Annotated in this window: 102 protein-coding genes and 1 pseudogene (2 of these 103 running past the window's edge); 63 read left to right on the forward strand and 40 right to left on the reverse strand. The window is 64.9% G+C overall.

Annotated features, from left to right (window positions below; genetic code table 11):
* The 6 genes from HGB41_RS01085 to HGB41_RS01110 form a co-directional block, all read right to left on the reverse strand.
* Positions 1-165, reverse strand: partial view of a TonB-dependent receptor gene (locus tag HGB41_RS01085; protein ID WP_171080205.1) — the 5' end (the start) only. It extends 2,652 nt beyond the left edge of the window; only the first 165 of its 2,817 coding nucleotides appear in the window; the start codon lies at positions 163-165; its stop codon lies beyond the left edge, outside the window.
* Positions 166-323: 158 nt separating this feature from the next.
* Positions 324-1,331, reverse strand: a complete 1,008-nt coding sequence (locus HGB41_RS01090; protein WP_171080208.1) for a LacI family DNA-binding transcriptional regulator — start codon at positions 1,329-1,331, stop codon at positions 324-326.
* Positions 1,332-1,372: 41 nt separating this feature from the next.
* Positions 1,373-2,485 carry an ABC transporter ATP-binding protein gene (locus HGB41_RS01095; protein ID WP_171080211.1) on the reverse strand — a complete coding sequence of 371 codons (1,113 nt, stop codon included), beginning with the start codon at positions 2,483-2,485 and terminating at the stop codon, positions 1,373-1,375.
* A gap of 14 nt (positions 2,486-2,499) precedes the next feature.
* Complete coding sequence (locus HGB41_RS01100; RefSeq protein ID WP_171080213.1) at positions 2,500-3,333, reverse strand: carbohydrate ABC transporter permease; 834 nt, start codon at positions 3,331-3,333, stop codon at positions 2,500-2,502.
* Positions 3,330-4,238: a carbohydrate ABC transporter permease gene (locus HGB41_RS01105; RefSeq protein WP_171080215.1), complete on the reverse strand. Its 909-nt coding sequence runs from the start codon at positions 4,236-4,238 to the stop codon at positions 3,330-3,332. The genes HGB41_RS01100 and HGB41_RS01105 overlap by 4 nt, the downstream gene beginning before the upstream one ends.
* Positions 4,239-4,247: 9 nt before the next feature.
* Positions 4,248-5,552, reverse strand: a complete 1,305-nt coding sequence (locus HGB41_RS01110) for an extracellular solute-binding protein (protein WP_229422654.1) — start codon at positions 5,550-5,552, stop codon at positions 4,248-4,250.
* A 196-nt stretch (positions 5,553-5,748) separates the two neighbouring features.
* Between HGB41_RS01110 and HGB41_RS01115 the strand changes: the two genes are divergently transcribed.
* Together HGB41_RS01115 and HGB41_RS01120 are read left to right on the forward strand one after the other, a co-directional pair.
* Positions 5,749-7,134, forward strand: coding sequence for a serine hydrolase domain-containing protein (locus HGB41_RS01115; protein WP_171080230.1), 1,386 nt, complete (start codon positions 5,749-5,751; stop codon positions 7,132-7,134).
* Positions 7,135-7,260: 126 nt separating this feature from the next.
* Positions 7,261-7,824 (forward strand): annotated as a pseudogene (locus HGB41_RS01120) (transposase); the annotation flags it as partial.
* A gap of 118 nt (positions 7,825-7,942) precedes the next feature.
* Here HGB41_RS01120 and HGB41_RS01125 read toward each other — a convergent pair.
* The 3 genes from HGB41_RS01125 to HGB41_RS01135 form a co-directional block, all read right to left on the reverse strand.
* Positions 7,943-8,269: a CzcE family metal-binding protein gene (locus HGB41_RS01125; RefSeq protein ID WP_171080233.1), complete on the reverse strand. Its 327-nt coding sequence runs from the start codon at positions 8,267-8,269 to the stop codon at positions 7,943-7,945.
* 158 nt (positions 8,270-8,427) lie between these two features.
* Complete coding sequence (locus tag HGB41_RS01130) at positions 8,428-9,762, reverse strand: putative bifunctional diguanylate cyclase/phosphodiesterase (protein WP_171080236.1); 1,335 nt, start codon at positions 9,760-9,762, stop codon at positions 8,428-8,430.
* 79 nt (positions 9,763-9,841) lie between these two features.
* Positions 9,842-10,216, reverse strand: a complete 375-nt coding sequence (locus HGB41_RS01135) for a DsrE family protein (protein ID WP_171080238.1) — start codon at positions 10,214-10,216, stop codon at positions 9,842-9,844.
* Between the two features lie 291 nt (positions 10,217-10,507).
* On the opposite strand from HGB41_RS01135, the gene HGB41_RS01140 reads away from it, so the two are divergent.
* Positions 10,508-11,440 carry a PNPOx family protein gene (locus HGB41_RS01140; RefSeq protein ID WP_171080240.1) on the forward strand — a complete coding sequence of 311 codons (933 nt, stop codon included), beginning with the start codon at positions 10,508-10,510 and terminating at the stop codon, positions 11,438-11,440.
* Between the two features lies 1 nt (position 11,441).
* Here HGB41_RS01140 and HGB41_RS01145 read toward each other — a convergent pair whose 3' ends face one another.
* The 3 genes from HGB41_RS01145 to HGB41_RS01155 all read right to left on the reverse strand — a co-directional run bounded on the left by HGB41_RS01145 (position 11,442) and on the right by HGB41_RS01155 (position 13,485).
* Positions 11,442-12,377 (reverse strand): PDR/VanB family oxidoreductase, encoded by a 936-nt coding sequence (locus HGB41_RS01145; protein ID WP_171080242.1) that lies wholly within the window; start codon positions 12,375-12,377, stop codon positions 11,442-11,444.
* Between the two features lie 233 nt (positions 12,378-12,610).
* Positions 12,611-13,093 carry a nuclear transport factor 2 family protein gene (locus HGB41_RS01150; RefSeq protein WP_171080244.1) on the reverse strand — a complete coding sequence of 161 codons (483 nt, stop codon included), beginning with the start codon at positions 13,091-13,093 and terminating at the stop codon, positions 12,611-12,613.
* 17 nt (positions 13,094-13,110) lie between these two features.
* On the reverse strand, positions 13,111-13,485 hold the full coding sequence (locus HGB41_RS01155; RefSeq protein ID WP_171080246.1) for a DsrE family protein: 375 nt from the start codon (positions 13,483-13,485) through the stop codon (positions 13,111-13,113).
* Between the two features lie 296 nt (positions 13,486-13,781).
* On the opposite strand from HGB41_RS01155, the gene HGB41_RS01160 reads away from it, so the two are divergent.
* Together HGB41_RS01160 and HGB41_RS01165 are read left to right on the forward strand one after the other, a co-directional pair.
* Positions 13,782-14,153, forward strand: a complete 372-nt coding sequence (locus HGB41_RS01160) for a hypothetical protein (protein WP_171080248.1) — start codon at positions 13,782-13,784, stop codon at positions 14,151-14,153.
* Between the two features lie 32 nt (positions 14,154-14,185).
* On the forward strand, positions 14,186-14,602 hold the full coding sequence (locus HGB41_RS01165; RefSeq protein ID WP_171080250.1) for a hypothetical protein: 417 nt from the start codon (positions 14,186-14,188) through the stop codon (positions 14,600-14,602).
* A gap of 29 nt (positions 14,603-14,631) precedes the next feature.
* Here HGB41_RS01165 and HGB41_RS01170 read toward each other — a convergent pair whose 3' ends face one another.
* Positions 14,632-15,561 (reverse strand): SDR family NAD(P)-dependent oxidoreductase, encoded by a 930-nt coding sequence (locus HGB41_RS01170; protein ID WP_171080259.1) that lies wholly within the window; start codon positions 15,559-15,561, stop codon positions 14,632-14,634.
* Positions 15,562-15,756: 195 nt separating this feature from the next.
* Positions 15,757-16,368 (reverse strand): GNAT family N-acetyltransferase, encoded by a 612-nt coding sequence (locus tag HGB41_RS01175; protein ID WP_371868408.1) that lies wholly within the window; start codon positions 16,366-16,368, stop codon positions 15,757-15,759.
* Positions 16,369-16,452: 84 nt separating this feature from the next.
* Between HGB41_RS01175 and HGB41_RS01180 the strand changes: the two genes are divergently transcribed.
* The 12 genes from HGB41_RS01180 to HGB41_RS01240 all read left to right on the forward strand — a co-directional run bounded on the left by HGB41_RS01180 (position 16,453) and on the right by HGB41_RS01240 (position 28,560).
* Positions 16,453-17,088 (forward strand): glutathione S-transferase family protein, encoded by a 636-nt coding sequence (locus HGB41_RS01180; protein ID WP_371868451.1) that lies wholly within the window; start codon positions 16,453-16,455, stop codon positions 17,086-17,088.
* Positions 17,089-17,103: 15 nt separating this feature from the next.
* Entirely contained in the window at positions 17,104-19,185 is a 2,082-nt protein-coding gene (locus HGB41_RS01185; RefSeq protein ID WP_171080265.1) for a pyridoxamine 5'-phosphate oxidase family protein, read from the forward strand.
* Positions 19,186-19,459: 274 nt separating this feature from the next.
* Positions 19,460-19,645 carry a dienelactone hydrolase family protein gene (locus HGB41_RS01190; RefSeq protein WP_229422656.1) on the forward strand — a complete coding sequence of 62 codons (186 nt, stop codon included), beginning with the start codon at positions 19,460-19,462 and terminating at the stop codon, positions 19,643-19,645.
* 43 nt (positions 19,646-19,688) lie between these two features.
* A complete protein-coding gene (locus HGB41_RS01195) occupies positions 19,689-20,492 on the forward strand; it encodes an alpha/beta fold hydrolase (protein ID WP_171080269.1) in 804 nt (267 codons plus the stop codon).
* A gap of 106 nt (positions 20,493-20,598) precedes the next feature.
* Positions 20,599-20,964, forward strand: a complete 366-nt coding sequence (locus HGB41_RS01200) for an alpha/beta fold hydrolase (protein WP_171080272.1) — start codon at positions 20,599-20,601, stop codon at positions 20,962-20,964.
* A 41-nt stretch (positions 20,965-21,005) separates the two neighbouring features.
* On the forward strand, positions 21,006-21,950 hold the full coding sequence (locus HGB41_RS01205; RefSeq protein WP_212760785.1) for a pyridoxamine 5'-phosphate oxidase family protein: 945 nt from the start codon (positions 21,006-21,008) through the stop codon (positions 21,948-21,950).
* A gap of 826 nt (positions 21,951-22,776) precedes the next feature.
* Positions 22,777-24,006, forward strand: a complete 1,230-nt coding sequence (locus HGB41_RS01210; protein ID WP_171080274.1) for an EAL domain-containing protein — start codon at positions 22,777-22,779, stop codon at positions 24,004-24,006.
* A gap of 294 nt (positions 24,007-24,300) precedes the next feature.
* Positions 24,301-25,290 (forward strand): alpha/beta fold hydrolase, encoded by a 990-nt coding sequence (locus HGB41_RS01215; protein WP_212760820.1) that lies wholly within the window; start codon positions 24,301-24,303, stop codon positions 25,288-25,290.
* A 131-nt stretch (positions 25,291-25,421) separates the two neighbouring features.
* Positions 25,422-26,333 (forward strand): LysR family transcriptional regulator, encoded by a 912-nt coding sequence (locus tag HGB41_RS01220; protein WP_171080278.1) that lies wholly within the window; start codon positions 25,422-25,424, stop codon positions 26,331-26,333.
* A gap of 117 nt (positions 26,334-26,450) precedes the next feature.
* Positions 26,451-26,768 carry a hypothetical protein gene (locus HGB41_RS01225; protein ID WP_171080280.1) on the forward strand — a complete coding sequence of 106 codons (318 nt, stop codon included), beginning with the start codon at positions 26,451-26,453 and terminating at the stop codon, positions 26,766-26,768.
* 333 nt (positions 26,769-27,101) lie between these two features.
* On the forward strand, positions 27,102-27,986 hold the full coding sequence (locus HGB41_RS01235) for a LysR family transcriptional regulator (protein WP_171080284.1): 885 nt from the start codon (positions 27,102-27,104) through the stop codon (positions 27,984-27,986).
* Positions 27,987-28,116: 130 nt separating this feature from the next.
* Complete coding sequence (locus tag HGB41_RS01240) at positions 28,117-28,560, forward strand: hypothetical protein (RefSeq protein WP_171080286.1); 444 nt, start codon at positions 28,117-28,119, stop codon at positions 28,558-28,560.
* 167 nt (positions 28,561-28,727) lie between these two features.
* Here HGB41_RS01240 and HGB41_RS01245 read toward each other — a convergent pair whose 3' ends face one another.
* Entirely contained in the window at positions 28,728-29,636 is a 909-nt protein-coding gene (locus HGB41_RS01245; RefSeq protein WP_171080288.1) for a LysR family transcriptional regulator, read from the reverse strand.
* Between the two features lie 145 nt (positions 29,637-29,781).
* On the opposite strand from HGB41_RS01245, the gene HGB41_RS01250 reads away from it, so the two are divergent.
* Entirely contained in the window at positions 29,782-30,537 is a 756-nt protein-coding gene (locus HGB41_RS01250; protein WP_171081854.1) for an SDR family NAD(P)-dependent oxidoreductase, read from the forward strand.
* Positions 30,538-31,386: 849 nt separating this feature from the next.
* Here the strand turns inward: HGB41_RS01250 and HGB41_RS01255 are convergent.
* The 3 genes from HGB41_RS01255 to HGB41_RS01265 form a co-directional block, all read right to left on the reverse strand.
* Positions 31,387-32,367 (reverse strand): SLAC1 family transporter, encoded by a 981-nt coding sequence (locus HGB41_RS01255; protein ID WP_171080290.1) that lies wholly within the window; start codon positions 32,365-32,367, stop codon positions 31,387-31,389.
* 73 nt (positions 32,368-32,440) lie between these two features.
* The gene (gene cynS / locus HGB41_RS01260) at positions 32,441-32,911 is read right to left on the reverse strand and encodes a cyanase (protein WP_171080292.1); all 471 of its coding nucleotides are present in this window, start codon (positions 32,909-32,911) and stop codon (positions 32,441-32,443) included.
* A gap of 31 nt (positions 32,912-32,942) precedes the next feature.
* Positions 32,943-33,605 carry a carbonic anhydrase gene (locus HGB41_RS01265; protein WP_171080294.1) on the reverse strand — a complete coding sequence of 221 codons (663 nt, stop codon included), beginning with the start codon at positions 33,603-33,605 and terminating at the stop codon, positions 32,943-32,945.
* Positions 33,606-33,727: 122 nt separating this feature from the next.
* Between HGB41_RS01265 and cynR the strand changes: the two genes are divergently transcribed.
* The gene (gene cynR, locus HGB41_RS01270) at positions 33,728-34,615 is read left to right on the forward strand and encodes a transcriptional regulator CynR (RefSeq protein ID WP_171080296.1); all 888 of its coding nucleotides are present in this window, start codon (positions 33,728-33,730) and stop codon (positions 34,613-34,615) included.
* 57 nt (positions 34,616-34,672) lie between these two features.
* On the opposite strand, the gene HGB41_RS01275 is transcribed toward cynR, so the two are convergent.
* Complete coding sequence (locus tag HGB41_RS01275) at positions 34,673-35,191, reverse strand: DUF1993 domain-containing protein (protein ID WP_171080298.1); 519 nt, start codon at positions 35,189-35,191, stop codon at positions 34,673-34,675.
* A 258-nt stretch (positions 35,192-35,449) separates the two neighbouring features.
* On the opposite strand from HGB41_RS01275, the gene HGB41_RS01280 reads away from it, so the two are divergent.
* From HGB41_RS01280 to HGB41_RS01290, 3 genes are all read left to right on the forward strand, one after another.
* Positions 35,450-37,135, forward strand: a complete 1,686-nt coding sequence (locus tag HGB41_RS01280; protein WP_171080306.1) for a diguanylate cyclase domain-containing protein — start codon at positions 35,450-35,452, stop codon at positions 37,133-37,135.
* A 4-nt stretch (positions 37,136-37,139) separates the two neighbouring features.
* Positions 37,140-37,877 carry an EAL domain-containing protein gene (locus HGB41_RS01285; RefSeq protein ID WP_171080308.1) on the forward strand — a complete coding sequence of 246 codons (738 nt, stop codon included), beginning with the start codon at positions 37,140-37,142 and terminating at the stop codon, positions 37,875-37,877.
* Positions 37,878-37,975: 98 nt separating this feature from the next.
* A complete protein-coding gene (locus tag HGB41_RS01290) occupies positions 37,976-39,556 on the forward strand; it encodes a methyl-accepting chemotaxis protein (RefSeq protein WP_171080311.1) in 1,581 nt (526 codons plus the stop codon).
* Positions 39,557-39,566: 10 nt separating this feature from the next.
* Here HGB41_RS01290 and grxC read toward each other — a convergent pair whose 3' ends face one another.
* Both grxC and HGB41_RS01300 read right to left on the reverse strand, forming a co-directional pair.
* Positions 39,567-39,824 carry a glutaredoxin 3 gene (gene grxC / locus HGB41_RS01295; RefSeq protein WP_171080313.1) on the reverse strand — a complete coding sequence of 86 codons (258 nt, stop codon included), beginning with the start codon at positions 39,822-39,824 and terminating at the stop codon, positions 39,567-39,569.
* A 59-nt stretch (positions 39,825-39,883) separates the two neighbouring features.
* Entirely contained in the window at positions 39,884-40,420 is a 537-nt protein-coding gene (locus tag HGB41_RS01300; protein ID WP_171080314.1) for a carboxymuconolactone decarboxylase family protein, read from the reverse strand.
* Between the two features lie 138 nt (positions 40,421-40,558).
* Between HGB41_RS01300 and HGB41_RS01305 the strand changes: the two genes are divergently transcribed.
* The 5 genes from HGB41_RS01305 to HGB41_RS01325 all read left to right on the forward strand — a co-directional run bounded on the left by HGB41_RS01305 (position 40,559) and on the right by HGB41_RS01325 (position 47,926).
* Complete coding sequence (locus HGB41_RS01305) at positions 40,559-41,494, forward strand: AraC family transcriptional regulator (RefSeq protein ID WP_171080317.1); 936 nt, start codon at positions 40,559-40,561, stop codon at positions 41,492-41,494.
* A 277-nt stretch (positions 41,495-41,771) separates the two neighbouring features.
* Positions 41,772-44,231 (forward strand): bifunctional diguanylate cyclase/phosphodiesterase, encoded by a 2,460-nt coding sequence (locus tag HGB41_RS01310; protein ID WP_171080318.1) that lies wholly within the window; start codon positions 41,772-41,774, stop codon positions 44,229-44,231.
* Positions 44,232-44,342: 111 nt separating this feature from the next.
* Positions 44,343-45,827, forward strand: coding sequence for an aminotransferase-like domain-containing protein (locus HGB41_RS01315; protein ID WP_171080320.1), 1,485 nt, complete (start codon positions 44,343-44,345; stop codon positions 45,825-45,827).
* A 231-nt stretch (positions 45,828-46,058) separates the two neighbouring features.
* Positions 46,059-46,571, forward strand: a complete 513-nt coding sequence (locus HGB41_RS01320) for a hypothetical protein (RefSeq protein WP_171080322.1) — start codon at positions 46,059-46,061, stop codon at positions 46,569-46,571.
* Between the two features lie 851 nt (positions 46,572-47,422).
* Positions 47,423-47,926: a DUF421 domain-containing protein gene (locus tag HGB41_RS01325; protein WP_171080324.1), complete on the forward strand. Its 504-nt coding sequence runs from the start codon at positions 47,423-47,425 to the stop codon at positions 47,924-47,926.
* Positions 47,927-47,990: 64 nt separating this feature from the next.
* Here HGB41_RS01325 and HGB41_RS01330 read toward each other — a convergent pair whose 3' ends face one another.
* A complete protein-coding gene (locus HGB41_RS01330; protein ID WP_171080327.1) occupies positions 47,991-48,518 on the reverse strand; it encodes a DUF1440 domain-containing protein in 528 nt (175 codons plus the stop codon).
* Positions 48,519-48,866: 348 nt separating this feature from the next.
* On the reverse strand, positions 48,867-49,361 hold the full coding sequence (locus HGB41_RS01335; protein ID WP_171080329.1) for a nuclear transport factor 2 family protein: 495 nt from the start codon (positions 49,359-49,361) through the stop codon (positions 48,867-48,869).
* A gap of 385 nt (positions 49,362-49,746) precedes the next feature.
* Between HGB41_RS01335 and HGB41_RS01340 the strand changes: the two genes are divergently transcribed.
* The 4 genes from HGB41_RS01340 (at position 49,747) to HGB41_RS01350 (ending at position 52,685) form a co-directional block, all read left to right on the forward strand.
* Positions 49,747-50,100, forward strand: coding sequence for a hypothetical protein (locus HGB41_RS01340; protein ID WP_171080331.1), 354 nt, complete (start codon positions 49,747-49,749; stop codon positions 50,098-50,100).
* A gap of 251 nt (positions 50,101-50,351) precedes the next feature.
* A complete protein-coding gene (locus tag HGB41_RS01345) occupies positions 50,352-51,083 on the forward strand; it encodes an SDR family NAD(P)-dependent oxidoreductase (RefSeq protein ID WP_171080333.1) in 732 nt (243 codons plus the stop codon).
* A 124-nt stretch (positions 51,084-51,207) separates the two neighbouring features.
* Entirely contained in the window at positions 51,208-51,735 is a 528-nt protein-coding gene (locus HGB41_RS23915) for a DUF6985 domain-containing protein (protein WP_371868412.1), read from the forward strand.
* 632 nt (positions 51,736-52,367) lie between these two features.
* A complete protein-coding gene (locus tag HGB41_RS01350; RefSeq protein WP_171080335.1) occupies positions 52,368-52,685 on the forward strand; it encodes an H-NS histone family protein in 318 nt (105 codons plus the stop codon).
* 208 nt (positions 52,686-52,893) lie between these two features.
* Here HGB41_RS01350 and HGB41_RS01355 read toward each other — a convergent pair whose 3' ends face one another.
* Positions 52,894-53,550 carry a DUF4386 family protein gene (locus HGB41_RS01355; protein WP_171080337.1) on the reverse strand — a complete coding sequence of 219 codons (657 nt, stop codon included), beginning with the start codon at positions 53,548-53,550 and terminating at the stop codon, positions 52,894-52,896.
* Positions 53,551-53,869: 319 nt separating this feature from the next.
* Between HGB41_RS01355 and HGB41_RS01360 the strand changes: the two genes are divergently transcribed.
* Positions 53,870-54,328 carry a hypothetical protein gene (locus tag HGB41_RS01360; RefSeq protein ID WP_171080340.1) on the forward strand — a complete coding sequence of 153 codons (459 nt, stop codon included), beginning with the start codon at positions 53,870-53,872 and terminating at the stop codon, positions 54,326-54,328.
* Positions 54,329-54,632: 304 nt separating this feature from the next.
* Complete coding sequence (locus HGB41_RS01365) at positions 54,633-55,661, forward strand: DMT family transporter (protein ID WP_171080342.1); 1,029 nt, start codon at positions 54,633-54,635, stop codon at positions 55,659-55,661.
* Here the strand turns inward: HGB41_RS01365 and HGB41_RS01370 are convergent.
* On the reverse strand, positions 55,584-57,404 hold the full coding sequence (locus HGB41_RS01370) for a family 43 glycosylhydrolase (RefSeq protein ID WP_229422747.1): 1,821 nt from the start codon (positions 57,402-57,404) through the stop codon (positions 55,584-55,586). The genes HGB41_RS01365 and HGB41_RS01370 overlap by 78 nt on opposite strands.
* Positions 57,405-57,687: 283 nt before the next feature.
* On the opposite strand from HGB41_RS01370, the gene HGB41_RS01375 reads away from it, so the two are divergent.
* The 5 genes from HGB41_RS01375 to HGB41_RS01395 all read left to right on the forward strand — a co-directional run bounded on the left by HGB41_RS01375 (position 57,688) and on the right by HGB41_RS01395 (position 66,610).
* Entirely contained in the window at positions 57,688-59,928 is a 2,241-nt protein-coding gene (locus HGB41_RS01375; protein WP_171080346.1) for a TonB-dependent receptor, read from the forward strand.
* Between the two features lie 61 nt (positions 59,929-59,989).
* Complete coding sequence (locus HGB41_RS01380; protein ID WP_171080348.1) at positions 59,990-60,805, forward strand: carotenoid biosynthesis protein; 816 nt, start codon at positions 59,990-59,992, stop codon at positions 60,803-60,805.
* A complete protein-coding gene (locus HGB41_RS01385; RefSeq protein WP_371868413.1) occupies positions 60,802-62,184 on the forward strand; it encodes an oxygenase MpaB family protein in 1,383 nt (460 codons plus the stop codon). The genes HGB41_RS01380 and HGB41_RS01385 overlap by 4 nt, the downstream gene beginning before the upstream one ends.
* Positions 62,181-65,699 (forward strand): hybrid sensor histidine kinase/response regulator, encoded by a 3,519-nt coding sequence (locus tag HGB41_RS01390; protein WP_171080351.1) that lies wholly within the window; start codon positions 62,181-62,183, stop codon positions 65,697-65,699. The genes HGB41_RS01385 and HGB41_RS01390 overlap by 4 nt, the downstream gene beginning before the upstream one ends.
* Entirely contained in the window at positions 65,696-66,610 is a 915-nt protein-coding gene (locus HGB41_RS01395; protein WP_171080353.1) for a diguanylate cyclase, read from the forward strand. The genes HGB41_RS01390 and HGB41_RS01395 overlap by 4 nt, the downstream gene beginning before the upstream one ends.
* Positions 66,611-66,624: 14 nt before the next feature.
* Here the strand turns inward: HGB41_RS01395 and HGB41_RS01400 are convergent, their stop codons facing one another.
* The gene (locus tag HGB41_RS01400; RefSeq protein ID WP_171080354.1) at positions 66,625-67,707 is read right to left on the reverse strand and encodes a hypothetical protein; all 1,083 of its coding nucleotides are present in this window, start codon (positions 67,705-67,707) and stop codon (positions 66,625-66,627) included.
* A gap of 112 nt (positions 67,708-67,819) precedes the next feature.
* A complete protein-coding gene (locus HGB41_RS01405) occupies positions 67,820-68,422 on the reverse strand; it encodes a DedA family protein (protein WP_171080356.1) in 603 nt (200 codons plus the stop codon).
* Between the two features lie 152 nt (positions 68,423-68,574).
* Here HGB41_RS01405 and HGB41_RS01410 point away from each other — a divergent pair, with 152 nt between their 5' ends.
* On the forward strand, positions 68,575-69,504 hold the full coding sequence (locus HGB41_RS01410; protein WP_171080358.1) for a LysR substrate-binding domain-containing protein: 930 nt from the start codon (positions 68,575-68,577) through the stop codon (positions 69,502-69,504).
* Between the two features lie 15 nt (positions 69,505-69,519).
* Here the strand turns inward: HGB41_RS01410 and HGB41_RS01415 are convergent, their stop codons facing one another.
* Complete coding sequence (locus HGB41_RS01415; RefSeq protein WP_171080360.1) at positions 69,520-70,461, reverse strand: class I SAM-dependent methyltransferase; 942 nt, start codon at positions 70,459-70,461, stop codon at positions 69,520-69,522.
* A 136-nt stretch (positions 70,462-70,597) separates the two neighbouring features.
* Positions 70,598-71,299: a pirin family protein gene (locus HGB41_RS01420; protein ID WP_171080362.1), complete on the reverse strand. Its 702-nt coding sequence runs from the start codon at positions 71,297-71,299 to the stop codon at positions 70,598-70,600.
* A gap of 104 nt (positions 71,300-71,403) precedes the next feature.
* Between HGB41_RS01420 and HGB41_RS01425 the strand changes: the two genes are divergently transcribed.
* On the forward strand, positions 71,404-71,568 hold the full coding sequence (locus tag HGB41_RS01425; RefSeq protein ID WP_171080364.1) for a hypothetical protein: 165 nt from the start codon (positions 71,404-71,406) through the stop codon (positions 71,566-71,568).
* 56 nt (positions 71,569-71,624) lie between these two features.
* Positions 71,625-73,523 carry a putative bifunctional diguanylate cyclase/phosphodiesterase gene (locus HGB41_RS01430; RefSeq protein WP_171080366.1) on the forward strand — a complete coding sequence of 633 codons (1,899 nt, stop codon included), beginning with the start codon at positions 71,625-71,627 and terminating at the stop codon, positions 73,521-73,523.
* Positions 73,524-73,646: 123 nt separating this feature from the next.
* On the opposite strand, the gene HGB41_RS01435 is transcribed toward HGB41_RS01430, so the two are convergent.
* The 4 genes from HGB41_RS01435 to HGB41_RS01450 form a co-directional block, all read right to left on the reverse strand.
* Entirely contained in the window at positions 73,647-74,924 is a 1,278-nt protein-coding gene (locus tag HGB41_RS01435; RefSeq protein ID WP_171080368.1) for an MFS transporter, read from the reverse strand.
* A gap of 47 nt (positions 74,925-74,971) precedes the next feature.
* A complete protein-coding gene (gene pgmB / locus HGB41_RS01440; protein WP_171080370.1) occupies positions 74,972-75,613 on the reverse strand; it encodes a beta-phosphoglucomutase in 642 nt (213 codons plus the stop codon).
* Positions 75,610-77,943, reverse strand: a complete 2,334-nt coding sequence (locus HGB41_RS01445; RefSeq protein ID WP_371868414.1) for a glycoside hydrolase family 65 protein — start codon at positions 77,941-77,943, stop codon at positions 75,610-75,612. The genes pgmB and HGB41_RS01445 overlap by 4 nt, the downstream gene beginning before the upstream one ends.
* A gap of 68 nt (positions 77,944-78,011) precedes the next feature.
* A complete protein-coding gene (locus tag HGB41_RS01450; RefSeq protein WP_229422658.1) occupies positions 78,012-79,022 on the reverse strand; it encodes a LacI family DNA-binding transcriptional regulator in 1,011 nt (336 codons plus the stop codon).
* A gap of 231 nt (positions 79,023-79,253) precedes the next feature.
* Here HGB41_RS01450 and HGB41_RS01455 point away from each other — a divergent pair, with 231 nt between their 5' ends.
* Together HGB41_RS01455 and HGB41_RS01460 are read left to right on the forward strand one after the other, a co-directional pair.
* The gene (locus HGB41_RS01455; RefSeq protein WP_171080372.1) at positions 79,254-81,722 is read left to right on the forward strand and encodes a TonB-dependent receptor; all 2,469 of its coding nucleotides are present in this window, start codon (positions 79,254-79,256) and stop codon (positions 81,720-81,722) included.
* A gap of 297 nt (positions 81,723-82,019) precedes the next feature.
* Positions 82,020-82,481 (forward strand): hypothetical protein, encoded by a 462-nt coding sequence (locus HGB41_RS01460; RefSeq protein ID WP_171080374.1) that lies wholly within the window; start codon positions 82,020-82,022, stop codon positions 82,479-82,481.
* Here the strand turns inward: HGB41_RS01460 and HGB41_RS01465 are convergent.
* Complete coding sequence (locus tag HGB41_RS01465; protein WP_229422660.1) at positions 82,447-82,992, reverse strand: GNAT family N-acetyltransferase; 546 nt, start codon at positions 82,990-82,992, stop codon at positions 82,447-82,449. The genes HGB41_RS01460 and HGB41_RS01465 overlap by 35 nt on opposite strands.
* A 153-nt stretch (positions 82,993-83,145) precedes the next feature.
* Here HGB41_RS01465 and HGB41_RS01470 point away from each other — a divergent pair, with 153 nt between their 5' ends.
* The 12 genes from HGB41_RS01470 to HGB41_RS01520 all read left to right on the forward strand — a co-directional run bounded on the left by HGB41_RS01470 (position 83,146) and on the right by HGB41_RS01520 (position 94,154).
* Positions 83,146-84,360 carry a sensor histidine kinase gene (locus HGB41_RS01470; protein ID WP_171080376.1) on the forward strand — a complete coding sequence of 405 codons (1,215 nt, stop codon included), beginning with the start codon at positions 83,146-83,148 and terminating at the stop codon, positions 84,358-84,360.
* Entirely contained in the window at positions 84,357-85,103 is a 747-nt protein-coding gene (locus HGB41_RS01475) for a LytR/AlgR family response regulator transcription factor (protein WP_171080378.1), read from the forward strand. The genes HGB41_RS01470 and HGB41_RS01475 overlap by 4 nt, the downstream gene beginning before the upstream one ends.
* A gap of 41 nt (positions 85,104-85,144) precedes the next feature.
* Positions 85,145-85,270 carry a hypothetical protein gene (locus HGB41_RS23695; RefSeq protein WP_267874154.1) on the forward strand — a complete coding sequence of 42 codons (126 nt, stop codon included), beginning with the start codon at positions 85,145-85,147 and terminating at the stop codon, positions 85,268-85,270.
* Entirely contained in the window at positions 85,267-85,830 is a 564-nt protein-coding gene (locus HGB41_RS01480; RefSeq protein ID WP_212760786.1) for a DUF7010 family protein, read from the forward strand. Before HGB41_RS23695 ends, HGB41_RS01480 begins: the two co-directional genes overlap by 4 nt.
* Before the next feature lie 88 nt (positions 85,831-85,918).
* Positions 85,919-86,404 (forward strand): GNAT family N-acetyltransferase, encoded by a 486-nt coding sequence (locus tag HGB41_RS01485; RefSeq protein ID WP_229422662.1) that lies wholly within the window; start codon positions 85,919-85,921, stop codon positions 86,402-86,404.
* 132 nt (positions 86,405-86,536) lie between these two features.
* A complete protein-coding gene (purU, locus tag HGB41_RS01490; RefSeq protein WP_171080380.1) occupies positions 86,537-87,433 on the forward strand; it encodes a formyltetrahydrofolate deformylase in 897 nt (298 codons plus the stop codon).
* A 239-nt stretch (positions 87,434-87,672) separates the two neighbouring features.
* On the forward strand, positions 87,673-88,863 hold the full coding sequence (locus HGB41_RS01495; protein ID WP_371868415.1) for a GGDEF domain-containing protein: 1,191 nt from the start codon (positions 87,673-87,675) through the stop codon (positions 88,861-88,863).
* 127 nt (positions 88,864-88,990) lie between these two features.
* A complete protein-coding gene (locus HGB41_RS01500) occupies positions 88,991-89,410 on the forward strand; it encodes a hypothetical protein (protein WP_171080382.1) in 420 nt (139 codons plus the stop codon).
* A complete protein-coding gene (locus tag HGB41_RS01505; protein WP_171080384.1) occupies positions 89,410-90,186 on the forward strand; it encodes a DUF2145 domain-containing protein in 777 nt (258 codons plus the stop codon). Before HGB41_RS01500 ends, HGB41_RS01505 begins: the two co-directional genes overlap by 1 nt.
* A gap of 100 nt (positions 90,187-90,286) precedes the next feature.
* Positions 90,287-90,829, forward strand: coding sequence for a (2Fe-2S)-binding protein (locus HGB41_RS01510; protein WP_171080386.1), 543 nt, complete (start codon positions 90,287-90,289; stop codon positions 90,827-90,829).
* Complete coding sequence (locus tag HGB41_RS01515) at positions 90,826-91,845, forward strand: FAD binding domain-containing protein (protein WP_171080388.1); 1,020 nt, start codon at positions 90,826-90,828, stop codon at positions 91,843-91,845. Before HGB41_RS01510 ends, HGB41_RS01515 begins: the two co-directional genes overlap by 4 nt.
* Positions 91,842-94,154 carry a xanthine dehydrogenase family protein molybdopterin-binding subunit gene (locus HGB41_RS01520; protein ID WP_171080390.1) on the forward strand — a complete coding sequence of 771 codons (2,313 nt, stop codon included), beginning with the start codon at positions 91,842-91,844 and terminating at the stop codon, positions 94,152-94,154. Before HGB41_RS01515 ends, HGB41_RS01520 begins: the two co-directional genes overlap by 4 nt.
* 17 nt (positions 94,155-94,171) lie before the next feature.
* Here the strand turns inward: HGB41_RS01520 and pbpC are convergent, their stop codons facing one another.
* Both pbpC and HGB41_RS01530 read right to left on the reverse strand, forming a co-directional pair.
* Entirely contained in the window at positions 94,172-96,247 is a 2,076-nt protein-coding gene (pbpC, locus tag HGB41_RS01525) for a penicillin-binding protein 1C (RefSeq protein WP_171080392.1), read from the reverse strand.
* Positions 96,247-101,892 (reverse strand): alpha-2-macroglobulin family protein, encoded by a 5,646-nt coding sequence (locus HGB41_RS01530; RefSeq protein ID WP_171080393.1) that lies wholly within the window; start codon positions 101,890-101,892, stop codon positions 96,247-96,249. Before HGB41_RS01530 ends, pbpC begins: the two co-directional genes overlap by 1 nt.
* A gap of 382 nt (positions 101,893-102,274) precedes the next feature.
* On the opposite strand from HGB41_RS01530, the gene HGB41_RS01535 reads away from it, so the two are divergent.
* The 3 genes from HGB41_RS01535 (at position 102,275) to HGB41_RS01545 (ending at position 105,316) form a co-directional block, all read left to right on the forward strand.
* The gene (locus HGB41_RS01535) at positions 102,275-103,249 is read left to right on the forward strand and encodes a tripartite tricarboxylate transporter substrate binding protein BugD (protein ID WP_171080395.1); all 975 of its coding nucleotides are present in this window, start codon (positions 102,275-102,277) and stop codon (positions 103,247-103,249) included.
* Positions 103,250-103,344: 95 nt separating this feature from the next.
* Entirely contained in the window at positions 103,345-103,809 is a 465-nt protein-coding gene (locus HGB41_RS01540; RefSeq protein ID WP_171080397.1) for a tripartite tricarboxylate transporter TctB family protein, read from the forward strand.
* A gap of 4 nt (positions 103,810-103,813) precedes the next feature.
* Entirely contained in the window at positions 103,814-105,316 is a 1,503-nt protein-coding gene (locus HGB41_RS01545) for a tripartite tricarboxylate transporter permease (RefSeq protein ID WP_171080399.1), read from the forward strand.
* A gap of 65 nt (positions 105,317-105,381) precedes the next feature.
* Here the strand turns inward: HGB41_RS01545 and HGB41_RS01550 are convergent, their stop codons facing one another.
* The gene (locus HGB41_RS01550; protein ID WP_171080401.1) at positions 105,382-107,769 is read right to left on the reverse strand and encodes a DNA polymerase II; all 2,388 of its coding nucleotides are present in this window, start codon (positions 107,767-107,769) and stop codon (positions 105,382-105,384) included.
* Positions 107,770-107,782: 13 nt separating this feature from the next.
* Positions 107,783-108,583, reverse strand: coding sequence for a ferritin-like domain-containing protein (locus HGB41_RS01555; RefSeq protein ID WP_171080403.1), 801 nt, complete (start codon positions 108,581-108,583; stop codon positions 107,783-107,785).
* Between the two features lie 110 nt (positions 108,584-108,693).
* Here HGB41_RS01555 and HGB41_RS01560 point away from each other — a divergent pair, with 110 nt between their 5' ends.
* The 4 genes from HGB41_RS01560 (at position 108,694) to HGB41_RS01575 (ending at position 111,625) form a co-directional block, all read left to right on the forward strand.
* Positions 108,694-109,251 (forward strand): cysteine hydrolase family protein, encoded by a 558-nt coding sequence (locus tag HGB41_RS01560; protein WP_171080405.1) that lies wholly within the window; start codon positions 108,694-108,696, stop codon positions 109,249-109,251.
* Between the two features lie 113 nt (positions 109,252-109,364).
* On the forward strand, positions 109,365-109,928 hold the full coding sequence (locus HGB41_RS01565) for a hypothetical protein (RefSeq protein ID WP_171080407.1): 564 nt from the start codon (positions 109,365-109,367) through the stop codon (positions 109,926-109,928).
* A gap of 151 nt (positions 109,929-110,079) precedes the next feature.
* Positions 110,080-110,769: a hypothetical protein gene (locus HGB41_RS01570; RefSeq protein ID WP_212760787.1), complete on the forward strand. Its 690-nt coding sequence runs from the start codon at positions 110,080-110,082 to the stop codon at positions 110,767-110,769.
* Positions 110,770-110,779: 10 nt separating this feature from the next.
* The gene (locus HGB41_RS01575) at positions 110,780-111,625 is read left to right on the forward strand and encodes a hypothetical protein (RefSeq protein WP_171080409.1); all 846 of its coding nucleotides are present in this window, start codon (positions 110,780-110,782) and stop codon (positions 111,623-111,625) included.
* Between the two features lie 44 nt (positions 111,626-111,669).
* Here HGB41_RS01575 and HGB41_RS01580 read toward each other — a convergent pair whose 3' ends face one another.
* Both HGB41_RS01580 and HGB41_RS01585 read right to left on the reverse strand, forming a co-directional pair.
* Positions 111,670-112,467: a LytR/AlgR family response regulator transcription factor gene (locus HGB41_RS01580; RefSeq protein WP_171080411.1), complete on the reverse strand. Its 798-nt coding sequence runs from the start codon at positions 112,465-112,467 to the stop codon at positions 111,670-111,672.
* Positions 112,464-113,567: a sensor histidine kinase gene (locus HGB41_RS01585; RefSeq protein WP_171080414.1), complete on the reverse strand. Its 1,104-nt coding sequence runs from the start codon at positions 113,565-113,567 to the stop codon at positions 112,464-112,466. Before HGB41_RS01585 ends, HGB41_RS01580 begins: the two co-directional genes overlap by 4 nt.
* A gap of 329 nt (positions 113,568-113,896) precedes the next feature.
* Here HGB41_RS01585 and HGB41_RS01590 point away from each other — a divergent pair, with 329 nt between their 5' ends.
* Positions 113,897-114,222: the 5' portion of an exo-alpha-sialidase gene (locus tag HGB41_RS01590; RefSeq protein ID WP_171080416.1), read on the forward strand. The gene runs 850 nt beyond the window's last position; the window shows 326 of its 1,176 coding nt (coding positions 1-326); its start codon is at positions 113,897-113,899; its stop codon lies beyond the right edge, outside the window.

Genomic DNA, 114,222 nt, shown 5'->3' on the forward strand with positions numbered 1-114,222 from the left:
AGGCGCCTTGACGCCTTGCTGGCCGGCCGCCCGGGCAGCCTCTTCGGCGCGTGCTTCGGCGGCAGGATCAGCGGCGCCCTGGGTAGTCTGGGCCGCGGAAAAACCGATGTGGGCGCACAGCAGCATGACGGCCGCGCAGACTGGCCGGACTTTCAAGATGGTCATCGAGGTCTCCTGAGATTCTTGGCCGTACCTGCGTCCACCCGGGTGGCGAACGGGCCTGCCGATATTGGATTCATTATTAGTCATAATTTATGACCAATATGACAAACCTAGCTGAAAATGCACTGCGGTGGCGCACTCAAGAACCGCTGAAAATATCCTTATTTCGCATCGTTTTTCGCTACCGAATCACGCTCCACCAGAGGGCAATCCATCTTCATGCTGGTGCGACGGACCACGCCGCCATTGACCTGGGCGATCAAACTTTCTGCTGCCCAGCGTCCCATTTCGTAGTTTGGTAACAACACTGTGGTCAAGGGAGGCTGGGTGTAGCGCGCGATGTCCTGGTCGTCGTAGCCGACCACCGAGACCTGCCGCGGCACCTCGAGCCCGTGCTCGCGCACCGCTTCCAGCGCGCCGACTGCCATCAGGTCGTTGGCGCAGAACAGCGCGGTAGGCGGATCGGGCAGCGCCAGCAAGGCCAGTGCATGCGCGTGGCCGGTGCTCACCTGCCAGTCGCCTTCGCGCACCAGCGCCGCATCGAAAGGGATGTCGCGGGTCGACAAGGCCTGGCGGTAGCCTTTCAGGCGTTCCGCCGCGGCCTCGATCCACCCTTCGCCGTTCACCAGGCCGATGCGGCGGTGGCCGGCGTCGAGCAGATGCATGGTCGCGGCATACCCGCCCAACACCTCGCTCGGCACCACGGAAGAATATTGGCGGTCACGTGTATGACAGTTGAGCAGCACGGTCGGCACCGGCGCCAGCTGTGCAGGCACCGTCACCGCGCGCGTAAAAATGGTGGCGTAGACCACGCCCAGCAGCGCCGGACTGGCCAGCAGCCGGTCCAGGACCGCGGTTTCGTATTCGGGGTCGCTCCGGGTGGCGAACACCGACAGCAGGCAGTCGTGCTCCCAGGCGGCATCGCGTGCGCCGTCGATGGTCTGCATCGCATGCGGGCTGGTGGACAGTTCGTCGGTCAGGTAGACGATCAGGTTGCGCGCAGATGGTGGCGCGGCATGGCCGTGGCGGTCGACCGGATAGCCCAGTTCGCGCGCGATGCGCAGCACGGTCTTGCGGGTCTCGCTCGATACCTTGGCGCCGCTCATGTGGTTGATGACCAGGGAGACCGTCGACTGCGACACCCCGGCCAGCTTGGCAATGTCGGTCATGGTCGGCCGCCTGGCGCGGCCGCTGCCCGGATTCATCGCGCTTACCCCTGGCGCGGCGTGCGCGGCAGCGCAGTACCGTCGGCGTCGAACAGGTGGCCCTGCAGCGGGTCGAAGGCCAGCATGACGCGCGCGCCGTGCGCCGGCGCCGGTTCGCCGGCGCGCGCCTTGACCGCCACCATCTCGGGCACGCCATCGGCCTGGACGTAGACGATGGTGGTGTCGCCCAGGTATTCGACCAGGGCGACCGTGGCCGGGACGCCTCCTTCCAGCCCTTGCTGCGCCTCGATGCACAGGTGCTCGGGCCGCACCCCGAGGGTCACCGCGGCGCCGGGGGCGGCGCGGGTGGCGTCGGCGGCCACATGCACCATGGCGCCGCTGGTCAGGCGCACATAGGCGGCGCTGCCCTCCTCTCCCGCCAGTGCGCCGGGCAGGAAGTTCATGCGCGGCGAGCCGAGGAAGCCCGCCACGAAGCGGTTGGCCGGGCGCTCGTAGAGGTCCAGCGGCGTTCCGGACTGCTCGATCTGGCCACCATTGAGCACAACGATCTTCTGGCCCAGGGTCATGGCCTCGACCTGGTCGTGGGTCACGTAGACCATGGTGGCGCCCAGTTCCCGGTGCAGGCGCGCCAGCTCGACCCGGGTCTGGCCGCGCAGGGCCGCGTCGAGGTTCGAGAGCGGTTCGTCGAACAAAAAGACCTCGGGCTTGCGCACGATGGCACGGCCGATCGCCACGCGCTGGCGCTGGCCGCCCGACAGCGCCTTGGGCCGGCGCTCCAGCAAATGCCCGATCTGCAGGATCCCGGCGGCGCGGTTCACACGTTCGCCGATCTCGGCGCGCGGCACACCGGCCAGCTTCAGGGCAAAGCCCATGTTCTCGGCCACCGTCATGTGCGGGTACAGCGCATAGCTCTGGAACACCATGGCAATGCCGCGGTCGGCGGGGCGCACGTCGTTGCAGACCCGCTCGCCGATTTCCACCGTGCCCTCGCCAACGTCTTCCAGGCCGGCGACGATGCGCAGCAGGGTCGACTTGCCGCAACCCGAGGGGCCGACCAGCACCACGAATTCGCCGTCGGCGATGTCGAGGTCGATTCCCTTGAGCACCGGGTTGCCGTCGTACTGTTTGGTGATGCCTTGCAGGCGCACAGATGCCATCGAATCTCCGTAAACTAGCCTTTTAGGCCGGTGGCGGCCAGGAAGCCGTGGGTGACGCGGCGCTGGAACAGCACATAGGCCAGCGCCACCGGCAGCGCACCGACCAGCGCCGCCGCCATCAGCTGGGCATAGCGCACCCCGAAGGCGTCGTAGGTCTGCGTCAGTCCCAGCGGGATCGTCATCATGTCGTTCGAGGTGACGATGATGAAGGGCCAGAGGAAGTTATTCCATGCCCCAATGAAGGTGACGATCGCCATCGCCCACACGATGTTGCCCGACACCGGCAGGTAGACGCTCCACAGGATGCGCAGCGGCCCGGCCCCGTCCATCACGGCGGCTTCGCGGAAGTCGGCGGGGATCGCGTCGAAGAACTGCTTGAACACGTAGATGACCACCGGCGCGACCACCTGCGGCAGCACGATGCCGGCATAGCTGTTGATCAGGCCGAGCTGGTTCATCATGCGGAACAGCGGCACCAGCAGCGCCTCGAAGGGCACCAGGAAGGCCAGCATGGTCAGCCCGAAGACCAGGGTGCGCCCGCGGAAGCGCAATTGCGAAAAGGCATAGGCCGACGTCAAGGAAAGCGCCATCGTCACCACGGTCACCAGCAGCGCGACCAGGGCGCTGTTGAACAGCCAGCGGCCCACATTGCCGGCGGCGAGCACCTTGGCGAAGGCTTCCAGGGTCCAGTCCTGCGGCAGCCAGTGGAAGACGGCGGACACGGTTTCGTGCTCGGGACGCAGCGCGGTGCTCATCGCCCACAGCAGCGGCGCCACCCACATCGCGGCCAGCAGCAACGCGGCACAAGCGCCGACGAGGGTCCAGCCCAGGTTCGAGCGCCCGTTCATGCGGGGTTTCCTAAGCTGCGTCCCGCCAGCCAGCGCACCAGCCCCGCGTGGGCCAGCGACAGCGCGACCACGATGACGACGAAGGCCACCGCGATCGCCGCGGCATAGCCGGCATCGCTCTGCGTAAACGCGGTTTCATACATGTAGTGCAGGGTCACGCGCGTGGTGTTGAACGGCCCGCCGGTGGTCATGATGTAGGTCTGGCCGAAGATCTTCATCGAGGCGATCAGCTGCAGCACCAGGGCCATGCCGACCACCGGTCGCAGCGCCGGCCAGGTGATGGTGCGAAACAGCGTGAAGCCGCGCGCCCCGTCCAGCTCTGCCGCTTCGTACAGGTCGGCCGGGATGTTGCGCAGGCCGGCCAGGAACATCAGCATGTTGAAGCCGACCGTCCACCAGATGGTGCCGATTGCCACCATCGGCATCGCCCAGGTCAGGTCGGCGAACCAGGCGCGCTGCATGCCGAGCACGTAGTTCACGACGCCGCTCGAGGGCTGCAGCATCCAGTCGGCGATCAGGGTCATCACCGAGATCGGCAGCACGAAGGGCAGGAAGAAGGCGCCCTGCAGCCAGCTGCTGGCACGGGTGAAGTGGTGCACCAGCAGCGCCATGACCAGCCCGAGCACCGTCAGCGGGAGCACGGTGAGCAGCGCAAAATAAAAGGTATTGCCGACCGCGGCCCAGAAGGACGGGTCCCGGATCAGCGTGGCGTAGTTGTCGCTCCCAATGAAGGCATTGGTGCGCGTCAGGCTGCTCTCCGTGAGGCTCATGTAGAAAGTCTCGAGCGCAGGCAGGAAGAAGAACAGCAGGAAGGTGATGGCGAAGGGCGCCAGCAGCAGCGCCGCCGGGACCGCGTCGCCGCGCCGGGCGGCCTGCACGCCGGGCTGGGAATGTGAGCTATGCATGCATGGCCTCTAGTAACGCGGGGCGCGCTTGCGCACCAGCCGCGCCGCCTCGGTCTCGAACATCCGCAGCGCCTGCGCGGGCGTGAGCTGCGACGACAGCGCCGCCGGCAGGAATTTCGAGGCCATCGCTTCAAGCGGACCGGCCGCGCCCATGTACCAGGCGTTCGGGTCGTAGATCACATGGCGCGGCACTTCGGAGTACAGGCGGTTCGGCATCAGGGCCATCGCGGCGGGCGACTCCGCCACCGGCCGGTAGGCCAGCACGTGGCCGCCCTCGGCCCAGCCGAAGGAGTTCTTGCTCACGAAAGCGACGAAGCGCATGACGGCGCGCGCCTTCTCTAGCGACATCGGCCGGCCTTCGTTGGAGGGAATCGCAAACGCATGCGAATCGGCCCAGACGCTGTCGTTGGCGTACATGCGCGGCAGCGGCACGATGCCGTACTCGAAACCGAGCGTGCCATTTTGCGTGGCACGCACCATTTCCGGCACTTCCCATACGCCGTTGATCATGAAGCCGGCGTTCCCGCCCATGAACTGGCTGGTCGATGCGGGGTAGTCGAGGCCCGGCTGGGCATAACCCTGCTGGAACCAGCTGGACACGCGCGCCAGCGAATCGACGCCGGCGGCGCCATAGGTGAAGCGGCCATCCTGGATCAGGGGCACCTTGCGCTGGGCCAGCATCGAGATCCACAGGCGCCAGATCGCATACGAACTCTGGCTGCTCTCCATCGTCATGCCCGGGCGGCCGGTGGCCTGCCTGACGGCGCGGAAGGCATTGGTGAGCGCATCGATGCCCTGGATGGCTTTCAGGTTGCCGGAGTCGTCGAGCAAACCGGCCTTGCCGACCAGGGTCTTGTTGTAATACAGGACCAGCGGGTGCAGGTCGAGCGGCACCGCATAGGTCTTGCCGGCATGCCGGGACTTGTTCCACTGGCGGGGATAGAAATCGGCCGGGTTCAAACCGGCCGCCTGCAGCTCGTCGGGCGCGATCGGGCGCAGTACGCCGCCGCCGGCCAGGTTGGTCATGCGCGACAGGTGTACGGTGGCGAGGTCGGGCCCGGCGCCGACGACCGACGAGGTAATCAGCTTGGTGTAGAACGGCTCGCCCCATTTCAGCGTGGTGCTGACGACGCGCACCTCGCGCTGGCTGGCGTTGAAACGCCCGACCAGGTCGGACATGCGCGCGCCGTCGCCGCCGCTGAGCAGGGTCCACATGCGAACTTCGACTTGCGCATGGGCCGGCGCGCACGCGAAGCCCGCTGCGAGCGCGGACGTACACAGCGTGGCTGCAAGGCGCACCGTGAATGGGGTCAAACCTGTCTCCTGAATGGTTCCGGGTTTTTACGCTTGTTTTATAAATTAATACTAACAAATAATTATTAGCTTGGGCGTTCTTGCTGACTAGCGATTGGAACGCGCGGCGGCATGCGTGCGGCATGAAATGCGCCCAGGCGCGCTTTTGCCGGACGCCAGGCGCTATGATCCGGGCTCCCCATCCCCCGGAGTCCCAATGCGCCGCGCCTGCCCCGCCCTGCTGTCCGCTACCCTGCTGTCCACCACCCTCTTCATCGCACCGGCCCATGCAGACCGCCTCGACGACGCCTTGCTCGAGGAAATGAAGCGCCGCCATGTGCCCGGCCTCAGTGTGCTGGTCATGAAGGACGGCAAGGTGATCAAGGAAAAAGGCTATGGCCTGGCCAATGTGGAGCACAAGGTGCCGGTGACGCCGCAGACCGTGTTCCAGTCTGGTTCGGTCGGCAAGACCTTCACTGCAGCGCTGATCCTGCTGCTGGAGAAGGACGGCAAGCTCACACTCGACGACCCGGTCTCGCGCCACCTGCCCGGCACACCCGCAGCCTGGGAAAAGATCACCATTCGCCACCTGCTGTCCCATACCTCGGGGCTGGGCGACCCTTACGAGATCATCGACTTCCGCAAGGACTATACGGACGAGGAGCTGGCCGCGCTCGAAGCGACAGTGCCGCTGCGCTTCGCGCCGGGCGAGAAGTGGGCCTACAGTAATATGGGCTACCACCTGCTGGGCTTCATCGCCAACCGCGCCGGCGGCAAGTTCTATGGAGACCAACTTCGCGAGCGTGTGTTCACCCCGCTCGGCATGTCCACTCGCGTGATCAGCGAGGCCGAGATTATCCCGCACCGGGCCGCCGGCTACGAATGGAAAGGCGGCGCGCTGCGCAACCAGTCCTGGGTCGCGCCGCGCCTGAACACGACCGCCGACGGCAGCCTGTACCTGACCGCGCGCGACCTGCTGCGCTGGGACCAGGCCCTGTATGGCGACAAAATCCTGGACGCGCGCCTGCGCTCCGCCAGCTTCACCCCGGCCAAGCTGAACGACGGCAGCAACGCCCCCTATGGCTACGGCTGGTTTGTCGACACCGTCAAGGGACGCCGCCACATCTCGCACGGCGGCGCCTGGCAGGGCTTCCGCGCACAGTTGTGTCGCTATGTGGACGACAAGCTGACCGTGGTCGTCCTGGCCAATTCCGATTCGGCGCGGCCGTCGAAGTTCGCCGACATGGTGGCGGCGCATTACGTGCCGGCGCTGTTCGACGCGCCGGCCAAGGCGATTCCCGATCCGGATCCGGCGCTGACGGCGCAGGTACGCGAGGCCATGGCCAGCATGGCCGCGGGCAAGGCGCCGGCCGGTGCCAACACGGAACTCGGGGTCAAGTTGACGCCCGCCGTACTGGCGCGCGTGGTCGAGGCATTGGGCGAAACCGGCAAACTGCGTTCGGTCGAACTGTTGTCGCGCAAGGAGGAAGCTGCAGGACGGCGTTTGCGCTACCGCTTCGGCTATGACAATGAGAACCTGCTGGTGTCGCTGAGCGTGGACAAGGATGGGAAGTTCAATAAGTTCAACTTCTCGCCGGAGTAATACCAGGACCAGGCTCCTGTCGGTTACTGCCGGGCTTCTGCATCAGCAAATAATTTTTTAACGTACCCATTTTTTTCCGTGACTGATTCCAGCATCGTAGTCCTGCTGCCCACGGTCGTCGCCCAGCTGACGGAACGCCTGGCGCCGGACTTCAAGACGATAGCAAACTTCCGAAAATATGACGGCAGGGCGATCGGTAACGTCTGCCGGCAGTTCGTCGTATTGTGCCAGAAGCTGGATCTTTTCTCGGATGCTGTCGTCGCCATCGACGGCAGCAAGTTCAAGGCCGTCAACAGCAGCGACCGCAATTTTAGCGACGCCAAACTCAAGCGCCGGATGGCAGAGATCGAAGCGAACATCGGTCGCTACCTGGCGGAACTTGATACGGCTGACCGTCAGGAGCCAGCCATCGCAAAATCGAAAAAAACTCGTCTGAACGACAAGATTGCAGCGATAAGATCGCAAATGGCGACGCTCAAGGAAATCGAAACGAAGCTGATAGAGACTGGTGAAGCGCAGATCTCGCTCACCGATCCGGACTCGCGCTCGATGATGACGCGCGGCTCAGGCATCGTTGGCTACAACGTGCGAATTGCAGTCGACACCAAACATCATTTGATTGTCGAACATGAAGTAACCAATAACGGCAGCGACCGCGATCAATTGTCTGGCATGCCCAAGAAAGCCCGTATGCCATCGGCACGGCGACACTGACAGCGATGGATTCCTGCGCCTGCGAGCTGACGCTGAATCCCGCTGCGCATCAGGCGCCCTGCCGGCTACGCAATGCGCGCCCGATGCGCCACGATTACTTGTCGTGTGCCGATCGACCGACGAAGACACGGACCTCGTGCGCTTGTAGTGCTGCCGGAGCAATCTGGTCGAACGCGAACTCCTGCCGATTCGGATCGATATCGAAATTCCAAGCAAAGCTCCCTTTCTCCGTCACGAATCGGACGGTCTCGGCACGTTCCACGTTGACGTACCGGGTCATAGGTCCGATTTTGATTTCGCGCTGAGCAGACTCCACAGGCGCCGGAACACCGTACGGTTGAGGAAGGCCTCCTGCACGCGAGGTGGCAGTGAGGGGCAGCAAGATGGCAGCAAGGAGGCTTGCAATGTGGCGGTTGGACATGGTTCTCTTTCGGTTGAACGTTGGTGATCAATGAATGGCTTTTAGCCGTACACATCAATGGCGTACATCCATTACATCAAACGGATATATCCCTCTTGTGTTCCGAACGGGCTCTTTTTGCTTCCAAATGCAGCTGGGCTTGTAGCAGATACATTGGCTTACACGGCCAGCCCTTTTATATGAGCGGCTTGCCAGCGAGGTAATTCTTCGATGGGCATTGGCATGCTGAACAGATAGCCCTGCGCCAAATCGCAGCCCTGCTGGGCCAGGCAGTTCGACACGTTCCTGCACTCCACACCTTCTGCGACAACTTTCCGTCCCAGTGCATGGCCGAGGGCAATGGTCGACCGAACGATCGCTGCCGCTTCTACATCGCCCAGGATCGGCGCAATGAAGGACTGATCGATCTTGATGCCGTCCATTGGAAATTGCCGTAGATAGCTCAGGCTGGCGTAGCCGGTTCCGTAGTCGTCGATCATGATCTCCACGCCGCAATCCTTCAAACGCCTGAGCGTGGCCAGGGCCGCATCGGGATCTTCGATCAACGCGCTTTCGGTCAGCTCGAACTGCAGCAGTTCGGGGCGCACGCCCCAGGCATCGAGCTGGTTCTGGACTCGTTGCGCCATCGCAGGATGCCGAATGTCGTGCGCCGATAGGTTCACCGCTAGCGTCTGCACGTCGTCATACGCCTGCCAGCCGCGCAAAAACCCCAGCGTCGCGTTCAAGACCCAACTGGTCACCCGGCCGATCATTCCGCTTTGTTCCGCCAGCGCGATGAACTGTGCGGCAGGAATCAGGCCCAGCCTGGGATGGGCCCAGCGCACAAGGGTCTCAGCGCCCGCAATACGACCCGTGCGTAAATCGATCTTCGGTTGGCAGTACAAGCGTAGTTCGTCGCGTTCGACGGCGCCGAACAGGTCGCCCATCAGTGCCAGCCGGCTTGCCTGCGTCCGCTGCTGTGCATTGGTGTATAGAGCGACTCGCCTGCCGCCGGGCTTGGTCTGAGCGAGGGCAGCATTGGCCCGACGGCAAAGCGCGGCCGGCGAGACTACGTCGTCGGTATCGCCGGCCAGTCCACCGCTGACCTGGATGCAAAAAGACATTCCTGCGACTGCAAAAGGCCGGTCCATCAGATGGCACAGGGCTTCGGCGTACTCTGCGGCATCGTCCGCCGCACTGCCGCGCAGGATCAAGCTCAAGGTATCGTCGCTGAAACGTGCCAGGATGCTATCCCGGGGAAGACTTGCCTCGAGCCGGACAATGGCCTGCCCAAAAAGTTCGTCCGCAATCTCGTCGCCAAACACCTGGCCGATCTCTTGCAGACGGCCTAGTTGCAGGTGCAGCAACGATAGCGCCGAGCCGGCCGAACGCGCATCCGCCCAGGACTGGGCCAGCGTATCGCGGTGGCGCTTCAGGTCCGGCAGTCCATCGACAGCATCGCGTGTGCCTGCTCTGCTCTCAGCGTCCCTGCCCGTGCTCGCTTGGTCTTCCATGCATCACCTCATAATCCGACGATCCGACGTCCATGTTGTGCATTGGGCAGAGGCGAGCACCGCCCGCCTGTGCGCTGGGCTAGAAGCTGAAGATGGAATAGCCGTCGGCGGCAAGCTGAGCAATGCTCGGCAGGCCCGAGGTACCGGGCACGCTGTTGTCGGTCACCAGGTCGAAGCCGTTTTTCTCGGCGTCCTCGCGCGCCCCGAAGACGTCGGCGCAGCCGCATGACACGCCGGCGACGGTATCGGCCACTGCTTGGTAGAGCGCATGGACCGGGTGGGCAGGGTTGCCGACCACGCCGGCCCAGCGGGTACCGGTGCCTTGGAAGTAGATCGCAACGTCAGTGCCGCGCTGTTTGAAATCGTAGGCTGCGGCCAGGCCGTTAAACAGGCGTCCAAGGGCTTCTTCGCCGCCATGGGTTGGGTCCGAAAGAATGATGATCGCTGCTTTCATGATGTGCTCCTGATGTGGGATGTTGCGGTTGAGAGAGGTAGCCGTTCAAGGCATGGATCACATTCTGGAGCTTAAAGAGATGCGGAAAAACAGTGCAGGGAGAAATTGATTGTTTCGGTAGGAGGCGCTTGTCCGGCAAACAATCAGCGCGGATGCCGATCCAGCATGGTCCTTGCCCTTGGGGGCATGAAGGCCTATGCTTGACTGTCAATACGAAAAAAGATGGCGCACTATTCTTGCCGCACTCACGCAGTGCACGTGACTAACTCCACACCATGAGCGGAGACATCAATGAGCGAACATTCCAAGTTTCACCGCGGCGAGCGCGTCATCCAGGAACGTGCCGGAGAAACAGCCCAAGCTGACCGGAACATCTCCGTGCTGACCGACACGGTCATCGGTGGAGCGCGCCCTTTCATCGGCAAGCAGTCTATGGCAGTCGTTGCGAGCATCGACGGTGGCGGTGGTGTCTGGGCATCGGTCCTGTTCGGCCAGCCCGGGTTCGCACAAACCGAAACGGGCAAGGCGATCGGCCTGTCGGTACCAGAGCAGGAGCGCGACCAGACCGACCCGTTCTGGGCAAACATAGGCGCGAACCCGAGCATCGGTATGTTGTTCATTGAGTTAGGGAGCCGGCGGCGCTACCGCGTCAACGGCCGCCTGGCTGCGATCGACGCAGCCGGCGTCGAAGTGGCCGTGATCGAGGCCTATCCCAACTGCCCCAAGTACATCCAGCGGCGCAACCTGCGCGCGGTCGGAAGCAGCGGTCTGCCGGCGGCGGCAACGCATGGTGCGCTTCTCGCAGGCGATGTCGCGGATATCGTGGGCCAGGCCGATACCCTGTTCGTGGCAAGCTGCCATCCCGAATACGGCGCCGACGTCTCGCACCGCGGCGGAACTGCCGGCTTCATCACGATCCTGGATGAGCACACCCTGCGAATCCCGGACTATCCCGGGAACTGCCTCTACAACACCTTCGGCAACTTCGAGGTCAATCCCCGTGCGGGCCTCTGCATCCCGGATTTTGCAGGCAACCGCCTACTCCAATTGACGGGGGATGTGGTGCTGCACTGGGATATGCCGGACCCCGCCGGCCAGACTGGCGGCACCTTGCGTTTTTGGGACTTCAAGGTCGAACGCCTGGTCGTGCGTAACACGCCCCAGCAGCTCGAATGGGAATACCTGGATCCCTCCCCATTCAATATGCCACTGGCCACGGCCTAAGCTACAGGTCGAGCTCGAGGTCGCCGCCCGCGGCCCACGAAACGCAGGTGGTCATGCCCTGGAGCCGCTGCTCCGGCGTGAGGCAGACGTCGCGGTGCACCGGTGTACCCGACACCACCTGAGCGAAGCAATTGCCGCATTCCCCGCGCTTGCAGTCGTAAGAGACGAAAGCGTCTGCGGCAATCATCGCATCAAGGATCGAGGTGCCGGGCGCGACCTCGATCCTCAGGTCGCTTTGACGCAGGTAGACCCGCACCGGCTTATCCTCGCTAGCGGTGCGCGCGCCGAAGCTCTCTACGTGCACGTGGGCCGCGGGCCAGCCCAGGGCCGCCGCACGGGTACGGATCGCTTCGAGCAGCGACACGGGGCCGCAGGCGTGCAGTTCGCTGCCTTGGGCATAAGGACCGATCAGCGCGTCCAGGTCCGGGCGCTGGCCGCTGCTGGTGAGATAGGTCGACACCACGCCGTGCCGCATGCCGTCGAATTCGTCCATCAGCACCAAGCGCTCGGCCTCGCGCGCCAGGTAATGCAGTTCAAAGCGGTGGCCATCGCCGTCGAGGGCCTGCGCCATCGAGGTCATCGGCGTAATGCCGATACCGCCGGCTACCAGGACCGTGCGCACTGCGCCCCGCTTCAACTCGAACGCATCGACGGGAGCGCCAAGCTCCACTTCCATGCCTGGCCGGTATTCGTCATGCAGGACGCGTGATCCACCGCGTCCCGCCGGTTCGCGCTGAACGGCAATGCGCAGGCACTCGCCCGGTGCACCGACCAGGGAATAGGCCTTGTGGAACTCCTCCCCCGAGTGCGAGCGAAATCCGATGTCGACGTGGCTGCCGGGCGCCCAGCCGGGGGCGGTGGAACCATCGGCGGGCACCATGCGGAACTCCTTCACATGGGGGCCGTGCTGCACAACGGTTTGAATGAGGTAGCGCATGATCTCAAGCCTTTGCATGAAAAGAAGTGATGTAAAAAGTGCTGCCCGTGCTGATAGGCGTATTCATTTGGGTTCCCGCAATTCACTACCTGGCTTACTGCCATGGCACCATCATCCATGCCCCAAGGTCGGCCCGCCATTCCGCGCTGTCTTGCGGCGCGTCCGTGGGCCTCTGGGGAGGGGGACGCACTAGTAATCTCATTAGCCATGCCAGCATGTCGTCCCCCATTCGCTTATAGTCCGAGCTCGGACAGCCCGGGATGCTCATCTGGACGCCGTCCCATCGGCCAGCGAAACTTGCGCTCCTGCTCGAGGATGGGCAGGTCGTTGATGCAGGCGTAGCGGTTCACCATCAGCCCGTCTGGACCGAACTCCCAGTTCTCATTGCCGTACGAGCGGAACCAGTTGCCGGAATCGTCGCGCCATTCGTAGGCATAGCGCACGGCGATGCGATTCTCCGTGAACGCCCACAGCTCCTTGATGAGCCGGTACTCCAGCTCCCTGCGCCACTTACGCTCGAGGAAGGCCTGTGCCTGGTCCCGCCCTTGCGCGAATTCAGCGCGGTTGCGCCAACGGGTATCCAGGCTGTAGGCCAGGGCAACCCGGGCGGGATCACGGCTGTTCCAGCCATCCTCCGCGAGGCGGATCTTTTCGATGGCGCTCTCCCGGGAAAATGGCGGCAAGGGTGGGCGGAGTTCGTTCACGGTGGTGGCCATATGTGACTCCCGTCCGATCAGAAGCTGTAAATGGCGTAGCCATCAGCGGCGAGCTGGGCAATGCTCGGCAGGCCCGAGGTGCCCGGCACGCTGTTGTCGGTGACCAGTTCGAAGCCATTCTTCTCGGCGTCTTCGCGGGCGCCGAAGACGTCTGCACAGCCGCAGGAAACGCCGGCGACCGTATCAGCTACTGCCTGGTAGAGCGCATGGACCGGGTGGGACGGGTTACCGACCACGCCGGCCCAACGGGTGCCGGTACCCTGGAAGTAAATGGCGACTTCAGTACCGCGCTGCTTGAAGTCGTAGGCGGCGGCCAGGCCGTTGAAGAGGCGTCCGAGGGCTTCTTCGCCGCCGTTTTTTGGGTCCGAGAAAATGATGATGGCTGCTTTCATGATGCGCTCCTGGTTGGGATGGTTCGGTTGAACTGGTAGCCGTCGTTACGGCATGGAAGTCATTCTGGCCGACCGACGCATATAGAGAAACGGGGCGCGGAGAAATGGATTGTTTCGCGAAATGGAATGTCCAGGACATGCCAGAGCGTTGATGCAGAATGCTGTAACCGCTCTATTTATTGCCAAACGACAATTTTTAGACGTTTTAATGGTCGAGCTTGTCTACAATCTTTTCTCGCTAATTACTAAACCATGTGCGGTCGATGTAGTTCAACCAGACGTGCCCAGACAAATCCATGACCGCAATCAGCCGAAATTCGCTTCCCCGCTTACCTGATGCAAAGGCATCGGATCCGCGTTCCAAGCTCGAACAGTTGTACAAGACCCTGCAGGAGTTGAGAAAACAGTTGCGCTCGCTGCACAAGCAGCTGGAAAGTGCCGGGACCATCGGAGAACGGATGGCGCTCCGGCGCCAGATCACTGCTGTGGAGGAGATGGTCGAGGCGATCCGCCGGCAGATCATGCTTATCACCCAGGCCGAAAAACGCAAGCAGGGTGTGCGGCTGGAGGTGCCTGCCCTTGACGCTTCGCTGACGGGCCTTGAGCCCGCCGACAGCCAGGACTCGGCAGTGACGATCTATAAACCCCCTTACGAGCTCGGTGAGTAGGAAAATTCCACGCTCATCCTGACAGATTGGCGGTGGACGAATCCGATCAAGGCAACGCAAGCGGGCAGCGGGCAGCCATCCGGGAGCTTCATGATAAATGCCATGAAGACGGCGACAGCCTTCAGACATGGAAGGAAATTCTTGACCGCCAGGCGCATCCGGCTTTGGCGACGGACGGTGCCGCTTCTATCGAGCCCGACTTTCCGCAGCCCTCTCCTCCTGCGCGGAAGGCCGCGCAGGAGGACCGAAGAGTTATGGGCATGGTCGGCACGTTCATCTGCACCAAAGCCCGACCGGTAGGCCACCCGGCCGGCAAGCCTCAGTTTCCTGTCCCGGGCGCTGGCCTTGACGCAGCCGTATCAGGTGACCGTGCCAATCGTTCCACCACGCTGACCAGCGCTTCGGCGCCAGCTGCCCTGCTCGCCCAGGCCAATAAAGCCGACCTGTAGCGCCCGATCGTCAGCGAGGGTTGGCTGCTTCATCGGGCAATCATCCGCACCGTATCTTCCCACAGCCTCTCGGCCAGGACCGGGTCAAGCGCATAAGCGGCTACTCCACGGAAATCGACGGGGCGGTGGTCCACGACTGGCGCTTCATTGCAGTCTTCGAAGTAGCGTCCACCGATGCCGTCGAGCAGGGGTGAGGCGGCTAGCAGCACCGAGGTGGCCGCACCCTGCGCCGTAGTTTTGCGTCGTTCTGGGGGCGTCTTGAGGCCACCGGTATGCTTTTGCAGGTTAGTGGCGATTGCACCCGGGTTAAGGGCATTGGCGAAAATGCCGTCTGTGGCCCAGCGCCGGGTTGCTTCGACCGCCATCAGGGCGCAAGCTGACTTGGACTGGCCGTAGGCCACGAGAGGATCGTAGGCCAGGAAGTTGAAATGTATGTCGCCAAAGAGCACAGGCGCGATCAGGTTGCCGCTGGAGCTTACCGACACGACACGCGCCCCGCCCTCCGGTTTCGCCGCGGCCAGTGCGCCATGCAGGCCCAGCGTCAACGTGAAGTGCCCGATGTAATTGGTGGCCAATTGCATTTCCCAGCCCTCCGCTGTCAAGTTTCGCTCGGGAATGGCCATCACGCCACCGTTATTGATCAGCATGTGAAGCGGCCCCTGCCAAGCGGCGATGAAGGCCTGTACGCTGGCTTGGTCCGCAAGGTCGAGAACGCCGACTTTCACAAGGCCATCTCCGCATGCGGCATTCAGGTCGGCGGCGACTCGGTGGCCTGCTTCCAGGTTGCGCACGGCGATGGTGACTTCGGCTCCAGCGGCGGCCAGGGCGCGCGCTGTATCGATACCGATACCGGACGATCCGCCGGTAACGACGGCGCGCTTGCCGCGCAGGTCGACGCCTTGCAGAACCTCGTCCGCGGTGGAGGCGAAGCCGAATGGGGTGGTAATCATTGATGTCATTGCTTGATCCTCTTGGTCAATGGCGCGGTGTCTGCGCCGCATGACCCAAGCATAGGACAAGCGCATTGATGAGACTAGATCGATAAAGCTTGATGCCTTGTTGAGCAACTTGGGACAATCGAAAACAAATTCGCGATGTGCATGGCTTGATAACCCTCTTGCGCCGCAGGAACCGCCGTTCTGCCAGTGCTCTCCTCAGTCCAGATCGAGTCGAAAAAGAAGGGAGTTCCGGTCTGGATAATCGTAGTGAATGGGGAGAGCGATCTTGTCGACCTGGGTGAAGCCGGCTTTTTTGTAGAACGCATGCGAGCGGGTGGCGACCGCCGGTGTATCGAGCACGATGGTGCGCACGCTCGACGCACGCGCATGGCCAATAAGCGCCGAATAAAGCTGTATTGCAGGTCCATTCTGCATGCCCCTGAAGGCCGCGTCGACAAAGAATTTTTTCAGCACGCCGACTTCGGGAGCAGCCAGCTGCAGGCCGATCGTCCCCACCACCTGCCCGTCTTCGTTCAGGGCAACCCAGAAGCCGCCGCCCTCGTCGAGGTAGCACGACTCGATGGCCAGGATATCCGGCTGGTCGCTGGCGGAAATGCCAACTTTTGCTTCGACATTCTGAATATGGAGGATTAAGTCCACGACCTGGTCTTTGAATTCGTCGCGGAAGGGAACAATGCTGGTCAAGGTATTTTTGCTCATGATCGCTTTCGAAGTTTGGGTTAGTGCTTCGGCAAGCATATCAATCGTTTGCCCACTCAGCGCAGCAGCATTCTTACGCCAACCGAAACGAACAATTGCAGCTTGCACCGTTTCTCTTCCACGCAGCGTCGAGCAAAATGACTTCCATTACCTGCCATATCCCTACAAGAAGCGTCGTTCCCTACTTGGAGAATTCACATGCAAGCCACCCCATCCGCCCCCATCCTCCTGTACCGCAGCAAGGTTTCGGGGCATTCGCACCGGGTTGAACTATTCCTATCTCTACTGGGGCTGCCGTTCGAGATGATGGACGTCGATCTCCGCGGTGGTGCGAACCGAAGCGACGCTTACCTTGCGCTCAATCCATTTGGCCAAGTGCCAGTCATCGACGACAACGGCACCGTGGTGTACGACTCGAATGCGATCTTGGTTTACCTGGCCCGCACCTATGGCGGCGAGCGCTGGATGCCTTCCGACGTCGCGAGCCAGGTCGCCCTCCAGCAGTGGTTTTCGATTGCCGCCGGTCCTGTCTTGAACGGCCCCGGCGCTGCGCGGATGGTTAGCCTTTTCCGCGCGCCACTCGACCACGAACGCGCCAAGGGCATCGCCCACAAACTGTTCGCCGTGCTCGAGCAAGGTTTTTCCAAGGCCGCGTATGCAATCGGGGACGAGGCCAGCCTGGCCGACATCGCCGCCTATAGCTATATCGCCCATGCACCGGAAGGCGGCGTCGACCTGGCGCCTTACCCGGCTCTGTGCGCTTGGCTGGCAAGGATCGAGGCCCTGCCCGGTTTCGTGCCCATGCAACGCGCCGCGCCGGCCACCTGAACCAGGAGCGAAGCCATGGCAAGCATACAAACGGGCCTGCAGCGGCCGGGCTCCTCGGACTCGCCTTTCCACATTGGCGAACTGGCGATCCAGACGCGGGCCGGCACGCTGGCCCAGTCGGCGATCACGGGCCGGCGCGGCATCCGCGACCACATGCCTGACCAGCACCGGGAATTCTTCGCCCAACTGCCTTTCATGCTGGTCGGCAGCGTCGACGTCAACGGCCAGCCTTGGGCCTCCGTGCTGGTCGGCCAGCCCGGTTTCATGCACTCGCCAGATCCGAAGACGCTGCGCATCGACGCCCATGCGCTCCCGGGCGATGTCCTTGGCAGCAACGTGCGTCACGGGGCCCGCCTGGGCTTGCTGGGGCTGGAGCCGACCACCCGCCGGCGCAACCGCCTCAACGCTGCCGTGACGAATGTCGATGCGGCCGGCTTCACGCTCGGCGTGACCCAGAGCTTCGGCAACTGCCCGCAATATATCCAGGGGCGCCAGGCGCGCTTCGTCGAAGAACTCGGGCCGCTGCAGGTACTAGACCAGCCGCGCCTGCTTGACGCCGACCGCGCCCTGATCGAAGCGGCCGATACGCTGTTCATCGCCAGCAACGCAATGCTCGACCCGGCCTCGCCGACCTCGGGTGCGGACGTCTCGCATCGGGGCGGGCGTCCAGGATTCGTGCGCGTCGAAGGCGGCGATACCCTTGTCTTTCCCGATTTTACCGGCAACTCGTTTTACCAGACCCTCGGCAACCTGCACCTGGACCCGCGCGCCGGAATATTGTTCATCGACTTCATCTCGGGCGACCTGCTGCAGCTGTGCTGCAGCGCCAGCGTGGTCTGGGAAGGGCCGGAGCTGGAGGCCTTCGTGGGCGCCGAGCGCTTGGTGCGCTTGAAAGTCGAACGCGTGCGGCGTCTCGTCAACTCGATGCCGCTGCGCTGGTCCAACCCCAGCTACTGGCCACTGCTCGAGCGTACCGGCACCTGGGCGCTGGCGGACGCTGCCCTGGCCGCCGAACGCCTGGCGGCCAATTGGCGCCCATATCGCATCGCCGAGGTGATTGACGAGAGCGCCGGTATCCGCAGCTTCCTGCTCGAGCCTGCCGACGGGCACGGCGTGCCCCACTACGTGCCAGGCCAGTTCCTGCCTGTTGCTTTGCCGACCGAGACCGGCATCCTGCGCCGCACCTACACCCTGTCGGCTGCGCCCAGCGGACGCCAGCTGCGCATGTCGGTCAAGCGGCAAGGCGCTGCGTCTAGCTGGTTGCATGAGCATGGTGCCGGTGCCGTGATCGATGCGCTCGGCCCACGCGGCAGCTTCACTTTCGACCGCATGCGTACCCGCCCGGCGGTGATGCTGTCTGCCGGCGTCGGGATCACACCGATGATTGCCATGCTCGACGGCCTGCTGGTGAACAACGAACGCTCGCGTTTTCCGTACCCGATCCATTTTATCCACGGCGCCCGTAGCGAAAACGAGCAGGCCTTTGCCGCGTTTTTGGCGACCAAACAGCGCCACCACAAGAACCTGTCGGTGCATTTGGTGCACAGCCAACCCGAGGGGGGCCTGCCACCCGACAACCTGAAGCGCCACGTGGGCCGGGTCACGATCGGCATGCTGAAAACCCTGCTGCCTTTCGACGACTACGACTTTTACCTGTGCGGCCCACAAGGCTTTTTGCAGCATCTATACGACGGCCTGCGCGCTTTACACGTGCCAGATGCTCAAATTCATCTCGAAGACTTTGGCGGTGACCAGCCGCTGCGGCGCCAGCCGGATGCCGATGCGCCACTGGCACAGATTGAACTGGTCGATGCCGCGGACGCCGTGCCGGTGCCCGTCCTGTTCCATCGAAGCGGCCGCAGCGTAACCTGGCGCCCGGAAGCGGGCACGCTGCTGGAACTCGCCGAATCAGAGGGCCTGGCGCCGCTCTCAGGCTGCCGCAGCGGAAATTGCGGGACCTGCGCGACGACCCTGCTGGCCGGGCGTACGGGCTACCTGACGACCTCAGGCGCGCCCTGCCCTCCGGGCCAGATCCTGCCCTGCATCAGCGTGCCGCTAGCTTCCATCGATGGAGGGGCGGTCGTGCTCGACGGTTAAGAGCTGGGTAGCGCCGCCGTTGCATGGAAGAGCTCGGCTTGCCAGTCGGCCACGCTGCGAATGCGGGCGCTGGTCGCAGTGTCGCGGTGGCTGAGCAACCAGAGTTCGCGCTTGACTTCGGCCTTAGTCGAAGGCTTCACGCATCCGAGACCCCACCGGTGGGGACCATACCGGGATATTTGCGGTTCATGAATGCAATTTTGCCCGTTCCACGCCCTGGGCGAAAGCCCTGGGAGGCGGCATTGCTTCCAACCGCCTTTCAATGGAGAACACCATGCTTGCCAAGGACGCGATCCGCAGCGCGCTCACGCGCCGCCCTGGCCGCGAAGTCTTCGTTTACCCGGGGCGCGATCACGCGTTTACCCGTCCGGGTGGACACCACTACCACGCCGGCGACGCCGACCTGGCCAACGCCCGCACGGATGCGTTTTTCGAGCGCCACCTGGCCTCGGCCGCGTGATCCCGGGCGCATCACCACCACCTACCTATCCTGAAAGATATTCATGAAACGTCAACAACTTGCCCTCCTCTTCGGCGCCGTCACGATCGCCGCGGCCCTCGCCACTCCTGCCGGCGCTGCGCCGGCGCAGGAAGGCGGCAAACCGACCATCGTCCTGGTTCATGGCGCCTTTGCCGATTCATCGAGCTGGGATGGCGTCACCGCCAAGCTGCTGGCCGATGGCTATGCCGTGGTTGGCGCTGCTAATCCGTTGCGCGGGGTTGCAAGCGACGCTGCCGCGGTCTCGAGCCTGGTCAAGGGCATCCCCGGCCCGGTCGTACTAGTCGGTCACTCCTACGGCGGCGCAGTGATCTCCCAGGCGGCCAATGGCAACGACAACGTCAAGAGTCTTGTTTTCGTCGCGGCCTTTGCGCCTGAAGCGGGAGAAAGCGCCTTTGAGCTGACCGGCAAGTTCCCCGGCTCGACACTTCCTCCGACGCTGGCGGCGCCGGTTGCTCTTGCCGGCGGCGGTGTGGACCTATACATCCGCCAGGATAAATTTCCGCAGCAATTTGCTGCCGACGTGCCACGCGCCAAGGCAGCCTTGATGGCGGCCGGTCAGCGCCCGGTCGCCGAAGCGGCGCTGAAAGAAGCTGCCGGCGCGCCGGCCTGGAAGAACCTGCCTTCGTATTTCGTGTACGGCAAGCGCGACAAGAACATCCCGCCCGCTGCCCTGGCCTTCATGGCTGAACGGGCGCACTCGCGCCGCACGCTGGCGATCGAGGGCGCTTCCCACGTGGTGATGACTTCGCATCCGGCCCAAGTAGCCAAGCTGATCGAAGAGGCAGCCGCGGTCAAAACCAAGTGATTCCCGTTGCGGGGAGAAATACTTCATTTCTCCCCGCTGTCTGTGCAGGCGCGTCCCGGCTGCCTAAGATGGACTGTCTTCTTTCAACTCACCAAGGCAGCCAATTATGCACACCACAGCACGCATCACAGCCTCATTCGCCGCCTTCGCACTGGCAGTGTCGTTCGTCCAGCCGTCCCGGGCGGCTGACGTCGCTTATCGCCAGGTCGAGGTCGAAGGCGTGCGCATCGCCTACCCCGAGTGGCAAGCCTGGCTGCGCAAGCAGCAGCTGCCAACCCTGGTCATGTGGGGCAAACACGACCAGGCTTTCGTGACGCCGGGCGGCCTGGCATTCAAGCGCGACAATCCGCGCGCCGAGGTGCACATCCTTGATGGCGGCCACTTCGTGATGGACACCCGCCTGCAGGAGGTGGCTACGATCACCGCGGACTTCATGGGATCACAACGCGCCGTGCAAGTCGCGAAGCCCTAAACAGCTGGCCCCATTGCCCACACAGACGACAGGAACTTATCATGCCCCCATTTTTATTCCACCCAGGCGAGCGCGCAGTCCAGCTGCGTGCAGGCGAAGCCGCTATTGCAGACCGCAATGGTAGCGTGATCGCCGCCAGCATCCTGGGCGGTGCCCGGGGTTTCATCAGTAAACAGTTCATGGTCGTGCTCGCGAGCAGCGATGCCGACGGCCGTGTATGGTCATCAGTCCTTTATGGCAAGCCCGGTTTTGTAAGCGCCGCCGGCGACGCCCTGATCGCACTCGAGGTCGCTTCTGGCCGGCGCGACAGCGCCGATCCGTTCTGGGCCAATATTGCGGCCAATCCGGCGGTCGGCTTGCTGTTCATTGAACTGGGCACACGGCGCCGCTACCGCATCAATGGCGTGATCAGCCATGAGGACGAGGCAGGTCTCGAGATCACTGTGCAGGAAGCCTATCCCAACTGCCCAAAATACATCCAACGCCGCGAGCTGCGTGCACTGAGCACGGACGGCGTCGCCGATGGCGTTGCGACCGGTAACAGTATCGGCGGTAGCGTCGAGGCCCTCCTGCGCGCCGCCGATACTGTCTTCGTGGCCAGCGTGAATACTGCTACCGGCGCCGATGCCTCGCACCGCGGCGGGCCGCCTGGCTTCGTCCAGGTGATCGGTCCGCATACGCTGCGCATCCCCGACTATCATGGCAACAGCATCTTCAATACCCTCGGCAACCTGGAAGTCGACGCACGTTTCGGACTGTCGATTCCCGACTTTGAAGGGGGCCGGCTGCTCCAGCTAAGCGGCCGTGCACGCCTGCTATGGGACCAGGACGATCCGTACAGGCTGACCGGCGGCACCGGGCGCTTCCTCGAGGTCACGGTCGAGCGCTGGATCCTGCGCCATATCGCCGAGCGCCTCGAATGGGAGTACCTGGACGCGTCCCCGTTCAATCCGGCCGGCCCGGGGCGGATCATATCCTCGGCCTAGCTTAAGCCCCGCGATACCATCGGGTAGCCGACCGTGCAGGTGAGCAGCAAGATGCTGTGGATGACCTCGACACGCGTGGCGTCCGCCTCCAGCGCGTACAAGGCTGTGGGTAGCGCCTTCAGCACCGATGCCGAGCGCAGCCGCCAACTGGAATCGGGTGACCGTGCCTGGCATCGATCGGGCCAGCGACGCGCACTGCGCATCCCAGCTTTTCGAGCGCGGCGAAGACGCCGCCGTGTTCCTGCCGTTCGGCCCGGTAATGGGCGGGAATACGGTCGGTCGATAACGCGCGGCTCCTTGGTGCCGGTCCGCGCGCGAGTTCTCGTCCTCCAGTATAGGCAGAGGTCCATACGATGCAAGGCATTGCCGGACCGGTCCGAAGCCATCGACCGGGCGTTCAGCATATCGATTTCCGAAACAATCCATTTCCCGGCGCACCGTTTCTGCTTCTACAGGCGCTGCCTAGAATGGCTCCATGTCGCCGCCAACGCGACTTGCGGGACCAACTCGCTCACCCTATACCTGTCAACTGGTTCCCGCCCGGAACCCACCGGAGAATGCTATGCGTTACCTGACCAACGAGCTTGCCTGCCCCACCCTCGGGCTCTTACGGAGCCTGCTCGGTTCCCTCATCGTGCTGGCGCTGCCTCCCGGCGCGGGCACGGCCCTCATCGGGCTGGCGACGGCCCTGGCCTGGCGGCTGCCAGCGTTGTTCCCGGGACTGACCCGCACACCGGCGTCCCGGAGTGCCACAGCCTGTAGAACCGCTTGACGATGCCAACCGATCGGCGGATAAAGGACATATCCTTTCCGCATGGGAGTCGCCATGGTCACGGTAACGACGAACGAGGTCATGCAGGGCTTGCGAGATAGCGAATTCATCCTTCACTACCAGCCCAAAGCGTCCTTGATCAGTAACCGCATCGTTGGGGCCGAAGCGCTGGCGCGCTGGCAGCGCCCTGACGGCGTGCTGCTCCCGCCTGGCGCCTTTATCCCGGTAGCAGAGCGCTCCGGCCTGATCAATCGCTTGACGCTGCAACTGCTGCCGAAGCTGATGGATGACCTTGCAGCAAAAGGGATCAGCAGCGACATGTGCGTCTCGTTCAACGTCACGGCGCCGGACCTCGAAGACGACGTGCTGACGGAACAGATTCTTGCCAGCGCGGCACAAGGCAGCTTGCCGGCGGGCTCGCTCGAACTCGAGATCACCGAGACCCAGGCCATGCAGGCCGGGCACAGGATGGTGCGCAATGTCGATGCGCTGGCCGAGGCGGGTATTGGGCTTGCAATGGACGACTACGGCGTCGGCTACTCCTCCATCGATACCCTCAGCCAGTGGCCGTTTACCAGCATCAAGCTGGACCAGGGCATCGTCGGCCGCATGCTGAATTCAACCAAGAACGCCACCATCGTTCGCTCCTCGATCCGGCTCGGGCACGAACTCGGACTGCATGTGGTCGCCGAGGGTGTCGAGACGTCCGAGCAGCATGACTTCCTGGTCGAGGCTGGCTGCGAAATCGCGCAAGGCTACCTGGTGAGCCACCCGCTGCCCCTGGCAGAATTCGATGTGTTCCGACATAACATTGGCAAATGCCGGGGCATGCCGATAGGGCTGGTCCACATGGCCATCGTCGACCACGTTCAATGGCGGCGTCAGATGGTCAGTTACGCGATCCAGCGCAGCGCTCTCCCAGCAGATTCCCCGCTCCGGCAGATGGAGGGCTATCCCCCCCTTTGTCTAACCAAATGTGCGCTTGGCAAATGGTATATCGGCGATGGGCGCTATTTTGCCGATACACCCATGTATCAGGCCATTGACGCGCCGCACCGGAGCCTGCACGATGTAGGGGGACAACTCGTCGGCCGTATTCGCGCAGGCGCAGAGCTTAATGATATTGTCCCTCTGCTGTATGAACTAAAACAGGTCTCTACTATCTTGATACGGCTTCTCGAAGATATCGAGGACGCCGGCCTGCTGGCTCTATATACGAGTCCTCCCGCGCAGTGCACGCACATGGACTTGGGCGGCGCAGGATCAATCCGAACTTCCCACTGATAGGCACCGACAGGGCTGGCGATCCAGCGCTGCGTGCGTGCGCAGAACGCGTCCGTCAACTGGATAGGCATGCGGCCCCCTATCAAATGGCACCTCAGTTTCGGCAAGCGAAATACTGAATTGAGACCCCCACCATTTTTCTCCTTCACGACCTTCCCTAGAATGGATTCATCTGCTGCACGGTTCTCGCAATCAAATGCGTGATCGATAGCAGGCCCGGCAGGCGCCAAATTTCGCAGTCTGGCACAGCGCATAAGAACTTCATTCAACTGATTCATCCACAGGAGAAACATGATGCACATCATCCGCACTCTCGCCCCTTTCGCAGCAGCGATCACCCTTGTCTTCGCTTCCCATGCTACCCACGCGGCGCCGGCCGCGGCTCCCGCCAAGGCCGCACCTAACGTAGCCAGTACTGCCGGCGTCAGCTACCGCACCGTCAAGGTCGATGGCGTGAATATTTTCTACCGTGAAGCCGGCCCGAAGGATGCCCCGACCATTCTGCTTCTGCATGGCTTCCCAACCTCATCGCAGATGTTCCGCAACCTGATTCCGCTGCTGGCTGACCGTTACCATGTTATCGCGCCGGATTATCCGGGCTATGGGCAAAGCGACATGCCCGCGATGAAGGACTTCACGTACAGCTTCGACAACCTGGCCAAGGTGGTCGACAAATTCACCGAAGCCGTGGGCGTGACCAAGTATGCGATGTACGTGCAGGATTACGGTGCGCCGATCGGTTTCCGCATCGCCGCTGCGCATCCCGAACGTGTCACCGCCATCGTCGTGCAAAACGGTAATGCTTACGATGAAGGTATTGACAACGACTTCTGGAAGCCCATGAAGCAATATTGGGCGGACAAGTCCGAAGCCAATGGCGCGAAACTGCGACCCTTGTTCGAACTGGGCGCCACCAAATGGCAATATACGGAAGGCGCGCGCGATGTTACGCGGATTAGTCCCGATGCCTGGACCGTGGACCAGGCCTATATGGACCGCCCCGGCAACAAGGACATCCAGCTCGAACTGTTCTACAGCTATGGCAGCAATCCGGGGCATTACGCGCAGTGGCAGTCCTATTTCCGCAAGCATCAGCCACCCATGCTGATTGTCTGGGGGAAGAACGACAAAATCTTCCCACCGGCTGGCGCCAGCCCTTACTTGCGCGACCTGCCGAAGGCGCAACTGCACCTTCTCGATACCGGTCACTTCGCGCTCGAAGAAGACAGTGCCAAGATCGGCGCCCTGATGCGTCCCTTCCTGGCCAAAGCCATGCGCAAATGATCCGGACGGCCGGCAGCTGCGAGGCTTGCCGGCCACATCAGGATGCGACGCCAGCCCATTCTGGCGTCTGAAGTCACCCAGGTACCTGATCGTCGCCGCGCAACGAACCGCGAAATTCCTCCTTCGGACTCATGACCACACTTGCTGAACTTGAAGCAGTACTCACCGTCGCGCGCATGCGCAGCTTCCGCGCGGCTGCTACCTCACTTGGCGTCTCGACTTCCGCTGTCAGCCATACGGTTGCCGGGCTAGAGGGGCGGTTGGGTACGCGTTTGTTCAATCGGACGACCCGCAGCGTGGCAGTAACGGACGCCGGCGCCGAGTTCATGGCTGTAATTGCACCGGCGCTCCTGGACATTCGGCGTGCGATGGAAACGGCGGGCAGCAGCAGCGGCCAGCCATCGGGTACGCTTCGCATCAACACCTCCGCGGCCGCCGCCTTGCGCTGCATGCCCTTGTTCATGGAGTTCGCCGCCCGCTATCCGGCGGTGCATCTCGACATCGTGACCGAAGGCCGGCTGATCGACATTGTCGCCGGTGGCTATGATGCCGGCATCCGGCTTGCACAGAGTGTTCCGCAAGATATGATTTCAATACAGATCGAACCGGCATTGCGCTACGTCGTCGTCGGTACACCGGCTTTGATCGAGACAATCGGTGCGCCAGCCACCCCAGCCGACTTGCGCACCAAACCGTGTATCCGGATGCGCATGCCCAGCGGCGCACTCTATCGCTGGGAATTCATGGCCAACGGCCTACCAGTCGAGATCGACGTGAGCGGGATGCTGACCTTCGACAATCCGGCTCTGGCAAGGGAAGCCGCACGCGGGGGACTGGGCCTGGCTTACCTCGCGGAGTGGCACGTCGCAGAGGACATCTCTAGCAGACGTCTGGAGCAGGTGCTCGACGATGCCACCCTCGAGGTCGAGGGACTATGCCTCTACTACCCTGGGCGACGGCACGTCTCACCCAGTCTTCGGGCACTGGTGGACCTGGGGCGCGACCGGTTTCGTGCCAACGAGCGCCCACGTGTTGACCGGTAAGAAGCATCAGGTAGCGCAAACCGCTCCAGATACCTACAACAAAACCCCGGCTCGCCAACATGTGCCCGATACATGTGCCGCGTCTGATGGTGGCTTCCACCAGCCGCGAGGTGTTCCTTGTCCAATACGATCGATTTCGTTCTGGCCTTCTTGGCCGGCGCTGCCACTATTGCGTCACCCTGCGTTCTCCCCGTACCGCCCGTAATGCTGAACGCCTCCGTGCCACAGCAGGGCCGCACACGGCCGCGGATGATCGTCCTGGGATTCGTCATCGCGTTCCCGTCGTTCGCGATGGCGCTCGGTTCGCTGTCGGCAGCAGTTGAAATAGCACAAGAGACCCTGCGCCAAGCGGCCCTTGTGCTGCTTGCCTTGTCCGGACTGTTGCGCGTTTGGTCGCTGCCGTTCGACTGGCTTGTCGCCCGCACGCGCAGATGAATGGTCCCGCCGAGCCAGGACCGGGTAGTACACAGCGATGTAGAAGGAAGCGCCTTCATGATCGGACTGTCGCCAGGAGCGGTGTGGACGCCGTGCGCCGGTCCAGTGCTTGCTTCCATCCTCGCACAGGTCGTGCGGGCAGGTGATCCCGGGCGCTCTGCCCTGCTGGTATCCCTGTATGCCCTCGGCGCTGCCCTGCCCAAGGGCTCCGGAATGCGAGCTCGCTAGGGATGATTGTGCTTACCTGGCTTTTCCGAAATAATGCCTGTGCAAGACCTTTTGGGGTTTATACTTTTTTTCGTCAGGAGAACAGTCATCGACCAAATCCACCTCATGCAAGTGTTCGTGACGGTTGGCGAAGAAAGCGGATTTGCCTCTGCCTCGCGCAAACTGGACGTCTCTCCGGCTGCGGTCACGCGTGCGATCGGAGCTCTCGAAGAGCAGCTAGGCGTGCGGCTGTTGCTCCGAACTACGCGAAATGTCCGCATGACGGACGCCGGGCGCCAGTATTTCGACTCCGCCCGCGCAATCCTGGCCAGCATAGCCGAAGCCAATGAAGCTGTTTCGGGCACCAATAGCCAGCCGCAGGGTACGCTGGCGATCACAGCGCCAATACTTTTCGGCCGAATGATGGTGCTGCCTTGCATTGTCGAATATATGCGGCAGTATCCTCAGGTCGAGGTTACCGCGCAGTTCCTGGACCGAGTGGTCAATGTTGTTGAGGAAGGCATCGACGTCGCCATCCGGATTGGCCATCTGCCCGATTCCGCCTTGCGCGCCACCCGCGTCGGCCAGGTGCGACGCGTCCTGTGCGCCGCACCGAGCTACCTCGAGGCCTCCGGCATTCCATCCCATCCCTCCGATCTGCTGCAGCATACGGTGGTGTCCTCGAGTGCCGTGTCCCCTAGGGTCGAATGGCGGTTCGGGCGCGACCCGGAGCCATTCACCGTCAGGATGAAGCCGCGCCTGACCGTTACCAGCAACGATGCGGCACTGTCGGCAGCGATTGCCGGAGTTGGCATCACCCGGCTGTTTTCCTACCAGGTGGCGGACGCGGTTAATACGGGCCAGCTGCGCCTCCTGCTCGAGGACTTCGAGGAAGCGCCGTGGCCGGTGCAGGTGGTACATCGCGAGGGGAAGTACGGTTCCCTGAAAATCCGCAGGTTCATCGACGGTATCGTCGAACACTTGCGGACCCATCCCAGTCTCCAGCCCTAGCCTGCCGCTTGGCTGCCGGCTGTCATCGAATGTATCGAGCTGTCGCGCTTCTGTCGCGGGACGCTGGTTCCCAGGCGCGGCAGGTAAAATCGCCTCCCCCGGGGACCGCCCCACCGACCACAAGGATGACATGAAGCTCCAACAACGATGGATCGCGCGGACAGTGCTGCTGCTCGCGGCGCTCGGATGCGGCGCGAGTGTATCGGCCAGCGTCGATACCACTGCGAAACCAGGCGGCGTGTATCCGCTTAAACCCGGGATCTACGTGGCCCGCGGCACCGAGTGCGCAGCGCCTGCCAATGCCGCGATCCGACAGTACGACGGCCGTGGCATCAGTACGACGCACACCCACACATGCAGGGCCAAGGTGCTGGCGCTCAAGGCCGGCCGCGCCACAGTCGACCAGAGCTGCGTCGGCACCAAAATGGGGGCAAAGCGCAGGGAGGTGCAGCGCCAGCTGGTGACCGTCCATGACGCCCTGACATTCACGCAGACCGTCAAGGGCAGGTCGACGACCTACCGCTATTGCGCGCCGTACCAGCTGCCGCGCGCTGTACGACATTCGTTGCATTGAGCTTGCCGCGCCAGGCTCAAGCAGGCAGAGATGCCAGCTTGCCAGCGCGCTTCAGACCGCATCCTGAGCGCGGGACGCCCGCGTCCTCAATCGCCATTTCAGCCTGGGGCCAGACCCCTTACGGCAAAACGGATCACGCTGGTGCGGCAGTGCCCGGAATCTAGCGTTCAGACCAGGGATACGCCGTCGAGTCCTGGCGTGTTGGCAAAGACACCGCTCATAAATTCGATGAAGGCGGAGGCCCGCCGTGGAAGCAGACGCTCAGCCGAATACAGCGCATTAAGAGGTGTGCCGGCCGCGGCATAATCTACCAGTAGCGCCGTCACCTCGCCACGCTCGAGTTCGGCGGCAAGCATCCATGAGGGAAGATATCCGATGCCCATGTCGCGTAATACCGCGCGACGGATGCCCTCCAGGCTGTTAAGCCTTAGGCGACCGCTCACATGGACGTCGCCGCTGCTGAACGGCCAGCGTCCGCTTGCGCTGCCGCTGCCCAGCAATGTGTAAATCAGGCACTCATGCTGCAGCAAGTCGGAAGGGACGGCTGGCCTGCCATGCTGCGCTATATAGGCCGTGCTCGCCACGCAGATGCGCTCGGATGTTCCGACCCGGCGCGCGCGCAGCGCGCTATCCTTCAATGCCCCGCCGCGCAGCGCGATATCGACACCTTCCGCCACTAAGTCGATGTAGCCGTCACTAAGTCGCAGCTCGACTTCCACGTCAGGATAGCGCGCAAGGAAGGCCGGCATGGCCCCCATCACTACCTCCGTACCCAGGCTTTCCGCGCAAGACACCCGCAGGAGTCCATGCGGGTTCTTTTCTCCGCGCGCATCTGACTCTGCCTGCGCAATGACATCGAGAGCGTGACGCGCCTGGGCGTAATAGCTTTGTCCTTCGGGCGTCGTGGCCAGCCGGCGGGTCGAACGGTGCAGGAGCCGGGTATCGAGCAACTTCTCGAGCGATGCGATGTGCCTGCTGACGTTGGGTTGACCGATCTGCAGTTCCCGCGCCACCGCAGAAAAGCTTCCCGTCTCCACGGCCCGTACGAAGCAATGCATCCAGAGTAATTTATCCAATTTGAGAGTCCCTCACACAATTCATGCAGTCAGAGCATAAATCATATGCGTCCGGCCTGTCTTCTGCCTCGCCTTCCTTCGCCCCACACTAGAACCTGTGCTCAATGTCGGGCGCATATTGAAATCCATCCTCAGGGGAAAATCCATGTCACTGAAACTTGCAGGAAAAGTAGCGGTCGTTACCGGCGGAAGCACCGGTATCGGCCTAGCCATCGCCAAGCGTTTCGTCACCGAAGGCGCGACCGTCTACATCACCGGCCGTCGTCAGGCGGAACTAGATGCCGCGGCCGCGGCCATCGGTGGCGCCGCCACCGGCGTGCGGGTCGACTCGGCCGACGTCGGCCAGTTGCAGGCGCTGTACGAGCGGATCAAACAGGAGCATGGCAAGCTCGACGTCCTCGTGGCCAATGCCGGCGGCGGCTCCCTGCTTCCGATGGGGCAGATCACCGAAGCGCACTACGAGGACACCTTCTCACGCAATGTGAAAGGCACCCTGTTCACCGTGCAGGAAGCGCTGCCCTTGATGAGCCCTGGCTCATCGGTGATCATGACCGGCTCCACCGCCGCCAGCGGCGGTACCGAAGCGTTCAGCGTGTATGCCGCCTCGAAGGCCGCGGTGAGGGCGTTTGCCCGGAACTGGATCGTCGACCTGAAAGGCAAGGGCATTCGCGTGAACACGCTCAGCCCGGGCCCAATCAAGACACCAGGGCTGGTCGAGCTGGTTGGCACCGATCCGGATCAGCAGCAAGGTTTCCTCGACCATCTGGCGTCCTTGATTCCGATGGGCCGGGTAGGCGACCCGGACGAGGTCGCGAAGGCGGCGGTCTTCCTCGCATCCGATGACGCCAGTTTCGTCAATGGTATTGAACTGTTCGTGGATGGTGGTATGCGCCAGATCTGACGCTCAACTAAGCCCAGAGACCGTCACCGGTGAGTCGCGGCAAACCGGCGCGGCAGACAACGGAGGTGCGATGCAAACTTCAGGGAACGGCCATCAGCGTATGATGTTCTCCGCGTCTGCTTTGGGCCGAACCCGGCCGTCGAGCTCAGCATAGCAGTTCGCCACAGCCGAAAAATCGCAGACTGTCACGAACGGCAGAAACCCACTTATCGCGACCGTTCATTCTTTGACAGTGCTAGGCTCCTTCGTCTGGATTGATTCTTCCAGCCTTCAGCGTTCGACGGCTCCCAATGGCCTAGGCTGTGTAAAAACGCAAAGTGGACAGCATGCCGGCGACAACCGGCCTCTCAGAACGTTCTCCAAGGCGTTTTCTCAAAGTCGGGAATGGTAAGAGACCCTGAAAACACGCTGGTCGTATTTTTATACAGTCTGTGCCGGGTGCAGTCGCCCTGACTGGTCAATCTATGGCTGGCCCACCTTCGTGGGCCAGCTAGCTTGACTTAAACTTCAGTCTGTTCAGCGATCTCAAGTGCATCGTCGAACGGTGAAGAATGGCCGATATAGCCTGAGTGTTAAGGCCGGTTGACCCTCGTCACCGCCAAGAACGGCCAAGAGCGGCCGTTGACGAAGATGATTTGCTTGTTCACGGTATCTCCAGGTCGAAGGTGGTGTGGATGGGCTGCTCCACTGTCACGACGAACAAGGGCATCGAAAATCGACATGGCGATGAACAATCGCATGCCATTTCGCTCGCCCCATTCTGTCGACCGCGAAAAAGGTCGACCTGGGCAAGTCAGGCAGGGGCCGTGACTGAACGTCAGACCTGGCCCTGACGTTGCGGCGCTCGCCCTATCCAGGAAAGACACCGGCGCGCGTGAAGGGTGCGTGCCGGGGCAGCAACTTGCCCGCGCCCATCAGCCACAGTGAGTATGCTGCCACGATACCGACGACGCCATTGGCCAACAGGAACAGCCAAGGCGCCAGGGTTTGCGCAATGTCGAGTCCACCTGCAGCCAGCTTCCAGGCGCCGGTCGACAGGGCGGTGATACCGAAGGCAAAGCTCCAGAACGCCGGGCCGAACCCGCCGGCGAGCAGCCAACGCAGGAGCCGGGCCGCGAGCAGCAGTTGCGCCAGGGCGTAGCCGAACAGGATCAAGGCCAGATGGGCGGGCACGGCGTCCCAGGCGGCAAACAGCGCAAGCAGGCCCACAGACGGCGGGGCCAGCTGGACGCCGAAGCTGGCGCGCATGGCCGGCGGCATGGCGTCGCCGTGCATCATCCGATTGAGCAAGACCGACTCGAGTGCCAACCACGCCAGCAGGCCGGCGCCGAAGAACAGCTGCGCCAGCGTTTGCCAGCCAAAGGCCGCGGCCCCGATCGCGCCGACAAAGCCGGCTGCCACGGTGGGGATATACAGCGCTGCCGTCGCCGTCCCTGCGGCCCGCCCTCCCTGCATCATGTTTCCCTGCTGCCAAACGCTGAGCACGACGGCGCCCGTCATGGCCAGCACATACAGTGCGCGCGCCGGCGTGGCGGCATAGGGCTGCAGCAGCATCGCAACCAGCATGCTCGACACCGGGATCATCATCAGGAAGTTCCCCTGGACAGGATGCCCGGCCTCCTCCCGTGCCTGCGCCGGCAGCACGGCCCACTTGGCGAGATACAGCACCAGGCCAGCCAGCCAGGCCAGCACGGCAACTGCCGTCAAGGCCATCGCCGGCCAGGCCGGCATGTTCCATACGGAAGCGGAGGCCCGCCAGGCGCTGGCCAGGCCGGCGATGCCAAGAATCGACCCGAAGAGGGATGCGGGCATTAGGACCTGCAGTTTCATGTGAAGCTCCTGTATGGCAGGCCGCAGGCCTGCCTGTTGGTTGTCGCGGAGAGGGGCGCGGCGCCGTTCGGGCTCAGTAAGGCTTATTTGGAAGGAACTTGCCGTTGAGCGTGATGACGGTGCGATCGCCGCCGTCCGGGTCGGCTTCCTTCCTGATGTCGAGGCGGAAGTTGATGGCGCTGATGATGCCGTCCCCGAACTGCTCGTGGACCAGCGCCTTGAGCGTGGTGCCGTAAATCTGCACCATCTCGTAGAAGCGGTAGATGGTCGGATCGGTCGGTACGCCGCCTGGAATACTGCCGCGCATCGGCACCGCCTGAAGCTGCCTGACGTCGGCATCGTCCAGGTCCAGGCGCTGTGCGACGCTGGCCGCGGCGGCGTGCGGCAGCGCGTGCTGGCCCAGCAGCGCGGCGGTGACATAGGCCACGCTCAAACCCGTCCCGTCGGCAAGGCTCGCCCAGGACAGGTCCTTGAGGGCTTTATTGGTAATGACGCGGGCGGTCAGTTCGGTGCGGGCGTCTTGCGTAAGGTTCGATTGCAGCATGGAGATGTCCTTTGAAGATGATTGGATGCGTTCACGCGACACGGCGCGACGCCTGTGCGGGCGTGGCGACCGCGTAGGGGTGAGACTCGAGCGGCACGAAGCGGCGGACCGTGCCGTCGAGTGCTTCGACCGCGCCGGTTTCGATGTCGTAAACCAAGCCATGAAGGCTGAGGCTGCCCTGCTCCAGGGCGAGTGCGACGGTCGGGTGGGTACGCAGGTTGGCCAGCTGGGCGATGACGTTCTCGTGCACCATCGACGCTACCTTGGCTGCCTCGTCGGCATGCTTCCTTGCCCGGCTGACCGCCTTGGCGGCGTCGGCATGGCGCAGCCAGCTCGACACTGCCGGCAAGTGGTCCATGCAGGTGCACTTGGCAATCGCCGTCATCGCCCCGCAATCCGAATGGCCGCACACCACGATGTCGGCGACGCCCAGCACCGCGACGGCGTATTCGACGGTGGCGGTGACGCCGCCCGGCTCGGCGCTGTAGGAAGGGACGATGTTGCCGGCGTTGCGGATCACGAAGACGTCGCCGGGATCTTGCTGGGTCAGCAATTCCGGAACGACGCGGCTGTCCGAACAGGTAATGAAGAGGGTGTTGGGCCGCTGGCTGTGCGCGAGTTTTTTAAACAAGGCCGACATTCCCGGAAAGGTCTGCTGGCGAAACTTCAGTGCGCCTTGTACGAACGATTTCATCGCTGCTCCTGGTACGTGGATGCTGCCTTGCGGGCTGCAGTGATGCCATCATCCTCAGTTCCGGTGCGGCCGTCCAAGACCGGTTTAGAATAGCGACGATAAGAAAAACCAATGGTGACGTCATGGAACTGCGCTCGCTTCGATACCTGATCGCCGTTGCCGAGCACGGTAACTTCACGCGGGCCGCAGAGGCCCTGCACCTGTCGCAGCCTGCGCTGTCGCAGCAGATCCTGCAGATGGAAGAGCGCCTGGGGGCTGCCCTGTTCGACCGCAGCGGGCGCAAGGTCGTCGTCACCGATGCGGGGCAAGTGTATATCGCGCATGCGCGGCGCGCCCTGGCCGAGCTGGAATCGGGCCGCCGGGCGATTCACGACGTGCACGACCTGTCGCGAGGCCTGGTGCGCCTGGCGATGACGCCGACCTTCACCGCCTACCTGGCCGGCCCGCTGGTCGCCGCGTTCCGCGACCGTCATCCCGGCATCACCGTGAAGGTCCATGAGATGTCGATGGACACGATCGCCGCAGCGGTCGAGGCCGACGAAGTCGATCTCGGCATCGCCTTCGAGCTCGCGCGCTCGGCCGACATCGACTGCCTGCCGGTATTCTCGGAACAACTCAGTGCCGTCGTCGCCGACAATCACCCGTGGGCCGGGCGGCCGCAGGTCGAGGCCGCGGCGCTGGCCGAGGTCGAACTGGGATTGCTCAGCGCCGATTTCGTCACCCGGGTGCACGTCGACCGCTACTTGCAGGCGCAGCGGCTGGCGCCGACCGTGGCGGTCGAGGCCAATACGATCAGCGCGCTGGTGGAAATCGTCCGGCACAGCCGCCTGGTTACCATCCTGCCGGAGGCCATCGCGGCCCGTGCGCCGGGTCTGCGCAACCTCGCGCTTGTGCCCGCGCCGGCGCCGCGCACGGTGCGCTTGTTACGGCGTAAAGACGCCTACCAGAGCGCGGCGGCGCGCGCGCTGATGGAGATGATCATGCGCGACGCCGCGCAATGGAGCATGTAGACGCCTGCCCGTCCATGTGACCGTGCCGGCCAGGCCTTGAAGGGTAGCGGGCCGGTCTTATTCCTGGTGCGTGTAGGCGCCCAGGTAGTCGCTCTTGCCGATGCTCACGCCCTGGTGGCGCAGGATGTCGTAGGCCGTCGTCACATGAAAGAAGAAATTCGGCAAGGTAAAGCTGAGCAGGTAGCCTTGCGCGGTGAACACCGGGCCGGTCGCCGTCCAGTTGAGCTTGATTTCGCGTCCGAAGCTGGCGTCGATCGCGGCGGTGTCCACGCTCTCCATGTAGGCGATGGTCGCCGCGATACGTTGCCGCAGTTGCGCGAAGGTGGTCTCGTCGTTGGCGAACACCGGGCCGGTCACGCCGCCCAGGCGCTGGATCGCCAGCTTGGCGGTGTCGCAGGCCGACTGCACCTGCGCCGACAGCGGCAGCATGTCCGGCGCCAGGCGCGCGGACAGCAAGGCTTCCGGCGCCACGCCGGCCGCAGCGGCGTGCGCCTCGCCCTTGTCCAGCAGCGCGCCCAGCACGGTCAAGCCGCGTACCAGCACCGGTACGGATAGTTCCGACATCGTCATCGTCATGTGCATCATTCCTGATCAATAAAAAAACTGTGAGGCCCGGCTGGCGCCCTTGGCCATGGGGGAGACACCCTCGAGTATGCCGTCCCGGCGCCGCGCCGATAAGGGCGGCGCCGCGCATATCACCTATGCGCTGCCTGCATGGAAAGGATCGCGCCGTCCCATCTGGTATGCCGATTTGCCGGCCAACTGGCCCTGTTTTATTGCCGAGAAGCAGCGAATAATGCAGGCACTCCAACCCGCTTGCTGCTCCCGCCCGCCATGTCCGACCTGTCCCTTCCCCTGTCACCGGCCCTGCCCGATCCATCGGCGCAGACTGCGGATTACCCTGCAGCCGATCACGCAAGCTGCAGCCCGCTGGAGGAGAGCATCACCCTCGACCGCGATGGACTGCTGCTCGCCATGGGCAAGGGCGTCGAGCGCATGATGGGCTTTGCAGCTCCCCTGCAGCCGGGCCTGCTTCTTGGGCGCAGCTGCAGCGACCGTGCCTTCGTCGACGCCGTCGCCTTCGGCACCGCGGCGCAGGCCCCGCACCGCACCATGCTGGTGCGCCAGGGACTGGACGGCAAGCTGCGCCATGTGCTGATGAAAGTCGTGCCGGTCGGACCCGCGCCCCTGCCCGTCCTGGTGCTGTTGAGCGACGCCACGCGCCAGGTGCAGCGCGAAGACGACTTGCTGGCGGCCTGCCGCGTACTCGACGGCATCTCCGAGGCGGTGCTGCTGGTCGACATGGCGAATTTCAGGGTGCGCCAGGCAAATGCGGCGGCACTGATCATGCTGGGACTGGACAGCGGCGAACTGCCGTCCCTGCAGTTCGACCAGTTGTGCGCCCGGCTGCGCGCCGAGGACGGCAGCACGCCGACGCTGGCGCAACTGGCAGCGCAAATCAATCCGAGCGAATACGATTGCCGGCGTGCGGACGGCAGCGCCCTGAACGTGGAAGTGCGCGTGGAGCGCATGCGCCTGGCCAGGCGTGACCTGCTGTCGGTCGTGATCCGCGACGTCAGTCAACGCGTCCAGGCGCTGGCCCAACTGCGCGCCGCCAGCTCGCGCTGCGCCATCACATTCAGCCAGGCGGCCACCGGCCTGGCGCACGTCTCGATCGATGGGCGCTGGATCAAGGTCAACCACAAGCTCACCTCGATCGTCGCCTACTCGGAACAGGAGCTGCTGTCCATCCCGGCAAGAGAGATCACCCACCCGCAGGACCGCGCCTCCGACGTCATGGTCTACCAGCGCATGCTGGCAGGCGAACTCATGTATTCGACGCGCGAGAAGCGCTTGCGGCGCAAGGACGGCAGCCACGCCTGGGTCAGCGTCACCAGTTCGATCGCCTACGACGAGCAGGGCGCTCCGTCCCACTACATCTGCATGATCGAGGACATCGACGAGCGCAAGCGTGCCGATGAGCGCATGCGCCACCTGGCCCTGCACGACGTGCTGACCGGCCTGCCCAACCGCGCCGGCCTGCACGGCTACCTCGGCCAGGCGCTGGAGGCGGCCGCCAGGGCTGGGGGCCGTCTCGGCATCGTGTTCCTCGACATGGACAAGCTCAAGTCCATCAACGACACCCACGGCCACGAAGAAGGCGACCGCGCCCTGGTCGGCTTCGCCCAGCACCTGCAGCAGGTGGTGCGCAGTGGCGACCTCGTAGCGCGCCTGGGCGGCGACGAATTCGTGATCGTCCTGAACGACGTCTCCCGGCGCGCCGACATCGACGCCACGCTCCAGCGCACGCTGCTGGCCCGCCCCCCGGCCGGCGCATCGTGCAGCATCGGCGTGAGCATCTTTCCGGACGACGGCCGCGACGCGCAGACCCTGATCCGTCACGCCGACCTGGCCATGTACCGCGCCAAGCAGCGCGGCGGCAGCGCCTATGCCTACTACTCGGCCATGCCGGAGGGGGACGCCTCCTTCCCCGCCATGCAGCCCATCCCTCTGGAATAAGAACATGACCACGCCGCTCGGCACCCTCCTTCTCGACCATCGGCTGCGCGCCGTCTTCCAGCCGATCGTCGCAACGGCCGACCTGAGTATCGTCGGCTACGAAGCCCTGATCCGCGGCCCCGCGGGTTCGGACCTGGAATCTCCCGCCGCCCTGTTCGCCACCGCCCGCCGGGAGAACCGGCAGCGCGAACTCGAATACGCCTGCCTGCGCACGATCTGGACGGCGTTCAGACGGCTCGACCTGCCCGGCAAGCTGTTCGTCAACGTCAGCGCCAGCCTGCTGCTCGCGCCCGACGCGGCGGGCCCGGAGCTGGAACAGGTGCTGGTGTCCCTGGACGTCGATCCGACCCGCGTCGTGATCGAAATCACCGAGGAACAGGCGGTGCACGACTACCCGCGCCTTCACGAGGTGACCCGCCGCCTGTCGAGCCTGGGTTACGAGATGGCCATCGACGACCTCGGCGCCGGCTACGCCTCGCTGCGCCTGTGGCTGGAGCTGCAGCCGGCCTGCGTCAAGCTCGACAACGCGTTCGTGCAGGGCAGCGACGGCGATGTGCTCAAGCGCTGCTTCCTCGAGGCGGTGCAGCAGCTGGCGTCGTGCTCGCAGGCGCGGGTGATCGCCGAGGGCGTCGAAACATTCCAGGAACTCGACACCCTGCGCCGCCTCGGCATCGCCTACGCCCAGGGCTTCTACATCGCCCGCCCATCGGCCACGCCGCCGCTGCGCATCAACCTGTCCTGAGCCGGCGCGCCGGCCGGCCGCACCTCCCGGCGCCGCGTACGCAGGCAGGCGCTCGTTCGCCCGCGCGTATTTCCCACCATTTTTTACACTGGAGCCCCATGAAATCCCTGTCGATCCGTGCCCGCCTGATCCTGTCGATGACGGTCATGGCCGGGCTGCTGGTCCTGAGCGCGGCCCTGGCCATCCTCGGCCTGTCGCGCGCCAACGCCAATCTCGAGGAGATGTACACCAACCAGCTGGCCTCGGCCTCGGCGCTGGGCGAGTCGGTCGCCTACCTGCTGCGCGCGCGGACCGCCTTCGACCGCGTCGTGCTCGATCCTGACTCTGGCGAAAGCCAGGGATCGCTCGAGCGTGCGATCAGCTTCGGCGACAAGTCCAACGCCGCCTGGCGCAGGTACACCGCGCTGCCGGCCGATGCCGAAGAGCTCAGGCTCACCGAAGCCGTCCACGCCCAGCGCGCCATCTATATCCAGCAAGCGCAGCAACCTTTGGTGACCGCCCTGCAGGCCGGCCGCAACGACGAAGCGCGCTCGCTGGTATTGCACCGCATGGCGCCGATGTACAGCGCGCTGAGCGAAAAGATCGATGCGCTGGCGCAGTTCCAGACCAGCCGCGCGGAGGTCCTGTACCGGCAGAGCGCTGGAGGCTACCGCGAATTCCTGTGGTGGACCGGCGGCGGCCTGCTGCTGGGCCTGGTGACGGTCGTTGTCTCGGCAAGGAAGCTGTCTGGCGCAATCGTACGTCCGCTGGACACGGCGCTCGCCCACATGCGCGCCATCGGCGACGGCAAGCTCACGGGCAAGATCGCCGCCGGCAGGCAGGACGAGATGGGCCGCATGATGGCAGGCCTGGACCGGATGCAGGCCAGCCTGGTCGACACCGTCGCCGGTGTGCTGGCCGGCAGCCAGGCGATCGGCGGCGCCGCCCGTGAAATCGCGCAAGGCACGGCCTGCCTGTCGGAGCGCACCGAAACCCAGGCCGGCGCGCTGGAGGAAACCGCCTCGTCGATGGAGGAACTCACCGCCACCGTGCGGCAGAATGCCGCCAGCGCGCGCAAGGCGGCCGACCTGGCGCGCTCGGCCAGGGAAATGTCCGGGCACGGCAGCGCGCAGGTCGGCAAGGTGGCCGAGGTCATGCAGGAAGTCCTGGTCGCGTCGCGCCGGATCGAGGACATCACCGGCCTGATCGAAGGCATCGCGTTCCAGACCAACATCCTGGCCCTGAACGCGGCGGTGGAAGCGGCGCGCGCCGGCGAGCAGGGACGCGGCTTCGCGGTGGTCGCCGCCGAGGTGCGCACGCTGGCCCAGCGCTGCGCCAACGCCGCCAAGGATGTCGGCAGCCAGATCGCCAGCTCGGTCGAACTGGCCCAGTCCGGCGCCGGACTCGCACACGAAGCCGGCGCCAGCGTGCATGCCATCTTCGACAGCATCGAGGAAGTCAGCAGCATCGTCGCGGAGATCAGCAACGCCAGCCAGGAGCAGGCGGCGGGAATCGAACAGGTCAACGAAGCCATCGTGCAGATGGATCAGGTAACCCAGCAAAATGCGGCGCTGGTCGAGGAAAACGTCGCCGCCTCGGCGGCGCTGCGGGAACAGGCAGAGACGCTCGAGCGCATGGTCGGCCGCTTCGAGCTCGGCGCCGGGCCCAGCGCCCGGGAACGGGTCGCGCTGCTGTCCTGAACCGGCCGTCTCACGCCGCCGCGAGCAGCGGATCGAGCTTGCCTGCGCGCGCCAGGGCGCTGAGGTCGTCGTAGCCGCCGACGTGGGTGGCGCCGATGAAGATCTGCGGCACCGTGCGGCGCCCGGTGATGTCGATCATTTCCCTGAGCTTGCCCGGCTCTTCGTCGACATGGATTTCCTTGGCGACCACGCCTTTTTCGGCCAGCAGGCGCCTGGCCTGGACGCAGTAAGGGCAGGTATGGGTGCTGTACATCGTGACTTCTTGCATGCTGTGCTCCTGTGTGGTGGACTGCGGCGTGCGGCAGGTCCGCACGCCACCTGGCGCGCTCAATCGGCTGCCGGGAAATCGAGGGTCGTGTCGTTGACCCGGTTGAGCAGGTTGGTGAAGGTGATGCTGGCAATGGCAAGCATGGTGTCGACGATCTGCGCGTCGCTGTAGCCGGCGGCCTTGATCGCCTCGACTTCCTCCAGCGGGACGGTGCCGGTGGTGGTGACCAGCAGACGGGCGAAATCGGCCAGCGCATCGGTGGCGGCGTCGTCGCTGTCGGCGCCGCGGCGAATCGCCAGGATGCTGTCGCGGCTCAGGCCCGCTTTCTTGCCCATCAGGGTGTGCGCCGCCACGCAGTAGTCGCAGCCGACCGTTTCGCTCACGGCGAGCTTGATAATTTCCACCTGCTTGGTCGACAGGCTGGTTTCGCGCAGCGCGGCATCCAGGCCGAGCGAGGCTTTCAGTGCGACCGGGCTGTTGGAGCCGGCGGTGGCGTAGGCGTTCGGCACCATGCCGATGGCCTGCTTGATGGCGCCGAACAGGGTGGCGGCAGGACCGACGGCGTCGGCGGGAGCGATGGTGTGAAGACGGGTCATGATCATTCCTTCGTGGTTGGTTGAGAGTGGCGCCGGCGTGAATCTGTGTCGACGGAAACCAGTCTAGGCTTCCGGGGTCGCTTGTTGAATGCTCGCAACGCTCTATAATTTGCTCATTCCTCTCACCGGATTGCCGACATGGGCGCCCTCAGCCAGCTGCTTGCCTTGTATCCCGTCCGCACCGCGCTCGACGTGCGATGCCAGTTCGGCGCGCCCTGGGTGCTCGACCACCACGGCACGGGCCCGGGCATCGCGCCCTACCACCTGATCGCCAGCGGCGAGTGCCTGCTCGAGGTCGGCAGCGAAAAGGAGATCGCGCTCGGCGCCGGCGACATCATCCTGTTTCCAATGGGGACCCCGCATCGCCTGCACACCCCGGGGCCGCACGACATCCACTACGCCCCGCGCGCATCCCACGACCGCGGCCCGCTGCCGTTTCACTACAACGACAGCCCCGGACCGCAGACCCGCATCCTGTGCGGCCAGTTCGAGTTCGACCCGGGCAGCGCCAGGGTGCTGCTGTCGTCGCTGCCGGAACTGGTGCATGTGAAATCCGCGCAGAGCGAGGGACTGGCCGTGCTGCAGCAGCTGATCGCCATGCTGCGGGCGGAAACCGAACAGGTGCGCCCGGGCGGGCGGGCGGTGGTCTCGCAGCTGGCGTCGGCCCTGTTCGCGCTGCTCATGCGGGCCTGGGTCGAACAGGGCGCGGCACTCGACGGCCTGTTCGCGCTGCTGGCCGATCCGCGCCTGCGCGGCGCCCTGCACGCCATGCTCGACGCGCCCGAGCGTCCTTGGGAAGTGAGCGAACTGGCCGCCGCCTGCAATATGTCGCGCGCCACCTTCGCCCGGCTGTTCCAGCAGGTCGCCCGCACCACGCCGGCGCAGCTGCTGACCGAAACGCGCATGGCCAAGGCCGCGGCGCTGCTGCAGAACGGGCGCCTGTCGGCCGGGGCGATCGGCGAGCAGGTCGGCTATCAATCGGAGGCCGCCTTCAACCGGGTTTTCAAGCGCCATTTCGGCGTCGGCCCCGGCGCCTACCGGAAAACCCGGGCGCCAGGACAGGAACGCGCCTGAACGACAGGCAGGGCGCGACCGGTGCAGTTTGACTCGAAAACCGGCGTAGCAAGCCGCTGTCCTGCCCGACCTGCGCGGAGCTGGCAATCCGCCGCCTGCATCGCCGCCGGCTGCAGCCCCATCTGATGCGCTAAAACAGGTCCGGACTGCCTCTGTTTGTTTTCCATGCGCAGGCCATACTGCCTCATCGACTGGCCGCTTCGCACGTTCCTCGGGCAACACGCGCAGCGCCCCGCCGATCGACAGCCTCGCCGGGGCCTCGTTCCAGGAGCGTGTCATGAACCTGTCCTTGCACTGCGCCGTCCCGTTTCGCCGCGACCCCGGCGCCGCCGGCGCCAGCCTGCCCCTTCCGGGCGAAGACCTGGCCGGCATCGTGTTCGTGTTTCGCCTGCTGCGCGACGGCACCTACTGCGCCGCGGCCGCCAGCGATGCATTCTGCGCCTTGTATCGGGTCGAGCGGCATGTGCTGCGCCACGACGCCCAGCCCGTGTTCGATGCGGTCCACCCCGACGACCTGGATGGCTTTGTCGCTTCGCTGCTGGCGTCGGCGCGCAGCATGCGTCCATGGCAGCACGAATACCGCCTGCGTTTCCCGGACGGGGTCGAACACCTTATCTCGGGCAACGCCCTGCCCAGCTTGACCGAACAGGGCAATGTCGTCTGGAACGGCTTCCTGGTCGATGTCACGGCCCGGCGCCGGAGCGCCGCGCGCGCCGAACTATGGGCCAGGCACAGCCAGCTGCTGATGGAAATGACCACCGACGGCATCCATATCCTGGATGAGGCCGGATTCCTGGTGGAAGCCAACGACGCATTCGCCCAGATGCTCGGCGGCGCCGCGCGCCAGATGCTGGGCATGCATGTCTCCGAATGGAACCTGGAGTGGGACACGCCCACGCTGCGCCAATGCTTCGCCGGCCTGGTCGCCACGCCCGGCACGGCCGCGACGATCGACGCGCGCTACCGCCGGCTCGACGGGCGCCGGATCGCCGTGCGGATCTACGCGACCAGCACGGTGGTCGAGGGCCGCGCCTATGTCTACTGCTCCAGCAGCGACGTCACCGAGGAGCAGCGCATGCACAGGGAGCTCAGCATTGCCGCGATCGCCTTCCAGGGACCGGAAAGCATGTTCATCGCCGACGCCGGCCGACAGCTCGTGCGCGTCAACCGGGCGTTCATCGCCGCCACCGGCTACCAGGAAAGCGAGCTGGCCGGCATGGACCCGCTGGCCGGACGCATCGACGCCGCCGGACAGGCCTGCCCGTGGTTGGAACTCGCGCGCAGCGGCGCCTGGTCCGGCGAGCTCAACATGCGGCGCAAGAATGGCGAGGTCTATCCGGTCCTGCTGGACCTGTCCGCAGTCGTGGACGAGCACGGCAACGTCGACAACTACGTCGGGCGCGAAACCGATCTCTCGGCGCGCAAGGCAGCGGAACGGGAAATCGCCCGCCTGGCCTACTACGACGAACCGACCGGTTTTCCCAATCGCCGCATGCTGCTCGAACGCCTGGCGCAGAGCGCGATGGACGGGGGAAGGGTCGGCGCACTATTCCACATCGACCTGGACGATTTCAAGGCGCTCAACGACCGCCTGGGCCACGCCGCCGGCGACCGGCTGCTGCACCAGGCCGGCGAACGCCTGCTGTCCGTGGCCGGCGCGGGCGGCACGGTGGCGCGGCTCAAGGGCGACGAATACGGGGTATTCATCGACGGCCTGGGCGCTGCCGGAGCGACCCCGTCGGCCGAGGCGCTGGCCGCCGGGGCCAGGATGCTGGCCGCCCTGAACGGTCCGTATTGCCTGGACGCGCAGGCACTGCGCAGCACGGCGAGCATCGGGGTAGCGCTGGCCTGCCCCGGTACACTGGCGGGCGAACAGCTCATGGAACAGGCCAAACTGGCCATGTGCAGCGCCAAGGCGCAAGGACGCAATACGGTCAGGATATTCGCGCCCACCATGCAGTCGCCCTACTGCGCGCAGCTCGCGCTGGAAGCGGACATGGCCAGGGGCATGCAGCACGGAGAATTCGTGCTGCACTTCCAGCCGCAGCACGAGGGCGGCCAGGTCGTGGGCGCGGAGTTGCTGGTGCGCTGGAAGCATCCGGTGAAGGGATTGCTGATGCCCGGGGCGTTCATCGAGCAGGCCGAGCAAGGCAACATGATCGTCGCCCTGGGCAGCTGGGTGCTGGAATGCGCCTGCGCCCAGCTCGCCGCCTGGCATGCCCACCCGGCCACCGCGGGCCTGAGCCTGTCGGTGAACGTCAGTGCGCGGCAGTTCCGCCAGGCCGATTTTCTTGCCGGCGTGGCCGATGTGCTGCGGCGCACCGGGGCCGACCCGGCCCGCCTGACCATCGAGCTGACGGAGAGCCTCCTGATCGACGACGTCGACGACACCATCGCTAAGATGAAGGCGCTCAAAAGCATGGGCATCGGCTGCGCGCTGGACGACTTCGGCGTGTGCTACTCCTCCCTCACCTATCTCAAGAACCTCCCCTTTGCCGAGATGAAGATCGATCAGACCGTCATCCAGGACCTGCGCGACCCGAAGAGTGCGGCGATCGTGCGCGCCATCATCGTGCTGGGCGAGACCCTGGGCCTGAAGGTGGTGGCCGAGGGCGTCGAGACGGAAGACCAGCGCGCCTTCCTGTCCACCCATGGATGCACCAGGCAGCAAGGCTACCTGCACGGGCGCCCGGTGCCGCTGCAGGAATTTGCGTCGAGCCTGCCCCGGCATGGCTGAAACGCCGTCCGCGTACGCGTTTGTTTCGGCGGACTTATTGTTCAGTTTACTTAACTTGCCATGCATAGAAACAAGTGCTGTAATTCCCGTATCTGGGAGACAGGGAATCGCATGAAACGCTACGAGCAGCTGGCGGAGGAACTTGCATCCTCGATCAGAACCGGGCTCATGAAGCTGGGCGACCGGCTGCCGTCCGTGCGCCAGGTCAGCGCCAGCCGCGGCGTGTCGGCATCGACCGTGTTCGAGGCCTACTACCTGCTCGAAGCTCGCGGCCTGATCCGCGCTCGTGAGCGCTCCGGCTACTACGTGACGGCAGGCGGCACCAGCTTGCCGCCCGAGCCGGGCACGGCATGCAGCTACGATGCGACCTCCCTGCCGGTCGAGGTGAGCGAGCTCGTGTTTTCGGTGCTGGCCTCGGTCACGACGCGCGAGGTCGTGCCGCTGGGCTCGGCATTTCCCAGCCCGCTGCTGTTTCCCCTGCCCCGCCTGGCCCGCTCGCTGGCGTATGGCGCCAACACCATGGATCCCTGGAGCACGGTGGACGACATCACGCCGGGCAATGCGGCCCTGCGGCGGCAGATCGCCTTGCGCTATCTGGCCGACGGCGTGCATGTCCAGCCCGACGACATCGTCATCACCAACGGCGCACTCGAGGCGCTCAATCTCAGCCTGCAGGCCGTCACCAAGCCGTGCGACTGCGTGATCGTCGAGTCGCCGACCTTTTATGGCGCGCTGCAGGCGCTGGAAAACCTGGGCCTGAAGGCGATCGAGGTGCCGTCCAGCCCGCGCGACGGCATCGACCTGGGACTGCTGGCGCAGGTACTGGAGATGCACCGGGCGGCGGCGTGCTGGCTGATGACCAATTTCCAGAATCCGCTGGGCAGTTTGATGCCCGAGGAAAAGAAGCGCGCCCTGGTCAGCCTGCTCGCGGCGCACGAGGTGCCGCTGATCGAGGACGACGTCTATGCCGAGCTGTACTTCGGGAAAAAGCGGCCCTTGCCGGCCAAGGCCTTCGACCAGTTCGGGCTAGTGCTGCATTGCTCATCGTTTTCCAAGTCGCTGGCGCCGGGCTACCGCCTGGGCTGGGCGATTCCCGGCAAGTTCAGGCAGAGCGTGTCGCGCCTGAAACTGATGCGCACGCTCGCGGTCGCCGCGCCGATCCAGGAAGGGATTTCAGACTACCTGGCCAAGGGCGGGTACGACCGCCACCTGCGGCAGTTGCGCCATGCGCTGTCGCAGCAGCAGATTTCTTTGGCAACTGCGGTCTTGCGTCATTTTCCATTCGGCACCCGGGCCACGCGCCCGGAAGGCGGGTATTTCATGTGGGTCGAACTGCCGCCCGGGATCGATTCCCTGCTGCTGCAGCGCGACGCCAGCGCCGCCGGCATCAGCATTGCGCCGGGACCGATGTTCTCGGCGCGCGCCTCGTTCAAGAATTGCATCCGTCTGAACTACGGGCACCCATGGACGCCGGAGTTCGACAAGGCCATCGCCACGCTCGGGCGCCTGGCCACCATCCAGCTTGCCAACGCCAAGATGGCGCCGGAAGCGCACGTGCCGGCGCTGCGCCGGGATGACGCCATCAGGAGGGTCTGAGGCTGGTGCGCAGCATGGCAGATGGCGCGGGCAGGTCCCGGCGCTCGCCTGATGGCAATAAAGTTCGCTACAGAACAATAAAGTCTCCCACAACAACCAATACCCATCGACGCCCTGCGACTTGTCCAGCAAGCAACAAGCTCGTACACTGAGCCATACCGACCGTCTGCTATTGGCCAAGAGCGGATGTTCATGAAGTAGGCTGTGCATTACGCGATAACAGGACAGGAGATGCTGGAACTGAGTAGTCCACGGTGGGGGGAGCTGCGCGATGCGTACGGCAGTGCTGCGAAGATTCCTGAGCTTCTTCGACGGCTATTGGCTGTACCCAGCGATCATGGCAGTTCCGAACCGTGGTTCAGCCTATGGAGCGCGCTCGCGCATCAAGGCGACGTGTACTCGGCTTCGTTCGCAGCGGTTCCACACGTTATCGAGGCAATTGCTAGCTCGCCAGAACGTGTGACCGATGTGTATTTTCACTTCCCTGCCTGGATCGAAATCTGCCGGCACAAGAATAGCGTCGACGTTCCCGATGAGCTGGCAGCAGGTTACTTCGACGCGTTAAAACGCATTCCCGCACTGGTGGCAAGTGCTGGAGAAACGCAGTGGAGTACTGCTTTTACGGCCTGTGCCTTGTCTGCTACTGCCGCCGCAAAGGGTCAACACGAGCTTGCAGAGGCGCTGCTAGAGCTGACCTCATCGGACACCGTTGGCGCGTTCTTGGAGTGGTCCTACGACCGCTAAGGGTCGGATCCAGTCCTTTCTGGAAGTCTGCTCTTCTCGCCTGAGCCATTTCGATGTTAAGCGCAATGGCTGGGCGCAAACATTCGATTTTGATGGAGGTCTCACAGTGAAATTTTTTCTTGGCACGGGTCTAATGATCGTTAGCACGATGTCTTTGGCAGGCACCACGACCAGGTACTGCGACACATTTTCTCCGGGAGATGAGGTTTCATCGCCTCTCACAATTGATCAGATAGAACGGGATGCAATGGCTGAGCTGCAAACGTGGCGCAAACAAATACCAGAGCTTCCTAATGTTTTGTTCGCCCATCAAAATTCCGTATGGCTAAAATTAAAATCGATCCACCAACCTGGAGATGAGATCGTTAGATACGGTAAGGATAAAGTTGCTTGGAAGGGACGTTACAGCGAAAGCGGGATTGCGTTGGTAAGGTCCGGATGCATCTTCTACAGACTTGTGACGGCGCAGAGCTAAGGTTTTTTCGAATTCGAAAAACTAGGTATTTCAGCGAGATTATAATGATTCGATAACGTTGGAAATGTCTGGTTTGGGTCGGATCCTGCCCTCTGTGACAGTCTGCCATTTTTTCGCCTTGGCGACATGCTATGCTGTCCCGACGGCCGAGTTCGGCCATTATCGGACGTTCAGCGCTGTTTTTGTTAGCTCTGCATTCGACTAGAAGCTATGCTCGTCCGTTAGCACTACAGTAAATTCATTTCAACATGAATTACGTAATGTAATACTGCAAATCTCACTCCTCTAACTGAATCCATACGTTGAGACAGAGTGGAGTTATCTGTGGTCGACCAGCTGTGGAAAACCGCCACACCAATGCGAAGCAGGAGGCAATATGGTAGATTTTTTCGGATCTGTAGACTGGCATACTATACTGACACCGAAAATTTCACTTGCAGAGTTGTTCGTTCGCGCAACGTTCATGTACTTTGTCCTGCTAGTACTTATGAGAATCATTCTAAAACGACAGGGTGGTGGAATTGGTACTGCGGATGTTTTGGTAATTGTCCTACTGGCTGAGGTTTCAGGAAACGGATTTGCTGCGGAGTACAAATCAGTAGTAGAAGGTGCAGTGTTGATTGCCACGATCCTTTTTTGGACGTACTGCATTGAATGGCTGGCTCATCGGTTTACCTTTATTAGTCGCATTTTGCACTCCCCAACCTTACTTCTTATTGAAAACGGAAAGATGTTGCGAAAGAACATGCGCGCAGAATTGGTGACGGTTGAAGAGCTGATGGCACAATTACGGGAAAATGGGATCGATGACTGCTCTAAAGTTAAAAGTGCGTGCATGGAAGCCGACGGGATGATCAGTGTCGTAAAGGCTGACCCCTGACTTTTGACCGTGACGATTTGGTGCGTTAGTGGAGAAGGTCTATTATAGAGCCGGGGTATGCGACTCAGTTTTTCTTACGATCCATCATATTTAAAACAAACTCAGTGGTTAGTCCATACACAACATGCGCGATCAAGCCGCGTGCATGGGCTTGCCAAGGATAGGCGCCCGGTTTTGCGCCAAGTCCGCCTAACGAATTCAATGCTTCGTCTTGCATCAAGAAAAGACTGAGGCCGAAGAGCGCTCCCCGTGAAACTCCATTCCCAGGCATTTTTCCTCGCATTAGTGCATAGCCAGCCGCTGGCGCAATACCGATGGAGTAGTGGGTTATGTTTCCGGCGATATCATGCTGCCGTTCAGTTGAATTCAAACCAGTGAATTCCTCGACCTTTGTAACCAATGCATGTGAAGGCGGCTCTCCTCCAGGTCGAACACGTATCGTCTGGGCACGCGCTCGCGGATCTTCTCGGTTCCACATGAGCCAGTCGACACGGTCAAGTGCCCATACACCTACTGCGCCAGCCACAGCGCCCAGTAGTGCTGTAGAGGCAGTCCCCCTTGTATTCGCGTCCACTGTAAAAAATTGATTCATAGGCCCTCCGGTGCGTTGTTCGCCATCGTACGACGGAAGGGGCGCTCGGCACGCACGATTCGTTTCTCGGTCGTTTCGATCAGAAATATCAGTCCAGCCAGGTCCGCTATGGGTCGGGAGCTGCCGCACTGTGGACGGCCGAGATCGGCAATACCGGACGGTCGCGATAGCACTGTCACCCTAAGAAACTCGACTATTGGAGAACACGCTGTTAAATACTAGCCTACCCGATGCTGACTAAAGTGCTTGTCGGTCAGGATCTCGAAGGCTTTGCCGTTACCATTGGCCGGGCTCGCGCTTGTTCGCCTGATGATGGCTCGTCGGCGCAAGCTGCCCGCCAGATATGCTTCACTTAGCAGGACCGTGGTCGAAACTGAGCACGCGCGCCACTTGCCACTCGCCGTCTTTCAGCAGCAGGGTGTGCGTAAAGCGCGCTTTTCCCTCCAGCGTTTCAGGGTGACCTTTGTTAGTGTGATAAAAGTAGTGCTCGCCAGAGAGGACCGCGCCATACACTTTGCCATTGCTGCGCAGCGGATAAAGCTTCACGGTGCCTGGCACCTCGGCGCGCCGCAGGCGCCAGTCGCTGCGTCCGCAAATATTCTTCGCAGTCGATTCTGCAAAGCTTGCCCTGCCGCGCATGATCCCCCCAATGTCGTGATAGAACTCGAGGTCTTCCGCGTTCATCCTTGTCTGCGTCTGCACCTCGCAGGCGTTGAACGCCTTCCAGTATTCGCTGTCGAATTGGCGAGCACTGGCTTCCCAGTTGTCGTTGGTGACTTGGGCACATGCGGCGCACGGCGCCAACAGTGCTGCTACGGCTGCCGCGGCTAGGGAGGTTTTCATTTCGAGTAAGCGAAATTTCAATGGAATGCTAGATTAGTGCAGGCGCAGTCTGGCTGCCGCCTTGTTCGGATGAACGGTAGCTTCGGCGGTATAAGTTGCAATATGGCGGGACGAACGTATCGCATTCATATCACGTCGCCGTTCTGCTTTGCCGTTCTGACTTCGTTTTAACGGCACACGCTGGAATCGCACCAGCAAACCGAAGTGACTCCAAGGATGAAATCAGTCGGAGCTGGTAGCAGGGCCCATCGACCACCTAGCAACTCGGTAGCTGCCCTTCGTGACATTCTGCAATTTTTCGGCTGTGGCGACCTGCTATGCTGAGCTCAACGGCCGACTTCGGCCAGAAGCGGCCGTCCGTCCAATCTTACCTAGCGATCAACAGATGAGTGAAATCGGATACACAATTGTCGAACCGCCTTCACTAGGGGAATGGCTCGGCAATGTAAAGAATCGCGCGATGCTGGTGGCATTGTTGACTTGGCTACGGCACCAACTTTTTGACGCACTGAAAGATGATTTTCCGACGCTGAAAATTGAGGTCATCAAGGTTGAGTACCTAGGTTCGTACCCTGCATTTGGCATTCATGGCGACGACGTTCCATCTGATCTCCCTGACCGGCTCAATGGCCTGATAGAGCGTATCTTGTTCGAATCGTCAATCGCTGACTTCCTCAACTTTGCTATGAATGGCAATATCGATTGGGCCGCTGAAGCACAAACTCTTCTCGGTCCTTAAGGTCTGCAATGGGTCGGGAGCGGACGGCCCAGGTAGGTCCGCTGCCGGTCGAGGCTGTGTAAAAACGCACTGACGCTGCATTTTCGGGGGTCGGTTTACCATTGCCGCCCCTGCGAAAACGCCGTAGTGGCCGTTTTGGAAGGCCGAGTTAAGCGGTGGCTGCGTCTAGCCAGCGTTTTTACACAGCCTGGGCCAGGAGCGGACAAAATGCGAATTTTATGTCGATAAACTATAGCTAATAGGCGAACCATTTGAATCTTCAGCTTGCAGGACTTCACGCAGTCGTAACCGGCGGTTCTTCTGGAATCGGGGCCGCAGTAGTTCGCGCACTGGCCGCTGAAGGTTGTCGGGTGTCATTCTGCGCTCGACGGCAGGAGAAAATCGATGAGGCACTTGATTTAGTTAACCATCTTCCAGGGCAGGTTCATGGGGAAGTTGTTGATGTCACGGATACATTCAACTTCGTAAAATGGTTAGAAAGGCTCGATTCGTTTAATATCTTCATTCCTAACGTCAGTGCAATAAGCGCGGACTGGAAAATTTCGCTTCAGACGGACGTACTTGCCACAGTCATGGCAACTGAAGCGGCAGTGCCGTTTCTGCTTCGCTCGCCTCACGGAGCCATCACATATATTGGTTCTAAAGCTGGCTCACTATCTGCGCCGAACTCGGCTTCATACGGTGCGGTAAAGGCTGCATTGGCACACTATATGAAGTCTCTTTCGCAGCGCCTGCTACCAACAGTTCGGGTAAATACGGTTTCTCCAGGGGACACTCTTTTCGCCAATGGCATATGGGACCATGTGCGGCTCAATGAACCTGATATTTTTGATAAAGTTATACAGCGGAATCCATTGCTGAGGCTTGCTACTCCCGAGGAAATTGCTCGCGTGGTCACCTTTATTTCTAGTCCTGCTGCCAGTTTCGTTGCAGGTGCTAACTGGTATGTTGATGGCGGCTCAACAAATCATGTTCAATTTTAAGCTTTCACTCTGCCCGCCTGCTGAGCTGCGACTTTGAATTTGGTAAATATTAGGCTGTAAACGGCCAAAAGCCGACCTTGTGCTTTAGAGTAGGTTAGCACTTCTACAACCCGACTTAGAACTTATGCATATCCCTCCTCTTGGCGATGTAACGAAGGATGAACAGCTCGGTTCTCTCTGCAGTGCGCCGATACCGGTTCGCGTACTACAGGATAGATACGTTCGCATAATCCTGGAGGGCTATGAAGAGGACGAGAATGCAGAAGATTTCCACTCAGCGATCAATTCGTTCTTGTCCATTGGACCAGAATTTCTGACGGAAGCAGAGACTCACGTTTTCAGCTATTACCGTGATGTAGACGGTTTTTGGGACAGCCCTAACGAGCCTGTATGCATTGGCGCTCCCAGTGAAGTCTGGGCGCATGTACAGTTTGGGAGGGACGCCTATGTATATCGACGGGACAGTGGCGACAATGGAATCTATATTTCTATTGAGTGCGAATGCGACTGGGAGCCAGAGCATGGCCTGCAGATTGTTTTCAGAAATGGCAAGTCGATCTGTAAAGTTGGACCTTACGATGGACATGCAACGAATGCAGATGCATTCGCGAACGCGCAGCTCGAGGACGTAATCTACTGTTCTTTAGCATGACAGATATGTGCGTAGTACAAACGGCGGCGCGAACGTCTTCAATGGGTCGAAATTAGCCACTGCCGAAGGGGCAACCGACAAACAGTAGACCGTCGCAGGACAGAAGATAACACGAGGGGGAAAGTTCAACAGTTAGCTTATGAGGAGCTTGGAAAGCTCTCAAACGATCGGCTTACAGTGCTTATTTCGTCACGAAACGGTTTTGTCGTCATGACAGACGATACCACTGGAGCTCGCATAGTCCAATTCTTGCAAAAAGAAGAAAATTTTCGCTCAAGCGCAAGGTCTCTAATCAGTCGTATCAAGTATTTGAGACAAGCACAGGTCGGCTTTTATCTTCTAGATTTCATGCATCTGTGGGTGAGGTCGGTCAACGCGGGTTACGAGGTCACTGTAGTGAAGAAAAGTCCAACCTCGGTCGAGGTTGAGTTCCGCTGCTGAAGGTCTGCTTTGGGTCGATCGCAGTCGCCAGAGTCCGTCTACTTACGTCGTCGCTCCCTGACGATATGGCACTCGATGATCTATCAGCCTAAGACCACCGAACGCGTGCGGTCGGAACTTGGATGGTTAGCTGCAATTGGCTCTTGGTTCATGGTAGGGTGCAGCTTCATCCATGGGAGACACCACGCAAAATGCACGACCTATCAAAATATTCGCTGGCTCAACTCCGCGCCCTAGAAGTACAAGTGATCGATGAGTTGAAAACTCAACACTTCCTTGGTATCAGTAAGGCGCGCGAACAGATTCTTCACATTGCTCGGAACGCTGGGCTGTCTGAAAAGCAGCTTCGTGCCATAAAAGTCGGTAACGCGCCAAAAAAAGGCAACGTGCAGGTTAAGTACCGCAATCCAGAAGATCCGACCCAGCAATGGAGTGGTCGTGGACGCCAGCCAGCATGGGTCAAGGCTTGGGTTGCATCTGGAAAGTCCCTCGAGGACGCGAAAGCGTAATGCTATCTGCGCTTGATCTAGGTGCTTTAGTCAGGCCCGTAATCGCTTAACGCCGCTTCAGATCGTAGTGACCGGTCACGACAGACCGGTTTCGGCCAAGAGCGGCCGGTCGCAAGCTAATGTACTCGGCAACCGGCTCGGTCGTATGCAGAATACACCACCGCGCCGCGATCATCAGCAGCGCAAGGGCCATTTGAGCGCAGGTCTCTCAGGCCGCGCGCCGCGCCGCAGTCAACAGGTGCAGGCCAAGCCAGACGAACCAGATGATCTGCCCCAGCCCGAATAGCGCACCCAGGTCCTTCAGCGGCGGAATGATGGTCATAACCCCGGCCGCACCAATTCCCACACCCAGGTAATTGAGCAGCCGGGAAAAAATCTTCTGGCGCAGGGCGGCGAGGCTGAGAAGGATGACCCAAAGCCCTCCAACCAGCTCCACGCCCCCGCCCATCCCATCTTGCACCGCGCTCAGGGTTTGCCATGCCAGCGTTGCCTGCTGCGGATCGAGTGCGTGCATTCTGGCGACAGTGCTCAGGCCGACATTGGCGATCATCCCGGTTGCAATCACCAAACCGGCCCAGATCAGGCCGAACGAACTGGCCACAGTCATCAGCGGCCGAGAGCCGGCCGCGAGTTTTTCGTGCAGCGCGGTCACCAGTACCACCAGTACGGCGCCGAACATCACGTAGATCAGGACATGCCAAGCCTTGAACAGGCCTGCCATCCCCAAAATGTGGGCAAGCTGCGCCGCTGCCGTGGGCGCTGCCCCGGCTGCCGGCTGTAGCACGGTCAGCATGAAAGCGAAGCCCGTCAGATAGGCAAACGCTTCGAACAGCGCCGCCCATCCTCCAATTTTTTGCCAGTTCATGCTCATACCTGTCCCTTTCGCGATGGTGAACCAGCACGCTAGCATTGGTAACAAGCTAAGTTCCGGGGAAAGCGACACATGCACGCTTTGTCGGTACAGGATGCAAGAAGTAGATGCTGGCCTGCTGCGCCCGGCGATAATCGCGATCGAACTAAATAGCGCTGCGTTAGGACGTTTCTTGGCAGTCCGCTTTGGGTCGGATCCGGCCCTTCGTGACAGTCTGCAATTTTTCCGCCCCGGCGACCTGCTATGCTGAGCTTAACGGCCGACTTCGGCCAACAGCGGACCTTCTTCTATCCTCAATCGCAGGACGCTGCTCATGAAAATTCACTTCGTATCGTGCACCCTGGCGTTTCTGGCACTGACGAGCACTGTCGAGGCGGCCCCGCTGGTGAGCTATTTCCCAAACAAGGATCTAGGGCTCTTCTTGGCGAATAAGTTCGACTTGGCTAGTATTCGAAGCTCGTTCGGGCCACGTCGCTCTCCTGCGCTGCGCACATTCGCTGATTTCGGTATGAGGCCGAGCAAAGCCACTGCAGATGCTCTTGTGTTTGAAAGTCCCGGTGAATGGTTGTACGAACTGAAGATTGTGGCTCGGAGAGACGTCAATGGGGATGGGATCGAGGATCTGGAAGTTTGCTTCATCGATGATGCCTTGAACGGCGGAACCTACAGCACATCCAGCGGGTTTCTGGTCACGCGGTACTCTGCCGACGGTTACGCAATTGCCCTGAACTTCAGTCTCAACGATGGTGTCTGTCAGGAATACTCTCGGTAGAGTCCCACGCGCAAAGTCCGCTCTGGGTCGAATGCAGCCTGTCGGCGCGAATCACCGACGCTCAAATGCGCGTCAGAGGCTTATCAGCTTGTTTCCGCCGTTGAATCTCTACTCCATATGGACCGTCCCAACTCCGCAAAAACTCGCAACGACGCTCTGTGACTCGGCATAGTCAGATACCTTGCCAAGACACTGATCCGACGCTTTATTGCGTACGGTAAGGAGCTTGTAGGTCAGAACAGTGCCCCAGAAATAATCTTCCAGCCCGTCGCGGTAAAATCTCCCCTTTGTCCCGGTGCTTCGTATGTGGTTAGGTGTACTGTGCGGCCTGCTGGCCGGTGCTATGTGGGGGCTGGTGTTCATCGTGCCCGAATACCTGGGGGCCTTCTCGCCGCTGGAACTGGCCGTCGGCCGTTACGTGGCCTACGGGGCGATGGCCTTCGGCCTGCTGCTGCCGCGCCTGAAATCCCTGTTCGCCACCCTGCTCCCGGGCGACTACGCGGCGCTGCTGCGCCATGCGCTGGCCGGGAACATCGTGTATTACATGCTGCTGGCGATGGGCGTGAAGTATGCCGGCGTGGCGCCGACCTCGCTCATCATCGGCATGCTGCCGGTGGTCGTCACCCTGCTGGGGCGTAATGACCACGGCGCGGTCCCGCTGCGCCGCCTCGCGCTGCCGCTGCTGCTGGTCGGCGTGGGCATCGCCTGCATCAATGTCGACACCTTCATGCACGTCGATGCCGCCCAGTCCACGGGGGCGATCGCGCTGGGCGTGCTGTGCGCCACCGGCGCCCTGCTGTGCTGGAGCTGGTATGCGGTCGACAATGCGCGCTACCTGAAGCGCAATCCGCAGTTTTCGAGCGCCCAGTGGTCGGCGCTGTACGGCCTGTCCACCGGCGTCGTCGCCGTGCTGCTCGGTGCCGGAGCGTTTGCCTGGAGCCTGGCGTCAGGCGATCCAAAGCAGGCTTCGCCGACGCGCGACTGGACCCTGTTCTGGGCCTGCAACGCACTGCTCGCGCTGGGCGCTTCGGTGATCGGCAACCACCTCTGGAACGTGGCCAGCCGCCGCGTGCCGGTGACGCTCTCGGGCCAGCTGATCCTGTTCGAGACCCTGTTCGCGCTGCTGTACGGCTTCTTGTACCGCGGCCACGGACCGCGGCCGCTGGAGATCGCCGCGATCGCGCTGCTGGTCGCGGGCGTGACCTGGTCGGTACGTGCCCATGCCGGCGACCAGGATGCGCTGGCCTTCGAGGCTTCAGCGCTTCAGGCGGGACACGCTGACCTGGCCGAAGGTGACGGCGTGGCCGGCGCCGCCCATCGCCACCAGTCCTAGTTTCGCGCCGCCGCCCAGGCGGTGGGTCCAGGTGCCGCCCTGGACCCAGGCCCGGCCGTCCTGGCTCGACCAGGCGGTATAGCGTTCCTCCCCTTTCGTCCTCGGCGCGGCCCGGCGGACGTCGATCCTGAGCCAGGTCCATTCGCCTGGCGTGCCCACCACCGTGTTGCCGTAGCGCGGATAGCCGGGGCCGACCGGCGCCAGCTCCTTGCCGAATTCCACCTGGCGCAGGCCGTCGTTGGCCAGCTCCACCAGCTTCACGTAGTTGTCGTCGTCGCGCATGACGACCAACCCGGCCTGCACCGGCTTCGTGCAGCACTCCAGCGGCGCGTCCAGGCGCAGGCGTGCCTCGATGCGCAGGTCGCCTTCGGGCAGCGCGGACGCCAGCACCGCAGCGGAATTGGTGTCGACATGCAGGTCGGCGTCCTGGGTCGCCATGCGCAGGCCCGGCTGGCCGGCGGCAAAGCTGCCGGCGGCGCCGGGACGCACCCAGCTCCAGCGCGCATCCAGCCGCTCGCCGTCGAAGCGGTCCAGCCACAAGGGCGTGGCCGATGGTGTGGCCGGCGCTTTTGGTGGGGACGTCAAGGCTGCCCCGCGCACCGCGGGACGCCGCTGCGCGGTATCGGACGGTCCATGCCCGCCGTTGATGACCGGCCAGCCGTCGATCCAGTCGATGCGGTCGAGCAGCAGCGGGCGCCGGGTCAGCTTGTCCTCGACGCTGAAATAGCCCTTGTCGCGGTCCACCGCATGGTAAAAGGTCCACCACTGGCCGGCCGCATCCTGGAACACGGTGTTGTGTCCGGCCCCGATCCAGCGGTTGCCGTTCTGCGCCAGCACCGGCGTGCCGCCCACCCGGGTGGCGGCCATGTCGTTGCCCTGGCGGTCGAAGAAGGGCCCTTCGGGACCCGTGGCGCGCCCGACATACAGCGCATAGCCGGTCAGCGGGCCGCGGCAGCAGTCGGTGCTCGACGCGAACATGTACCAGTGGCTGCCGTGTTTTACCACTTCGGCGCCCTCGTAGCGGTTGGCGGCTGCGATGCGCACCGGGTCGCCCTCGACTTTCAACCCGTCGCGCGCCAGGCGCTGCACGTAGATGCCGCCGTCATAGCTGCCGTAATACAGCCAGCGGTCGCCCTGGCCGTCCTCGACCACGTCGGGGTCGAAGGTCCAGTGGAAGTTGCAGCCGGCGCCCGACTGGCGCGGCGCCACCACCAGCTGCGGCGCCGTCTTCCATGGGCCGGCCGGCGAGGCGCTGGTGGCCACCGCGATGGCGCTGTCGGACTTGCACCCTTTTTCGGGGCTGTGTGCGTCGGCCACATCGGTGACGGTGAAGTACAGGTAATAACTGCCGTTCTGGTACACCGGCTCGGGGGCCCACAGGCCAGCGTCGGGACCGGCGATACCGGCAGGCCGCTGGTCGAAGGAATCGCGCACGAAATACCAGTTCACCAGGTCCACCGACCGGTAGACCGGCATCATCCGGAACTTCCAGCCTTTGGCGTCGCGCTCCTTGTAGCTGACCGGGTCCATCGTGCAATACATGTACCAGGTTGCCGGCGAGGTGGTGCGGTCGCGCAGCAGCGAGGGATCGGCACAGCTCTCGGCCAGGCCGCCATCGGCCAGTCGCAACGGCAAGGGGTTGGTATAGGTGGTGCCGGGCGGCGCGGCGGAGCAAGCGCCCGATGGCGCCAGCGCCAGGGTGGCTACGGCGGCCAGCGCTGCGAACTTGCAGCGAAGGAGCATGGTCAAGGCGGTCTCCTGGTCGTTCACATCATATTGCCGAAAAATAAACGATTCCGGAGCGCTACGGCGCACGGGTGACAGGGTGATGACGGGATTGTTGCTAGACAAACATATTTTGCTCATTGAATCCCTTGTAGGACTATTGCCCGCAATCATGTACTGATAGACTTACAAGTTCGGCAATTCCAGCAAGGCCGGCGGCAGACGTACAGGCGCCGATACGCCAGCGCGCACCCCCGTAAGACATCCGGTGCGGGTAATAACGAATACCAGGGGTAGTTTCATGAGCAAGAAAGAGTTTCGCCTGAACCCGTCGCTGCTGGCGGCAGCGGCGGCAGGCATCATGTCCGGCAATGCGGCGGCACAGGAAGCATCGATCGGCACGACGCCGGCGGAAGTCGTGGTCACCGCCACCCGCCTGCCCACCCTGGCCTCACGCACCCCGGTCGCCATGAGCGTGGTCAGCGGCGCGCAGCTGGTCATGGAGGGCAGCGACAGTCCGGCCCAACTGGGCAAGCGCCTGCCCAACCTGCATCTCGACCAGGCCGCCGAAGGCTTGCGCATCACGATCCGCGGCGTCACCAATTCCGATTCCACCGACAAGGGCGACCCGTCGGCGGCCTTCCTGCTCGACGGCGTGTATATCCCGCGCGGGCCGGCCCAGACCTTCGCCTTCCTCGATGTCGACCGCATCGAAGTGCTGCGCGGCCCGCAGGGCACGCTGTATGGCCGCAATACCACGGCCGGCGTCATCAACGTCATCTCGAATGCACCGACCGCGCGCTTTGACGCCAGCGCCGGCGCCGAAGCCGGCAGCTTTAACAGCCGCAAGTTCAATGCCACCGTCAACGTGCCGGTCAGCCCTGCGCTGGCCCTGCGCGCCGCGGTTGCCGGCCAGCGCCACGACAGCTACCTGCACAATGCCCAGGGCACCCCGTACGAACTGGGCCTGGACCGCGGTGAGCGCAGCGCGCGCCTGTCGGCCCTGCTCGCGCTCGGCCAGGATGCCGCGCTATTGGTGCGCTACGACCATGGCCGCGCCTCCGAGAACAACGACCGCTTCGTCCCCGACACCAACTTCTATGACGGCATCTCGACCGGCACCCCGAACTGGCGCGCGGGCAGCACCGACCAGCGCCTGACCAATGCCTTCCGCCCGCCCAACACGGTGCCGGAACAGGGCTATAACGAGAAGCGCGCGCGCGGCCTCGGCGCGCAGCTGGAATGGAAGCTTGGTGCGGCCACGCTCACCTGGCTCGGTTCGCACCGGCGCTTCGACCAGGACATGCTGGTCAACTATTACTACCGCGTGGCACCGGGTTTCGCGCTGGGCGTGCACAACCTGTACACCGGCAAGAACCAGGCCGACTCGCACGAGCTGCGCGTCTCGACCGATGCCGCGCGCGCACTGAGCGGCCAGGCCGGCCTGTACTATTTCAGCGAAGAGTCGCACACGACCTATAGCTTCCGCGGCCTGCAGCTGCTTGGCCTGCCGCCCTATTACGTGTTTCCTTCCGGCCCGACCAAGGCCGACAGCCGCGCCGTCTTCGGCCAGCTGACCTGGCGCATGACCGACCGGGTGCGCGCCACCGCGGGCGCCCGCAGCACCCACGACGACAAGTCGCGCATCGGCTCCACCAACTTCCAGCTGGCCGCGGCCTTCAATCCGGCCACCGACACCCGTTTGCTGAACGCGGCGCAGATCGAGACCAGCAAGACCACCTGGCGCCTCGGCCTGGACGCCGACATTGGCGCCAGCACCCTGGCCTGGCTCAGCATCGCGACCGGCTACAAGGCCGGCGGCTTCAATGACGGCTGCGCGGCCGGCAGCACCGCGCTGGGCATCGGCTGCCCGCCAGCCATCGCCGTGCCTGCCTCCACCCTGTTCTACCAGCCGGAGACCCTGCGTTCGATCGAGATCGGCAGCCGCACCCGCTTGTGGGATGGCCGCGCGACGGTCAACGCCGTGGCCTTCGACTACGACTACACCAACCTGCAGCTGTCCGGCGTTGCCGTCCTGCAGGGCGCGCCGCGCTTCGTGACCAGCAACGCGGGCGTCGCCAGCGTCAAGGGCCTGGAGCTCGACGGCACGGTGCAGGTGCTGGAGCGCGGCAGCCTGGCCTGGAGCCTCACACTGCTCGACGCCCATTACGACGTCTACTCCCCGGATGGCGTGCGCTCCTGGGCCGGCCGCAAGCTCGACCGCGCACCCAGCCGGGTCGCCACCCTCGGCTACGACCACCGCTTCACCCTGGGCGGCGGCCAGCTCACGGCGGGCATGTTCGCACGTGCCAGCAGCGAGTACGTGATCGCCGTCCCGAGCCAGGGACTGAGCTACCGCATCCCGTCGCACACCAGTACCGACCTGCGCCTCGGCTGGCAGCCGCAGGGCGCGCCCTGGAGCGTGCTGGCGCGGGTACGCAACCTCGAAGACAAGGTCAGGCCAATCGCGATCGACAGCTTCGGCATGACCACGCCGAGCGACCCGCGCACGGTCGACCTGCGGGTCGACTACCGGTTCTGACGCACAGGCACCATCCGACAACATCACCGGCGCTTGCAGCGCGCAGAGAGGAAACACCGATATGCAGTCACCGAAGCTTTTGTCCCGCATTGCCGGCGCGGCGCTGGCCGCCTTCCTCCTGAGCTTGCTGCTGCGCGGCTGGAGCGGGATGACGCACCTGGTCGTGGCGAGTTCCATCCTGATGTTTGCCTGCTGCTGGGCCAGCGCCGCCCACCTGCTGGGCGCGCGTGCCGCGCTGCGCTTCGTGGGGATCGCGGTGTCTATCGGCTGGCTGGCCGAACAGCTGGGGACCTCGTATGGCTGGTTCTTCGGCAGCTATACCTATACCGATGTGCTGGGCCCGCGCGTGGGCGAAGTGCCTTTCGTGATTCCCCTGATGTGGTTTGCGCTGAGCTATGTGGGCTATGTGCTGGCCAACCTAATCGTGTGGCAGGCGCCTTCGGACGGCGCCGCGCCGCTGGGCCAGTCCATCACCATGTCGCTGCTGGCCGCGCTGATCGTCACCGCCTACGACCTCGGGGCCGACCCCTACATGGTCTACAAGCTCAAGGCCTGGACCATGACGATGAAGGACGGCTACTGGTTCGGCGAGACCCTGCAGGGCTTTGCCGGCTGGATGCTGGTGTCGTTTGCTATCGTGTTCCTGTTCCGCCTGAGCCTGCGCAAGGCCGCTGCGACACCATCGTCGCATTCCGTAGACGACGTGCTGGTGCCGCTCGGCCTGTATGGCGGCCTGATGCTGTTCCAGGTGGCCCTCGGCGACCCGGTGGAAACCCGGACAATCGCCTTGTTCGCCATGGGCATCCCGCTGCTGTCGGCCCTGTCCGGCATGGGACGCTGGCGCAGCGCGCACGGCGCCGTGGTGAGCGCGGCGTGAAGCGCGACCTGCCGACGGACCTCCCGTCCGACCTCAGTGCCCAGGCCCGCCCCGCCATGCGGGCCGACCCGCTGGCCGACGACACGATCGCCCGCATCCTGGCAGGCGCCGACCTGCCGGAGATGGCGCGCCGCATCGGCGCAGTCAACCGCGAACTGGCTGGCTGGGACAGCAACGGTGTGCTGGTCGATTGGTGCGCGAGCAGCGCATGCGACCCGGAGATCGCCGCGGCACTCGAAGCCTATGTGCGCGATGCGCGCACCCTGCCCGCCTGGGCCGAAGCCGCCGCCATCGCGCGCGCCGAGGCCAGCTTCATGGACACCAGCATGCTGTCATGCACCCTGCTGTTCTGCGCCAGCCTGCCCGAATGCTATGTGCTGCCCGACCTGTCGGCAGTGCTGCACGTGGCCGGCGGGCTCGAACAGCATACCGACTACCGCATCCGCTCCACCGCCGCCATGATCTTCCCGGTCTTGCTGCGCGGCGGCCTGGAAGCGCCGGCGGGCGGCGGCGTCGCCCAGGCCATCAAGGTGCGGCTGATCCACGCGACCATCCGCCACCTGATACTGCGTGGTGCGCCGCCTGCTGCCACGCAAGCCATCCGGCCCTTGCCGCCGCAGGCGCCGGCCGGCCCCGGCATGTATGCGGCGCTGTACGCGCGCGGCTGGGACACGGGGCGCGACGGGCTGCCCTGCAACCAGGAGCAGCTGGCCTACACGCTGCTGACCTTCGGCTACGTCTTCCTGCGCGGCCTGCGTTCGCTCGGACTGACCCTGCCGCAGGCCGACGAGCAAGCCTGCCTGCATGCCTGGAACGTGCTGGGCCACGTACTCGGAATCGAACAGGCCTCGATGGCCTCGACGATGAGCGAAGCGGCCGTGCTGTTCGATGGGCTGCAGGCGCGCGGCCGGCGCGTGGACATGGCGCATGACCCGCGCCCGCAACTGGCCGCCGCCCTGATGCAGGAAATGGCACGCGAAATTCCGCTGCGCCCCCTCAAATCCTTCCCGGTCCTGCTGACGCGCCACCTGTGCGGCCCGGCGGTCTCCAGCGATCTGGGACTGACCCAGCGCGTGGCGCTACCCGTGCGTGCGCTGTTCGCCTTCGGCCTTGGCGCGACCCGCCTGTTCGATGCGCTGGTGCGCCTGGCGGTACCGGGCTTTTCGATCACGCGCATGGTCACGCGCGCGTTCGGCTACCGGCTGGTGACGCGCTTCCTGATGGACCAGACCCGCCCGCTCAAGCTGCCCGATGCCCTGCTGGGCCAGGTCGCAGCGGTGACCGCGGGCTGGAAACATGACCCGCAAGCCCCGCGCTGGGTCAACCGGTTTGAGGCCCGCCTGGCCGGACGGCCGGCGCCGCAGAAAGGACAAGCATGAACCGCACCGCTCGCCGACCGTACGACCTGTTGCGATCCTGGGCCGCCGCGCAGCTGTTTGCCTTGCTGACACTCTTCGTGTTGCTGGTGCCGCCGGCGCAGGCTGCCGCGACATCCGAACCACTGACGCTGGGCGCCGGGATCGACAAGGTCGAAGCCTGGCCCTCGCTGTCGGTGCTGAACGACCCCGAGGGCAAGCTCGATGCCGCCGCGGCCCTGGCCGCCGCGCCACGCTACACCCGGCCGCAGTCGGCCCATGCCACCCTCGGCGTGCAGCGCGGCGTGGTCTGGATGCGCATCCCCATCGTGGTGCCCGCCGACGCGCCGGATACCTGGGTGCTGGCGGCCGACTTCGGCCTGATCGATCGCATGGACGCCTACGTCGAGAGTGGCGGCAAGCTGCGCCACGTGGCCCTGACCGGCAAGAACCAGCCCGGCGCCGGCAGTGCGCTGGGCGGCCCCTCGCCCGCCCTGGCGGTGCGCTTCGCCCCCGGCATGGCGCACACCGTGCTGCTGCGCGTCGATACCGAGGGCCCGAAGATTGTCCCGGCCACCTTCTGGCAGCCCAACGCCTTCCACGGCGCCTCGCTCACCGAGCAGCTGCTGCAGGGGATGCTGTTCGGGCTGGGCTTCACGATGTTCCTGTATAGCCTCGGCCAGTGGATCAACCTGCGCGATGCGCTGTTCGGCAAGTATGCCTTGCTGGTCGGCGGCGTCACCCTGTATTCGGCCTGCTGGTTCGGCATCGCGAACCAGTATTTCTGGCAAGGGAACGTGTGGCTGAACCTGCACGCGGCCGGCATCCTGTCGCTCACCGCCTCCTGCGGCGCCTACCTGTTCATCGATCACCTGCTCACGCGGCCCGGCAAGGACCGCATCTTCAGCCGCCTGATGCGTACCGGGGCTGCCATTTGCGTCGTATGCGCGGTCGCTTTCGGCGCGGGCCTGATCGGCCACAAGACCCTGGTGGTGGTGGTCAGCAGCCTGGGCATCATGCCGATGCTGCTCGGCCTGCCGGGCGCCTACCGGCGTACGCGCAGCGGGGACTCGGTCGGCACCTACCTTCTGGTCGGCTGGGCGGTCAGCTTCGCGGCGGCGCTGATCTCCTCGCAGATGATCAACGGCACGCTGCCGGCCAATTTCTGGACCATGCACGCGCTGCAGTTCGGCGCCACCTTCGACATGGTCGTGTTCATGCGCATCCTCGGCCTGCGCACCCAGGCGATGCAGGCGGCAATGCTGCGCGCCGAAGCCGGCACCCGCATGAAGTCGGAATTCCTGGCCAACATGAGCCACGAGATCCGCACGCCGATGAACGCGATCATCGGCATGAGCCGCCTGGCCCTGATGGCCGAAGCCGATCCGAAGCAGCGCAACTACCTCGGCAAGATCCTCGGCGCGAGCGAACACCTGCTGGGCATCATCAACGACATCCTCGACTTCTCGAAGATCGAAGCCGGCAAGCTGGCGCTCGAATCGGTCCCGTTCGCACTCGACGACCTGCTCGATCACCTGGCCAACATGCTGGGGGTGCGCCTCGAGGCAAAAGGCATCGAGCTGGTGTTCCGGGTCGGCCCGGGCGTGCCGCAGCGCCTGGTCGGCGACCCACTGCGCCTGGGCCAGGTGCTTCTGAACCTGAGCGGCAACGCGGTCAAGTTCACCGAATACGGTGAAGTCGTGGTGTCGGTCGAACTGCGCCGGCGCGAGGGCAATGCCGTGAGCTTGCTGTTCGCCGTGAGCGACACCGGCATCGGCATGAGCGAAGAGCAGCTCGCGCGCCTGTTCCAGTCCTTCAGCCAGGCGGACGGCTCGACCACCCGCAAGTATGGCGGCACGGGCCTGGGACTGTCGATTTCCAAGCAGCTGGTCGAACTCATGAAGGGCAGCATCGGCGTAACCAGCGTGCCTGGTGCCGGCAGCCGTTTCAGCTTCGAGCTGCCGCTCGAGGTCGAAGACTTGCCGGCAAGCGCTGCCGGCACGATCCAGCCCAAGGCGTCGCTGCAGCATGTGCGGGCGCTGGTGGTGGACGATTGCGCAAGCGCCCGTGCGGCCCTGGTCGAAATGCTCGGCGCCATCGGCGTGAGTGCCGATGGCGCCGGCTCGGGCGAGCAGTGCCTGGCGCTGCTGCGGCGCGCGGCTGATGCGGGCACCCCTTACCAGGTAGTGCTGATGGATTACCTGATGCCTGGCCTGGACGGCATGGAGACGATCCGCCGCATCCGCGCAGACGCCGACAACTCGCCGCCGCTGTCGATCCTGATGGTCAGCGCCTGCTCGCGCGAATCGGTGCTGCAGCAGGAAGGCGAACTGCCGCTGGACGGCTACCTGAACAAGCCGGTCGGCCCGGCCCTGCTCTATCACAGCCTGCTGCAGGTCTTGCAGCCGTGGGGCGGCACTCCTGCCAACGGCGAGCCGGCCGTGCTCCGCCTGCCCGCCATCCCCGGGCTGGACCTGCCGCGCCTGGATGGCGCGCGCATCCTGCTGGCCGAAGACAATGCCAACAACCGCGAAGTCGCGATCGACTTCATGGCTGCAGCCCGCATCCAGGTCGATGTCGCCCTGAACGGCGTGGAAGCCGTGCGTATGGCCTCCAGCGGCGATTACGACCTGGTGCTGATGGACATCCAGATGCCCGAACTCGACGGCCTGGGTGCGACCCGGCAGATCCGCTCGATCGACCGCCTGCACGACCTTCCGGTCGTCGCCATGACGGCGCATGCGCTGCCCGAAGACCGCACGCGCAGCCTGGCCGCGGGCATGAACGACCATGTGAACAAGCCGATCGACCCCGACCTGCTGTTCTGCACACTGCTCAAGTGGATCGACCCGGCGCGCCTGGCCGGGCGCAGCCTGCCGCCGGCCCTGGCTCCAGCGCCGGCGCGGGTCGACCGCGATGCGCCGCCGCTGCCGGCGATCCCCGGAGTCGACTGGCAGGCCGCGCTGGCGGGCGTGGACGGCCAGCGCAACCGCCTGGAAAAACGCGCCGGAAGCTTCTTGCGCGAATACGGCAATGCGCCTCACATCCTGCGCGAAGCCCTGGCCGCGGGCGACTACGCCCGCCTGCAGTCTCTGGCGCACAACCTGAAGTCGAGCGCGGCCTATGTCGGCGCCTTCGAACTGTCGGCCCAGGCCAACCGCGTCGAGCAAGACCTGCGCGCCGGCCAGTTCGACCTGCTGGGCGCCCGCATCCCGGTGCTGGTGCGTTCCAGCGAAACGGTGCTGAACGGCCTGGCCCGGCTGGCCGCCGTGCCGCTGGCGCAAGCCGGCGGCGCGGCCGGGCTGCCGGACGTGATGGCGCGCCTGGACAGCTTCCTGGCCGACGACGACGCGCGCGCCGAGGATGCACTGGCCGAGCTGCAGCTGCTGCTGGCCGGCACCGCGCACGCCGCAGCGCTCGACCCGATTCGGCGCGCGGTCGAGGATATCGAATACGCGGCGGCGCGCCCGCCGCTGTCCAGCCTCGCGCGCAGTCTTGAGGCCCTTAGCCTGGACGCAGCCGGGGAGACCCGCCCATGACCGGGACCGACCTGCAGAAAGTTCTGGTGGCGGATGACGACGCCATCAACCGCGACGTGCTGGGCGAACTGCTCAAGCCCGAATACACGCTGCTGCTGGCCAAGAATGGCGCCCAGGCACTGGAACGGGCCGCACGCCATGCGCCCGACCTGATCCTGCTCGACGTGATGATGCCGGACATGGACGGCTACGAGGTGCTGCGCCGCCTGCGCGCCGACCCGCAGACCGCGCACATTGCCGTGATCTTCATCTCCGGCCTGGACCGGCCAGAGGACGAAGCCAATGGACTGAAAATGGGTGCGGCCGACTACATCACCAAGCCCTTCAACCCCAGCGTGGTGATGGCGCGCGTGGCGGTTCACCTGCAGGTGGTGCGCCAGCGCCGCATGCTGGAGCGGCTCGCGAATATCGACGGCCTGACCGAACTGGCCAACCGCCGCCGCTTCGACGAAGTGTATGAACTCGAATGGCAACGCGCGCGCCGCAACGGCCAACCGCTGTCGCTGGCCCTGCTCGATATCGACTCGTTCAAGCAGTTCAACGACCGCTACGGCCACCCAGCGGGGGACCGCGTGCTGCGCGCCGTTGCACGCCTGGCGGCGGTCGGCATGCGGCGCCCGGCTGACCTGGCCGCGCGCTACGGCGGCGAGGAACTGGTGCTGCTGATGCCCGAGACCGACGCCGAAGCGGCGCGGCTGGTGGTGGCCGGCATCTGCGAGGGCATCGCGCAGCTGATGATTCCCCATGAAGCCTCGAACGTCGCGCCGGTGCTGACCGTCAGCGTGGGCGGCGCCACCCTGCTGGCGGACAGCCGCGAACTATCGGCCGAACTGTTCGAGGCGGCCGACACCCATCTCTACCGCGCCAAGCAGTCGGGACGCAACCGGATCGCCTGGCGCAACGACGTGTAGGGACTGGCGCGCGGTCAGCCGCGGCAGACCAGCCCGAAGCGGGTCGCTTCGCACCCGCGTTTCATGCAGGCCGCGGCATGGTAGCCGGCTGCACGGCACAGGCGCAGGGTTTCGGAGAGCGGCGCTTCGGCGCCGGCCTGGGGTGCCGGCTGCCCGGGCGCGGGCTGCTCGGGCGCTGCGCGCGGCGGCGCGGGACGCTGCGGCGCACGGGCATTGACGGCCTGCGCCAGCATGCGCTCGCGCTCCCTGGACGCCCAGGACAGGTCCGGCGCGGCGCGGGCTTTTTTCGGCGGCGCTGCGGCGATGCGGCGCTCGGCTTTCTTCTTGACCGGCACAGCTGCCACGCGCCGCTCGGGCGCACGCTTTGCCTTCGGCGCCGGTGCGGCGCGCGGTGGCGCGACCGCCGGCGGCGCTGCGGCGACGGGTTTCTGCGCGACGGGCTCGGGAACGACCGGCGCGGGCGCGGGCGTGGGCGTGGGCGGCAGCATCTTGAGCGGCGGTGCCGTCCAGGCAGGTTCAGGGCTGGCAGGATTGACTGCGGCAACTGGCGACGCCTGGGCCGGCACCGGCGCGGGCAGTGCGGCCGCCAGCTTGCCTGGCGTGTTTCCGGCGACGACGGCCAGGGTCGACTGGACCTGGGTCTCGCGGTACATCCAGGTGGCGGCGCCGGCCACGGCCACGATCCCGGCAACGCCCACTGCCCAACCCAGCGCCTTGCGGCCCCAGCGTTCGGTCCACGGCAGCGGATCGTCCGGCGGCGGGGTCGGCCAGTCGGGCTCGCGGCTGGAGAAGGATGCGGGCCAGGGCGGGATGCCGGCCGCGCGCGGCGGCGGCACCGGTGCAACGGGCGGCTCGGCCGGCTCGGGCGGCTCGGGTGGCGCGGCCTGTGCGGGCGGCGCGACCTCATCCGGCACCGGGTCTGCAACGCGCAAGGGCGGCAGGGTCTCGCGGCTGCGCCAGACGCCGCCGCGCGGGCGCGGCTGCGCTTCTGGTTGCGGTTCAGGCGGCGGCGCCGCAGCGCGCGGCAGGCGGTGGACCGCCGGTGCCGACGGCCCCGACTGGCTATCGTCGATGTCTTCCAACAAACGGTTCTTCATGGCGTCGACCTGCTGTGGAACAAGCCGAGTGTAGCCCAAGGCGCGCAAACCTGGGTAGTACGGTGCGGCGGGCACGCCACAAGCGCCCCCCCGTCCGCCGGCCTGGTGCTGCTCAGGCCTTGGCCTGGCGGTGGGTCACGACCCGGTAGAGATACCAGGTCAGCAGGATGCCGAAGATGATTTTCGATACCGGATCGATATATTTTCCGATCTGCTCGTAGTTACTCTCCATCAGGAAACCACCCGCCGTCAGGAAACCGGTCCAAATCAGCGAGCCGATCGTCGAGTACAGCAGGAACTGGCCCAGCGACATGCATGCCAGGCCCGCCGGCACCGAGATCAGGGTGCGGATCGCCGGGATCAGGCGTCCGAACAGCACCACCGAGCGGCCGTGGCGGTCGAAAGCGGCAATGGCCTTGTCGACGTCTTCCGCCGTTACCGTCAGCCAGCGCGCGTGGCGGTCGGCAAATTTCTTCAGGCGCTCCTTGCCATAGATCCTGGCGCCGTAATACCAGGGCAAGGCGCCGGCGATCGAACCGGCCGTGCCGGCGATCAAGACCCCGGCCAGGCTCAGGTCGCCGCGTGCGACCACGAAGCCGGCGAAGGGCATGATCAGTTCCGATGGAATGGGAGGGAAGATGTTTTCCAGGGCCATCAGGACAAAGACGCCCAGGTAGCCGGCGGTTTCGAGGAATTCGGTAATGAACTTGAACATGAGGGTAAGGCTCCACTGACAGTGCAAGCCAAAAGATACCAGCTTGCCATGAATGCTTGCGCCCGCCAGAGGCGACCGGGACAACAACGGTCAATGGCAGAGTTGCCACAACTTCGGTACCATGGGATCTTCGCCACCCATGGGAACCGCAATTGCTCAAGCTTAGCCTGGATGCACTCGAGATCGTCGAAACCATCGCCCGCAAGGGTTCTTTCGCCGGCGCCGCGAAGGAATTGTTCCGGGTGCCCTCCACCATCTCGTACACGGTGTCCAAGCTCGAGGACGACCTGGGGGTGCGCCTGTTCGACCGCTTCGGCCCGAAAGTGGCCCTGACCGCGGCCGGCAAGGAACTGCTCAAGGAAGGCCGCTACCTGCTGCGCGCCGCCGGCGACCTGGAGTCGCGCGTGCGCCGCGTTGCCTCCGGCTGGGAGACCGAGCTGGCCATCGGCATGGATTCGATGCTGGGCCCTTCTAGCCTGCAGCCGGACATCGAAGCCTTCTACGCCGTGGCCGACCAGACCCGCCTGCGCCTGGTGCGCGAAGTGCTGTCCGGGACCTGGGACGCGCTGCTCGATCGCCGCGTCGACCTGCTGGTGGGCGCGGCCGGCGAAGGCCCGTCCGGCGGCGGCTATACGGCCGAACCGATCGGCGCCAGCGCCTTCGTGTTTGCGGTGGCCCCAAGCCACCCGCTGGCCGCCGCCGGCCATCCGCTCGACAAATCCGACCTGCTGCCCTACCGCGCGGTGGCGGTCTCGGACTCAGCGCGCCAGCTTGGCACACGTACCGTGGGCCTGCTGTTCGGGCAGGACAGCCTGGCGGTGCCGGACATGGAAACCAAGTACGCCTTCCAGCTGCAGGGGCTGGGCTTCGGCTTCCTGCCCGAAGCCTGGGCCCGGCCCGCGATCGAGGCCGGGTTGCTGGTCGAAAAATCGGTGGTCGAGCCCAAGCCCGACGAAACCTTCTATCTCGCCTGGCGTAGCGGCGAGGAAGGCGCCGCGCTCACCTGGTGGCTGCGGCGCATGCGCGAGGACTCGCCGTTTGCGCGCATGATCGCGCGGCCCTGCGTGCAGGTGTATGGCTGAAGCCCTCGCCGAGGTTCAGGCCGGGCGGGCGAAATACACGAAGGTACTCTTCGGATAGACGTGGCGGTAGACCGGCCGCGCCAGCCGCTTGAGCGCCGCCTTCGGCTCCAGCCAGCCCGAACTGCTGTTATACAGCTTGCGCAGCGAGGGGCGCAGCGGCGCCAGCCCGGCCTCCTTGCCCATCGCGACCAGCGAAGCATGGGTGAAGGCATTGATGTGTTCGAAAGGCGCGATCGGCATGATATCGTCCTTGCCCAAGGCCGCAAAGGATTTGGCGCCCAGTAGTTTGCCGATCGACTTCGCGGCATCGGGGACGCTGATCTTGACCAGGCCGCCCGGGCGCAGCGCCGCAGCGAGCTGTTTCAGCACCGTGCCCGGCTCCAGCAGGTGCTCGAATACCTGCTCGGTATTGATGAAGTGGAATTCCCGGTCGGGAAGCGCCCTGGTATCGACGATCCGGATGCCCACCGATTTCGCGTACTCGATCCGCACCTGCGACAGCTCGGCGCCGCACACGTCGACCCCGTAGGCGCCGGCCATCTTTGCCCATTCCGCCCAGCCGAAGCCGAAGTCCAGCGCCTTGAGCTCGAAGGGGCGCAGGCCGAAATGCCCGAGCATGAATTCCACCTGCCCGGCGAGGTAGCGGTAGTCGTCCAGCCCGAAGTGCGAGGCCACCAGCGCCCTCTCGGTCGCAGGCAGCCAGCGGTCGTAGATTTCCTCGATGAGCTCTGACGAAGGCACCTGGGCCTGGAAGGCCAGCCCGCAATGCCCGCATTGGGCCAGCTGGTAGTCGTAGCCGCCGAAGGCACGTTCGACCCGGCCCTCGTAGTGGTCCTGCATGTAGCGGGTGATGCCTGGGCTGTCCAGCGGCTCGCTGTGCAGCAGCTTCGCGGCGTCGCGATGGCATCCGGGACAACGCTCGCGTTTGACGAGGATCGGTTGTGTCGAGTCTGGCATGCCGCTCTCCTCTGGATCGTGGAGTAGATGTGCGTTCTTGCTCGGGACTGTCCGATAGTAGTGCAAAGACGCCGGCCATGCCAATTCGGGGCGGGCGCGCTCCAGGACGCGCCCGCTTATTGCTAGCTGACCGGCCTTACTGCGGCAGGTCGAACACCAGGATCTCGGCATCCGCCGCCCCGGCCAGCCGCACCGCATCTTCGCCACTCACCTTCAGCGCATCGCCGCCGGCGAGCTGCACGCCGTTGACCGTCGCGCTGCCGCGGATCACGTGGACATAGGCCTGGCGCCCCGCAGCCAGCGGGTGGCTGAGCGCATCGTCGCCATCCATGATGGTGGCGTAGATGGCGGCATCCTGGCGCATCGACACCGAGCCCTCGCGGCCGTCGTTCGAGGCGATCAGGCGCAGGCGGCTCCGCTTCGAGGCGGCATCGAAATGCTTCTCTTCGTAGCCGGGCGCCTCGTTTGTCGTGTTCGGCTCGATCCATATCTGCAGGAAATGCACGCCCTCTTCCTTCGAGTGGTTGAATTCGCTGTGCACCACGCCGCTGCCCGCACTCATGCGCTGCACGTCGCCGTAGCGCAGCACCGAGCCGTTGCCCATGCTGTCCTTGTGCTCCAGCGCGCCGTCCAGCACATAGGAGATGATCTCCATGTTGCGGTGGCCGTGAGACTCGAAGCCGCGGCCCGGCGTCACATGGTCTTCATTGATCACGCGCAGCGGACCGAAACCCATGTGCTTTGGATCCTGGTAGTGGCCGAAGGAGAAGCTGTGCTGGGATTTCAGCCAACCGAAGCTGGCGGCGCCGCGTTCATTGCTTTTACGTACGTTCAACATGGTGATCTCCTGAGTTTGGGGTGGACCATCGAACCCGTCGATCATGCCGGGGCTGTCTTGCTGCTTGCTGCCCGGCGCCGTTTGTTCGATGCGATGGAGTCATTATGCGCGCCGCGATCTGGCTTGAAAAACGGATAATTTGCCGGGCTTTCATCGAAATTTTCGATGATTGTCGGGCAGTTTGCCACCCTGCTGGCGTGGTGCTGGTCGGACTGATGGCTTTACCCGACGATTCGTTTGCAAGTAGCAAGATTGCGGACGGTCGCTAGTTCTGGCGTAATACATCCAAGGAACCCCCGGACGTTCCGCATGGAAGGCAATACGCATGGAACGACCCCGCATCCCCCTGGATGAAGCGCAACGGCTGGCTGCGCTGCATGCAACCACACTCCTGGGCAGTCCGCCGGAAGAGAGCTTCGACCGCATCACGCGTACCGCCGCCAGGCTGCTGCATGTGCCCATTGCGCTGGTGTCGCTGGTCGACCGCGACCGCCAGTGGTTCAAGTCGCGCACCGGGCTGGACGCGTGCGAGACCACGCGCGACATCTCCTTCTGCGCGCATGCGATCCTGGAGGACGAACCGCTGGTGGTCGCGGACGCGGGGCAGGATGCGCGCTTCGCCGACAACCCGCTGGTCACCGGCGCGCCCCACCTGCGCTTCTACGCGGGCGTGCAGCTCTACTCGATCGACCACAAGAAGCTCGGCACCCTGTGCGTGATCGATCGCGAGCCGCGCACGCTTGCCGCGGGCGAGCTCGATGCGCTGCGCGACCTCGCCCACATGGTGGAAGAACTGGTCTATCACCGCCAGCTGGCCGTGGCAGCCCAGGCACTTGGCGAAGCCTTGCAGGCAGGCGACTGCAAGCCGGGTTCCGAAGCGCGGGGCGAGTTGGCCTGGATGGTCGCCCACGACGTCCTCACCGGCCTGCCGAACCGCCAGGCCATGCTGCGCGCGATCGAGGCCAGCATCACAGGCTGGCGCGAGCACGGCAGGCCGGCGCTGGTGGCCTGCCTCAACATCGACCGCTTCAAGCATTTTAATGAACTGCTCGGCCACCATGCCGGCGACGAGATCCTGGTCGCGATCGCGCGCAGCCTGCAGGCGCTGCTGCGCGAAGGCGACATGCTGGCACGCTCCGGCAGCGACGAATTCCTGGTGCTGCTGCACGCGAGAGGCGACCATCCGGAGCCGGAACGTGCGCTGGAGCGGCTGATGGAGACCGCCAACCGCGCCATCCCTGCGCCCGGCGGCGAGATCGCGCTGACGGTGAGCATCGGCACCGCGCTGCTGCCGCGCGACGGCATCGATGCAGACGCCCTGCTGAACAATGCAGTCACCGCGATGCGCCACGCGAAAGCCCAGGGCCGGGGCGGCATCCAGCCCTTCGCGCCTGAACAGCGCACCGACCAGGGCCGCCGGCTGACCCTGGAAAGCCATTTGCGCCGCGCGCTGGCCCAGGACGAGCTGTTCGTGCAATACCAGCCGCAGGTGGACCTGCGCTCAGGCCAGCTGTCGGGCTTCGAGGCGCTGGTGCGCTGGCGCCATCCGGAATTCGGCACCATCGGGCCCGACGAATTCATTCCTATCGCCGAAGAGACCGGCCTGATCGTGCCGATCGGCGAATGGGTGCTGCGCACGGCGGTGACACAGCTGGTGGCCTGGCGCGAGGAGGGATTGCCGCTGGTGCCGATGGCCGTCAACCTGTCGGCCCGCCAGTTCCTGCAAAGCGATGTGCTGGGCACGATCCGGCGGCTGCTGGAAGAAACCGGCATGGCGGCGGAATCGCTGGAACTGGAACTGACCGAGAGCGTGTCGATGGCCGACCCGGCGCGCAGCATCGTGGTGATGCAGGGCCTGGGAGACCTGGGCCTGAGCCTGAGCATCGACGACTTCGGTACCGGCTATTCGAGCTTCACCTACCTCAAGCGCCTGCCGATCGACAAGCTCAAGATCGACAAGTCCTTCGTGCAGGACATGGCGCACAGCGCCGAGTCGAATGCCATCGTGCAGGCGATCGTGGCGATGTCGCACCGGCTGCAGTTGCGCGTGATTGCGGAGGGCGTGGAAACGGCAGACCAGGTGGCGGCGCTGCGCAAGGCCGATTGCGACCAGATCCAGGGGTATTATTATTCGCGGCCGCTAGCGGCGCAGGATTGTGCGGCGTTTATCCGGCGGTTTGGCGTGGAGAGTACCGGCAGGAGTGGCACCGTCGTCGACTCGTAGGGTGGGCAGGTTCCCTGCCCGCGCGTTCAAATTACGTTCGCAGGCCAGAAGCGCGCATCAGTGTCGCAAGCGCTTGTTGAACGCGTGGGCAAGAAACCTGCCCACCCTACGATGCGCGGCAGATCAGGCGCTGACCGACTGGCGTTCGGTACTGGCCAACGCATTACTGCGCTCCACCTGCTGCCGGAAAAAGAACAGCCCCACCAGCATCAGCCCGATCGGCACCAGCGTCAGGTAGAACGCGAACTGCCCGTCATAGCGCCCGAACACATAGCCAGTCACCATCGACCCTGTCGTGCCGCCTAGCGCCGAGAAGATCACCAGCAGCCCGGTCATCGGCGCATGCTGGTGCTTCGGCAAAGAGCTGAGCATCACCGAATTGATGCCCGGGTAGATCGGCGCCATGAACAGCCCGATCAGCGGGAACACGAAGGCGGCCAGCGGCGCCGTGCTCCAGCCGACGTTCGGGTCGTGGGCGATGCCCTGGCTGAGCGGCAGCGCCATCATCACGGTTGCGCCCATGGCGATCACGCAAAAGACCATCACCGGGAACCAGTTCAGGCGGCGCATGATGACGCCGGCCGACAGGCGGCCGATTGCCAGGCAGAGGGCGAAGATGCTGGTCACCTGCACGCTCATCGCCGCCGGCAGTTTCAGGATCTCGTTGTTGAAGGTCGGCAGCCAGGTGCCGACGGCCTGTTCCACCAGCACGTAGAGGAAGGCCGTCATCACGAACACACAGACCAGCGGGCGCAGGAACAGGCGCAGCATGTCGAGGAAGTCCGCCACCGGCCCGCGGCTGGCGGCGGGTACTGCTTCGCTTTCGTCGAAACGCGTGAACAGCACCAGCACGAAGGTCAGCGCGCACAGCGCAGACAAGAACCAGTAGACGTTCAGCCAGCTCGTCGATGCCGGGTTATCCGAGTCGATGAAGGCGCCGAAGATCCAGTAGGCGCTCAGCACGCCCACCATGAAGAAGCCTTCCAGGCTGTTCATGATGCCGGCATGCTGCTTGCGGTCTTGCGCAACCAGGCCCACGGTCGAATACACCGAAACCTTCACCAGCGCGAAGGCCACGCCGACGCACAGGAACAGCAGCTTGGCGGTGGCAAAGGCCGGCATCAGCGGCATCGCCAGCGTGGCGCAGGCCACGATCGCGAGCGCGGCCAGCATCGCCCGCTTGTAGCCCAGGCGCGACATGCTCGAAGCGACCAGGAAGGAGACGATCGCGATCGGCAGGTCCTTGAAGCCCTCCAGCATGCTGGCGGAGGCCTTGTCGACCCCGTAGTTGTTGATGACCTGCAGGATCACCGTGCCCACGCTGTTGAGCAGGATGGCGAAGACGAAATAGATGAGGAAGAGCGCCAGCAGTATCGGGCGCTGGCTGGTTTTATTATTCACGCTGTCTCCTGAATAGTTATATTTTTGCGTGGATGAATTACGAAACGTTAATAATCGCCAAGCCTGAACCGGGCCATCGACGGGATCACGTAGTCGGCCCGGGTCAGTACTTCTGGGCTGCCGACGCCCACCGCCACCATGCCGGCATCCTTGATCGAGGCCACGCCTGCCACCGCGTCTTCGACGCCCAGGCAGTCTTTCGGGTCCACCCCGAGCTGGCGCGCCGCAGTCAGGAAGATCTCCGGGTGCGGCTTGCTGTTGGCGATCAGCGCCGCATCGACCACTTGGTCGAAACGGTCGCGGATGCCCAGCTTGTCCAGCACCGTGAAGGCGTTCTTGCTGACCGAGGCCAGGCCGATGCCCATGCCGGCAGCCCGCACTTCGGCCAGGGCATCCAGCACGCCGGGCAGCACGTCGGCTGGCGTCATGGTGGCGATCAGCTCCACGTAGTGGCGGTTCTTGGCATCGGCCAGCGCCAGCTTTTCTTCTTGCGAATAGCTGCGGCTGCCCTGGGCCAGGATCAGCTCGAGGGAGCCCATGCGGTCGACCCCCTTCAGGTGTTCGTTGAAGGCTTCGTCGAAAGGCAGCCCTTCGGATTCGGCCAGGCGCTTCCAGGCGAGGTAATGATAGTGGGCGGTATCGGTGATGACGCCGTCGAGGTCGAAGATGACTGCTTTGTATCGATTCATTGTGACTCCATGCGCTTGAATGGTTCTGCCTGCGAGAGCGCCACCGGTGCGCCGTGATGAGTGAAAGCCAGTGCCTCGCCGTTAAGCAGTCGGTAGCCGGTAGCGCCGGCATCTACCGTCACTTCGAGCAGCCCGCCATGCACGTGCACGCGGAAGGCGTAACGTTGCCATTTGGCCGGCAGGGTCGGGGCGAAACGCAGGCCGCCCCCCGTCAGGCGCATGCCGGCGAAGCCGTAGGCCACACCCAGCCAGGTGCCGGCCATCGCTGCCGTGTGCACGCCGTACTGGGTATTGGCGTGGGTGTTGTCGAGGTCCAGGCGCGCAGTCTCGAGAAAATACTGGTAGGCCTTGTCGGCATAGCCGACTTCCGCCGCGATGATGCTGAAGATGCAGGATGACAGCGAGGAATCGTGGGTCGTCACCTTTTCGTAAAAATCGAAGTCGCGGCGCTTGTCGTCGATCTGGAATTCATCCGACAGTAGCAGCAGCGCCAGCACCACGTCGGCCTGCTTGCAGACCTGGTGGCGGTAGATCACCAGCGGGTGGTAATGCAGCAGCAGCGGGTAGTTCTCGGCCGGGGTATTGGCGAAGTCCCAGGGCTTCTTGGACAGGAAGCTGTCGTCCTGTTCGTGGATGCCCAGCGCTTCGTCGTACGGCAGGCGCATGTCGGCGCAGGCCGCGCGCCAGGCCGCGATCTCGGCATCGTCCAGCCCGATGGCGGCGGCCACGCGTTTCCAGTCTTCCGGACGCTCGCTGCGCAGGCGGTCCGCGATGCTTGCTGCGAAGGCCATGTGCATGCAGGCCATCGCATTGGTGTAGTAGTTGTTGTTCACCACCGCGGTGTATTCGTCGGGACCGGTGACGGCGTTGATGCAGAAGCACCCTTCGCGGTCGTAGCTGCCGATCCCGGTCCAGATGCGCGCGGTTTCCAGCACGATCTCGGCGCCGTATTCGGCGATGAAGTCGAAGTCGCCGGTCGCCATCAGGTACAGGCGGATCGAATAGGCCACGTCGGCATTGATGTGGTACTGGGCGGTGCCGGCCGGATAATAGGCCGAGCATTCCTCGCCCGCGATGGTGCGCCACGGGTAGAGCGCGCCGCGCGTATGCGACATCTGGCGCGCACGCTCACGCGCCTTCGGCAGGCCGGCGTAGCGGTATTGCAGCAGCGAGCGCGCGATCTCGGGCTTCGAGAACAGGAAGAACGGGAACACGTAGATCTCGGTATCCCAGAAATAGTGGCCCTCATAGCCCTCGCCTGTGACCCCCTTGGCGGCGATATTGGTCTTGCCGTCACGGCCGACCGATTGCAGCAGGTGGTACTGGTTGAAGCGCACGCCCTGCTGCAGCGCGTCGTCGCCCTCGATCTCGACGTCGGCCTGGGCCCAGAAGTCGGCCAGGTAGGCTTGCTGTTCGGCAGCCAGTGCGGCGAAGCCGTCCTGTACTGCGCGATCAAGTTCGCTGCGCACGAGTGGCGCGACCTCCTCCCGCGCCACGTCACGCGAGCTGACGTAGGCGATGTATTTGTGCACGGTGAGCGTCTCGCCCTGGGCCAGCGTGGCCTCGAAGGCGCGGCCATCGGCGCAGTCCGATGCCGTGATGGCGGCGACGCCAGATGCGGCGCAGGCGATCCCGGTCCCCAGCAGGAAGCCGCTGTTGCGGGTGCGCTGGGTGACGATCACACCACGGCCGGTGGTCTCGCGGCCGTCGTCGAGCAGGGCCGGACCGGTGATCGCCGAGCCGACCCGCGGGTCGTCGCCGGCCTGCATGTTGGTGACCGCGCTGTCGATGCTCGCCTCGATGCGCAGCGCGGCGCCGAAGTTCAGCGCCGTGACGCGGTATTCGATCGCGGCCACGTGCTTGCGGCCAAAGCACACCAGGCGTCGGCTCTCGATGCGCACGCGCTTGCCGCCGTCGAGCTCCCACTCCACCGTGCGCACGAGCACGCCCTGGCGGAAGTCCAGGCTGCGTTCGTACGAGACGATGCGGGCCGACTCCAGGCCGACGCGCTGGCCGTCCACGCTGACGGCCATGCATTTCGCATTCGGCACGTTCAGCATGAACTCGTTGATACGGGCCAGCCCGTAGGCGTTCTCCGGATAGTGGATCGCTTCGGTCTCGTGGAAACCGTTCAGGTAAGTCCCTTCCAGCGTGCTGCCCGGCTCTCCACTCATGTCCTCGTGGGTGCCGCGCATCCCGATATAGCCATTCCCGAGCGCGAACAGCGTCTCGTGGTGGAAGGCCCGCGCCGGATCAATCCCAGTCTCGCGAATGCACCAAGGATCGGCCCTTAGCGAGTTTACCCCGATGTTATCGATAACATTGTCCACTTCAGTTTCCTTGTCTCGGCCGCATGCACGGGCAGCGGCGTTCGCTGTAACAGGGTTGGTCTAGATAGTCAGGTATGCCGGACGATCAGCGTCGTCGGCAGCATTTCGGATTGCACTTGCTGGCCCTCGATCATGCCCAGCATTTTCTTCGCGAGCAGCACGCCGCCGTCGCGCAGGTACTGGTGCACGCTGGTCAGGGGAGGAACAAAACTCGCCGCACCGGGCGTGTCATCGTAGCCGATGACCGAGATATCGTCCGGCACCCGCAGGCTCGCTTCGGTCAAGGCGCGAATGGCGCCCATGGCGAGCAAATCGCTGGCCGCGAACAGGCCGTCGCAGGCCAGGCCGGGTTTCTTCTTCAACAAGGTCGAGACGCATTCGAATCCGGCTTCGAAAGTAAATGCCTTCGGGCGCAGGATGTGGACGGTGGCCCGTCCCGCCAGCGCATCGATGAAACCGGCGCAGCGTTCCTGCACCTCGGCGTGGTCGACGTCGCCCAGGAAGATGAGTTTGCGCCGGCCCTGCTCGAGGAAACGCTCGGCCGCGCTGGCGCCGCCCTTCCGGTTGTTACTCCCGACCACGACATAGTCGCTGCCGGCCTGCGGCGCGCCCCAGACCACCAGGGGCAGGTTGGTTTGCTGCAGCGCCTTGACCGCTTCGCCGTGCGAGCCCTGCCCCAGCAAGATCAAGCCGTCGGCGCCCTGCACCGGTGCAGTGTCCAGCAGCTGCTTCGAGGTGAGCACCACGCTGTAGCCGGCCGTGGTCAGTTCTTGCGTGATCCCGCCCAGCAGCTCGAGCGGATACGGGTCCGACATCGGGCGCCCCTTTACCGGCGTCATCTCGACCACCACCGCCACCGAATACGAACGGCGCATGCGCAGGTTACGCGCGCTGATGTTCAGGCGATAGCCCTGCTCGGATGCCAGCTGGCGGATCTTCTCGCGGGTCTTTTCGGTCACCAGCGGGCTGTCGCGCAGCGCGCGCGAGACCGTGATGGTCGAGACGCCCGCGAGCTTCGCCAGGTCTTCCATCGTCGGTCCCGGGTCGCCGGGCGTCTTGCCGTGTTTTGCTTGTGCCATCTGACTAGGGACTAAATGCTTGCGAATGATTAGTTGCCGCTGAACAGTAAGCATTATGACAGGTTTATATGCCCTGTCGATAGCAAATGACATCGATAACAATATCATTGACATCGATAACATACGATGATTCAATGACAGCACTTTTCTTACTGAACATTTTCTGTAAGACAGCCGGGGAGGAGACGCCCCGCAAGTAGCCGCATTCCACAACAACGAGAGCCTACTCACATGAACCAGTCCAAGCAGTTCCCGCAGCTGTCCGCCATCGCCCTCGCCGTCCTGGCCCTGTCCATCCACTGCCAGGCCGCCGCGCAGGAAGCCAGTGCCGCCCCGTCGACCCCAACCGCAGTCCAGCAGGAGATCCAGCAGGTCGTGGTCACCGGCACTGCTTCCGCCAGCGGTACCCGCAAGATCGACGCCGCCTTCAGCATCACCACCGCCACCGAAGAACAGCTCAAGATGGCCGCGCCAAGCAGCACCGCCGACATCATGAAGCTGGTGCCGGGCGCCTATGCCGAACCGACCGGCGGCCAGTCCGGCGCGAACATCCAGGTGCGCGGCTTCCCGTCGGGCAGCGATTCGCCTTTCGTCTCGGTGCAGGTGAACGGCAATCCGATCTATCCGGTGCCGGTGCTGTCCTTCTTCGAAGGCTCGTCCTCGTTCCGCCTGGATGACACCATCGAGCGCGTCGAAGTGCTGCGCGGCGGCCCGAGCACCATTTATTCGGTCGGCCAGCCTGGCGCCACGATGAATTTCATCCTGAAGAAAGGCACCGACACGCCGGAAGGCAGCCTGCGCTTCACCGCCGGCACCGGCAACCTGCGCCGCGTCGACGGCGTCTACAGCGGCAAGATCGCCGAAGGCTGGTACGGCATGATCGGCGGCTTCTACCGCGTGACCGATGGCGTGCGCAAGTCGGGCTTCCCGGCCGACGACGGCGGCCAGCTGTCGGCATCGCTCACCCGCAAGCTGGACGGGGGCGAACTGACCTTCTACGCCCGCGGCACCAATGACAAGAATGCCTTCTACACCGGCGTGCCGCTGATTTCGTCGAACGAAGGCCGCACGATCAGCGCCTTCCCGGGCTTCGATCCGCTCACCGGCACCCTGATGAGCAACGAGATGCGCAACTTCACGGTCGAAGCCGCGCCTGGCCGCACCCTGAACTACGACCTGGGCGACGGCCGCGGCCTGAAATCGACCCTGCTCGGCATGGACTTCCAGCAGAACCTCAACGGCTGGCAGGTCTCGAACAAGCTGAACTACTTCAAGGGCGACCTGAACACGATCGCCATGTTCACCGGTAACAACCCGCTGAGCGCCGCGGACTACCTGCGGGCCGCGATCGCGTCGAACAACGGCAATGCCGCCACGCTGGCCGCGGCCGGCGGCGTGCGCGCCACCACCGGCGTCATGACCTATGTGAAGGGCGGCGCCGTCAGCCCGAACCAGCAAGTGGTGCAGGCCGGCTTGTGGGCGGTCGAGAAGAAACTGCAATCCTTCACCGACGAATTCCGCGTCAGCCGCGACATCGGCGCGCACACCGTGACCGGCGGCGCCTACGTGGCCAACTACTCGTCGAAGGACGTCTGGTTCCTGGGTAACAGCCATCTGATGAGCGCCACCCCGCAGGCGAGCCTGATCAACGTGCGCCTGGATAACGGCGTCGTGGTCGCCAACAACGGCAAGGACGGCAACATCTTCTACGCGCCGGTCGCGTCCTACGACGGCGACAACACCGCCCTGTACCTGGCCGACGAATGGCGCATCAACGACCGCATCAAGCTCGATGCCGGCGTGCGCCGCGAAAAGCAGCGCCTGAACGCCTCGGTCTCCAATCTTGGCTCGGTCGACCCGGACAACAACCCGCTGACCGTCTACAACAACGGAACCTCGGCGCCGACCGGCAGCTTCACCAGCCTGGAACGCGAAGACTCGGTGAACTCGTTCACGCTGGGCGGCCTGTACAAGCTGACCAAGGATTCGAGCGTGTTCGTGCGCGCCAACCAGGGCCACACCTTCATCTACTTCGACGACATGCGCAACGCCGGCAGCCAGGCCGTGCTGGACGACCGCTCGCGCGTGCCGACCCCGAAGGTCAAGCAGTTCGAAGTGGGCTTCAAGACCGCGACGCCGCTGTACAGCGCCTACGTGAACGCCTTCTTCACCGACTTCACCGGCATCTCGTTCCAGCAGATCACCACCACCGGCGTGCTGTATTCGGTGAGCGGCTCGGAAGGCAAAGGCGTCGAGTTCGAACTGGCCCTGCGCCCGATTACCGGCCTGCAGCTGCAACTGACCGGCAACTGGCAGGATTCCGAGTACAAGGACAACCCTTCGATCGCCGGCAATACCGTGCAGCGCCAGCCGAAGTTCCAGTACCGCTTCTCGCCGAGCTACCGCCTGCCGCTGGGCGAGCAGGCAGTGCGCGTGTACGGCACCTACTCGCGCATCGGCAGCCGCTGGGCCGACCAGGCCAACCAGCAGTTCCTGCCTGCGTATGAAACCCTCGACCTGGGCGTGCTGGCCGAACTGTCGGACAAGCTCGAACTGCGCGTGTCCGCCACCAACGTCACCAACGAAGTGGGCCTGACCGAAGGTAACTCGCGCCTCACCGGCGGCAACGCAAGTGGCCCGATCAACGCACGTCCGCTGTTTGGCCGCGCGGTGGAGGCGTCGCTGACCTACCGCTTCTGACGTAGAAGCACCGCTTCATTGTTCTCCCCTTTTCGGCGGGACTTCGGTCCCGCCGTTTTTTTTGGGGCGCTGTGCTCGTTCGATGTGGAAGATGCCGGGTGGCCCCGAGCAGCCTGTCTGGCGAGGCAGTGCGTCCACACCAGGATCGCCCTGCGCAGCGCAAAACCCGAAGTCGGTTACTACAATTTATACATCTGGCGGTGACAGCGCCTTTTTTATGGCGCGGCAGCTTTCACGCAGGCGCCAAGCGGCCCGATATAATCGAACGGTTGTGCAACCACTGACCCAAGGACGACGATGAAAGCACTGCCCCTCTCCCTCCTCTTGCTGTCCGGCGTCGCGCTGGCGGACGATGACGCCATTCGGAAGTGCCGCGCGCTGACAGACACCGGCGCACGCCTGGCCTGCTACGACGGCATCCAACTCAACGCCGCCCGCGCGGCCCCCGCGGCAGCAGCCGCCGTTGCCGCCGCACCCGCGCGCAACAGGGAAGCCGACTTCGGCATGGAAGCCGTCAGGCAGCGCGAAGCCGAACCGGCGTCGGTGACGAGCACCGTGGTGGGCGACTTCGAGGGTTGGGGTCCGAATTCGCAGATCCGCCTCGCCAATGGCCAGGTCTGGCGCATCACCGACGGTAGCGAAGCCACCCTCCCGCGTACCCGCAATGCAAAAGTGACGGTCGAACGTAACATGTTCGGGACTCTGTTCCTGAAGGTGGATGGATCTAACAGCTCGGCAAAGGTGCGCCGGGTCCAGTAAGCGCGCGCTTCATGTACTGCGCGCTGCCCGGATAGGTGTCGAGGGCGGCGCGCGCGGCCGGACAATCAAGGAAAGCGGCCCGATACCCCCGCGCAGTCCAGAAGCCTGCGGAGTCCTGCACCGAGACCAGCGCGGAGGACGCGAACCCTTGCGCGCTCGCCAAGGCCAGCAGGTGCGCCACCAGGGCGCCCGCAACGCCGCGTCCATGCAGGCGCGGCGCCACCGCCAGGTCGTGCAGGTAGAGCATGTCCGCCCCCGCCAGGATGTCGAAGCACGCGCCCAGCGGCGTGACGGCGCCAGGCCGGCCCGGATAGGCGAACAGGTAGCCGCACACGCCCGCATGGTCTTGCGCCACCACGCAGGTGTCGCCAGCCGCCTCCAGCCGCGCCAGCATGACGGGCGCCGCTTCCTGCATCGACGGCGGATAGCAGGCCGCCTGCACCTGCACGACGGCGTCGAGGTCGGCGCGCCGCATCGGGCGAATAATCGGGGCAAGGGCGTGCGGCATCATGGGCTACTCCAGGGGGCCGCATGGTAGCACGGCTTCCTGCCCTGCCCGTCGTTCGTCGCCCTGCGCCCTTCGTTCGTCGCCTTTCGCTTCCGCCCCCACGCCAGATTTCCTACACTGTCCATGTTGATTTATATTAACGAGCTTGGAGGACACATGTTACGCAAACTGATCGACTGGTACGCAGACCTGGAGCGGTGGCAGATCGCGGCCCTGGAAGGCCCCGGGCCCGCGGTCGAGTCGGAGTCCGTCTACCGCCGCTACTTCGCCCGGCACCTGGCTGCCATGACGCCGGCCGAGCGCCTGCAGTTGCGCGACTTTTGCGTCGCCTACCAGGGCAGGCGCGGCTGGCTGGCCATGGCGAAGCTGGCAGCCCTGTTCACCTTCATGGGAGTCTTGCTGCACCTTGGCACGGGGAAGGGCAACCTGCTGTCGAACGTGGCGATCGCCAACCTGTTCGGCATCTCGTTGGTGGTCGGCGCCATCGGGGTCTGGTTCGATTCGCGCGGCAGGACGCAGGGCCGGGGCCAGCGCGCACTCCGGATGTTTATCGGCGCACTGGCCGGCGCCGCGCTCGCGTATGGCGTGCTGCGGCTCACCGGCGCCCCTCCCATGGCCGACATCGGCCCGCGCCTGACGAAGGTCGTCGCAGGCAGCATCCTTGGCGCACTGCTGGTCAGCCTGCCGATGGTGGTCCTCGGGGCCTTGCGCCGCCGCCAGAACGAGCTGGTCACCACCCAGCTTCAGCGCGACGCCGAGCGCGAACGGCTGGCACGCGAGCTGAGCGAATCGCAGCTGCGCATGCTGCGCGCCCAGATCGAGCCGCACTTCCTGTTCAACACGCTCGGCGCGGTGCAGCAGCTGGCCGCGGACGGCGCCCCGCGCGCCGCAGCCCTGACCGCCGACCTGATTGCCTTCCTGCGTGCCAGCTTCAGCGACATGCGCTGCGAGCAGGTCCCGCTGTCCAAGGAATTCGCCACGACCGAGTCCTACCTGCGGGTGATGCAGGCCCGCATGGGAGCCCGGCTATGCTTCGAGGTGTCGCTGCCCGCCGCGCTGGCCGGGGTGGAGGTACCCAGCATGATCGTGCTGACTCTGGTCGAGAACGCGATCAAGCACGGCATCGAGCCTTCGCTGCGCGGCGGCGAGATCCGCGTCCTTGCCGAAGGTGGCGCCGGCTGCGTCACGCTCCGGGTCCACGACAGCGGGGTCGGCATGGGCGCTACTGCAGGCAGTGGTGCGGGCCTGGACAACGTGCGCAGCCGCCTGCAGCTGGCCTATGGCGGCGCCGCCGCCCTGATGCTGCGCGACGCGGATCCGGGAGTGGTGGCGGAGCTGAGGATCCCTGCCACCGTGAAGGAACCCGCATGACCCGCGTCCTGATCGCCGAAGACGAACCCCTGATGCGCGAGCGCCTGGTAGGCATGCTCGCCAGCACCTGGCCCGAGGCCCAGCTGGTGATGCAGGCCGAGAACGGCAACGATGCCTGGGATGGTTTCCTGGAACACGAACCAGAGGTGGTTTTCCTCGACATCCGCATGCCGGGCCTGTCCGGGCTGGAAGTGGCCGAACGCATCGGCGACAACGCCCACGTGGTGTTCGTGACGGCCTACGACCAGTACGCCGTCGACGCCTTCGATGCCGGTGCGGTCGATTACCTGCTCAAGCCGGTGCAGGCCGACCGCATGGAGCGGGCAGTCAGCCGCATCCGCGCCAAGCTGAGCAAACCGCCGGCCGACCTGGGTGACCTGCTGCGCCATTTGAAGACCGCCCTGCCCGGCGCCCAGCCCGAGAAAATGAAGTGGATCAAGGCGACCGTCGGACGGCAGATCCGCCTGATCGACGTCGACGAGGTGCTGTTCTTCCAGTCGGACACCAAGTACACGCGGGTGGTGCTGCTTGACTCCGAAGCACTGGTGCGGGTGCCGCTGAAAGACCTGCTTGGTGGGCTGGACCGCGACCGCTTCTGGCAGATCCATCGCGGCACCCTGGTCAACGTCGGCGCCATCGCCGCTGTAGAAAAGCTCGACGCCGAACGCATGCAGGTGCTGCTGCGCGGCTGCAGCGAGAAGCTGCCCGTGAGCCGTACGTTCACCCACCTGTTCCGCGACTAAGATTCCAGCGACCGCTTTCATTAACCCACAACGGAAATTCCATGCCCAAGACTTCACCCATCGACCCCCGCAAGCTGCAGCGGCTCACGATCGCAGCGCTGGTTGCCGGCGTCGTCACCGGCGCCTTGCTGGCGGCGATGGGCATCCTGCTGGGGTACCTGGCATGATGGCGCAGCCAGCCAAGGCGCAAGCTGGATGGACCGTCGCCGATGCCCAGGCCGACATGCGCCACGCTTACCTCGGCGGCGCAGCCGGTGTGTTCGCATCGGCCCTGGCGTGGCTGGCGGCAGGCCTCGTGGCCCTGGATGGCGCCCCTTCCCGGGCGGTGCTCACGCTGCTCGTGGGCGGAATGATGATCCATCCGGTGAGCATGCTGCTCGCCAAAGCCATGGGGCGGCCGGGCGTCCATGCCAGGGGCAACCCGCTCGGCACCCTGGCCCTCGAAGGGACAGTCTGGATGGTGCTCGGCATCGCGCTGGCCTATGGCATCTCGCTGTGGCGCAGCGAACTGTTTTTCCCAGCGATGCTGTTGGTCATCGGCGGACGCTACCTCACGTTCGCGTCGGTCTACGGAATGCGCGTGTACTGGCTCTGTGGCGCCACGCTGGCTGGGGCAGGTTTGCTGCTGGGGGCGAACCTCGCGTCGATGGCGGCGGGCGCCTTCGCCGGCTCGGCCATCGAGACCGCGTTCGCCGTGGCGTTCTACCTGATGCAGCGCCGCGCGTGACAATGCGCGCAGTTTGGATCCCCTGCGGGATGCTGGAGTGCGCGCTTCCATCGCACCCGCCACCCGGCACCCTGGCGACATGAGCGACATGCACACTGCACTCTTCCGGCAAGCGACGCGCGCGGATATCCCCGCCATGTCGGCCATCCGACTGTCCGTCACCGAGAACGTCCTGCGCGACCCCAGCCGCGTCACGCTGGCCATGTACGAGGACTACCTCGAGGCCGCGGGGCGGGGGTGGGTGGCCGAGATCGACGGCGCGGTGGTGGCGTTCTCGTATGCGGACCGCCACCAGGGCTCGATCTGGGCCCTGTTCGTCAGCCCGGGATACGAGGGCCATGGCCTGGCGAAGCGCCTGCTGGCCCTCGCCACCGGCTGGCTGTTCGCGCTGGGCCACCGCTCGGTGACCCTGACCACCAGCGCCGGCACCCGCGCGGACCGTTTCTATGCGCGGCAAGGCTGGCACGCCAGGCTGCTCAGCGCGACCGAGGTGGAATACACCCTCGCACATGACAGCGCAGCGGCGAATCGTATAGATCTTGACGCCGGCGGCCTCATCCCCCATGCTATTTAGCTAACAACGTCTGCTTCGTCCACAAGGCTTGCACGGCGGCGCCCCCCGGCATGCAGTCACCCGCTGCCCTGCCTGCGCGCCTCCGTCAATAGCGCAGGCGTCCATTGACCTTGCCATCGACAGGACGACCGCATGACCCCGAACGAGAACGCCAAGCCGCCGCACGCCCCGATCGAATACATCCTGAATGCCAGCTGCCGCGCCGGCATCGGCATCGTGGCCGCCGTCGCCACCTTCCTGGCCGAGCGCGACTGCTATATCTGCGCGCTGGAGCAGTTCGACGACGACTCCACCGAACGCTTCTTCATGCGCGCGGTGTTCCGTCGCCAGGCCGATTCCCCCGCCATCGACGAGATCCGCAGCCAGTTCGCGGCCCTGGCAGCCGGCCGCCTGCAGATGGGCTGGAAGATCCACGACCCGGCCGACCCGGTCAAGACCGTGATCATGGTCTCGAAGGACGACCACTGCCTCGACGACCTGCTCTACCGCCGCCGCAACGGCGAGCTGAATATGTCCGTGACGGCCGTAGTGTCGAACCACCTCGACCTGCGGCCGATGGTCGAGCGCGAAGGCATCCGCTTCATCTTCCTGCCGGTCACCAAGGACAACAAGGCGCTGCAGGAAGCCCGGCTGCTGGAAGTGGTCGAGGAGACCGGCGCCGAGCTGGTGATCCTGGCGCGCTACATGCAGATCCTGTCGGACGAACTGGCGAGCCGCCTGGCAGGCCGCTGCATCAACATCCACCACTCCTTCCTGCCCGGCTTCAAGGGCGCCAAGCCTTACCACCAGGCCTTCGACCGCGGCGTCAAGCTGATCGGCGCGACCGCGCACTACGTCACGCCCGACCTCGACGAAGGCCCGATCATCGAGCAGGTGCTGACCCGGGTCGACCATAACTTCAAGCCCGAACAGCTGGTGCGGGTGGGCCGCGACAACGAATGCATGGCGCTGGCGGCTGCAGTCAAGTTCCACATCGAACGGCGTGTTTTCGTACACGGGAATAAAACGATCGTCTTCCGCGGCAGCTGAATTCATCTGTTGTGCCTTTCCGGCCACAATTGATTGCCAACCTGCAACGAAATACCGTTATAATTCCTGTAGCGGTCGCAGGATAGTGGCGGTCTTAGCATCCAATGCTCTTCCGGAGTGCGTTGTTGCCTCTCGGTTACATTGCGTGAGATTTTAACGCGGCGCCGAGTGACACAATGCCGTTCGTGCGCAAGGCCACCCGGGCCTGTGACGCCCTTCGTACCTTGGACAGACAAAACGTGGCCCGCCCTATCCGCCCAGACGCACTGGCAATCGACCCGCTCTTAGGCGAGTTCGCCGATCGCCGTACCGAAGACACCTACCTCGAGCACCAGCAGCCGCGCACCCGCGCCCAGCTGGCCTTCACCCTGCTGTTCTGCACCCTGTTCTTCCTGTGCTTCTTCGCCACCGACGTGGCGGCGCTCGGCCTCGTTCCCGATACCGCGCTGCTGCTGGGCGCCCGACTGGTGGTGGCCATCACGGCCGGCAGCTGCGCCTGGCTGGCACTGAAGCGGCCCCTGTCGACCGGCGCCACGCGGCTGGCGGCCAGCCTGGCCGAAGCCGTCGCACTGGCCTGCTTCATGGTGATTGCCGTGCACCGGCCCGGCGAATTCCACTGGCATGCCATGTCGCTCGCCATCATGCTGCTGGTGATCTACCTGTACATCCCGAACCGGCTCGCCTGGGCGCTCGGCCTGGCGAGCGCCGCGACCGGGACCTTCCTGGTCCTGACCATGCTGTTCGGAGCGCTCGGCTTCGCCGACATGCTGACCCTCGGCATGCTGCTGGCCCTGGTCAACACTTTCGGCGCGCTGGCTGCGCGGCGCTACGGCCACGTGGCGCGCGAGGAGTTCCGCGCCAGGGTGGTGCTCCAGCACGCAGCCGAGCGCGACCACCTGACCGGCTGCTTCAACCGCCGCTACCTGCATGAACAGCTGATGGGCGCGGCATCGCCGCTGCAGGCGGGCGAGCCGCTGACCGTGATCCTGTGCGACATCGACCGGTTCAAGCAGGTCAACGACACCCACGGCCACGCCGGCGGCGACGCCGTGATTACCAGCTTCGCCGGCCTGCTGCAGTCGGTCGCGCGCGACGGCATCGACAGTGTGGTGCGCTACGGCGGCGAGGAATTCCTGCTGGTGCTGCCCGGCACTGGCCGCGATGCGGGCGTGCACCAGGCCGAATGGCTGCGTACCCGCTTCGCCGCGACGCCGGCCCTGGTCGCGGCTGGCGACCAGCCTGTCCATGCCACCGCCAGCTTCGGCGTGGCCACGCTCGGGCCGGGGCCACACAGCGCCGGCGTACTGGAAGGGCTGATCCACGCTGCAGACAAGCTGATGTACGCGGCCAAGCGCAATGGACGCGACCGGGTGGAATCGCTCGCCCAGCCGGCGTCCGTGCCGGCCGGGCCCTTGGCAAGCGCAGCATAAGGCAGGCGGCGCGTGGCGGTATCGTCCCGCGATACCGGGCCGCCAGCAGCATGCTACTTCGCCGGGTTCCCTTGATTTGATCGCGCACGGGCAGGATCATGCCCACACGCCAACCACGGAGCCCATCATGAAGTTCAGCTTGAAGTTCATCACACAGCGCCTCTTCCTTGCCACCCTGCTCGGCCTGGCTTGCACCGCGGCACAGGCGGCGGGCCAGTCGGCACCGTCCCAGGCCAGTGCCAAGCTGTCGGCCACCGTGGTCGGCGGTTCGGTGACTACCCTGGCCGCCGGCGGCAGCGTGGTCGTTGCCAGCGTGCAGACGGTGGCCGAAGGCGTGGACATCGTGCTGGAGAACGTAGCCGACGGCAGCCGCGCCACCGTGCGCCTGTCCAGCCGGGCCGCGGGCGGTCTCTCGCTGGCCGCCGGCGCCACGCTGGAAGTGGCCGCGGCATCGACCGGCTACGTGCTGGTCATGGCCGGCAAGGCGATCGCCTTCCTGCCGAACGAGGCCGGCAAGGCCTTGCTGCACCACGGCCAGGCGATGTGATGAAACGCCTGGTATTGACGGTGCTGCTGGCGGTCGTCCTTCCGGCACGGGCCGGCCAGGCCTGCGAAGCGAAGCCGCCCGGCCCGCACGACGTGATCCTGTCGATGGACCTGGCCCAGCGCACCGTGGCGGCGCTGGACGCCAGCGGAGCACGGGTGGCGCTGGTGTCGCGTGCCGGCCAGGACCTGTCGCGCTACCGCCTGCGCTATTCGCACATGGGCATCGCGGTACGCGACCACCCGGCCGGCCGCTGGACCGTCGTGCATGCGCTGAACGACTGCGGCACCGCGGCCTCGGTCTTGTACAACGAGGGCATGGGCAACTTCTTCCTGACGGATTTGCACCGGCACGAGGCGCAGCTGCTGATCCCGGGTGCCGCGCTGCAGGAGAGGCTGGCCGCCCTCTTCGCTACCCGTACGCCGCTGCGGCTACACGAGCCGAAGTACAACATGCTGGCCTATGTGTTCTCGACCCGCTACCAGAATTCGAATGGCTGGGTGCTGGAAACGCTCGCCGCGGCGGCAGCCCCTGCCGGCCAGGTCGAGACCCGGACGGAAGCCCAGGCCTGGCTGCGCGCCATCCACTACCAGCCGCCGACCATCGAGATCCCGGCGGCGGTGCGCCTGGGCGCGCGCCTGTTCCGCGCCAACGTGGCCTTCGACGATCACCCCTTCGGCCGGCGCATGGCCGGCCAGATCGACACCGTCAGTACCGACGCGGTGGTGCGGATGCTGCGCATGACCGACCCGCAGGCCAGGACCCTGACCCTCGATTGATCGCCGAATGCGGGCCGGATGCAGTTTGTACGTGTGTGAACTAACCGAAGTCCGCCCGTCCCAGGGTTAAGCTCGAAGCTTCGCTTAAGAAAGGACGGCCATGGACCTTCACCAGGAATACCCGATCCGGCTGCGCATTAACGGACAGGACCGGCAGTTCGAGGTCCAGGCCTGGGTGACGCTGCTCGACCTGCTGCGCGAACGCGCCGGACTGACCGGCACCAAGAAGGGCTGCGACCACGGCCAGTGCGGGGCCTGCACCGTGCTGCTGGACGGTAAACGCGTCAACTCCTGCCTCACCCTGGCCGTCATGCAGAACGGCCACGAGGTGACAACCGTCGAGGGCCTGGCCGACGGCGACGGGCTGCATCCGCTGCAGCAGGCCTTCATCGATTGCGACGCCTTCCAGTGCGGTTACTGTACGCCCGGCCAGCTGTGCTCCGCGGCCGGCCTGATCGCGGAAGGCCAGGCCAGGACCGGCGACGACGTACGCGAACTCATGAGCGGCAACCTGTGCCGCTGCGGCGCCTACCCGCAGATCCGGGAAGCCGTGATGCAGGTGATGGGGATCGATGGCAAGCCCGCCGAAGGCGGCGAAGACGGAAAGAAGACGCCGTTCACCACCGGTCCGGTGCTCGCATGAACCCGTTCACCTTTACCCAGGCCGGCGACATCGAGGGCGCGCTGGCGCAACTGGCGGCGGGCGCGCGCCCGATCGCCGGCGGCACCAACCTGCTCGACCTCATGAAGGCAGGCGTTCCGCCTGCCGGCGTCAGCCTACCGAACCAGCTGGTCGACATCAACGCCCTTGGCCTCGACCAGATCGAAGAAGCCGGCGGCGGCCTGCGCCTCGGCGCCCTGGCGCGCAATGCCGACACGGCCTACCACGCGCTGGTGCGTAGCCGCTACCCGCTGCTTAGCGCCGCGATCCTGGCCGGCGCCTCGCCCCAGCTGCGCAACATGGCCACCAATGGCGGCAACCTGCTGCAACGCACCCGCTGCCATTACTTTTATGACGTCGGCACGCCCTGCAACAAGCGCGAGCCCGGCAGCGGCTGTCCCGCGAAAGAGGGACTCAACCGCCAGCTGGCCATCCTCGGCACCAGCGAGGAATGCATCGCGAACCACCCGTCCGACATGTGCGTGGCACTGCGCGCGCTCGACGCCGTCGTGCATGTGAAGTCAAGCAAGGGCCAGCGAGAGATCCCCTTCGCCGACTTCCACCGCCTGCCGGGCGACCGGCCGGAGATCGACAACACCCTCGAGCCAGGTGAGCTGATCACCCATATCGCCCTGCCCGACGCCAGCCGCTTCGTGAAGCACTCGGCCTATATCAAGGTGCGCGACCGCCTGTCGTATGCGTTCGCGCTGGTGTCGGTGGCGGCCGCCCTCGACCTCGACGACGGTACCATCCGCGCGGCCCGCATTGCGCTGGGCGGCGTCGCCCACAAACCCTGGCGCGTGGAAGAAGCCGAAGCGGCCCTTAGCGGCAAACAGGCCGGCGAGGAGGCCTACGGCGCGGCTGCCGACATCATCCTGCGCGGCGCGCGCGGCTATGGCCAGAACGACTTCAAGCTCACTTTGGCGCGCAACACCATCGTGCAAGCCTTGACCACTGCCGCCCGCGGCACAGAATTCGCTACAGGAGAGCAACGATGACCGACCTGATTCCAGAACTGCGCACGCCGGTCGCCCCCGAAGGCACGGGCCGGGTGCACAGCGGCATGGCGGTCTCGCGCGTCGACGGCCGCGCCAAGGTTACCGGCGCCGCCAAGTACGCCGCCGAAGAATCCGCGCCCAACCTGGTGTATGGCGTCGTGGTGAGCGGCACCATCGCCAAGGGCCGCATCACCGGCATCGAAACCGTGGACGCGCTCACGGCGCACGGCGTGGTTGCCGTGATCACCCACCTGAACCGGCCGAAGATCCGCGCCTACGACATCGCCTTCAAGGACATGACCGCCCCTGGCGGCTCGCCTTTCCGGCCCCTGGCGAGCGACAAGATCTTCTACAGCGGCCAGCCAGTCGCCCTGGTCGTCGCCAGCAGCTTCGAGGCGGCGCGCCATGCCGCGCAGCTGGTGAAGGTGAGCTACGAAGAAGACAAGCACGAGACCGACCTGCTGGCGACCCTTGACCAGGCCTACGAGCCGCGGCCGATGAAGGCCGGCTTCACGCCCCCTAGTTCGACCGGCGACGCCGACAAGGCATTCGAGGCCGCGCCGGTCAAGGTCGAGTCGCAGTTTTACCATGGGGTCGAGCACCACAACCCGATGGAAATGTTCGCCACCACCGTGATCCGCGCCGACGATGGCCACATGACCATCTACGACAAGACCCAGAGCTCGCAGAACAACCGCTGGTATGTCTCGCGCGCCTTCGGTCTTTCGAAGAACAAGGTCACCGTGCGCAACCCCTATGTGGGCGGCGCCTTCGGCTCGGGCTTGCGCCCGCAATACCAGCTGACCCTGGCCGTGATGGCCGCGCTGCAGCTCAAGTGCTCGGTGCGGGTGGTGCTCACGCGCCAGCAGATGTTCAGCTTTGGCCACCGCCCCGAGACCTGGCAGAAAGTGCGGCTGGCGGCCAACCCGGACGGCAAGCTGCAGGCCATTACCCATGACGCGATCCACGAAACCTCGCGCCTCGAGGATTATGTCGAGGTGGTGGTGAACTGGTCGGGCCAGCTGTACGCCTGCGACAACATCAAGCTGGGCTACAAGGTCGTGGCCCACGACCGCCATTCGCCGATCGACATGCGCGCGCCCGGCGCCGCCCACGGCGTGCATGCGCTCGAAGTGGCGATGGACGAACTGGCCTACAAGCTCAAGATCGATCCGCTGGAACTCCGGCGCATCAATTATGCCGAGCGTAATCCTCTCGACGACAAGCCCTATTCCACCAAGGAGCTGAGCCAGTGCTATGACAAGGGCGCGCAGCGCTTCGGCTGGGCCGATCGACCGATCGAGCCGCGCTCGATGCGCGATGGCGACGAGCTGGTGGGATGGGGTATGGCGACCGGGATCTGGGACTCGCTGGTGATGGTGGCGCGCGTCAGCGCGGTGCTGCATGCCGACGGCCGCCTGGTGGTGAGCAGCGCGGCGACCGACATCGGCACCGGCACCTATACCGTGATGGCGATGATCGCGGCCGAGGCCATGGGCATGCCGCTCGAGCAGGTGACCTTTCAGCTTGGCGACTCGACCCTGCCGATGGCGCCGATCGAAGGCGGCTCATCGCACGTCACCACGGTCGGCGGCGGCGTGCACGGCGCTTGCGAGAAGCTGCAGAAGCGGCTGTTCAAGCTGGCGCAGGACATGCCGGATTCGCGCATGAAGGGCGTGCGCCAGAAGGACGTCGTGTTCCAGGACGGCACCATGATGCTGCGTAACCGGCCCGAGACGGCGCTGCGGCTGGGCGAGGTGCTGGCCTCGAGCGGCATCGACCGGGTCGAAGAAAAATACCTGATGACGCCGCAGATGCTCAAGCAGCGCAAGTTCACCCGCGCCGTGCACTCGGCCGTGTTCTGCGAAGTGCGCGTCAACGAGAAGCTGGGCATGGTGCGGGTGACACGGGTTGTCAGCGCAGTGGCGGCCGGGCGCATCATCAATGCCAAGACCGCCGCCAGCCAGGTCAGCGGCGCGGTGGTCTGGGGCATCAGCCAGGCGCTGCACGAAGAAAGCTTCACCGACCACCGGTTCGGCCGCTTCATGAATCACAATTTCGCCGAATACCATGTGGCGACCAACGCCGACATCCACGACATCGAGGTGATCTTCGCGGAAGAAGACGACCGCATCGTCAGCAAGCAGCTCGGCGCCAAGGGGGTGGGCGAGATCGGCATCGTCGGGGTGTCGGCGGCGATCAGCAATGCGATCTTCCACGCCACCGGCAAGCGGCTGCGCAGCACGCCGATCACGCCGGACAAGATCCTGCTGGGCGACCGGGAGATCCCGGTACAGGATCCGACCTGAGCGCAGACGTAAGCGCGTCAGTTGCCGCGTACTTCGAAGCGGCTGGTGGACACGGCCTTGCCGGCGGCGTCCACCAGCTCCAGCCAGTGCCCGCCCAGCGCCGGCTGCCAGGCCACCGGGGCCGAGGCCGCACCGGCATCCTGGCCATCCAGCCGCCAGCGATGCCCGTGCACGCCCTGGGCCTGGAACACTACCCGTTCGACCGCATCGGGAATGTCCGGGTCGCGCGCCAGGATGCTGCCGTCGATCGGATAGACGATCTTCGGCGTGCGCTGGCCGGCCGGCACGGCTTCGACCAGCGCCGTCTCGGTTCCGCTCAAGAACCATTCTTCGCGCGCCGGCTCATGGGCCGGCGCATACGCCACTTTGCGCCTTACCAGACCCGCCGGCGCCGCGCGCCGGGCGCCGGGCGCATCGCGGTGCAGGTAATCCATCAGGTCGCGCCACACCGGCGCCGCCCCGGAGACGCCCGACACGTCCCACATCGGCTGCCCGTTGAAATTACCCACCCAGACGCCGACGGTAAAACGGGTCGAATAGCCGATGCACCAGTTGTCGCGCATGTCCTTGCTGGTGCCGGTCTTCACTGCGCTCCAGTAGGGGGTGGCGAGATCGTTGCGCAGGCCAAAGGCAGGGCTGCGCGCGCCGCGGTCGGACAGGATGTCGCCGACCACGAAGGCTGACGCCTGGTCGACCACCGGGGTGAGCGTCGTCGCCTCGCGTGGGCGCAGCGTCACCGTGCCATGGCGACCACCATTGGCCAGCGTGCGGTAGGCATTCGCCAGCTCGAGCAGCGTCACGTCGCCCGATCCGAGCGCCAGCGACGGCCCGTAGAAATCCGCGTCTTCGGTCAGGGTCGTAATGCCCAGCTGCTGCAGCCGCGCATGGAAGCGCTCGACGCCGGTCATCAACAAGGTGCGCACTGCCGGGACGTTCAGCGAACTGGCCAGGCTGGTGCGCACGCTGGCATATCCCTTGAACGAGCGGTCGTAATTCTGCGGCACGTAGGAGCCGCTGCCGGCCGCGATGTCGACCGGGCTGTCGTCCAATAGCGAGGCGGCGGTCAGCAGGCGCCGTTCGATCGCCAGCGCGTACAGGAAAGGCTTCAGCGTGGATCCAGCCTGGCGCGGCGCCAGTACGCCATCGACTTCGCCGTGGCCGGTATTGGCGACCCAGGCCAGCAGCTCGCCGCTGGCATTGTCGATCACGATCACGGCGCCGTCCCCGACATTGCGGTCGGCCAGTTCGCGCACGTGGCGGCGCAGCGCATCGACGGCAGCGCCCTGCACACCCGCATCGAGGGTCGTGCGCACGCTGGCGCCGGCTCTGCCCAGCAACTTGCGCCAGGCCAGCGGTGCCACCGGTTTCGGCTGCCCGGCGGGCCGGGCCAGCGCCACGGCGGCGCGCCATTCGATCGCGGGGCAACCGGTGCCCGCTTTCAGTTCCAGCGCCAGCCTGCAGGCCCGCTGCGCAACCACCCGGGGTGCCGCCGAGGGGGCACGCAGCAAGGCGGCCAGGATGCTGGACTCCGCCACGTCCAGCCCCGAGGGCGCCTTGCCGAACAGCGCGCGCGATGCCGCGCCGATGCCCTGCAGCTCGCCCCGGAAGCCGGCCAGGTTCAGGTAGGCTTCGAGGATCTGCTGCTTGGACCAGCCGGCCTCGATCTCGCGCGCCGCCAGCGCCTGGTCGAATTTCTGGCGCCAGTTGCGGCCCTTGTTCGAAGCGCGCAATTCGGAATCCAGCAGACCGGCCAGCTGCATCGTGATGGTCGAGGCGCCGCGCGGGCGCTCGCGGAACAGATTGTCCCAGGCGGCCTGGCCAGCGGCGCGCAGGTCGATGCCGCCATGTTCCATGAAGCGGCTGTCTTCGGCCTGCAGCACCGCCGCGCCGAGCGCCGGCGACATATCCGCCAGCGCTACCCAGGAAGCGCGCCGGGTGCGCATGTCGACACGGACCGATTCGAGCGCCACGCCATGGCGGTCCAGCAGGTGCGCCTCGGACGGCTGCCATGCCGCCCTCACCTGCTCCGGCGTCGGCGCGGCTGCACAGGCCAGGCCAGGTGCCAGCAGAAGGGCCAGGAAAACACACCGCATCACGGCCCCACGACCACCGTCGCGTTGGGCGACTCGCCGAACATCTCCGGGTTGTACATGGCCTCGACCCGTGTCGGCGGCAGGCTGAAACGTCCTTCGTTATTCAGCCGCACCGTGTACTCGATGCTCCATTTTCCTTTTGGTACCCAGGAATAATAGGCGCGGAAAGCGCCGGCGGTGCGCTCCTCGAAATCGGGCAGGACCCAGCCGCGCCGGGCTTCGCCTGCGGTGGCGATGCGGGAATCGCCGCCCAGCCCCGTACCGAGGATACTGGCGCTGGCGGGAATCGGGTCGTCCACCACGACCCAGCTCATGTCGGCCTGGGCATCGAGTTCGAGCCGCACGCGGTAGACGTCGCCGCGCGTCCAGCTCCCTGCCGCCTTGCGCTCGACCGGCGTGACCGTGCGCGTGATGCGGTAGCCGCTCGACACAGGCGCCTTGAGTGGAACCGCGGCCAGGCTCTGCACGGTGGCCCAGGGCTTGCCGGTCCCCTCGTGGCGGATGGCGAGCGGTGCGGCCTGCTGCGGCCAACCCTGCAGCACGGTTGCCGGCACGGCACCGCGCCAGTCCTGGCCGGCCAGCTGCACGCGGCTCATGCCGGTGACCGGCGTCGCTTCGAATTTCGCCGAGAACTTCTGCATCGCCAGGGCGCCCCATGCATTGGCCAGCGTGGTGTTCCAGCGTCCTTTCTGCTGGCGCCCCAGGGTGCCGCGCGCCAGGCGCCCCATGTCGCCCTGCCAGCCGGCGTCGTCCAGCATCGCCAGCAGCAGGCGGTTGGCATTCACGTCGGGCGAGGCCATCATCCACCACCAGTCGTCGCTGCGCTCGGTCGAAAAGCCCATGGTCGTGCCCTGCAGGTTCAAGCGTGCCCGCAAGATCCCGTGGGCCTGCGCCAGCAGTTCGGCGTGATTCTCGAGCTCCGGCGAGCGCTGCAGGATCAGGTACCAGTCGATGACGCCAGACGTCGGCCACGAGTTCGGCTCGATGCGAAAGGACTGCAGCCAGGCCTGGCGTACCGGCTGGCGCCGCGACAGCGCCTCCAGCGCGGACAGCTTGCGCACCGCCAGTTCGCCGGTGCGCAAGCCACTGCCGCGCGTGACGCGGCCCTCGACAAAGGCGACCAGCGCGCCTTCCATGCGCTCGCGCCCGTCGTCGGGAATGGCGTAGCCCGCTTCCGCCGTCACCGACAGCACATAGGCGGTCAATGCATCGTCGCCCTGGCGCATGGTCGGGAAGTATTTGAGCATGCCGTCGCCGTCGAGGTGGGCCGGCAGCGTCGCCGCCACGGCCCGCCACATCGCGGCGTCGCCCAAGGCCACCGACTTCGAGGTGCGCTGCTCGAAGCAGGTGTAGGGATAAGCCGCCATGTAGTCGCGCACGCCGGCCAGGCTGCCGGCCAGCTTCGGCGTGAAGGTGGTGCGCACGCCGCCCTTGCCGGGCAGTGCATCGGCCGGTCGCTCCACCGTCATTGTCTTGGGTCCGTCGACCTGCAGCAGCGTGGCCTGCCAGGTGCGCACCGGCACGGCTTCGGCGACGGCCTGGGTGACGCGCAGGCTGTCACGAACGATTCCAGCCACTGCATCGACCTGCCAGCGCAGTCCCTTCGCCTGCGGTACCGTGACATCCCACCCGATTTCACGCGCCGCTCCCGGCTCCAGCGAGATCGTTTGCGGTGGCAGCGCCCTTGCCGCGTCCTGGTCGGCACCCATGCTGGCAGAAAGGGTGATGCGCTGCGGGGTCGCCGATGCATTGCGCACGGTGAACCCCGCGCGCAGGCGGTCGCCCTCGCGCACCAGCGACGGCAGGCCGGAGAGCAGCATCAGGTCCTGGGTGGAGCGGATATCGCTGGAACCGGTGCCGAACATCCCGGCGCCGGCGCTGGCGATGGCGACAATCCGGAAACCCGTCAGCGAGTCGTTCAGCTGCACCGGCATCTCGGCCTCGCCGTTCGCATCCAGTACGACCTTGCCCTTCCAGGCCAGCAGCGTATCGAACAGCTCGCGGCTGGCGCCGCGGCCACCACCGCCGCCATGCGGCACCGACTTGCGCCCGAAATGGCGCTTGCCGACCACCAGCATCTGGGCCGTGGAGGTTTCGACCTGCTGGCTACGCGGGCGCATCATGGCCTCCAGCAGCTTCCAGCTCTCGTTGGGCATCAGTTCGAGCAGGCCGGTATCGACGGCCGCCAGCGCAATCTCCGCGCCAAGCGGCAGCGGTTTGCCGTCGGCACGCGTCACCTTCACCCGCACGCCGGCGCGCTCGCGCACCTTGTAGACCTGGCGGTCGGGAACAACCTGCACTTTGAGTTCATGCGCGGCCCAGCCGACCTTGACATCCGCGATGCCCAGCTTGTAGGCGGGCTTGCCGAGGTCCACCAGCGCGGTCGGCTTCACGCCCGCCACGCGCCCGCGCACGACAAGTGCGGACACGTAGACGTTCGGCGCATAGCTGGCCTTGACCGGTATCGAGACGGTCGGGTCCTTGGCCGACAGCCTGCGCACATAGGTGTCCAGGATGCCTTCACGCTCGACCGACACCAGCACCGTCGCCTCGCGGAAGGGCGAACGCACCTGGAACACTGCATTCTCGCCGGGTTCGAAGCGCGGCTTCGCCGGCAGCAGGTCGATGCGGTCGTTGTCGGAGACGTCGAACCAGGCGTCGCGCTTGCCGGCCACCCAGATTTCCTGCCTGGTGACGGATGCGCGCCCATCGGCGTCCAGCACTCGCGCACGCAGGATGATGTTGCCTTCGCCAGGCGCGCCGACCTCGCACAGCAGCAGCCCCCGCGCGTCGGTGCGGCCGTTGCAGGCGCCTTCGATGCGCTTGATCTCGCTGCTCGACTCGTAGGCATAGAAGCCACCGACCAGCCGGCGCCGGTGCGTGGTGGTGTCGCGCCGGAAGAAATCGACCGTCGCTTCGACACCGGCAGCGGGCCTGCCGTCCACTTTTGCTACCGCCACCTGGAACTTCAGTTTTTCCGTGGTTCTCGACTCGCCGGTCCTGATGCCGACGGCGACTGCGGCCGGCCACAGGGGCACCCGGGTAGACGCGCTCAGGGTCTCGCCGTTGGCGTCCTGCCAACTGAGTTCCGCCAGCAGGCTGCGCGGGCGATCCAGCTGCGGCAGGTCCGGCACCGTGATGCGCGCGGCCCCGGCCCGGTCCAGTGCCAGGCGCTGGGTCCGCGGCGCCTCGCCCTGGCGCACAGCTTCGGCAGGCGCGTCATCTTCGCCTGCCTCCGCCTCGACGTCGTCCTCCCGGTCGCCTTCGCCGAAGCCGTACTGCCCCAGCTGCTCGACGCCCTCGCGCACGTCGCCGCCGCCAAAGATAAAGCCTTCGAAGCCATCGAAGCCGGTGTCGCCGGGCTGGAGCACCGTGCGCAGGGTCACCGGCGCCAGCCCGGCCGGGCCGCCATTCAGGTAATTCACCTGGGCGTCGATGGTCACGGCGCGCGGCGCCACCGCCGGCGCGGCCGGCGGCTTGAGGATGGCCTTCATGGTCGGCACCCGGAACTGCTCGACCCGGAACTCGCCCGCCACCTGCCCGCCGACCATCACCTGGTAGCTGCCCAGTTTGGAATCAGGCGGGATGGTCCACTCGCCGTGGGCCTGGCCGCCGGCGTCCCAGCGAAGTGGCAGCGCGAGCTTGTCGCCGCTGCCCTGGTGCACAAGCCAGGCCTGGGCCGGCACCGCCACGCGCTCCGGCGGCTCGTCCCCAGGTTCCTGCTGCACGCGTTTCGGTGCGCGCTCCCTGGTGCCCACCAGGGCAATCCCTGCAGGGGTGCGGCGGCGCAGGAAGTGCTTCATGTGGACGGTCTCGCCGGCGCGCAGCAGCGTACGGTCGAACACGGTAGCGACCAGGCGGGAATCGTCGTCGAGGCCGCCCTGCGCGAGCCGGAAGCGCCAGGGCTCGATGCCCTGCTGCCAGCTCGAGAGCGTAAACGTGAAGTCGTCGCCGCTGCGGGCGCTGACGAACAGGTTGTCGCCGCATCGTGCCCGCGCCAGCCCTGTGCGGATGTGGGCGATGCCATCCGGGCCGGTGACGCCGCTCCACAGCAGCTTGCCGGCGCAGTCGCGCACCGCTACCTGCGCCCTCGCCACCGGGCGGCCCTTGTCGAGCGAGGTCACCCACACCAGCGACGACACGGCGCCGCGCTTGAGGTGGGCCGCCATGTTGGTGACCAGGGCGGCGCTGCGTACATAGGCGGTGCGGCCCTTGTCGTTGATCGCCTTGCCCAGCAAGGGGCTGGACAGTTCCACCACGTAGAAGCCGTGCTTGCGCAGCGGGATCCCGATGACTTCGAAGGCGCGCCGCCCCTGCGGCCTGGGCAGGGCGAAACGCTCGATGCTGCCCGCGGCCTTGGGGCCGAGGATCGATTCCTGCAGCGCCTTCCCGTACTGCTCCGACTGGTTCCACGGCTCGCTGCCGTAGGCATTGAGCTTGCCGAGCCAGGCGAGGATGTCGGCTTCGCGCTCAACCCGCAGGCTGCCGCCACTGCTGGTGCTGCGGACAGCAAGGGCAAGCGCCGGCTCGACGTTGCGCACCGTGACCGGCAGCATGCGGTCGCCCTTGGCTTCGATGATGCCGAAGGGCGCGGCGAACTTTACCAATGGCGGCTGGCGGTCGACCCGCAGGCTCAGGCGCTTTCTCGGCACCGCCAGGCTGCGCCCCGCGTCGTCGCGCAACTCCCCAGGCACCCGCAACTGCAGCGTGGACTGTTCGGCAAATGGCCCTGTGAAAGTCACGGAGCTGGCGAACCCGCTTTTTGCTTCGTCGTCGAATTGCGGCAGGTGACGCTTGCCGCTGGATTCTTCCAGGACCAGTGCGCGCAGGTGGTCGACGGCAACCGGCGCGCTGAACGTCAGGTGTACCGGCCTGAATGGCACGCAACCGGCGCGCGCATTGGTGCGCTCGCAGCGCATCAGCAGGCGGAATTCCGGACGCGTATGGAAGGCCAGCTCCTGGTCCTGGCTGGTGGCGATGCCGTTGGGCGCGGCAATGCCCCTGCCCCACACCAGGCTGATGTCGCTGTCGGCCGGCAGCGTGCGCCGGCACTGCAGCGCGACGACCGGCGCCTTGAGATGGCGATGGCGGGCCAGCAGCCGTTCGCGTTCTTCCCCCGCCAGCAGCCGCACGCCGATCTTTTCGTTGATGCCCTCCGCGCGGCACCAGGCGTGACGCTCAATCGAGGCGGGTGTGGCAGCTGCATCCAGCGCCAGCAGGAAGACCTGGTGCTCGTCGATCCCGCTGTCGTCCTCGCGCGGCTGCACGCGGACCACGGCCGGGCCGCCGGTGTTCAAGGCGAAGCTGCGTTCGCCCGCCAGCGCCTGGCCCGCGAGGTCGCGCGCGTCGGCACGCAAGGTGAAGCGGCAGGCCGTCGCACCCGGTAGGTCGCGCTCGAAATCGTAGCTCCAGGTGGCCGTGTCGATCCAGCGCCCCGCGCCTTTGGCGGGACAGTCGACTTCGAAGGGCATCGGCGCACGCGGGTCGCCGAAGGCGGCCATGGGCGCGGAAAAGCGCGCCGTGACCTGGCGCACGGACTTGACCTGTCCGGTGGGATGGAAGGCCTCGACCGTGGTCTGCGCCCACGCGGGCAGGGCGGAAAGGCACATGGCCAGCAGCACAAGGGATAGTTTCGGCACGCGCATCGTCTCTCCACCAAAGCTGCCAACGAGCTTGCCAAGCTAAATCAGCGTGCAAGGGACGCGCTTGGCGAAGGTCAACAGGTCCCCGGAGTGTGTCGGGAGCGTATGTTTTTGTCAACGCTGCAACAAGGGTCTGATCCAGATCATGTGGCTTGCATGAGCTGCCTCAGTCAAAGCGTCATACACCGTATCGTTGGCCGCATGCCATACGCATTTCCACTTAGTTGCATATCTAACTATTTGCTGGTACAACAACTACTGCGTATGCACGCGTTCAAAAAGGATCTCTCCGAGAGTCATCATGGCCAATTAGGTGGCCCATAAGGTGGCCTGCCTTGCGCGCACTGCTCGCCAAACTTATAAACGAGGTTAGAGGAAGACACCGATGAAAACCACATTCTTGCGCACCGTCGCAGCCATCGCCCTGCTCGGCAGCGCAATGGCCCATGCCCAGAACTACCCGACGAGGACCATCACCATGATCGTGCCGTTCGCCGCCGGCGGACCGACCGACACGGTGGCGCGCCTGGTCGCCCAGTCGATGGGCAATACGCTCAAGCAGCAGATCATCATCGAGAACGTTGGCGGCGCCGGCGGCACCATCGGCGCTGCGCGCGTGGCCAAGGCCACGCCGGACGGGTACACGCTGTTCCTGCACCACATCGGCCAGTCGACCGCCCCGGGCCTGTACCGCAAGCTGAGCTATAACGCGATCGACAGCTTCGAGCCGGTCGGCCTGATCACCGACGTTCCGATGACCCTGGTCGCCAAGAAAGATTTCCCGGCCAAGGACCTCAAGGAACTGCTCGCCTACGTAAAAGCCAACAAGACCAAGGTCACCTACGCCAACGCCGGCCTGGGTTCGGCCTCGCACCTGTGCGGCATGCTGCTCCAGACGGCGATCGGCGTCGACCTGACTACCGTGCCTTATAAAGGCACCGGGCCGGCCATGAACGACCTGCTGGGCGGCCAGGTGGACATCATGTGCGACCAGACCACCAACACCACCAGCCAGATCAAGGGCGGCAAGATCAAGGTCTACGGCGTCACCACCAAGACCCGCCTGGCCTCGATGCCCGACGTCCCGACCATGAACGAAGCCGGCGTGCCGGGCTTCGAAGTCGCCGTCTGGCATGGCATGTACGCGCCGAAGGGCACGCCGAAGCCAGTCATCGACACCCTGTCGAACGCCCTGCGCACCGCCCTGAAAGACCCGGTCGTGAAGCAGCGCTTCGCCGACCTCGGCACCGAACCCGTGGCCGATGCCCGTGCCCGCCCGGAAGCCCTGAAGGCGCACCTGAAGTCCGAGATCGACCGCTGGGGCCCGATCATCACCAAGGCCGGCCAGTACGCGGATTAAGTTCGCGCACCCGGCCGGTTGAAGCAACACCGCCGCGCGGCGCCCCAGGCCCGCGCGGCATTCCCATATAAACAACAAGCAACAAGGGGCTCGCAGTGACTTCCATCGTCCGCCATCCACAGAATTTCTGGATCGGCATTATTTTCCTGTTCGTCGGCCTCGCCGCCATTTACTTCGGCTGGGAACACGATATGGGCACCGCCGGCCGCATGGGCCCGGCCTATTTCCCGTCCGTTCTCGGCGCGCTGCTCGCGCTCGTCGGGGCCGCCAACCTGGTCCGCTCCTTCATCGGGCATGGCGAACGCATCGGCAAGTTCCACGTCCGAAATATCGTCATCATCCTGGCCGCGGTGCTGCTGTTTGGCGCCCTGATGCGCACCGCAGGCCTGGCCGTCGCCGCCTTCGTGCTGGTCATGCTGAGCGCCTGGGCCAGCCCCAAGTTCCGTCTCAAAAACACGCTGATGCTTGCGGTCGGCCTGACTTTATTCGCCGCGGTGCTGTTCGTGAAGGTACTCGGCTTGCCGATGCCGATCCTCGGCCCCTGGCTGTCCGGAGCTTAAACACATGGAAATCTTTGCCAACCTCGGACTCGGCCTGGAAACGGCCTTCACGCTTACCAACCTGTTCTATTGCCTGGTCGGCGTTTTTGTCGGCACCGCCGTTGGCGTGCTGCCGGGCCTGGGACCGATCGCCACCATCGCCATGCTGCTGCCGGCAACCTTCGGCCTGCCGCCTATTTCCGCGTTGATCATGCTTTCGGGTATCTACTACGGCGCCCAGTACGGCGGCTCGACCACGGCCATCCTGGTCAACCTGCCGGGCGAATCCTCCTCGGTCGTGACCGCCCTCGATGGCTACCAGATGGCGCGCCAGGGCAATGCCGGCAAGGCGCTTGCCACCGCCGCACTGTCGTCGTTCTTCGCGGGTACCGTCGCCACCGTCCTGCTGGCCCTATTCGCGCCGCCGCTGGCCGACCTCGCCCTCAAGTTCGGCCCGGCGGAATACTTCTCGCTGATGGTGCTGGGCTTGGTTGCCTCCGTCGTGCTGGCCAGCGGTTCGCTGCTCAACGCGATCGGCATGGTGCTGCTCGGCCTGCTGCTCGGCCTGATCGGCACCGACGTCAACTCGGGCGCCCAGCGCTATACCTTCGACCTGCCTGAACTGGCCGACGGCATCAACTTCGTGATCGTCGCGATGGGCATGTTCGGCATCGGCGAAATCATCCGCAATCTCGAGCACGACGAAGACCGCAGCCTGGTGATGAAGAAGGTCAAGGGCCTGATGCTGACCAAGGACGACTTCAAGCGCATCATCGCGCCAGTACTGCGCGGCACGGCCCTGGGTTCGGCGCTGGGCATCCTGCCGGGCGGCGGCGCCATGCTGGCCTCTTTCGCCTCCTACTCGATCGAGAAGAAGGTCTCGAAGAACTCGGCCAACTTCGGCAAGGGCGCGATCGAAGGCGTCGCAGCGCCGGAAGCGGCCAACAACGCCGGCGCGCAAACCTCGTTCATCCCGATGCTCACCCTGGGCATCCCGTCGAATCCGGTGATGGCGCTGATGATCGGCGCCATGATCATCCAGGGCATCCAGCCCGGACCGGCCGTCATGACCGAGCAGCCGGCGCTGTTCTGGGGCCTGATCGTGTCGATGTGGTTCGGCAACCTGTTCCTGGTCGTGCTGAACCTGCCGATGATCGGCCTGTGGGTCAAGATGATCATGGTGCCTTACCATAACCTGTTCCCGGCGATCCTGATGTTCTGCGCCATCGGCGTGTTCAGCCTGAACAACAACGAGTTCGACGTCTACCTGATGGCGCTGTTCGGTTTGTTCGGCTATATCTGCGCAAAACTGGGCGCCGAGCCGGCGCCGATGCTGCTCGGGTATATCATCGGCCCGATGATGGAGGAATACCTGCGCCGCGCGCTGCTGCTGTCGCAGAGCGACCCGATGGTGTTCGTCACCCGCCCGATCAGCGCCGTCATGCTGGGCATGGCTGCCATCGCGCTGATCGTCGTGATGCTGCCTTCGCTGCGCAAGAAACGCGAAGAAGCCTTCCAGGAAGAGTAGACCAGTTGTACTGCGCGCCCCGGCCTGGCCGGCGGCGCGCAGCCTTTCCGTATCAAACTCCCCTGTTAGAACAAAGCGCCCTGCGGACTGGTCAGGCGCGCGAAGCTGTCGCCCAAAAACGGCAGGATCGCGTCGGCGATCGGCTCCAGTTGCTTCGTCAGGTAGTGCTCGTAGTCGATCGGCGCGCGCCGCAATTCGATCGGTTCCGGGCCGGCGGTGGTCATCACATAGTGGATCCACCCACCGTTGCGGTATTGCGCCTGGCGTCCCTGACCGGTATGGAAGTCGTCGGCCATGCGCGCCGCACGCACATGCGGCGGCACGTTGCGCTCATAGTCATCGAGCGGCCGGCGCAGGCGCTTGCGATAGACCAGCAGCGCATCGAGTTCGCCGCGCAGGGTGCGCGCCACATATTCGGCCATCCAGGCTTCGTAAGGCTCGCGCCTGAAGATCCGCAGATAGAGCTGCTGCTGGAATTCCTTGGCCAGCGGCGACCAGTCCGAACGCACGCTTTCCAGCCCGCGGTATACCATCTCCTCACTGCCATCCGGGTTCGTCACCAGCCCGGCGTAGCGCTTCTTGCTGCCTTCGTCGGAGCCGCGCACGGTCGGCATCAGGAAGCGCCGGTAATGGGTGTCGAATTCGAGTTCGAGCGCGCTGTCGATGCCGTAGTCTTGCATCAGGTGGGCGCGCCACCAGCCGTTGACCCGCTCCACCAGCTCGCGCCCGATGCGCTCGGCTTCCTCCTGCCCGCGCGCGCCGCCCAGCCACACGAAGGTGGAGTCGGTGTCGCCATAGATCACCTGGTAGCCCTGCTCCTCGATCAGCGCTCGGGTGCGGTGCATGATCTCGTGCCCGCGCATCGTGATCGACGAGGCCAGGCGCGGGTCGAAGAAGCGGCAGCCGGTCGTACCCAGCACGCCGTAGAAGGCATTCATGATGATCTTCAGCGACTGCGACAGCGGCCCGTTGCGTTCGCGCTTGGCGGCCTCGCGCCCTTCCCAGACCTCGCGCACGATCCCGGGCAGGCAGTGGCGCGTGCGCGAAAAGCGCCCGCCGCGAAACCCCGGCACGGTGGCGGCTTCGTCTTCGGCCAGGCCGGCCACGAGGCCCACCGGGTCGATCAGGAAGCTGCGGATGATCGACGGGTACAGGCTTTTATAATCCAGCACCACCACCGAGTCGTACAGGCCCGATACCGAATCCATCACGAAACCGCCCGGGCTGTCGCCCGCCGCCACGTCGCCGATGTTCGGCGCCACGAAACCCTGGCGGTGCATCAGCGGCATGTAGCGGTGCTCGAAGGCGGCGACGGAACCGCCGCTGCGGTCCACGGCCAGGCCGGTGACGCTGGCGCGTTCCAGCAGGAAGCGCATCAGCTCGGTTTTTTCGAAGATGCGGGTGACCAGTTCGCAGTCCTTCAGGTTGTACCAGGCCAGGGCCGGTTTGTCTTCGAGGAACATGCGGTTGATCTCGTCCATGCGGCTGTACGGATTGTCGATCGCCTTGCCTTCGCCGAGCAGGGTCTGCGACACCGATTCCAGGCTGAAGGACGGGAAGCTATAGGTGGCCGAGCGCAGCGCATCGATCCCGTCGATCACCAGGCGGCCGGCAATGCAAAGAAAGAAGTGCTCCCGGCGCCCGTGCTCGCGCGCTTCGACGGCGCTGCCGTCGCGCCCCAGGCGCAGCGGGCGCTTCAGGCGCTCGGCTGCCTGCACCAGCATCCGGAAATCGAACTGGATCACGTTCCAGCCGATGAAGGCGTCCGGGTCATGCAGCCGGACCCATTCCTCGAAGCGGTCCAGCAGTTCGCCGCGGCTGGCGCAGTATTCAAGTGCCATATCACGCGGCGACTCGTCTCCGTTAGGCTCGCCCAGCATGTAGACCTGGCGCTGCCCGCAGCCTTCCAGGCCGATGCAGTACAGCTCGCCATGCTGGTTGGTCTCGATGTCGAGCGAGGCCAGGCGCAACTGCGGGCGGTAGCCGCCATCCGGCTTCAGGTGGGCGTCCAGGATGCGCCGGGGATCGCGAGGGTCAGGCGTCCCGTGCACCAGCACCGGCGCGGTGATGAAGCGTTCCATCAGGTAGCGCTCGGGCGGGCGGATGTCGGCCTCGTAAACGTCGATGCCGAACTCGCGCAGGCGTTTCTCGAGGCGCAGCAACTGGCGGTACTGGCGGCAGTACAGGCCGAGGACCGGCCGGTGGCTGAAATCGCACAGCGCCAGCTCGCGCAGCTCCCATCCTCTCTCGGTTCGCAGCACCTGCTCGGCGGCAGCGCGTTGTTCAAGCGGGATGAAGGCGACCGAGGTTTGCGGCGGCAGGCAAACCTGGCGCGGGCCATCTGGCGTGGCCAGCCACAGGGTAACCGCGGTGCCGGCGTCAAGGTCGTGCCAGTGCCGGGTCAGCAGGAAACCCTGCAGCGCTGCGGTCCCTGGCTGGTCGTGGGTGTCCATCGCGGTGCCGGGTCTACACGAGCCGCGCCAGTTCCGCTTCGCTGAAACCGGCCTCGCGCCGCGCATCGAGGTTGAACGGTCCCTTGAGCACCGGCGCCTTGTAGCGCACGGTCAGTTCGTCATAGGTGGACACCGGCTCCAGGCCGCGCCCGGCGCACAGGTGAAGGTACCAGCGGTTGCCGATCTCCACGTGCCCGACTTCGTCGCGCAGCAGCACGTCGAGGATGGCGGCCGCTGCGCGGTCGCCTGCGTGGGCCAGCTTGGCGCGCAGCGGTGGAATCGCGTCGAGGCCGCGCGCCTCCAGCGTGCGCGGCACCAGCGCCATGCGCGCCAGCACGTCGCCGCGGGTCTTCTCGACCATCTCCCACAGGCTGTCGTGGGCGGCGAAATCGCCATACGCGAAGCCGAGCGTGGCCAGGTGCGCCGACAGCATGCAGAAGTGCGTCGCTTCTTCGTTCGCCACCTGCAGCCAGTCGGTGTAGTAATCCTGCGGCATGCCGGGGAAACGCCACAGGGCGTCCAGCGCCAGGTTGACGGCATTGAATTCGATATGGGTCAGCGCATGCACCAGCATCGCGCGCCCTTCCACGGTGGCCATCGAGCGCTGGCCGACCAGGCGCGGCGGCACCAGTTCCGGCCGCGCCGGGCGGCCGGGAACGCCCTCGGGCGCGGCCAGCGCCGCCTCTGTGTCCACGGCCCAGGCGCCGGCCGCGTGCGCGGCCGCCATGGCCGCCACGCCGGCCGTCTTCGCGGCCGGATCGGGTTCAAGCAGGAATTGCAGAGCGCATGCGCGTAGCTCCAGCGGTGGCGCCATGGTAAAGCCTTCAAAGGGGAAGATCTAAACCGCCAGTATACCAAAGCAGGCCACCGGGGCTGGCGCCTGCGTTACCATGCATGTTCCGGAACAGACTGCCACCAGGACCCATGCACAACGACCTGCCCGCCCTCCTGATCATCGACATGCAGCGCTGCATGGCCAGCCCGGCCGCAGGCGCACGCAACAACCCGCACGCGGAAACCAACATCGCTGCATTGCTGGACCTGTGGCGCGCGCGCGGCAGCACGGTCATCCACGTACGCCACATCTCGCGTGCTCCGGCATCCGGCTTCGCGCCGGGCCAGCCGGGCGCGCTGTTCCAGCCAGCCTTCGAACCCCGCGACGGCGAGCACGTCGTGGAAAAGAACGTCCCGGACGCCTTCATCCATTCCGGCCTCGAGCGCTGGCTGCGGGTGCGCGGCATCGGGCGCCTGGTGGTCGCCGGCGTCAGCACCAATATCTCGGTCGAATGCAGCGTGCGCACTGCCGCCAACCTGGGCTTTGGCGTCACGCTGGCCGGGGACGCCTGCTACGCGTATGCGCAAACCGACTACGCCGGCGTGCAGCGCAGCGCCGCCGAGGTCCATGCGATGTCGCTGGCGAACCTGGCCGCCGAATACGCCACGATTGCAACAACCGAGGCACTGCTGCAGCGCACGAAATAAGGCAGCGCCGCAACACTCTACCCTTCGGGGATTGTAGGCGGGCAGGCAAGCTTGTTACTATTGGTTGCACCGGACGCCTGGCGTCCACTGCGCCCAACCGCGAAGGAAACGCCATGTTCTCCCGCCCCGCCCTGCATTCCCGCCTCGCCCTTGCCGCCTGCGCCCTGGCCGCCGAAGTCTTGCACCTCGGGTGGGAGTACACCCACGGCGGCGTGCCTTCGCACCACCTGCTGAACCGGGCCGACCTGCCGGAGGTCTCGAACTGGTGGGGACTGATGGTGGTGCCGCTGCTGGTGTGGTTCCTGGTGGGCCGCATCCAGCGCCGCGGCGCCACGCTGGTGCAGGCCGGCAGCCGCGAACGCTTCCGCGCGCTGGCCCAGGCCCGCTTCGGCGCCGCCCTGCTATGGGGCGCGGCGTTGGCGCTGGCCTTCGCCCAGGGCCATCCGGCCGTCGGTTTCCTCTTCGGCGGCGCCTTTGCCGCGGGTTTGCTGTTCCACGTCTACCGGGCCGAATACGTACTCGGTTTTGCGCTGGGCCTGACCTTTACTTTCGGTGCGGTGCTGCCGGTGCTGATTGCCTCGGTGATCGCCGGCTACTCCTTCCTGGCGCACCTCATGATAGGGGCCTTGCTGCGGCTGGGACGCGGCAACCGCGCACGTGGCGCCGGCCTGCCCTGAACCGGGGGGCGCGGAGAGCGGTCGCGCGGTCACTACCTTCACGGCATAATCGTTTATTCACGGACACTATTCCCTCGACAAGTACAGACGCGCTACCTACACTCCCTGATGTTTTTCATAATAAAACTTACATCCAAATCGGGAGAATAGAATGACTAGACGTTTGTTTGCAGCCACCATGGCCTCCTTGCTGCTCTTGGCAGGCTGCGCCTCGCCTCCGCAATTACCGGTCACGTTGTCGAAAACCGCGCTGCAGAGCCAGGGCAACCGCATTGGCGTGGCGATGTCGGCACCGGCTAAGGCCGATACCAATTTCCCGGGCGCAGCCTGCCTGCTGTGCTTGGCAGCAGCCTCGGTGGCGAACTCTTCGCTCACCACGCATACCCAGGCCCTGCCAGTCGACGACCTGCTGCGCCTGAAGGCGGATGTGGCGGAGACCTTGCGCAAGAAGGGCCAGGTCGTGACCGTTATCGACCAGCCGGTCAAGCTCGGCGACCTGCCGAAGCTCGACGCCGCTCCGAACAAGTCGCGCATCGACTTCTCCTCGCTGCGCAGCAAATACGGCATCGACAAGCTATTGGTCATCGACATCGACGAGCTGGGAATGACGCGCAGCTACGCGAGCTATATTCCGACCGGCGACCCGCAGGGCGTCGTCAATGGCGTAGGCTACCTGGTCAACCTCGCCGACAATTCATATGAATGGTATTTGCCGCTGCGCCAGGTAAAAAGCGCCGCCGGAAAATGGGATGAGGCACCAAGTTTCCCCGGCCTGACCAATGCCTATTTCCAGGCGGTCGAAGGCACGCGCGATGCGGTGCTCCAGCCACTTGCCGAATAAGCGCCCGACGATGACAGCCTCGCGCCTGTTCTCCGGTATTGCCTGCGCCGCGGTCGTACTGGGCGCGCAGGCAAGTGCCCTGGCCGCGCCATGGGCGGTCCGCACGCCGCCTTCCGACCGCGTCCCCTTCAAGGGTGTTGCCAGCATGGACGACGTCGGCAAGCCAGGGGCCATGCTGTATCCGGCTGCCGGCGCAGCCGGCCTGATCGCCGCAATCGTGACCCACGCCGTGATCGCCAGTTCGGTGCGCGACCACGAAAAGAGCGAGATCGAAAAGGCGGCGGACAAGATCCTCGAGCCCTTTGATGCAAGCCTGGCCACCTTTACCCTGCGCGACCTGGTACTGGGCGCTTCGGCGCTGTCGCGCCACGGCGAGCCGCGCTGGCTAGCCAGCAACGAGAAGGCCGAGGCCTGGGTCGTGAGCAGCAAACCGGTCTTTTCGATGACGCAAGACCGCGCCGCCCTGATCCTGGAGAACGATGTCACGCTCACGCCGCCGTCTGGCCAGCCGGTGTACGCCAACCGGGTGCGTGTCATCTCGTCCGTCCACCTGTACGAAAACCTTGCCGGCTTTTGGGGCGAGGACCAGGCCAGGGCGCTGAAAGCCGAAAGTGTGCGGCTGCTGGCCGCCTCGGTCGATATCGCGCTTGACGACGCGATCGTGCCACGTCCGGCTGCCAGCCCCGGTGCGCAGCGCACCGTGCGCTATCCGGAAGGAGGCAAGCTGGTATTCGAACGCGCGGAAATCATCAAGGAAGCGTGCGACCGCATGCTGTTGCGCAACCTGCGCGGTTGGCTGGTGTCGGTGCCCCGCAACGGGCCGCCGGCATCCAGCTGCGCGGAAGCCGCGCAGTGATCGAGCCGGCCAATTGGCTCGGGTGAATGTCGACCCACCCGCCCTCACATCTGGCGGAACAGGTGGGCGTACACCGGGCTCACGCGCGGTTTTTCCGGACGGTGGCGCAATGTGAGCATCACCTTGCCCAAGGTGTCGCGTCCGGCGCTGGCCACGCAGGCCATGTTCACCACGGTGCTGCGGTTGACCTGGCGGAACCGCGCCGGATCCAGCTGCGGCAACAATTCCTTCAGCGGGACACGGATCAGGGCCTCGCTGTCGGCGGTGGCCACAGTCACGTATTTGTCGGTGGCCTGGAAGAACACCACCTCGGTCACCGGGATCATGCGCACGACGTTGCCCACGGCGGCGCGCACGAACTCCAGGCGTTCGGGCGCGGCACTGCCCGGCATCAGCGCCTGCAGCTTGCCGACCAGCTCAGTCAGCGGATCATTATCTGCTTCCTGGCTGCCATGCCGGTTGGCGAGTAGACCCTGCAGCCGTTCGACGGTGCGCGCCAGGCGCGCTTCGTTGACCGGCTTGAGCACATAGTCGGCGGCGGCCTGCTCGAAGGCCTGCACCGCATAGTCGTCGTAGGCGGTCACGAACACCACGTGCGGAAACGGCGCCGGCCCTTCCCAGCGTTCGGCCAGTTCTTCCGCCGCTTCGATCCCGGTCTGGCCGGGCATCTTGATGTCCAGGAACAGCAGGTCGGGCCTCAGCGCCAGCGCCTGCTCCACCGCGGCGACGCCGTTCGGTGCGGTACCGGCGATCTCCAGTTCCGGCCACAGGCGCTGCAGGGTAAGCGCCAACGTGGCGGCGAGGATTGGTTCGTCTTCTGCAATCAGGGCGCGGATGCTCATGGGGTCTCCAGGGGAAGGGTCAGTCGGACGCTGGTGCCTTGCGGCTGGCCGGGGGCCAGAAGGATGGAAGCGCGCTCGCCGAACAGCACACGCAGGCGTTCGCGGGTGGTGGCGACGCCGACTCCGCCGCCCGAAGTACGGGCTGCCGGGTCCAGGCCCAGGCCGGTATCGTTCACACAAATCTCGAGCATGCCGTCGACCGCTTCGGCCGAGATGCTCACCATCCCGCCCTCGATCTTCGGCTCCAGGCCGTGGACGATCGCGTTCTCGACCAGCGGCTGGAGCAGCATCGGCGGCATGCTGGCCCCGCGCAGGCCGGGCGGCAGCTCCAGGCGATACCCAAGGCGCTCGCCCATGCGCACGCCCATCAGGCCGAGATAGGCCTCCATGGCGGCGAATTCCTCGCCCAGCGTGGTGCGTTCGGCGCGCGAGGCGCCCAGCGTCGCCCGCAGGTACTGGATCAGCTGGTCGAGCATCGTGTTGGCGCGCCCAGGGTCGAGCACGATCAGGCCCTGCAGGTTGGCCAGCGTATTGAACAGCATGTGCGGCTCGATCTGGGCCTGCAGCAGCCGCAGCTGCGCCTGCAGGGCCTGTCGCTCGATGGTTTCGGCGCGCAGGCGGGCATCGCGGTGCTCCTGCTCGATGCGGCGCACGCGGCCACGGTGCACCTCGAGGAAGGTGCCGGCGCACAGCACCAGGAAGGTCAGCCCGATCATGCTCACCCGCGGCAGCGTCGGATAGGCCGCCAGTCCCGGCGCATCGTGGCCCAGCAGCCTGGCGGCCAGGTGCATGCCGCTGAAATGGGAAATCGGCGCCGCCACCGCCGCCACCGCGAGCAGCGGCAGCCACTGGCGCGGATGCCGGTCCGGGTCGGTCCAGACGAACAGGCGGGCGGCATCGACCACCGCATAGCCCATCACGGCGATGAAGCCCGAATACACCAGTTGTTCGTAGAGCATCTCCGGGTGGCCGACCACCAGGGTGATCACCAGCGCCACTACGGCGCTCATGACGAGGGCCAGGCGCAGGTCGAGCAGCAGCCGGCGCAGGGTGGCGCCGACGGGCGGCGCAGGGAGCAAGGGGCGGACGAGGCTGGGCATGCGGGCTCTTGATCTTGTAGCAAGGATTGCCTGCATTCTGCCCAGCTGCCGCCGCCAGGGCAAGCCGGCTGCGATAAACTCGTGCCGCGGCGCCGTGAACCGGCGTCCCGGGCGACCGAATCGCCGCGCTCCATGCCGTCGATACATATCCCAGGTGCCATCCGGAACTCTTTCCTGTAGGATGACGCCTTTCGCTTGGTAACAGCCCCGCTTCTCCCCTCTCAACGAGGCCGTGGACGACCCGTTCCACCTGCCGGCGCCTTGCCCTGCTGTCCCAACCATCAGAAACAGAATATGGGAACCGGCCTGTCCGGTTTCTTTTGGAGCTTATGGAGCGTTCCCTGTCCCCGCGCGCCGCTGTCCCCGCTCGTGCGCCCGGCCGCGCCGCCCTCGCCTGCCTGGCCCTGGCCTTGCTGGTGGCAGGCGCCGAAGCCGTGCGCTGGACCCGTGGCGCGCGCGCCGCCGCCGCCCCCGCGCCGGCCCTGGCCATCGTGCCGGGCCAGGCCGTCCTGTCCGAACTGTCCCGTTCGCTCGTCCCGATGCCGCGCAATACGCCCTCGGCCCATGCCAGCGCCCTGGCCACCCTGCCGGGCGACCGCATGGTGACCTTCTGGTGGGCCGGCAGCCGCGAAAGCGGTCCCGACGTAAAGGTCTA

The organism is Telluria aromaticivorans, assembly GCF_013003915.1.
Lineage (GTDB): Bacteria > Pseudomonadota > Gammaproteobacteria > Burkholderiales > Burkholderiaceae_D > Telluria > Telluria aromaticivorans.

What these genes read in the sequence shown, in the direction of transcription:
- HGB41_RS01090 (WP_171080208.1), bottom strand. Translation starts at nt 1,331, where the DNA reads ATGACCGACATTGCCAAGCTGGCCGGGGTGTCGCAGTCGACGGTCTCC.
- HGB41_RS01095 (WP_171080211.1), bottom strand. Translation starts at nt 2,485, where the DNA reads ATGGCATCTGTGCGCCTGCAAGGCATCACCAAACAGTACGACGGCAAC.
- HGB41_RS01100 (WP_171080213.1), bottom strand. Translation starts at nt 3,333, where the DNA reads ATGAACGGGCGCTCGAACCTGGGCTGGACCCTCGTCGGCGCTTGTGCC.
- HGB41_RS01105 (WP_171080215.1), bottom strand. Translation starts at nt 4,238, where the DNA reads ATGCATAGCTCACATTCCCAGCCCGGCGTGCAGGCCGCCCGGCGCGGC.
- HGB41_RS01115 (WP_171080230.1), top strand. Translation starts at nt 5,749, where the DNA reads ATGCGCCGCGCCTGCCCCGCCCTGCTGTCCGCTACCCTGCTGTCCACC.
- HGB41_RS01125 (WP_171080233.1), bottom strand. Translation starts at nt 8,269, where the DNA reads ATGTCCAACCGCCACATTGCAAGCCTCCTTGCTGCCATCTTGCTGCCC.
- HGB41_RS01130 (WP_171080236.1), bottom strand. Translation starts at nt 9,762, where the DNA reads ATGGAAGACCAAGCGAGCACGGGCAGGGACGCTGAGAGCAGAGCAGGC.
- HGB41_RS01135 (WP_171080238.1), bottom strand. Translation starts at nt 10,216, where the DNA reads ATGAAAGCAGCGATCATCATTCTTTCGGACCCAACCCATGGCGGCGAA.
- HGB41_RS01140 (WP_171080240.1), top strand. Translation starts at nt 10,508, where the DNA reads ATGAGCGAACATTCCAAGTTTCACCGCGGCGAGCGCGTCATCCAGGAA.
- HGB41_RS01145 (WP_171080242.1), bottom strand. Translation starts at nt 12,377, where the DNA reads ATGCGCTACCTCATTCAAACCGTTGTGCAGCACGGCCCCCATGTGAAG.
- HGB41_RS01150 (WP_171080244.1), bottom strand. Translation starts at nt 13,093, where the DNA reads ATGGCCACCACCGTGAACGAACTCCGCCCACCCTTGCCGCCATTTTCC.
- HGB41_RS01155 (WP_171080246.1), bottom strand. Translation starts at nt 13,485, where the DNA reads ATGAAAGCAGCCATCATCATTTTCTCGGACCCAAAAAACGGCGGCGAA.
- HGB41_RS01160 (WP_171080248.1), top strand. Translation starts at nt 13,782, where the DNA reads ATGACCGCAATCAGCCGAAATTCGCTTCCCCGCTTACCTGATGCAAAG.
- HGB41_RS01170 (WP_171080259.1), bottom strand. Translation starts at nt 15,561, where the DNA reads ATGACATCAATGATTACCACCCCATTCGGCTTCGCCTCCACCGCGGAC.
- HGB41_RS01185 (WP_171080265.1), top strand. Translation starts at nt 17,104, where the DNA reads ATGGCAAGCATACAAACGGGCCTGCAGCGGCCGGGCTCCTCGGACTCG.
- HGB41_RS01190 (WP_229422656.1), top strand. Translation starts at nt 19,460, where the DNA reads ATGCTTGCCAAGGACGCGATCCGCAGCGCGCTCACGCGCCGCCCTGGC.
- HGB41_RS01195 (WP_171080269.1), top strand. Translation starts at nt 19,689, where the DNA reads ATGAAACGTCAACAACTTGCCCTCCTCTTCGGCGCCGTCACGATCGCC.
- HGB41_RS01200 (WP_171080272.1), top strand. Translation starts at nt 20,599, where the DNA reads ATGCACACCACAGCACGCATCACAGCCTCATTCGCCGCCTTCGCACTG.
- HGB41_RS01205 (WP_212760785.1), top strand. Translation starts at nt 21,006, where the DNA reads ATGCCCCCATTTTTATTCCACCCAGGCGAGCGCGCAGTCCAGCTGCGT.
- HGB41_RS01210 (WP_171080274.1), top strand. Translation starts at nt 22,777, where the DNA reads ATGGTCACGGTAACGACGAACGAGGTCATGCAGGGCTTGCGAGATAGC.
- HGB41_RS01215 (WP_212760820.1), top strand. Translation starts at nt 24,301, where the DNA reads ATGCACATCATCCGCACTCTCGCCCCTTTCGCAGCAGCGATCACCCTT.
- HGB41_RS01220 (WP_171080278.1), top strand. Translation starts at nt 25,422, where the DNA reads ATGACCACACTTGCTGAACTTGAAGCAGTACTCACCGTCGCGCGCATG.
- HGB41_RS01235 (WP_171080284.1), top strand. Translation starts at nt 27,102, where the DNA reads ATGCAAGTGTTCGTGACGGTTGGCGAAGAAAGCGGATTTGCCTCTGCC.
- HGB41_RS01240 (WP_171080286.1), top strand. Translation starts at nt 28,117, where the DNA reads ATGAAGCTCCAACAACGATGGATCGCGCGGACAGTGCTGCTGCTCGCG.
- HGB41_RS01250 (WP_171081854.1), top strand. Translation starts at nt 29,782, where the DNA reads ATGTCACTGAAACTTGCAGGAAAAGTAGCGGTCGTTACCGGCGGAAGC.
- HGB41_RS01255 (WP_171080290.1), bottom strand. Translation starts at nt 32,367, where the DNA reads ATGAAACTGCAGGTCCTAATGCCCGCATCCCTCTTCGGGTCGATTCTT.
- cynS (WP_171080292.1), bottom strand. Translation starts at nt 32,911, where the DNA reads ATGCTGCAATCGAACCTTACGCAAGACGCCCGCACCGAACTGACCGCC.
- HGB41_RS01265 (WP_171080294.1), bottom strand. Translation starts at nt 33,605, where the DNA reads ATGAAATCGTTCGTACAAGGCGCACTGAAGTTTCGCCAGCAGACCTTT.
- cynR (WP_171080296.1), top strand. Translation starts at nt 33,728, where the DNA reads ATGGAACTGCGCTCGCTTCGATACCTGATCGCCGTTGCCGAGCACGGT.
- HGB41_RS01275 (WP_171080298.1), bottom strand. Translation starts at nt 35,191, where the DNA reads ATGACGATGACGATGTCGGAACTATCCGTACCGGTGCTGGTACGCGGC.
- HGB41_RS01280 (WP_171080306.1), top strand. Translation starts at nt 35,450, where the DNA reads ATGTCCGACCTGTCCCTTCCCCTGTCACCGGCCCTGCCCGATCCATCG.
- HGB41_RS01285 (WP_171080308.1), top strand. Translation starts at nt 37,140, where the DNA reads ATGACCACGCCGCTCGGCACCCTCCTTCTCGACCATCGGCTGCGCGCC.
- HGB41_RS01290 (WP_171080311.1), top strand. Translation starts at nt 37,976, where the DNA reads ATGAAATCCCTGTCGATCCGTGCCCGCCTGATCCTGTCGATGACGGTC.
- grxC (WP_171080313.1), bottom strand. Translation starts at nt 39,824, where the DNA reads ATGCAAGAAGTCACGATGTACAGCACCCATACCTGCCCTTACTGCGTC.
- HGB41_RS01300 (WP_171080314.1), bottom strand. Translation starts at nt 40,420, where the DNA reads ATGACCCGTCTTCACACCATCGCTCCCGCCGACGCCGTCGGTCCTGCC.
- HGB41_RS01305 (WP_171080317.1), top strand. Translation starts at nt 40,559, where the DNA reads ATGGGCGCCCTCAGCCAGCTGCTTGCCTTGTATCCCGTCCGCACCGCG.
- HGB41_RS01310 (WP_171080318.1), top strand. Translation starts at nt 41,772, where the DNA reads ATGAACCTGTCCTTGCACTGCGCCGTCCCGTTTCGCCGCGACCCCGGC.
- HGB41_RS01315 (WP_171080320.1), top strand. Translation starts at nt 44,343, where the DNA reads ATGAAACGCTACGAGCAGCTGGCGGAGGAACTTGCATCCTCGATCAGA.
- HGB41_RS01320 (WP_171080322.1), top strand. Translation starts at nt 46,059, where the DNA reads ATGCTGGAACTGAGTAGTCCACGGTGGGGGGAGCTGCGCGATGCGTAC.
- HGB41_RS01325 (WP_171080324.1), top strand. Translation starts at nt 47,423, where the DNA reads ATGGTAGATTTTTTCGGATCTGTAGACTGGCATACTATACTGACACCG.
- HGB41_RS01330 (WP_171080327.1), bottom strand. Translation starts at nt 48,518, where the DNA reads ATGAATCAATTTTTTACAGTGGACGCGAATACAAGGGGGACTGCCTCT.
- HGB41_RS01335 (WP_171080329.1), bottom strand. Translation starts at nt 49,361, where the DNA reads ATGAAAACCTCCCTAGCCGCGGCAGCCGTAGCAGCACTGTTGGCGCCG.
- HGB41_RS01340 (WP_171080331.1), top strand. Translation starts at nt 49,747, where the DNA reads ATGAGTGAAATCGGATACACAATTGTCGAACCGCCTTCACTAGGGGAA.
- HGB41_RS23915 (WP_371868412.1), top strand. Translation starts at nt 51,208, where the DNA reads ATGCATATCCCTCCTCTTGGCGATGTAACGAAGGATGAACAGCTCGGT.
- HGB41_RS01350 (WP_171080335.1), top strand. Translation starts at nt 52,368, where the DNA reads ATGCACGACCTATCAAAATATTCGCTGGCTCAACTCCGCGCCCTAGAA.
- HGB41_RS01355 (WP_171080337.1), bottom strand. Translation starts at nt 53,550, where the DNA reads ATGAACTGGCAAAAAATTGGAGGATGGGCGGCGCTGTTCGAAGCGTTT.
- HGB41_RS01360 (WP_171080340.1), top strand. Translation starts at nt 53,870, where the DNA reads ATGAAAATTCACTTCGTATCGTGCACCCTGGCGTTTCTGGCACTGACG.
- HGB41_RS01365 (WP_171080342.1), top strand. Translation starts at nt 54,633, where the DNA reads ATGTGGTTAGGTGTACTGTGCGGCCTGCTGGCCGGTGCTATGTGGGGG.
- HGB41_RS01370 (WP_229422747.1), bottom strand. Translation starts at nt 57,404, where the DNA reads ATGCTCCTTCGCTGCAAGTTCGCAGCGCTGGCCGCCGTAGCCACCCTG.
- HGB41_RS01375 (WP_171080346.1), top strand. Translation starts at nt 57,688, where the DNA reads ATGAGCAAGAAAGAGTTTCGCCTGAACCCGTCGCTGCTGGCGGCAGCG.
- HGB41_RS01380 (WP_171080348.1), top strand. Translation starts at nt 59,990, where the DNA reads ATGCAGTCACCGAAGCTTTTGTCCCGCATTGCCGGCGCGGCGCTGGCC.
- HGB41_RS01390 (WP_171080351.1), top strand. Translation starts at nt 62,181, where the DNA reads ATGAACCGCACCGCTCGCCGACCGTACGACCTGTTGCGATCCTGGGCC.
- HGB41_RS01395 (WP_171080353.1), top strand. Translation starts at nt 65,696, where the DNA reads ATGACCGGGACCGACCTGCAGAAAGTTCTGGTGGCGGATGACGACGCC.
- HGB41_RS01400 (WP_171080354.1), bottom strand. Translation starts at nt 67,707, where the DNA reads ATGAAGAACCGTTTGTTGGAAGACATCGACGATAGCCAGTCGGGGCCG.
- HGB41_RS01405 (WP_171080356.1), bottom strand. Translation starts at nt 68,422, where the DNA reads ATGTTCAAGTTCATTACCGAATTCCTCGAAACCGCCGGCTACCTGGGC.
- HGB41_RS01415 (WP_171080360.1), bottom strand. Translation starts at nt 70,461, where the DNA reads ATGCCAGACTCGACACAACCGATCCTCGTCAAACGCGAGCGTTGTCCC.
- HGB41_RS01420 (WP_171080362.1), bottom strand. Translation starts at nt 71,299, where the DNA reads ATGTTGAACGTACGTAAAAGCAATGAACGCGGCGCCGCCAGCTTCGGT.
- HGB41_RS01425 (WP_171080364.1), top strand. Translation starts at nt 71,404, where the DNA reads ATGCGCGCCGCGATCTGGCTTGAAAAACGGATAATTTGCCGGGCTTTC.
- HGB41_RS01430 (WP_171080366.1), top strand. Translation starts at nt 71,625, where the DNA reads ATGGAACGACCCCGCATCCCCCTGGATGAAGCGCAACGGCTGGCTGCG.
- pgmB (WP_171080370.1), bottom strand. Translation starts at nt 75,613, where the DNA reads ATGAATCGATACAAAGCAGTCATCTTCGACCTCGACGGCGTCATCACC.
- HGB41_RS01450 (WP_229422658.1), bottom strand. Translation starts at nt 79,022, where the DNA reads ATGGCACAAGCAAAACACGGCAAGACGCCCGGCGACCCGGGACCGACG.
- HGB41_RS01455 (WP_171080372.1), top strand. Translation starts at nt 79,254, where the DNA reads ATGAACCAGTCCAAGCAGTTCCCGCAGCTGTCCGCCATCGCCCTCGCC.
- HGB41_RS01460 (WP_171080374.1), top strand. Translation starts at nt 82,020, where the DNA reads ATGAAAGCACTGCCCCTCTCCCTCCTCTTGCTGTCCGGCGTCGCGCTG.
- HGB41_RS01465 (WP_229422660.1), bottom strand. Translation starts at nt 82,992, where the DNA reads ATGATGCCGCACGCCCTTGCCCCGATTATTCGCCCGATGCGGCGCGCC.
- HGB41_RS01470 (WP_171080376.1), top strand. Translation starts at nt 83,146, where the DNA reads ATGTTACGCAAACTGATCGACTGGTACGCAGACCTGGAGCGGTGGCAG.
- HGB41_RS01475 (WP_171080378.1), top strand. Translation starts at nt 84,357, where the DNA reads ATGACCCGCGTCCTGATCGCCGAAGACGAACCCCTGATGCGCGAGCGC.
- HGB41_RS23695 (WP_267874154.1), top strand. Translation starts at nt 85,145, where the DNA reads ATGCCCAAGACTTCACCCATCGACCCCCGCAAGCTGCAGCGGCTCACG.
- HGB41_RS01480 (WP_212760786.1), top strand. Translation starts at nt 85,267, where the DNA reads ATGATGGCGCAGCCAGCCAAGGCGCAAGCTGGATGGACCGTCGCCGAT.
- HGB41_RS01485 (WP_229422662.1), top strand. Translation starts at nt 85,919, where the DNA reads ATGCACACTGCACTCTTCCGGCAAGCGACGCGCGCGGATATCCCCGCC.
- purU (WP_171080380.1), top strand. Translation starts at nt 86,537, where the DNA reads ATGACCCCGAACGAGAACGCCAAGCCGCCGCACGCCCCGATCGAATAC.
- HGB41_RS01500 (WP_171080382.1), top strand. Translation starts at nt 88,991, where the DNA reads ATGAAGTTCAGCTTGAAGTTCATCACACAGCGCCTCTTCCTTGCCACC.
- HGB41_RS01505 (WP_171080384.1), top strand. Translation starts at nt 89,410, where the DNA reads ATGAAACGCCTGGTATTGACGGTGCTGCTGGCGGTCGTCCTTCCGGCA.
- HGB41_RS01510 (WP_171080386.1), top strand. Translation starts at nt 90,287, where the DNA reads ATGGACCTTCACCAGGAATACCCGATCCGGCTGCGCATTAACGGACAG.
- HGB41_RS01515 (WP_171080388.1), top strand. Translation starts at nt 90,826, where the DNA reads ATGAACCCGTTCACCTTTACCCAGGCCGGCGACATCGAGGGCGCGCTG.
- HGB41_RS01520 (WP_171080390.1), top strand. Translation starts at nt 91,842, where the DNA reads ATGACCGACCTGATTCCAGAACTGCGCACGCCGGTCGCCCCCGAAGGC.
- pbpC (WP_171080392.1), bottom strand. Translation starts at nt 96,247, where the DNA reads ATGCGGTGTGTTTTCCTGGCCCTTCTGCTGGCACCTGGCCTGGCCTGT.
- HGB41_RS01530 (WP_171080393.1), bottom strand. Translation starts at nt 101,892, where the DNA reads ATGCGCGTGCCGAAACTATCCCTTGTGCTGCTGGCCATGTGCCTTTCC.
- HGB41_RS01535 (WP_171080395.1), top strand. Translation starts at nt 102,275, where the DNA reads ATGAAAACCACATTCTTGCGCACCGTCGCAGCCATCGCCCTGCTCGGC.
- HGB41_RS01545 (WP_171080399.1), top strand. Translation starts at nt 103,814, where the DNA reads ATGGAAATCTTTGCCAACCTCGGACTCGGCCTGGAAACGGCCTTCACG.
- HGB41_RS01550 (WP_171080401.1), bottom strand. Translation starts at nt 107,769, where the DNA reads ATGGACACCCACGACCAGCCAGGGACCGCAGCGCTGCAGGGTTTCCTG.
- HGB41_RS01555 (WP_171080403.1), bottom strand. Translation starts at nt 108,583, where the DNA reads ATGGCGCCACCGCTGGAGCTACGCGCATGCGCTCTGCAATTCCTGCTT.
- HGB41_RS01560 (WP_171080405.1), top strand. Translation starts at nt 108,694, where the DNA reads ATGCACAACGACCTGCCCGCCCTCCTGATCATCGACATGCAGCGCTGC.
- HGB41_RS01565 (WP_171080407.1), top strand. Translation starts at nt 109,365, where the DNA reads ATGTTCTCCCGCCCCGCCCTGCATTCCCGCCTCGCCCTTGCCGCCTGC.
- HGB41_RS01570 (WP_212760787.1), top strand. Translation starts at nt 110,080, where the DNA reads ATGACTAGACGTTTGTTTGCAGCCACCATGGCCTCCTTGCTGCTCTTG.
- HGB41_RS01575 (WP_171080409.1), top strand. Translation starts at nt 110,780, where the DNA reads ATGACAGCCTCGCGCCTGTTCTCCGGTATTGCCTGCGCCGCGGTCGTA.
- HGB41_RS01580 (WP_171080411.1), bottom strand. Translation starts at nt 112,467, where the DNA reads ATGAGCATCCGCGCCCTGATTGCAGAAGACGAACCAATCCTCGCCGCC.
- HGB41_RS01585 (WP_171080414.1), bottom strand. Translation starts at nt 113,567, where the DNA reads ATGCCCAGCCTCGTCCGCCCCTTGCTCCCTGCGCCGCCCGTCGGCGCC.